The sequence below is a fragment of the Frigoribacterium sp. ME-P-080 genome (genome assembly GCF_030209595.1).
In the GTDB taxonomy this organism is placed as follows: domain Bacteria; phylum Actinomycetota; class Actinomycetes; order Actinomycetales; family Microbacteriaceae; genus Frigoribacterium.
Genome location: NZ_JARVRR010000007.1, coordinates 1 through 112631, shown reverse-complemented (window position 1 = coordinate 112631; position 112631 = coordinate 1). Strand labels below are relative to the sequence as shown.

Here is a 112631-nt window from a genome sequence, read left to right as displayed (position 1 = left end):
ACGGGCGTGTTCGTCGGACGAGGGCGACCGAAGTCGCCCGTCCGTCACGAACACGCCCGTCGGGCGGTGCGGGAGGCGCGGGTCAGGCGCCGAGCGCGGCGTCGACGATGGTCTTCGCCTCGGCCTGGACGCGGGCGAGGTGCTCGGGGCCCTCGAACGACTCGGCGTAGATCTTGTAGACGTCCTCGGTGCCGCTCGGGCGGGCCGCGAACCAGGCCTTGTCGGTGACGACCTTGACGCCGCCGACGGCCGCGTCGTTGCCCGGAGCCTTGCTGAGCTTGGCCGTGATGCGGTCGCCCGCGAGCTCGGTCGCCTCGATGGCGTCGCCGTCGAGCTTGCCCAGACGGGTCTTCTGCTCTTTCGTCGCCGCCGCGTCGACCCGCTGGTAGACCGGGTCGCCGTACTTCTCGACCAGTTCGGCGTAGAGCTGCGAGGGGGTCTTGCCGGTGACGGCGATGATCTCGCTCGCGAGCAGGGCGAGCAGGATGCCGTCCTTGTCGGTCGTCCAGACGGTGCCGTCCTTGCGCAGGAAGGACGCGCCGGCGCTCTCTTCGCCACCGAAGGCGACCGAGCCGTCCACCAGGCCGGGGACGAACCACTTGAACCCGACCGGGACCTCCCACAGGCGACGCCCGTGCGACTCGGCGACCTTGTCGATGATGCTCGACGAGACGAGGGTCTTGCCGATGGCCGCGTCGTCGCGCCACTCGGGGCGGTGCGTGTAGAGGTAGTCGATGGCGACCGCGAGGTAGTGGTTCGGGTTCATCAGGCCGCCGTCGGGCGTGACGATGCCGTGCCGGTCGGCGTCGGCGTCGTTGCCGGTCAGGACGTCGAACTCGTCCTTGCGGCGCACGACGCTGGCCATCGCCGAGGGGCTCGACGGGTCCATGCGGATCTTGCCGTCCCAGTCGAGCGTCATGAAGCGCCAGGTGGGGTCGACGCCCGGGTTCGTGACGGTGAGGTCGAGGCCGTAGACGTCGCGGATCGCGCCCCAGTACTCGACGCTCGCGCCACCGAGCGGGTCGGCACCGATCTTCACGCCGGCCTTCTTGATGGCGTCGATGTCGATGATGTTGACGAGGTCGCCCACGTAGCCGCGGAGGAAGTCGTGCCGGCCGGGCGTGCCGACGCCGCGCTTCACGTCGACGTTGCCGGCGGCGATGATCTCGTTGGCGCGGTTCGCGATCCAGTTCGTGGCGTCGCTGTCGGCCGGCCCGCCGTGGGGCGGGTTGTACTTGAAGCCGCCGTCGCGGGGCGGGTTGTGGCTGGGGGTGACGACGATGCCGTCGGCCTTGTCGGTGTTCGCGGGGTCGTTGTTGTAGACCAGGATCGCGTGGCTGAGCGCGGGCGTCGGCACGTAGCCGCCCTCGGCGTCGGCCAGCACCTTCACGTCGTTGCCGGTGAGCACCTCGACCGCGGTGCGCTCGGCGGGGCCGCTCAGGATGTGCGTGTCGCGCCCGATGAACAGCGGGCCGGTGATGCCCTGGCCCGCGCGGTACTCGACGATCGCCTGCGTGATGGCGGCGATGTGGGTCTCGTTGAAGGCAGCGTCGAGCGACGACCCGCGGTGGCCCGAGGTGCCGAAGACGACCTTCTGCTCGACCTCGCCGACGTCGGGGACGAGTTCGTAGTACGCGGACGTGACCTCTTCGGGGTCGATCAGGTCGCTGGCTTCTGCGGGGGTTCCGGCACGGTCGGTCATGGGGACATCCTGGCACCCGCCGCCGACCTTCGTCGCGGTGCCCGGGCGGCTCTCAGTAGGCTCCTCGTCATGCCGACCCGCGCCTCCTCGACGACCTACAGCTACCTCGGGCCCGCGGGCACGTTCACCGAGGCGGCGCTCAAGCAGGTGCCCGAGGCCGTCGGGGCCACCTGGAAGAGCGTCAACAACGTCGGCGAGGCCCTGGCCGACGTCGTCTCGGGCGTCAGCACGGCCGCGATGATCGCGATCGAGAACAGCGTCGAGGGCGGGGTCAGTGCGACGCAGGACGCCCTCGCCACGGTGCCGGGCCTCCGCATCGTCGGCGAGTACCTGGTGCGCGTCAACTTCGTGCTCGTCGCCCGGCCGGGCACCCGCATCGAGGAGGTGCGAGTCGTCAACGCGCACCCGGTCGCCTACGCGCAGACCCACCGATGGCTCGAACGCAACCTGCCCGGCCACGGTCACCTGCCGGCCTCGTCGAACGTGGCCGCCGCCGCCTCGCTGCTCGAGCCGGGCGGCGCCGGGGGCTCCGCGGACGCCGCGGTCGCGCCTCCCGGCATCACCGACCACCACGACCTCGAGGTGCTCGCCCGCGACATCGGCGACAACGACCAGGCCGTCACGCGCTTCGTGCTGGTCAGCCGGACGGTGCCCGTGCCGCCCGCGACCGGTGCCGACAAGACCAGCCTGATCGTCGAGCTGCCGGCCGACGGCTCGGGGGCACTGGTCGACATGCTCGAGCAGTTCGCGACCCGCGGCATCAACCTCAGCCTCATCCAGTCGCGGCCGATCGGCGACGCCCTCGGGCGCTACCGGTTCGTCATCGACCTCGAGGGGCACGTGCTCGACGAACGCGTGGCCGACGCCCTGCTCGGGCTGAAGCGCTTCAGCCCGAGCGTGATGTTCCTCGGGTCGTACCCTCGTGCCGACGGCGCCCCGGCCGAGGTCTCGCCGCGGTACGACGACGAGGCCTTCGTCGACGCCCGCGACTGGCTGCGCGGGCTGATCAGCGGCCTGCGCTGATCAGCGGCCTGCGATGACGACCGGCCTCGCTCGGCCGGCCGCCCGTGCCGATCAGGCGTCGGCCGGCACGCGGACGGTCAGGCCGCCCGGGTCGACGACCGCACGCAGGGCGACGACCTTGCCGACGGAGTCGCCGTCGATCTCGAAGTCCTGGGGGGAGTCGAGGCGGACCACGAGCTTCTTGCCCTTGTTGTAGCGCAGGGTGCGCACCTCGCGGCTGTTGGCGGCGAGGATGCGGCGGCCGACCTGGGTGCGGCGCATGACGCCGTTCTCCCACACGATCTTGACCCAGATCTGCACCCAGCCGAAGAAGCCCTCGGGGCGCAGGGCGACGATGTCGAAGATGCCGTCGTCGATCGCCGCGTCGGGCAGCAGCATGATGTTGGCGGGCAGCAGGCCGCAGTTGCCGACGATGATCGTGTGGGCGCGCATCGACTTGCGGCCCTGGTCGTCGAGCTCGTACCGGACGTCGATCTTGTTGTCGTCGCGGAGCGCGCGGGCGATGGCGTCGACGTAGGCGAGCCACCCGACGCGCTTCTTCAGCTCGTCGTTGGTGTTCGCGAGCATCTTCGCGTCGAGGCCGACGCCCGCCATGACGACGAACGCCTTGGTCTCGCGCGAGCCGTCCTCACGCTCGACGTCGACGACGCCGAGGTCGATGTCACGGTCGCGACCGCTGAACGCCGTCGCGATCGAGTCGTCGAGGTTGTCGAGCGAGAGCTCGAGGTTGCGGGCCAACAGGTTGCCCGTGCCCGAGGGCAGCAGGGCGAGGGACGCGTCGGTGCCCTGCAGGGCCTCGGCCACGGCACGCACCGTGCCGTCGCCCCCCGCGGCGATCACCATGTCGACGCCCTCGGCGAGGGCCTGCTTCGTCACCTCGCCGCCCGGGTCTTCCTTGCTGGTCTCGTAGAACTTCGTGGGGGCCCAGCCGTTCGAGAACTCGTGGCGCCCGACGGCCGTCTTGATGGCGTCGAGGTCGACCTTGATCGGGTTGTAGACGACCGCGGCGGTCTGGCGAGCCGTCTCGGGCTCGGATGCCGAGGCGTGCTCGGCGGGGGAGGGGGAGGTGGCGGTCATGGGGCGAGCGTATTGGACGCACCCCCGTCAGGTAACGGGAAGGCGAAGGCTCTGTGCAGAACGTCGGCCGCGCGGGTGCCGTTGCTTAGGATGGGCGGGTGATCGATCCCCAGTTGCTTCGTGAATCCCCCGACCTCGTCAAGCAGAGCCAGCGGGCCCGGGGCGACTCCGAGTCGCTGGTCGACGACGCGGTGGCGGCCGACCAGGCCCGCCGCGCGGCGATCGCCGCCTTCGAAGACCTGCGCGCCGAGCAGAACGCCTTCGGCAAGACCGTCGCCAAGGCGCCGAAAGACGAGAAGAAGGCCCTGGTCGCGCAGGCGCAGCAGCTCGCCGCCCGCGTGAAGGAGGCGCAGGCCGCTTCGAACGAGGCCGATGCGGTCTTCGACGCGGCCGCGCGCGGCATCGGCAACCTGATCATCGACGGCGTGCCCTCGGGCGGCGAAGAGAACTTCGTGACGCTCCGTGAGCACGGCACCCGCCCCTCCTTCGACTTCGAGGCCCTCGACCACGCCGACCTCGGCGAGAAGCTCGGCGCGATCGACATCAAGCGCGGCACCAAGGTCTCGGGCTCGCGCTTCTACTTCCTGCGCGGCATCGGTGCGCGCCTCGAGCTCGGCCTGATGAACATGGCCCTCGACCTCGCCCTGGAGAACGACTTCACGCCGCTGATCACCCCGACGCTGGTGCGACCCGAGGTCATGGCCGGCACCGGGTTCCTGGGCTCCCACGCCGACGAGGTCTACCACCTGCCCGCCGACGACCTCTACCTGACCGGCACGAGCGAGGTCGCGCTCGCCGGCTACCACTCCGACGAGATCCTCGACGTCGAGGCGGGCCCGATCCGCTACGCCGGTTGGTCGACCTGCTACCGCCGCGAGGCCGGTGCCGCCGGCAAGGACAACCGGGGCATCCTCCGCGTGCACCAGTTCAACAAGCTCGAGATGTTCAGCTACGTGCACCCCGACCAGGCAGAGGCCGAGCACGACGCCCTCGTCGGGTTCCAGGAGAGCATGCTGCAGGCCCTCGGCCTCACCTACCGCGTCATCGACGTCGCCGCCGGCGACCTCGGTTCGAGCGCCGCACGCAAGTTCGACATCGAGGCCTGGGTGCCGACGCAGGGCACCTACCGCGAGCTGAGCAGCACGTCGAACTGCACCACCTTCCAGGCACGCCGCCTCGACACCCGCTACCGCACCGAGAGCGGCAAGACGGCTCCCGTCGCGACGCTCAACGGCACCCTCGCGACCACGCGGTGGCTCGTCGCGATCCTCGAGACGCACCAGCAGGCCGACGGTTCGGTGGTCGTGCCCGAGGCGCTGCGCGGCTACCTCGGTGGCCTCGAGGTCATCGAGCCGGTCGCGTGAGCCAGGCCGCAGCCGCACCCCGGCCCGGCGACGAGCCCGTGGCCGCCGCCGACCGCTGGCTGGTCGCGCTCGACGTCGACGGCACGATCATGCCCGAGGACGGCACCATCTCCGAGGCCGTCCTCGGCGAGATCACGCGCCTCCACGACCAGGGTCACCAGGTCATGATCGCGACCGGACGCTCGGTGTCGATGACGCTGCCCGTCATGGAGCGTCTCGGTCTCGTCTCGGACTACGTCGTCTGCGCGAACGGTGCGATCACCCTGGGCCGTGACGAGTCGGCTCCGACGGGGTACCGCCGCGTGCACGTCGAGGAGTTCGACCCGACCCAGGTGCTGTCGACGATCCGCGAGGCCCTGGCCGACGCGGGGGCCGGGTACGCCGTCGAAGACCAAGAGGGGCTGCTCCGGTACTGCGGGTCGTTCCCCGCGGCGGCGGCGGCACTGAACGCCGAGAAGGTCGAGTTCGACGACCTCGTCGGCCGGCCGGCGACCCGCGTGGTCGTCGTCTCGCCCGACCACGACACCGAGGACTTCCTCACGGCCGTCGAGCGCATGGGCCTCCAGCACGTGAACTACAACGTCGGCTGGACGGCCTGGCTCGACATCGCCCCGGACGGCGTCACGAAGGCGACCGCCCTCGAGCGCGTGCGGCAGTGGCTCGACGTGCCGCGGTCGCAGGTCCTGGCCGCCGGCGACGGACGCAACGACATCGACATGCTGCGCTGGGCCGCGGCCGAGGGGCGCGGGGTCGCCATGGGCCAGGCACCCGACGACGTCGCCGCGGTGGCCAGCGAGCAGACGTCGAGCGACCTGGACGACGGGCTCGCCGAGGTGCTCGCGACGCTCTGAGTCGGTAGACTCGGCCCCGGTTGCCCGATGCGTGCATCCCGCCACGACATGAACACGACGCCACGGTTGAAAGTGGCGCAGTGATCACATCGTGGCGGCGTAGCTCGTCCGGCCACCGGGAGGGCTGTCCGAGCGGCCGATGGAGCTTGTCTTGAAAACAAGTGGGCAGAGATGTCTCGTGGGTTCGAATCCCACGCCCTCCGCACGCTAGATCCCGGAACGTCCCCGCTTTTCCGAGGGGTTGGCTCACTTATCGGCTCGGCTTGCCCACAGTTTGCCCACAACTGTGTTCGCCAGTCTCTGATCCAAACGCTCGGCTACGGCGTCAAGGTCGTCGTCGAACAGGTCCGAGTACACGTCGAGGGTCATTGAGGCAGACGCGTGCCCGAGCATCCGTTGCACGGCTTTTACGTTCGCGCCTGCGCTGACGGCGAGGCTTGCAGCAGTGTGTCGGAGCGTGTGTGGAGTGATCGGCGGTAGGCCGGCTGAAGTTACAGCAGCGGGGAACCAGCCGTGCCCGTTGTGCGACCGGCGCTCGTGAGTTCCGTGGCGGCTGCTGAAGACCAGATCGTCCTCAGTCTTACCTTCGCACTGCTGGGCAAGCGGAAGGGCCAAGAGGGCCGGGAACGGGACGCTGCGGCGTTTGTGCGTCTTGGGAGTCCCGACCTCGATGCGGTCACCGACCTCGACGGCGTTGACCGTGACATTGATTCGACGTCGGACCATGTCGAGATCCTTAACGCGCAGGCCCACGGCCTCTCCCCAGCGGAGGCCGCAGTAGGCGAGAGTGAGGACGAGTGTGCCGCGATCACCTGCAGCCATGGCAAGGGCTGACACCTGGTCGTGAGTCAGGTAGACGTGTTCCTTCTTCGTCTTGCGAGGGAGGTTGATACCTCGGGCAGGGTTGCTCAGCAGCCGGCGATCCTTCACCGCCACGTCGAGAATCGCTGCCAGGACGCCGTACACGCGAAGCACGGTCGTAGCGCCACGCTCCCGTGACAGGTCGCTGACCCACGTCTGGACATCGCTGTGGCGGATTTCGCTGACCTTGCGTGCGCCCCACCGAGGCTCGACATAGAGCCGCCACGCGATCTCAAGGGGCCGCAGTGACGATGGCTTTAGATGCGACTGGTTCGACAGCCACGGCGGGCCAAGGGTGCCGATGGTCTCACGCGCGTCGGCGGGCTGCACGAACTCTCCGCGAGCCTTGGCGACCTCCACGGACGCCAGGAAGAGGTCCGCATCGCGTTTTGTTCTGAAGCCACGCTTGTCGGTCTGTCGGTGTTCTGGGGTGCGGTAGCGGACGCGATAGCGCTTGCCGGCTGCGGTTTCATAGGGGGTGACGCTTCCCACGGCTAGTCGTCGATCTTGAAGTTCTGCAAGTCGACGCCAAGGTCACGCAGCTCTTGCCGGGTCTTACTGAGCATTTCGCGCGCTTCCTCCACGTACGGCTGGTGAGCTTCGCCGTTGTCGTACTCGTGCTCGCGGAGGCGGACTGCGGCTTCCTCCCACGTGTACCGGTCGAGGGCCTTGATGAGCGAGTTGGCGTAGCCCCGTCCTGGGCCGAGTGTCTTTTCATGCAGAGCTGAGTTCGGCTGTCCAAGGAACCAGCTCATGAGGTAGCGCGAGCGAACTGCCTCAGTGCCTGTCGGTGTCTTTGCAAGTGCCACGAATCGCTCGGGCTCCTCGAGGGGTAGCGCGAGTGCCACGGGCGGAATGTCGAGCGCCCAAGCCAAAGTCAGCATCTGATCGACAGTGACGTCAGTTTTGCGTCCGCTTTCGATGTTGGCGATGACTCCGCGCGAGATCTCGCCGTTGATTCGGTCGCTCAACTCGCGGGCACTGAAGCCGGCCATCTTCCTGTACTTGGCTAGCCGTGCCCCGAAACCGTCACTTGCTCTGATGCTCACGCTCTCTACTCTAGTGGTCACTAGGGCGCAAGAATAGTTTTGACGACACACCTTCTGTCCACTGGACACAAGTTTCGTCTGCGCGTAGTCTGTGTACAGCAGAGACAATCAGTGTCCTGCAGACGAACGGAGGCAAAGTGGCTTCTCAGCCCTCAAGCCAGACGCAGATGATCGATCGCTACCTGAGCGACGACGATGTCTGCCAGCTCATCCCTGGAATGACACCCAGCAGGCTCAAGAACTTGCGATTTCTTGGCACTGGACCCGAGTACTTGGTACCTACGCCGAAGACCATCGTGTACTCGGAGCGACGAGTCCGCGAGTGGTTGGAGTCGACAGCACGAACCGGGACGGCGGACGCTTCCTGACCTACGTGAACCTCAGTGGAGCTGACCATTCGCTCGACTACAACTCGCTGACTTACCGCGACCCAACTGGGGATGAGGCTGTTCGAAACCTCAGTCCAGGTGACGTCTCGATCACTTGGCCGGATGGGTTCACGATCTGGGTGCCCGCGCCTCAAGCACGGCTCCTCAGTCGGTTCTTGTCTGTGGCCTACTCATTCCGAATGTCTCGGAAGGCCCATATCTGGGCCACTCAGAAAAAGAACGACCCCGCCGCTCTTGCAGGAGCGAACGGGGCCAGGTCCACCACGCAACCATCACGAAGCAGGAGAACCAATGTCTAAGTCAATCATCGCACCCGCCACGGGCAAAGCGACAGCCCCCACTTCGGTGGACGCGCTCACAATCATCGACAACGCCCAGTTCGAACCAGGCACTTACCTCACCGCCTGGAAGCAGAACGGCGACGACTGGCAGCTTTCGGTCGACTACTTCGAGCATGAAGGCAGATGGGCTGTCTACGGGGTTATGGGTACCGACACCAGCCCCCTCACCGTCTCCAAAATGGCGGAGATTCTCGAGGCCCATGAAGACGCGCAGGGTGTTGCCGACCACCTGAACAACACGCACGCCTTGACGCCGGTGCTGCGGAGAAACTGTGAACGGAAAGAACAAGTTGCGGGCTTCCTCGCAGCGATGACCGTCGTGGGGGTGCAGTGAGATGGCGACCGTGACAACAGGCATGAACGGCGACCAGAAGTCCGTCGTACTCATTACGAACCACAGCCGGTACGAGATTACAGAGCATCTGACGCCCTCTGAATCAAAGAAGCTGGCGGTGCAGCTGTTGTCGGCTGCGGGGCGCGCAGAACGGTCCGCAGTGGCGTCGGAGTGGCCGTAGGTAGCCGCATGGAGAGTGACAAGGCGGGAGCCGCGCGTGAAGCGTCGGCTCCCGTTTTTACGTATCCAGACCGAATCGCCCTGAGCCGAGGGGCGGAACGCTACCTCGAGCAGTTGGGCGTGGATTTGCTGACCGGAGAGGTCGAGGCGTACCAGCTTCCACCCTCGCTTCTGCAGTTCTTCACCTTCGCCTTTGAGCAGGGCAAGGCCTCCCGCCAGAACGAGGTCGACAACCTCAACCGTGAGGCTGACCGGCTCTACGCCGAGATGTGCCGACGCATCCCACCCCCTCAGAGCGATCCGCGGAGCTTTGCCGACCTGAGCCGCATACGTGGCGACCACGAGCGAGCTGACCGACACGAACAACGCATGTCATCTATTTCCGAGTCTTTGGGTTTCTCCCGGCCCGAACCGAACACCAAGGACCACACCGCATGACCCGAAACAGCACTCAGCCGGCCAAGCCGCCGACGAGAACGCTTGCCCTGACTCCCTTATCTCTCGTGCGCCCGCAACGGCAGACATTTCTCTGGAATGGACGCATCCCGATGGGCACCGCGACGATCTTCGCCGGCAGAGGCGGCGAGGGAAAAAGCACGTTCTCACTCTGGCTAGCGAGCGCCGTCACGAGGGGGCTGCTGCAAGGAGAGTTCGAAGGCAGCCCCCAGAACGTCCTCCTAGTAGGCCACGAAGACGACCTCGGAACCGTCGTGCGCCCCCGTCTCGACGCCGCAGAGGCCGCCATGGACCGCATCAACGCCATGACCATCAAGACGCACCTCGAAGGAATGGAGCTAAGCGAAGTGCCGTCGATTGCGGACGATCTCCCTCGGATTCGTCAAGCGATCGAGGAGACAAACGCAAAACTCATCATCGTCGACCCACTGACTTCGATGATGGACGGCGCGAACCTCGACAAGACATCCGAGGTGCGGAAAGCGCTCAACCCCTTCACAACCCTTGCGGGGGAGATGAACGTCGCGATCGTCGCGCTCATGCACTTCCGCAAGGGACAGGGCGACACCCGCGACCTACTTAGCGGCAGCCACGCCTTTCGAGACACCGCCCGCAGCGTCATTCTCTTCGCTACGGATGAAGAGACCGGCGCGCGAGTCGGCACGGTGGACAAGTCGAACTACAGCGAGAGCCGGGGCGACTCGTTTGCTTTCCAGTTGGTCTCGGCTCAAGTCCCGGTAGACGACGGGACTCAGGCTCAGGTAGCTCGCGTGGACTATCTAGGCGACTCCACCATTTCGGTGTCAGACATCGTGAACAAGCCTGACGACGTGGATCTTGGCGAAGCAATTGGCGCGGTCGTGGAGTGCGTGAGCCGCCACAGCGAGGGCATCAAGCCTGCAGCCGTCGCCGACGAAACGAACCTGCCAGCCAACGCAGTCCGCACCTACCTGACGCGAGCTGCCAAGCGCGGACTCATCGACAAGGCGGGGCACGGGACGTATCTGCCGAAAGCAACAGCTCCGTCAGTGCGTACATCTGTTGCACCTGTTGCCTCTGTTGCTCTTAACCCCCTAAAAGCAACAAAAGCAACAGAAGCAACTGCGCAACAGGCTGACTCACCTGTTGCTTTGTGTCGTTCCTGCGGACTTCGCCTCAACCCGGCCGTCTCTCACCACGGCATCCATCCGATGTGCGAGGACACCACCAATCTGACTCAACACGCAGCTAGGACGGCCTGAACATGCGACCGATGCAACCGCTTAACCGCCTCGAACTCATTGCCTCGCGCAGCGCCTTGCGCCTCGTGCTGCGTCGAGACACGCAATCAAGGGAAGCAGAGATCGATAGCACCCTTGATGACCTCAACGTCGTGGAGGCACAGGAGGTACTCGACGGAATCGTCCGAACGCTTCTCATCACACTCGACGACCTCGCCATCCGAGGTGGCTTCGAGGAAGACCTGCAATCCAACGTCCGCGCTTTGCTGGCCGCGCTACCTGACATCGAATCCGAAGGAGGCAACCGTGCCTAGACGCAACCGGCTTGCGCGCCCGTACCAGCCCCGTCACTCGTACACGCGCCTCTTGGCTGATGAGCTGCACAGCTTGTGGCGAGAACGACGGGCTGCCCTGTCGAGCCAAAACAACCCATTCGTCCCGCAGCAGGAGGCGTCATGACAGCACGCCATCTCACGCAGCCAGCACTAATTCTCGAGGGCCGAGACGCCGCGATTCTCTGGCAGATAGGCCAACTCGAACCGGCGCGCGTGAAAGCTCGTGGACGCGATGAGGAGGGGTACGCCGTACTTCTCGCGGTCTACCAAGCAGCCCTTACCTGGCGCAATTCCGTCGAGGGAAAAGCTGCAAGCCAGTCGGAGGAAAGACGGGAACGTAGTAACTGGGTCACCCCGACGGATCTTGCAAAGCAGCTCGGGGTGACACCAAGGACCATCCGAAACGACATCGCTGGCGGAATACTCCCGGCGACAAAGAGAGACCGGCAATGGGTCATTGACCTGCCGGACGCCTTCACCTACATCGCCGCGCGCCGGCCCAACTGAAAGCGACACCCATGCCTTCACCGATTAGCTCCACCAGCTACCAGAACGCCAACCTCAACAGCCGCGAGTTCCAGGCTCGCATCGAACAGATCCGTGGTGACGGCATGCTGTCCGATCAGGGCAAACTCGGGGAGATCAAAGCGGAGTACGACCGAGCGCTGGCCACGAAAGCCAAGATCGACGCCGACCGGGTCAAGCAGCTCGAGGCCCGCCGCAGCAGCATTGAGCAGAACCGGTTGTGGCTGCGCCCTAGCGAGGCGGCGAACTCGTCCACGGTCATCGCGTTCCGTGACTCGCAGCAGCGCGCAGACACGCTTAAGGATGAGGCAGAGGCACTGCGCTCCCTCGAACGTTCCGAGCGGTCTGGTGACAACCTCCACGCCCGCGCCATTCTTGCTGCCGCGTTTGAGCCGGACCGCATGTGGATCAACGTCGTCGACGCCTACGTGGCCAAGCACCCCGAGACTGAGGCCGACCTGCACGAGTTGTGGGCAATGGTCAAGGAAGACGGAAGCGGGAATGGGCCGCTTGACACCGATACCTTCGCCCAGCTCCTGGCCACGCCCACAGATGTTCGGCTGCCGCGCGAGCTTGGTGGACGGTTCTAAGACATGGCAGACGGCATCGGGCTGAACAGCCCCGAGATCGAACGCATCGCAGCCGGCAGTTCGTCCGGTGCATCGGACCTCACCAGAGCGATTGCGCAACGTGTCGAGATAGCAGGACGGGCAGGGTTGCCCCCCGAAGCCGTCCGCTTCCTGACAGGAGACGATGAGGCATCTCTTGCCGAATCCGCGAGTTCACTCGCCGGATGGCTGGCGGCCTCATCTGCTGCGAAGCCGCGCATGGTCATTCGCGGGGAAGGTAACCACCCAGCTACGCACCGCAGCGGGTCCGACCTCGAGGACGGACTGCGTAAAGCGCTCAATTTGCCCTCCGCCTGGTAGCCCCTCCACCTCTTCACCGGGCGCCCGCCCACATCAGTCACACATTCATCGCTGATCTCCCGCAGCAGACCTACTGCACGGGAGATCTCTCATGGCGGCAGCCAGCAACTACCAGGCCTGGGTTGAGGTCGTCCCTCAATTCAAGGGCTTCAACAAGTCAGTCGACAAGAACGTCTCGCAGTCCCTCGGTGACGCGGGAGACGCGGGAGGCAAGGCCTTTGGCGGTCGGCTCGCCAGCGTTCTCGGAACCATTGCTAAGCCCATCGCCATCGCTGGTGGTGTCGCTTTTGCAGGCATTGGGGCTGCGGCTGGCGTCGCGCTCACGAAGGGTCTCGACCGGTCTCTGAGCATCCAGGATGCCACCGCGAAACTGACCGGCCTCGGCCACTCCGGCGATGCCGTCAAGCAGATCATGGACAACGCCCTCGCTTCGGTCAAGGGCACAGCGTTCGGCCTGGGGGATGCTGCCGGGGTTGCGGCTGGTGCTGTTGCTGCGGGCATTGAGCCTGGCGAGAAGCTGACTCGTGTACTCAGCCTGATGGCCGACTCGGCAACTATCGCAGGGACTGACCTCAGCTCAATGGGTTCGATCTTCAACAAGGTCGCCGCATCGGGCAAGTTGCAGGGCGACGTCATCGCTCAGCTTCAGGATGCGGGCGTCCCGGTCCTGCAGTTCGTGGCGAAAGAGATGGGTGTCACCGCTGAGGAGGCCGCCAACCTCGCCAGCGAAGGCAAGGTCAGCTTCGAGACCTTCGCCAACGCCATGGAAACCGGCCTAGGTGGCGCGGCGCTTTCATCGGGCAAGACTGCGCGGGGTGCTTTAGCCAACTTAGGGGCAGCCCTCGGCCGCTTTGGAGCGAAGTTCACTGAGCCGGTCGTAGCTGCTGCACCCGCCTTCTTTGGCAGCTTGACCGGTGCTATCGACAAGCTCAGCGAAAAGGCCCAACCTTTCGCGGACCAGTTCTCCACGTGGGTTGGTCCGGCAATCGAGAACGCCGGCACCGCTATCTCCGGCTTTATCAACGGGGAACCCGGAAAACTGGCCGACTTCTTCGGCGGAATCGGCAAAGCGATCGAAACGATCGGGCCGCACATCCCCGCCCTCGTCCGCGGCATTGGCGACTTCGGTGGCAAGGTCGCTGACGTCCTCGGACCGGCGATCAGCGACAACCTCCCCGGCCTCCAAGATCTCGCGGAGACGTTCCTCGATACGGCCACAGACGCACTGCCGCAGATCATCCCCGCGCTGGGCGAACTGGTGTTGGCTCTGCTGCCGATTTTGCCCGCGATCACACCGCTGATCACGCAAGCACTGCCGCCCCTGATTGACCTCTTCGGTCAGCTCGTGGATGTGGTCTACAGCGATGCGACCGGACTCGATCAGCGCGTTGCAGCCTTCAAGGGACTCGGAGACGCACTCGCGTTCCTGCTTGGCGCACTCCCCGGCCCTCTGGTACTCCTGCCTCAACTTGCGGATGCGTTCAGCAGCACGGAGGGGGCTGTCAACTTCGTGGAGCAGGCCATGTCGGGAAAGCTTGGCCCCGTCATCCAAGCCATTGGCGGGTTCATCTTCGACCTGGCCTCCACGTTCCGAAACGCACTGACCTCAATTCGGTTGACAGTCGAAACGGGGGTCGAGGCGGTCCGGTCAGCCTTCGACCGCGTGTTCAACAGCCTGCCGACACCGGTGCGGAATGCTCTTTCGACCGTTGGGTCCGTGATTTCGGGTGGGATCAGCGGTGCTGTGTCCACTATCGCGACGCTCGGCCCTCGAGCCGTCTCTGCCCTTGGGAACACCGGATCTCTCTTGGTCGGTGCAGGCCGAAACCTTGTCGACGGATTCATTGCCGGAATGGTCGGGGGCATCGGTCGGGTCGCTGCTCGCGCTGCGGAGCTTGCAAACGCTGCACGCACTGCGGCGGAACGGGCATTGGACATCAACTCCCCGTCTCGGGTCTTCCGCGACGAGATTGGCGTCATGGTCGGACGTGGCTTCGCTGATGGTCTCGACAAGTCAGGCGGCCTTGTTTCGAGCGCGATGGGACGCCTCACCGCCACTCCGCCACTTGTTGCTCCAGTAGTCGAGACCGCGCCCCTGAGCGCACGGGCACGAGTGAGCATGGCGGCTGCTCCTGCCTTTGATCAGTCCAATGCAACCGGAAACGCGTCGGGCGGCGCTTTCGTCGGCACGCTCGTGCTGGACAGTGGCGAGTTCCTAGGACGGGTCCGCGGTGAAATTCAAGCCGCCGACCAGCAGGGGCAGATGAGCAACCGCATGGGCCGTCAAGTGCGCTAGACCACCCTGCAAGTGAATTCACAGAGGCCACCCTTGGGGGTGGCCTCTGTCCAGTCCGGAATAGTCGCTACGAACTGCATTGGCTAGGAAAGGCAAGACTTCTCCCCGCGATCGCAGTCCCTGGGCAAGCACAGGCCCTCGTAACGGGGGAGGCAATCCTCGGGTGATGTCGCTATGGTCTTTGCGTGACGTCGAACGGGCCATCTGCACTCATCGTGCGGCTATGGCGCTGGGACGCAGAACGCCTCGTGAAAGACGCAGTGGCCGACTATCGCCAACGCCAAGCACAGAATCGTCCGTTGCTTTACAGCGTCTCTGTCTGGGGGATGGAGCCCGGGGAGAATGAAAAGCGAGAGAGTTTGGTTCAACGGCTGTGCGGATACGTATCAAGCAAACGCAAGGCCCCGCGGGCGGCTTTCGTGAGCCTCGCCGCCCTAACGGGGGCAGGCTTTGATGTCCAAGAGAGCACCGAACCAAAACACCACTACGACGTGGTGATCCAAGATCCCACCGACGAGCTTGAGATTGCCAGACTTGCAGCAGTATTCAGCAACACAGAAGAGAGAAGGTTCCCGGCATGTTTACCCTCGACTTCGTGAAGGTTCCGGCCAAGGTGGTCGTTGACCCGAACAGCGTGAGTTTCATGAACCCGGATTGGAGCGTCGCCCTTCTCGAGGAAGCCTCCCAAGTGCCGGTCGTTGGTGAGCGCATCGTTGCCTACCAGCCCGAAGTAGATGCTCCCGACTGGTTGGGCTATGCACGGGTTGAAGCTGTCGATCAAGTGCATGGGCTCGTTCATTTCAACGTGGATTGGGATAACTTCGCCGAAGAGTCGACACCTGTCTCGGCGGCGGCTCGACTCGTCAATGCCTCGACGGCTCTCGTCAGCGAGTTACTGTCCGGTCCTCGATTTCCTGAGTCTTTTGCGGTGTCCGGGCGACGTTTCGTTCCCTCTGGGGCGGTTGTCTAATGCGTCTCGCTGTCGCCATTTTCTGCGAGTCAATGACATTGCAAGAGGGCTCACTTAACGCGCTGCGGATGCCTGTCAATCAGATCAATCGATCATCGTTCCCGGCAAGGCTGGGAGCAAGCCTCCTTGTCGTCCCTGAGTTCGAACCCGGGGAAGAGACTGACTCCGTACCTCTAAAGATCGAAATTGTGAAGTTGGCGACATTAGAGGAGCCAGACGAGGTGCTCGCAGAGCTGCAGGGGCACATCACGACCGAGATCGAGGACGACGAGGTGTCTACCTATACGCCCGTGCCTTCACCCTTCGCCGATCTCGTGCTGCCTTCACCCGGTCTCTACGCGGCTAGAGTGAGCCTCGGCGATCTCGAGCCTGCTCTCATCAAGGTTCGGGTAAGCCTGATCGAAGGCACAGGATAGGGACGGTGCGGCACACGAAGGCTGCTATCCAAGCCACTCTTCAGTCGCCAGAGTCCATATGAATCAGAGCTTGACGAACTTCTCGACGGCTTCCGCGGAAGACTTAAGTGCAGCCCAGTCGTAAGCATTCGATTCTCGTGGACTCAGGAATTGAACACGGGTTCGGAGTGGACCTTCTGCTTCGATCAGAAGCGCATTCCCGCTAGCGGCGGTCAGCTCGCCACGCACGTCGAGGAGGGCTGCAGCGCCGGCGGGGTCGTGGGCTTTGATCTGCTTCGACGCAGCGGCCAGCGACTTGCCTATGGCTTTCCGGCTGCTTGCGTCGAGCTTGTCCGCCGCCAGCCTCGCCCCAAGGTCGTGCAGCCCCTCGAGCAACTGGGCTGCCTCCGCGTAGACGCTCTCGTCTTGCTCGGCCACACGTGTGTACCGGTTCGCTTCGATCTCCACCAGGCCGTAGCTGTGGAGCTGCGCGATCGCCTCACGGACAGGCGTGCGGGAGACTCCGAGCCATTTGACGAGCTGGTCGTCGTTCAAGCGCTCACCCGGCTCGAGCGTGCCGTCAACAATGGCGGCGAGCATCTTGTCGAACACGACATCGCGGAGGAGTCGACGAGGGCCGGTGGTTTCTTCGGTCTGAGGGATCGGCATGGGCTTGAGAATAGTCGATGGTGTGTCTGATATGTCAAGACCATTGTGGCCCCTCGCCTCGCGAACAATTCGTGGCTCAGCGCGTCGAAAGTCCCTACAGTGGCTAGGTGGAACAGCGCCCGTGGAGCAACAAGCAACTCAAGGACTTGAGCAACCACATCCGGGATGACTCTGCTCCTCATCCCGCTTTGCCTGACTACGACCAAGTCATGGTCTACTACAACGATCTAGCCGCCGAGGTGCTGGTCGCGCTGCAGACCTATGATTGGGCCGCCTTGCTCGGTCACAACGATTTTCGAATCAGTTCCCGCCCCAAGACAATCGATACTCTCCGGCAGAAGCTCCGCAGGCAGCCGAACCACACCATTGCCACCATCAACGATGTGGCGGGTGTTCGCTTCGAGGCGCGAATGACTTTGGTGCAACAAGAGATAGTTGCAAAGGCCATTGCCGATGCCTACGGCCAGAAAAACGACAGTATTTCGGATCTGCGAGAGACGCATCACAGCGGCTATCGAGCCATGCACGTCAGGTTGACGTTCCCCGGTGTGGGTCGAGTCGAGGTCCAGGTTCGGACGTACATGCAGGGCGCATGGGCTAACGCATATGAGCGAGCTGCCGATGTGTTCGGTCGAGAGACTCGCTACGGCGACATTCCGCAAGATGAGACTGTCCGAACGATCGTCGAAACCCTGCAGACGATCTCGACAAGCTTCATTCGGGATTACGAACTGATGGAGTCTGCTGTCATGAAAAGCCGTGAAGAGGTTGATCCACTTGTGGCTGCAGATCTCGTCTCGCCTTCGGAGTCAAAGCGTCAAAAAGCCCGCGACGCGCAGTCCAAGATCGATGCTTTCGACAAGCAAGTAATTGAGACCCATCAGTTCGTCGTAGATCAGCTGGCGTTCTTGGAGGGTGTCTTCACTAGAGTTCAATTGGAATGGGAGCTGAGCTAATGCCCGGATTTGTAATCGAGTACAACAGGCGGTCCGGAACGCGGCGCGTGACGAGCTACCTGGGAGTCGACGGTCACCGTGAGGCCATGCGTCAGCGTCTCCTGCTTGAAAGAGAGCGCCAAGACTTGAACATCGAGATTGTGTCGCTGATTAGCGACTCTCTAGACACCGTTCAGGAGACTCACTCGCGCTACTTCCAAGGCCGCGACGTCGCCGCGGCTAGCTAAAAGCCTCTCTTTCGACCTTGCACGAAAAGGCGAGGCTCATCTATTCGGAACTAAAAGTCCTGTCCTTCATCCGGCTCTCGATCGGATCGGCTGATGAGGTCGCGGATCTCGGGTTCATGCTGAAGCATCCAGGCGACAGCGCTGTTCAGGCTGTCGAACTCAAGCAGCCATGGTCGACGCCCTGACGCGTCCCGGCAGTACGCGTAGCAGTGGTAGCGCGGGCCATTGCCGGCCGAGCGTGCGGTGACCCAACCAAGTGGCGGGCCGGGCTTGACCTGGATAACCCAGAAGCCATGGGCACCTGGCATTGGTGTGTGCGCGTGGGGATGGCTCGGTACCGGTTTGCTCAGAGCCGTCCTTGCTGCTTCGCCACTCCCACGGACTCCCATCCTCGGAGCATTGCACCTACCTCTGACAAGAGGCTCAAGGCTCGTGCGTGGATTGCTCCTGCTCCTCGAGGGTGGCTTCATATGCCACCTGCAGGTCGGCAGCCTCCCGAGCCTGGCTTGCAGCCAGTCGTTCTTCTAACCGCTGGATGGACTCCTCATGCTCTGGTGCGAATGACTCACGTCGGAGGTAGCGAGCCATCGTGAAAACAGCATCCGCGGAGAGAGAGAGGGCGACTCTGTACGTGCTGAACCACTCGTAGCCGTATGGCGAGTGAGGGTCCAAGGTTGGCAATTCATCGATGAGTATGCCTAAGCGCTCTAGGTAATCGCGGGTTAGCTTGTCTGCGACCAGGATTCGAAGAACGTCAATGCGCAGAGACCGGTCGCCCGTCCAAATTGTCCGAAATGTGGGGACATACGAACGACCTCCCGCGATCTGCCCGGGGCTTGGCGCGGCATCCTGGAATTCGCGATGAAGCGAGACATACTCTTCAAACAGGTCGAACGCCTTGTTCCGAGACTCAAGAAATTTGGCGTCTTGCTCCTCCTGGACGCGGTCACCTCTCCGCACCTCCGCCTCGTGCTGGTGCCTCGATTCCTCTAGGCGGCTTTGATCCTTCGATGAACGTATTTGCGCAATAAGGGTAAAAGCTCCGCCGAGGATTCCACCCAGAAGTGCAGCCCCGAGCGTTCTGATCCACTCCCAGAAGTTGGGGTCCGCAAGAAAGTCGGCGTTCATAATCAGTAGTCGAGGAAAGATTCGACGAGCGGTGCGCCGTTCGAGCCGACGACCGTGCATTCGACGGTGGCACGACGTTCAGCCCCGAAAGCATTGGTGATGTCGGCACCAGCTTTGAGGAACCACTTGTCGTCGACGATCTGACTCGTGCCGTCGATCAGCCAGTCACCATTCCAGCCGTAGACGTACGTGTCCTGTCCATACTGATCGCAGGCGGTCACAGCCCAGCCGGCGTCTAGGCCACTACTAGTGGTGGTCGGTCCGGCAGGTTGCACTGGGGCCGCAGTAGGTGCTGGCGTGGAACTGGTCTCACTCGGCTCCGGAGACTCCTCGGCGTCAGGCTTGCTCACGCTCAGAACGACCGTCTCGCCCTCTTGAAGAGGAGAACCCGCCGCCGGGTCCATGCTGTCGACGTTCCAGTTCGACCGTATGAAGACGTGATCGTCACCAGCGTCGAACTCGACCTCATAATCCGCCAAGCTGTCCTCAGCGGCTGCTCCGTCCATCCCCACGACATCGGGCACCCGCGGCAGGGGGGCAGGCTCCGAACAGCCGGCAAGCACGAGCATGAGGCATGCGACGACGCTGGCGGTAGTGGTCTTCTTCACGGTTCCCCCTAAGCCGCAACAACCGTCACGAGTGTCCTGACTATAGGGATGACAGACCCTCAAGTCGAGTCCTGGCTGCTGCAGCCAACCTGACGCAATCCGTGTGTGAAAAGGCACTATGCCGCCCGAGGGCCGTGGCCTGGGGGGAGAGGGGGGGTGCGGCCCAGGTACGCGTCGTCACACTGCTCATCGGATCTGGGTAGCTAATCGTCAGTTCAGATCGTCAGCTATTCACGCCTGCTCGAGTTGCATTTCGCATGGCGTAACAGGCCGAGGCAGCGCCGTCCAGAACCCTTAGATCGTAGGTATGAGACGAGCAAAAGGAACTGGCAGCTTCTCCCGCGTACCAGCCGATGAGCGTGCCCCCCTCCGGCATTGGAAGGCGGCCCTTGACCTCCCCCGGTCCGGAGACGGCAAGCGACGGCGGCAAGTGTTCCGCTCCAAGGATCGGGCAGTCGTGCTGCGAAAGCTTGAGCTAGCCATTCATGCCAGGGATAGCGCTATACGCCGGCCCAAGGTCCCCGCCCTGTTGGTGACGCCCCCGCTCGTTCCAAGTGGCAGCACGGGTGAGTGGTTGCGCTACTGGCTAGTGGAGATCGCAGGTCGGGAGGTCAAGCCTCGGACTGCGGCGAACTATCAGAGCACGGTGCTCAACCACCTTCTGCCTCAGGTTGGGCAGGTCCCACTTGTTGAGCTGAGCGCAGCAGACGTCAGGGGCGTCACGAGCGCCGTCCTCGACAAAGGACTCTCGTCCACCACCGCGCTACACGCTTACCGTGTTCTCGCCATAGCTCTCGCCGCTGCTCATCGAGAGGGACACACGTACCGGGATGCAGCCAAGCAGGTCCGTCCTCCCCGGAAGACACGGCCTGACCTTGCGGTCCTTTCAGCAGACCATGCTCGGACCATCATCGATGCCTCTCGCAGTGACCGTCTCGGGTCGCGGTGGGCGGCAGCGCTGCTGACGGGCGCAAGGCAGGGTGAGCTTCTAGGACTCGAGCTAGACCGCGTTGGTGACTCGCTTGACCTGTCGTGGCAGTTGCAGCGACTGACCTGGACACACGGATGTGGCGGAAGGTGCGGGTGGAATCGAGGGGCCGACTGCCCTGACAAGCGCGTAGTCGCGCCTGCGGGGTTCGAGAGTCGTCACCTCACTGGGGGACTGTGGCTGACCCGTCCCAAGTCGGCAGCGGGGTGGCGGCAAGTGCCTCTCGTCGGCTCCCTCCGCATTGCTTTCGAGGCGAGGCGCGAACTTGCCATGACTGAGGCCAATCCGCACGGGCTGATGTGGACCGGATCGGTTGTGACGGGCGCGCCTATCGACCCCTCCGTGGACAATCGTGCGTGGAAAAACTTGCTCCGTGGACTGCAGGTGCCCCAGGCCCGTCTGCATGACGCCCGGCACACCGCGGTGACCCTGTTCTATGAGGCTGGTGTTCCCGAAGTCGTGACCATGGACATCGTTGGTCACTCAACTGCTGCGATGACTCGGGCTTACAGGTCGACGGGAGAGACAGGGCGGCTGGGGCAAGCCTTGCTGAGCCTGCAAAGCCTCATCGAGGGGACTCGTGACTACTAGCGCGATATCTGGCGGGCTTGCCCACGGAATGCCCACAACCGACAAGATCGAACAGGAGAGTGACAAACCGAAGTGCGTCCGGGTAACCCGTAAGTACGGGCATTTAGGTAATGATTGACGAAGCCGGACGCTGTTGGGGTGGGTTCGAATCCCACGCCCTCCGCCAGACGGGTCGCGCGTTCCGCGACTGACGCGACCCGTGCCTCCTAGGCCTTGGCGGCGGCGTAGGTCGCGAAGGCCTCGCCGATCAGGGTGCTGAGATCGCGCCAGGTGGTGTCGTCGACCGAGACGGCGGCGTCGCCGTCGACGAAGCCCGCGTGCTTGTGCAGCACGTCCGAACCGACGGCCGGCAGCACGAAGAAGTCGCGGGTCCAGTCGTCGGTGTCGGCCATCACCGGCGCGCGGTACCAGTCGAGGTAGCCGTCGAAGACGTCGTTGCGCTCGTCGCCCTTGAGCCAGGTCTCGACGGAGTCCCGCCACGCGTCTCGGTTGGTCTCGCCGTTCATGTGGTCCTCCCGGGCCTGGTGCGCGCGCGGGAGCGTCCGCGACCGCCCGTCCAGTCTCCCAGGTCGGCCGCCGCGAGGGCCGCCGTGACGACCTCCTCGGGTGCCGTGCCCGGAACCCCGCCAGAGGCCCTCTCCGACCCCCGTGGCCCCCGAAGTGGAACGCTCCGTCCCCCCGAACAGGGACTGAACGCCGAGGCACCCCCGTGTTGCACTGATCGAGCCCCCCGTTGCGGTCCCGCACCGGTCGGCACCCCGGGTGGGCCGAACACCGCCCGGGCCCCTCGACACCAGGACCCCAGCCATGACCCACATGACCCCGACGACCCGCGCCGCCGTCGTCCTCGGCGTCGCCGTCGCCCTGACGGCCGGCCTCGCGGTCGCTCCCGCGCGAGCGCACGCGGCCCCCGTCGACCCCTCGGCGACCTCGGTCACGGCCTCGCCGACCACGGCGTCGAGCCCGCCCGCACGGTCGTCCAAGTCGGCCGAGCGCGCCATCGCCGCCTTCACCTCGCGCGGCGAGCGCGGGTCGACCGGGGCGCCGGTGTCGCCCGACCCGACCTCGACGTCGGTCCCGTCGGTCCCGTCAGTCCCGTCGGTGACGACGCCCGCCGCGGTCTCGCAGACCATCCGCACCACGCCCACCACGACGCTGTTCCGGGGCGGTCTGTACGTCGACCCCGCCGGTGAGGCGGCGCGCGCGGCGACCACGCTGACGTCCGAGGGACGGACCGCCGAGGCCGCGGCGGCCCGCACGATCTCGAAGCAGCCGGTGGCGACCTGGCTCGGCAGCTGGCTGACCGACGCCCAGCTCGTGAAGAAGATCGACGGCACCGTCGCCGCCGCGGAGAAGGTCGGCGCGACCCCCCTGTTCGTCACGTACAACATCCCCAACCGCGACTGTGGCAGCCACTCGGCGGGTGGGTCGGCCGACAACGCGGCGTACCTGCGCTGGAACTCCCTCGTCGCCTCGCGGCTGGCGGGCCACCGGGTCGTCGTGGTCGTCGAGCCCGACGCCCTCACGCTCATCAGCAACTGCCCCGAGCAGACGAGCGGGCGGGAGGCCACCATCGCCTCCGCCGTCGCGACCCTGGCGGACGCGGGCGTCCCGGCCTACCTCGACGCCGGCAACTCGAACTGGGTGCCGCCGCAGACCATGGCCGCGCGCCTCAAGGCGGCCGGTGTCGACCGCGCGCGCGGCTTCGCGACCAACGTGTCGAACTACTACCCGGTCGAATCCGAGCGTGCCTACGCCGAGAAGGTGTCGCTGGCGACGGGAGGCGCACGGTACGTGATCGACACGTCGCGCAACGGTCGCGGCTGGAAGGGCACGTGGTGCAACGCGCCCGGGGCCGGCCTGGGGGTCGTGCCCTCGGTGCAGACCGGCACGACGAAGCTCGACGCCCTGCTCTGGATCAAGACGCCCGGGGCGAGCGACGGCGAGTGCAACGGGGGACCGGCCGCCGGCAAGTGGCACGCCTCGTACGCCGTCCAGCTCGTCGCGAACCGTGCGACCGGCTGAGTCCCGGCATCGGCCCAGGACCGCCTGGGTAGTATCTCCATCTGCCCGTACACCGAACGGTGCCCTTCTGCCCGCTCGATCCTCGAACGATCCCGAGGCCGCGCGAGCGAGGGTCGCCCTCGATGACCGAGAGGACACCGCGTGAGCGACCTTCGCGACCGATCCGGCCGTGGCCGACGAGCTGCCCGACCCGAGGCGACCGCCTCCGGACGCCGTTCCGCCCCCGCGACGACGGGAGTCGCCCGACACGGCCGGCTCAAGAGCGGAGGCGCGGTGCGGGCCGTCACGAAGGTGGTGGCCGCCTCGGTGGCCGTCCTGCTCGTGAGCGGAGCCTCGGTCGGCGCCATCGCGGCGTACCAGGTGCGCAGCGACCTCGGTGACGGGGTCGAGCTGCAGGCGGCCCAGGGCGAGACCACGAAGCCCGCTCCGCCGTCGATCAGCGAGTACGAAGGCGGCTTCAACATCCTCGTCGTCGGGACCGACAACGACGCCAGCCAGGACCAGGGGGCGTTCGGCGAGCGGGACGCGACCCTGAACGACGTCAACATCCTGCTCCACGTGTCGGCCGACCACACCAACGCGACCGCCGTCAGCATCCCCCGCGACATGGTCGTGCCGATCCCGTCGTGCGCGAAGGAGGACGGCTCGGGGTACTACTCGGCGATGTCGGCCCGACCCATCAACGAGGCCTACTCGTACGGCGGGCTGAGCTGCGTCGCCTCGACCGTCTCGAGCCTGACCGGTCTCGACATCCCCTTCGCGGGCATGATCTCGTTCAACGGCGTCATCGAGATGTCGAACGCCATCGGCGGCGTCCCCGTGTGTGCCGCGACGCCCATCAAGGACCGCTACACGGGTCTCGACATCCCGGCCGGCGAGACCGTGCTGTCGGGTGCCGACGCCCTGGCCTTCCTGCGCACCCGCCACGGCGTGGGCGACGGGTCCGACCTCGGCCGCATCAGCAGCCAGCAGGTCTACCTCTCGTCGCTGTTGCGGACGGTGAAGAGCGCCGACACCCTCAGCAACCCCACGAAGCTCTACTCGTTGGCCCGCGCCGCGGCGAGCAACATGACCCTGTCCGACCAGCTGACCAAGATCGACACCATGGTGCAGATCGGTCTCGCGCTCCGGGACCTGCCGCTCGACGCCGTCAACTTCGTCCAGTACCCCGGCACGACCGGAGGCTCGGGCGTCTACGAGAACAAGGTGCAGCCCGACGAGGCCGTGGCGACCCAGCTCTTCGACGCGATCGCGAACGACGTCCCGTTCTCGATCCCCGAGGGCAGCACCGGCATCGGCTCCGAGAACACCGCCACGGGTGACGGTGCGGCGGCGACACAGGCCCCGGCCGCTCCGGCCGAGACGGCTGCTCCGGCCCAGACCGCTGCTCCGGCCGACACGGCGGCACCCACCGATCCGGGCGCGGGGGCGTCGACCACGCCTCCGACGACCGAGGTCATCGAGGGGCTCACCGGCCAGACGGCGGCCGACCAGACCTGCTCGGTGGCGTTCGGCTCGAACTAGGCGCTCCGCCGAGAAGTCGCCCCGGCGAGTAACCAGCTCGCCGGGACGACCGGTGACCTCAAGCGGCGGCCCGAACCGGCACGCATGAGAACCCCGCGATGCCGGGATCAGGGGTGCGGCACCGTGGGGGGTGTGGAGGCCGGCGTCGGTGCCGGCGGCGAGCCCCTCGGGCGCAACCGTTCGGGTGCGGCGCTCGATGGTGGGGCACGTGACGCGGCGACCGTCGGGGGGCGTGTTCGGCAAGGGTGAACGGGCCCGTGCTGTCGGGCCCCGGCCCCTCGGCCGTCGTCGGCGTCAGGGGTACTCTATGTGTCGGCACAAATGCCGACAAGCCGATCACGCCCCCCAGAGCGGGTGGGGCACGGGTGGTTCTGTCCACGCCCGTCCCGGCCGGACGTCCGACCGGCGCCGGGCCCCGGTTCGGCATCTGGCCTCCGGGCCGCTATGCTTGTCCCTGCGCGTTCGCTCGCGAGCCGCATGGAGCCGTCGCATAGTTCGGCCTAGTGCACCACCCTGCTAAGGTGGAGTTCCCTTTGTGGGAACCGTGGGTTCAAATCCCACCGGCTCCGCGGAAAGCCACGTCGGTTCTCTCTCTCGCCAGAGATGTTCCGGGGTGGCTTTTCTTCTGCCCGCTCGAGGGCCCACCGACGTCGCCCGGCACGGGGCCTTCCCGCCCCGTCGCGCGTAGCGTGATCGGTGACGACGAGTCGTCTCGACTGCAGGGAGAACCACGGGTGAAACGCATCCACTACACCGACGAGTACCTGGTCACCGGCGACGCGATCGCGGCGGCCGTCGTCGAGTACGCGCGAGCGCTGGCGATGCAGAACAAGTCCGACATGGTCGACCTGCCCGGCATGGATCGTGGCGGGGTGCACCAGCGGTTCCAGGTGCTGCTCGGTCCCGCCAGCCAGATGCTGGTCTCCGAAGAGCAGACCGACGAGGCCGAGATCGACGACGACGCCCTGGTCGACGACATCGAGGGGCGCATCGGCCGCCTCCGCGGAATCGAGCCCCAGACCGCCGAAGCGGCCGAGCGCATCTCGCTCGACAGCGACGAGTTCTGAGCCTCCCGCACTGCCCGACGCCTGTCGTCCACCCCGTTGTCAACCCCCACGCTCGATCGGACGACCGACTAGCGTCGAGACCATGAGTCCCTCCGCGCCCGCGCGCTCGACCGACCCCGTCGAGCCGGTCACCCTGGGAGGCGCGGGTCCGGTCGTCGGGACGGCCACCGCTCTCGTCGTCGAGGGGCTGCGATCCCGTCCGGCGCCCTCGGTGGGCGACGCACTCGACCTCGCCGTCGAGCTCGGTCGACACGGGGCCCTGCCCGGACTCGGCTCGACGGCCGACCTCTGGCAGGCCCTGGCGACGCTCGCCGCCCACGATCTCGGTGAGGCCCGAGCGGCCGAACCGCACCTCGACGCCCTCGCCATCCTCGACCAGCACGCCGAGGTCGGCGCCGCGACCGCCACCGAGATCCTGTCCGACGAGGACGACGGCAACCGCTCCTCCGTCCCCCCGCGCGCTCGGACCGCCGACCCGTTCACCTGGGGCGTGTTCGCCGCCGAGGGGCCCGGCGTCCGTCTGACGGCGACCCGGGGCCCGGACGGGTCGGGTCCGTGGTCGCTGGCCGGCACGAAGCCCTGGTGCTCCCTGGCGGGCACCCTCGACGGCGCGCTCGTCACCGCCTGGGTCGGCGACGAGCGTCGGCTGTTCTCGGTCGACCTCCGTCAGGCGGGCGTGACCGTGACGGCGGACGCCTGGCACGCCAGGGGCCTCGTCGAGATCCCCTCCGGCCCGGTCGACTTCGACGACGTCGAGGCACGCGAGGTCGGCGCCCCCGGGTGGTACCTCGAGCGTCCCGGCTTCTCGTGGGGCGGGATCGGCGTCGCGGCGTGCTGGTACGGCGGCGCGGTCGGCGTGGCCCGCACACTGTTGGCCGCGGCGGTGACCGCCTCGTCGCGCACGCCGGAGCGCCCTGCCGACCCGCACCTCCTGCAGGCCCTCGGCCTCGTCGACACGCGACTGGCCGACGCCCGCCGGGCGCTGGTCGAGGCCGCCGACCTCGTCGACGCCGGTGAGGCGACCGGTGACGCCGGGCGGCTGCTGGCCAAGCGCGTCCGCGGGACCGTCGCCCACGCCTGCGACGACGTGCTCGCGCGGGCGTCCCGTGCCCTCGGCCCGGCCCCGCTCGCCACCGACGCGGCCCACGCCAAGCGCGTCGCCGACCTCGAGCTCTACCTCCGCCAGCACCACGGCGAACGCGACGACGCGTCGCTCGGCCAGACGGTCCTGCGTCGGGCCGTGGCCGACGGACGTCCCACGTGGTGAGCTTCGACGGTCGCGCGCCGGGGACTCCGGTGGAGACCTGGGAGGCCGACCCGCGCCTCCTCGACCTGCCGCAGCTCGATGGCGCCGTCGTGCCGACCAACGCGTCGCGCGTGGTCGTGCTGGCCGCCCACCCCGACGACGAGACCCTCGGTGCCGGCGGGCTCATCGCCCACGCGGCCGCCCGGGGCATCCCGGTCATGGTCGTCGTGGTGACCGACGGCGCGGCCTCGCACCCCGGCTCGACCTCGAGCGCCGAGGACCTCGTCGCGACGCGGGCCGAGGAGGCGCGGGTCGCGGTGGACCTGCTGGGTCACGACGTCGAGCTGGTGCACTGGAGCATCGCCGACGGGACGGTCCGCGAGGCCCGTGCCGAGATCACCGAGCGGCTGCGTCCCCTGCTGCCCGGGCCCGGTGGCCTGCTCGTCGCGCCCTGGCGCGGCGACGGGCACCGGGACCACCGCGTGCTCGGCGAGATCGCCGCCGAGCTGGCGGCCGAGGCGGACCAGGCCGGCACGACGGTGCTCGAGTACCCGATCTGGCTGTGGCACTGGGGTTCGCCCGACCACCCCGACGTGCCCTGGCCGTCGCTGCGGCTGTCGCCCCTGGACGCCGTCGCCGACGCCGCGAAGCGCTCGGCCCTCGCGGCGTACGTCTCGCAGCGCCGACCCCTCTCGACCGCGCCCGAGGACGCACCCGTGCTGCACCCGGTGTTCGAGCGGCACTTCACCCGCGGGCGCGAGGTGTTCGTCGTGGCCGGGTCGCAGGCGGACGGTCGGGACGCGGGCGGCCAGGACACGGACGGCCAGGGCGCGGGCGCCGCGGCGTCGGTCCCGGCGACCGAGGCGACGTTCGACCGGACGCACGCCCGCCGCGCCGACCCGTGGCGGGTCACGACGCGCTGGTACGAGCGCCGCAAGCGCGCCCTCACCGTGGCGTCGCTGCCGCGTGAGCGCTACGGCCGCGTGCTCGAGGTGGGCTGCTCGATCGGCGTGCTGACGGGCGACCTGGCCCCCGCGGCGGACCGCCTGCTGGCCCTCGACGTGTCGTCTGTCGCCGTGCAGGCCGCCCGCGAGCGGCTCGCGAACATGCCCCACGTCACGGTCGAGCAGGCCGACGCCGCCGCCGACTACCCGTCGGGCACCTTCGACCTCGTCGTGCTCAGCGAGGTCGGCTACTACCTGGCCCCGGAGGCGTTCGGGCGGTTGGTGGACTCGATCGTCGACGGTCTGGCCGACGACGGCGACGTCGTGGCCTGCCACTGGACCCAGCCCGAGGGGGACTTCCGGCAGCACGCGGACGACGTCCACGCCCGGCTGGGCGCCGACCCGCGCCTCCACCGGGTCTCGCACCACGTCGAGGGCGACTTCGTGCTCGACGTCTTCTCGCGCGACCCCCGGTCGGTCGCCCAGCGGACGGGCCTGCGATGAGCGACGCGCCCGCCCGATCGACCCCGGCCTCGACCCCGGCCCGCCCCGTTCGTGCCGTCGCGGTCGTCGTCCCCGCGCACGACGAGGAGGAACTCGTCTCGCGCGCCCTCGACGGCGTCGACGTCGCGCGGCGGCACACGGCCAGGACCCATCCGGAGGTGCGGGTCGTCGTCGTCCTCGTGGCCGACGCCTGCACCGACGGAACGGTGGCGGCCGCTCGTGCGCACGCCCGCGTGACCGTCGTCGAGATCGAGGCCCGCGGGGTCGGCGTCGCACGGGCCGTCGGCGTCGACGTCGCCCTGGACGAACTCGGCGCGCCCTCGGACGACCTGCCGCTCGACGCGGTGTGGCTCGCCTGCACCGACGCCGACTCGGTCGTGCCGCCGGGCTGGATCGACGACCAGCTCGACCGGGCCGCCTCGGGCACCGACGTCGTGATCGGGACCGTGCGCCCGGACTTCTCCGACCTCTCGCCGCGTCAGATCGCGGCCTGGACGGCCCGGCACACGCCCGGGCGGCCGAACGGCCACGTGCACGGCGCCAACCTCGGGGTGCGGGCGTCGTCGTACCGGTCCGTCGGCGGGTTCGCACCCGTCGACCTGCACGAGGACAACGTCCTCGTCGACCGGCTGCGCGACGCCGGCGCGACGCTCGTCGCCTCGGACGTCGGCGAGGTGCTGACCTCGGGACGGCGCGACGGACGCACGTCGGGCGGCTACGCCGGCTACCTCGCCGTGGACCTGCTGGCCTGACGAGGCCGGCACCGCGCCTCCTCGTCCCGAGCCCAGCGTGTCGCACCGCGTTTCGTGCACGGCGCCGCGTCTCTACCCGGTGCCGTGCACGAAACGCGGTGCGGTGCGGTGCGGTGCGGACCGGCTCAGGCGACGGGCCCGAAGCCCGTGCGGAAGCGCTCGAACGTCGTCGCCCAGTAGGCGCGGAGGGCGTCGACGCGTTCGTCGTCGGTGGTCGTGTCGGCCCAGGGGTCGTAGACGCCGCGCAGCACGGCGATGACGGCACCCCAGGTCGAGTGGATCAGCAAGGACGTGGTCAGGTCGTCCCGTGAGGGGCCGACGGCCAGGCCGATCACGTCGCCGACGCGTTCGGTCATGGGGACGCCGACCGCGAGCACGTAGGGCAGCAGGGGTTCGTGCGTCCGCAGCAGGTGGCGGAGGCTGATCATGTAGTCCACGAGCTGGGTGTCGACGGCCGACAGCAGCAGCAGCTCGAGCAGGTCGATGTCGGTGCCCTGGAAGGACGCCAGCATCGACAGGTCGGAGGCGTCGACCGCCGCGCCCGCCTTGTTCAGGAGCACCGAGGCCACGGCGTCCTCTTTGCACGAGTAGTGGTTCGCGAAGGTGCGCCTCGAGTAACCGGCCAGAGCGGTGACGTCCTCGACGACGAAACCGTCGAAGCCCTTCTCGGTCGCCAGTCGGAAGGCCGCGTCGGCGAGCCCACGGCTCGTCGCCCGACGCTTCTCGTCGCGCCCGCCGACCGCTTCCGTGCCGAATCGGGTGAGGTCCCCACGCGCCGGAGTCTGCTGCATCGGACCATCGTGCCGGGGCTTCCTGAGAATTTCCATGCCCAATGGGCAACGGAGCCTCCGGATCGCGTATCCTGCAAGAGTCCGATTCGGGTCGGACGGCCTCGAGAGGCACCAGGCACACAACCCCCTGTGAGATCGCGCAGGGTCGCGTCGGGTGCGACCCTCCAGCTGAACCACGGAGGGGGCCAGGTTCCCTCGAGACACACGCCTCGTGGCCCCCGTGGTCACGGGGCGTTCCCGTGTGCCCGGCGGGTGGTCCACCTCCGGCACGCTTGGGTCCGCAGGGGTGACAGGCTGAGCCCATGAAGCGAGGGCGGTTGCGGGTGGTGCTGGGGGCGGCGCCCGGCGTGGGCAAGACGTACACGATGCTCGAAGAAGGGGCACGGTTGCGATCCGAAGGGGTCGACGTCGTCGTGGCCGTCGTCGAGACGCACGGCCGGCGGGCGACCTCGGCGCTGGTCGGCGACCTCGAGGTCGTGCCCCGCCGGGCGGTCGTCCACCGCGGCGTCGCGCTGGACGAACTCGACCTGGAGGCGGTGCTCGCGCGGGCACCGCAGCTCGCGCTGGTCGACGAGCTCGCCCACACGAACGCCCCCGGCTCCACCCACGAGAAGCGGTGGCAGGACGTCGAGGCCCTGCTCGTCGCCGGCATCGACGTCGTCTCGACCGTCAACGTCCAGCACGTCGACTCGCTCACCGACGTGGTCGAGCGCATCACCGGGGCGACGCAGCGCGAGACGGTGCCCGACGCCGTGCTGCGGGCGGCCGACCAGGTGGAGCTCGTCGACCTCGCCCCTCAGGCCCTCCGGGACCGACTGGCCGAGGGCGTCGTCTACCCGGCCGACCGGGTCGACGCGGCGCTCTCGAACTTCTTCCGCCTCGGCAACCTGACGGCCCTCCGCGAGCTGGCGCTGCTCTGGCTGGCCGACGAGGTGGACAGCGCGCTGAAGGCGTACCGCGACGAGCACGGCATCGACAGCACCTGGGAGGCCCGGGAGCGCGTCGTCGTCGCCCTGACCGGCGGCCCCGAGGGCGAGACGCTGATCCGACGGGGTGCCCGCATCGCCGCCCGGTCCTCCGGAGGGGAACTCGTCGCCGTGCACGTGAGTGCGCAGGACGGCCTCCGGCAGGGAGCACCGGGTGCCCTGGCGGCCCAGCGGGCCCTGGTCGAGAAGCTCGGCGGCACGTACCACCAGGTCGTCGGCTCGGACGTTCCCCGTGCGCTCGTCGCCTTCGCCCGCGGGGTGAACGCCTCGCAACTCGTCATCGGCGTCAGCCGACGGGGGCGCCTGGCCGCGGCGTTGACCGGGCCCGGCATCGGCTCGACGGTGATCCGCGAGTCGGGACGCATCGACGTGCACATCGTCACCCACTCCTCGGCCGGACGCGACCGGGTGCTGCCGCGACTCGGCGGGGCCCTGTCGCGACGCCGCGTGATCGCCGGGTTCGTGCTCGCCCTCGTGGCCGGGCCGCTGCTCACCGGGCTGCTGGCCGGGCACCGCTCGGAGGACGGCATCGCGGGCACCGTGTTGGTCTTCCAGCTGCTGGTCGTGGTGGTCGCCGTCACGGGCGGCATCTGGCCGGCCCTGCTCGCGGCGCTGCTCTCGGGCGTGACGCTCGACCTGTTCTTCATCGCGCCGATCTACCAGCTGACCATCGCCGAGCCGCTGCACCTGGCGGCACTCGTGCTGTACGTGCTCAACGCCGCGATCGTCAGCTACGTGGTCGACCAGGCCGCACGCCGCAGCCGTGCCGCGGCCCGGGCGCTCGCCGAGACCGAGCTGCTCGCCACGGTCGCGGGGAGCGTGCTGCGCGGCCAGGACGCCCTGCAGGCCCTGATCGGCCGCACCCGCGAGGCCCTGGGCATGACCCGGGTGCGCGTCGTCCAGGGCGGGGTCGAGATCGGGGAGGCGCGGCTCGCCGACGACGGCCGTCCCGGAGCCGGGTCCCCGGCCGGGACCACCACGTCGATCGCCGCGGGCGCCGACGCGACCCTCGAGCTGACCGGACCCGAACTGCAGGCGGCCGACCGGCGCCTCCTGGACGTCGTCGCGGCGCAGGTCGAGGCGGCCCTCGAGCACTCCGAGCTGAGCCGGGCCGCAGGCCAGGTCGCCCCGCTCGCCGAGGTCGACCGCATGCGCAGCGCCCTGCTCGCCGCCGTCGGTCACGACCTGCGTCGTCCGCTGGCCGCCGCGACGGCCGCCGTCAGCGGACTGCGGCAGACCGACGTCGCCTGGAGCGACTCCGACCGGGACGAGCTGCTGTCCACCGCCCACGAGAGCCTCGACTCGCTCTCGACCCTGGTCACCGACCTGCTCGACGTCAGCCGCGTGCAGGCCGGGGCCCTCGCCGTGACGCCCGCGGACGTCGACGTCGACGAGGTCGTGCTCGGCGCCCTCGACGAGCTCGGCCTCGGGCCGGCCGACGTCGAGCTCGCGCTGCGGGCGACGGTGCCGCCCGTGCGGGCCGACGCCGTGCTGTTGCAGCGCGTGGTCGTCAACCTGCTCGACAACGCCCTGCGCCACTCGCCGCCGAACGCGAGCGTCCGCATCTCGACGAGCGCGTTCGGCGACCGGGTCGAGCTGCGGGTCGTGGACCGGGGCCCCGGGGTCCCGGTCGAACGACGGGACGAGATCCTCGTCGCGTTCCAGCGGCTGGGCGACACCGACAACGGCACGGGCCTCGGGCTCGGGCTGGCGCTCAGCAAGGGGTTCGTCGAGGCGATGGGCGGCACGCTCGCACTCGACGACACCCCCGGCGGCGGGTTGACCATGGTGGTCGGGCTGCCGGTCGTGCCCGGGGCGGGCAGGGCAGGCGAGGCCGGGCCGGGCGGGGCAGGCGAAGCCGATCGGGTACGGTCGGCCACGTGAGCGCCGTGAAGATCCTGATCGCCGACGACGACCCGCAGATCCTGCGGGCGCTCAAGGTGACCCTCGGCGCGCGCGGCTACGACGTCGTCACGGCCGCCGACGGGCGGGAGGCGCTCGACCTCGCGGCGAGCCGGCACCCCGACCTCGTCATGCTCGACCTCGGCATGCCCCACCTCGACGGGGTCGAGGTGATCACCGGCCTGCGCGGCTGGTCGACCGTGCCGATCCTCGTCGTGTCGGGCCGCACCGACGCCGCCGACAAGGTCGAGGCGTTGGACGCGGGCGCCGACGACTACGTCACGAAGCCCTTCTCGATGGACGAGCTGCTCGCCCGCATCCGGGCGCAGACCCGCCGGTTGCCGTCGGGCACCGACGACGAGCAGCCCGTGGTCACGTTCGGCGACGTGCAGGTCGACCTCGCGGCGAAGACCGTGGTCCGTCGTCCGGGCGGCAGCACGGGCGGCGGCCCAGGTGCGGGTGGTGACGCGGGTGCGGGCGGCGGCGCGGGTGCGGGCGGCGGCGCGGGCAGCGGCGGCACGGCCGTCCGGCTGACGCCGACCGAGTGGAAGATCCTCGAGCTGTTGCTGCACAGCCCCGACAAGCTGATCACGCGCGAGACCATCCTGACCGAGGTCTGGGGCCCCTTCCACGCGAAGGACACCGGCTACCTGAGGCTCTACTTCGCGCAACTCCGCAAGAAGCTCGAACCCGTGCCGGCCGCACCGCGACACCTCGTCACGGTGCTCGGCATGGGCTACCGCTTCGTGCCCGACGCCGGGGCAGAGGTCGTCGAGGAGGCGTGACCGCGGTCGCCGTCGGGATCCTCACGGTTTCCTAACGCCGGACGTCACCACCGGGAGGCGCACGAGGCCTAACGTTGCAGGGCACGTGCCCGCCTCCCGGTCGGTGCGCCCCGCACGTCCGAGAGGAACCCGTGTCCGCGCAGCCCGAGTCACCCGCCAGGGTCGCACCGCCGACCCCGCACCCGACCACGCGACGGATGCGGAGCTGGCTGCTGCACGGCCTCACCGAGACCGCGGGGACGCACCAGGGTCCGCACGCCGAGACCCCGGAGAAGACGCACTCGTGGTGGCGGGTGATGTGCCTGACCGGCGTCGACTACTTCTCGACCCTCGGGTACCAACCGGCCATCGCGGCCGTCGCGGCGGGGCTGCTCTCGCCCCTCGCGACCATCGTGCTGGTGCTGCTGACGCTGTTCGGCGCGCTCCCCGTCTACCGCCGCGTCGCCCGCGAGAGCCCGCGCGGCGAGGGCTCGATCGCGATGCTCGAGCGCCTGCTGCCCTGGTGGGGCGGCAAGCTGTTCGTCCTCGTCCTGCTCGGCTTCGCCGCCACGGACTTCATGATCACCATCACCCTGTCGGCGGCCGACGCCACGGCGCACGCCGTCGAGAACCCGTTCGCCCCGTCGTGGTTCCACGGGGCCGAGGTGCCGCTGACGCTCGTGTTGGTCGCGTTGCTCGCCGCCGTCTTCCTGCGGGGCTTCCGCGAAGCGATCGGCATCGCGGTCGTGCTCGTCGCGATCTTCCTGACGCTCAACCTCGTCGTCATCGCCGTGTCGCTCTTCCACATCGGCGAGAACCCGGTGGTCATCGGCAACTGGTGGGAAGCGCTGACCGTGCAGCACGGCAACCCGTTCGTCATGGTCGGCATCGCCCTGATCGTCTTCCCGAAGCTGGCCCTCGGCCTGTCGGGCTTCGAGACCGGGGTGGCCGTCATGCCCCAGATCACCGGCGACCCGACCGACACCCCGGCCAAGCCGGTGGGACGCATCCGTGGGGCCCGTCGCCTGCTCGCCACGGCCGCGATCATCATGAGCTCGTTCCTCATCCTGTCGAGCTTCGTCACCACGCTCTTGATCCCCCAGGCCGAGTTCCAGGCCGGCGGGTCGGCCAACGGCCGAGCCCTGGCATTCCTGGCGCACCAGTACCTCGGCGACGGCTTCGGCACGCTGTACGACGTCAGCACCATCTGCATCCTGTGGTTCGCCGGGGCGTCGGCCATGGCCGGGCTGCTCAACCTCGTGCCGCGCTACCTGCCGCGCTACGGCATGGCGCCGCAGTGGGCCCGGGCCGTCCGTCCCCTCGTGCTGGTCTTCACGGTGATCGCCTTCGTCATCACCATCGTGTTCGAGGCGGACGTCGACGCCCAGGGCGGGGCCTACGCGACGGGGGTGCTCGTGTTGATCACCAGCGCCTCCGTGGCCGTGACGCTGTCGGCACGACGCGCGCGCCAGCGGAAGCGCACGATCGGCTTCGGCGTCGTCGCCCTCGTGTTCGTCTACACGACCATCACCAACGTCGTCGAGCGTCCCGACGGCGTGCGCATCGCCGCGATCTTCATCATCGGGATCATCGCGGTGTCGCTCGTCTCGCGCGTGCAGCGGTCGTTCCAGCTGCGGGCGACCTCGGTCACCCTGGACGACACCGCGCTCGCGTACGTGCGCGAGGACGCCGACGAGTACGGCACGATCCGCGTCATCGCCCACGAGCCGGGGCGCGAGGTGGCCGAGATCTACAAGAAGAAGCTGACGGCCGAGCGGAAGTACAGCGGCATCCCGCAGCGCTCGCCGGTCATCTTCCTCGAGGTGCACAAGGGGGACTCGTCGAACTTCGAGGAGGACCTCGTCGTGACGGGGCACGCGCTGCACGGCTACCGCGTGCTGCGCACGACGAGCGGCGCGGTGCCGAACGCCGTGGCCAGCGTGCTGCTGGCGATCCGCGACGAGACCGGCGTCGTGCCCGACATCTACTTCGAGTGGACCGAGGGCAACCCGCTGTCCAACATGGGGCGGTTCTTCCTGACCGGGGTGGGCGAGGTCGCACCGGTGACCCGCGAGGTGCTGCGCCGGGCCGAGCCCTCGCGCAGCCGCCGCCCCGACGTGCACGTCAGCTAGCCGCCCCTGCCCCGACCCTCTGCACGCGCGCGAACCCCGTTTGCGAAGATGAACCCCGATTGAACGGGGTTCATCTTCGTGAACGGGGTTCATCCGGACGCCCCGACGAAGCGCCGTCGAGCGACCCGTGCAGCGTGCGTCACCCGACGTGGATCGATGAGGACGTCGGCCGCCCGGAGGAGTTCGACCAGCCTCTCCGGGAACACCAGATCGGCGTATTCGCAGTGCACCACGTGACGGATCTCGGGATGGCGCAGGAGGCGGCGGTCGCGACGTCCCCGAAGCCTGATGGCCTCCGCGGGAGTCCGTCCGGCGAGGATCTCGGGGTCGGTGAGCTTGATGTGCCCGTCGAACTCGACCGCGACGCCGAAGGTCCGGAGGAAGACGTCGCAGCGTCCGAGGAACCGGTCGCCGAGGATGAAGGTCTTCTGCAACTCGACCGACGACAAGCCCAGTTCGAACAGCACGACACGCAGGAGGGATTCGCCTCCGTTCTCGGCCCACGCGGACGAGAACTCGACGGCGCGACGGGCCATCCGTCCGCCCGGGTGTGAGGACGGGCCCAGTCGGGACATGAGTCGAGTGCGTCGGCGGAGGAACTCGGCCTCGACGGCAGCGCCCGTCCGGTGTCCGTCGGGCAGGACCAGGCGGCGCAGGACGGCGTCGACACACAGCACGGCATCGCCGAACGAGGCGCTCCGAGCCACGTCGACGGCGGTCCGCTCGAGGCTCGTGAGCCACACTCCGTGGAGTTCGTCGCGGTCGGCCGCCTGAACCGAGCCGGGGCGGCGCAGGAGGTCGGTCGAACGCCTCGTGGTCGTCCGCCGAGGATCGATGACGGTCACCACGTCCGCGTAGGCGTCGTGGACCCGCGGCAGACCCCACAGGGCCGCGGCCGAGTCGTGGGAGACCGTGCACCGTCGCTCCAGCCCTCGGGTGACCGCCCTGGTCAGGACGACGTGCCGCCCTCGCGCGTCGAGGTCGTCCCAGTCGGCGGCGGCGGCGTAGGTGCCCCGATGGACGCGGACCAGCGATTCCCGCCGCGCCTCGAGCTGCAGGCGTCGCGCCTCGCGTGTCGTGCCCCCGTGGGTCGAGGTGAAGACGAGCGGGCAGAGGTGGGGCGCGGTGCTGGTCATGGGGCGAGCGTGACGGGCGGCGCCCGACCAGCGTGATCCGCGCCTCCTCGCCTGGGGGCGGTGGGAGCTCCCTCCCGGCGTGTGGGGGAGGCGTGGTCGTCCTCGACACGAGGCCATGAACCCCGTTCACGAAGTTGAACCACGCGGAAACGGGGTTCATCTTCGTGAACGGGGTTCATGGCGGGGAGGGCCGGGCAGGCGGGGAGGAAGGAGGCGCGGGCCGGGCGGGCGGGACGGTTCGGCGGGGTACGGCGCTCAGCTTGGCCGCCGGCGGCGCTCCTCCTGTACTGCTGGGATCATGAACGACTCCCGCTCCCTGCCCTACCCCCTCGGCGTGACGCCCCTGCCCGAGGGCGGCGCCCACGTCGCGGTGTACTCCGAGACCGCCGACCACGTCTGGTTCTGCCTGTTCGACGACGAGGCCGACGGCGGCACCGAGCGCCGCTTCGAGCTGACGAACCGCACCGGCCACGTCTTCCACGCCGTGGTCGAGGAGGCGCGGGTCGGCTCGCGCTACGGCCTCCGTGTCGCAGGCCCCTGGAACCCTGCCGCCGGCCTCCGCCACAACGAGCACAAGCTGCTGCTCGACCCGTACGCGACGGCCCTCGACGGCACGTTCGACTGGGGTCAGGCCGTCTTCGGGCACGACATGGACGAGCCCGAGACGATGGACGAGTCCGACTCCGCCGCGGCCATGCCCCGCAACGTCATCGCCGATCGCGACTTCGACTGGGGTGACGACCAGCGCCCGCTCACGCCGATGGAGGACACGGTCGTCTACGAGGTGCACGTCAAGGGCTTCACGCAGACGCACCCCGACGTCCCCGAGGACATCCGGGGCACCTACGCCGGCATGGGGCACCCCGCCGCGATCAAGCACTTCACCGACCTGGGCGTGACCGCCGTCGAGCTGCTGCCGACGCACCAGTTCGTGCAGGACAGCCACCTCGAGGAGAAGGGCCTCCGCAACTACTGGGGCTACAACTCGATCGGCTTCTTCGCCCCGCACGACGAGTACGCCTCGAAGGCCGCGGGCACGGCCGGCGGCCAGGTCGCCGAGTTCAAGCAGATGGTCAAGGACCTCCACGCCGCCGGCCTCGAGGTGTGGATGGACGTCGTCTACAACCACACGGCCGAGGGCAACCACATGGGCCCGACGATCTCGTTCAAGGGCATCGACAACGCCGCCTACTACCGACTGGTCGAGGGCGACGAGGGCAACTACTTCGACACGACCGGCACCGGCAACAGCCTGAACGTCAGCCACCCGGCGGCGCTCGGCCTGATCATGGACAGCCTGCGCTACTGGGTCACCGAGATGCACGTCGACGGCTTCCGCTTCGACCTCGCCACGACGCTCACCCGTCAGGGCGGCGAGGCCAGCGAGCACAGCGCGTTCCTCACGCTGATCCACCAGGACCCGGTGCTGCAGAGCGTCAAGATGATCGCCGAGCCCTGGGACACCGCCGGCTACCAGGTCGGCGGCTTCCCGGCCGACTGGTCGGAGTGGAACGGCAAGTTCCGCGACGACGTGCGCGAGTTCTGGAACGGCGAGCCCGGCGTCCTCTCGACGTTCTCGGACCGCGTGCTCGGCAGCCCCGACGTCTACGAGGGTGACCGCCGCTCGCCGCTGTCGAGCGTCAACTTCGTCACCGCGCACGACGGCTTCACCCTCGCCGACCTGACGAGCTACGCCGAGAAGCACAACGAGGAGAACGGCGAGGACAGCCAGGACGGCGAGAGCGACAACAAGTCGTTCAACGGCGGCGCCGAGGGCCCGACCGACGACCCCGCGGTCAACGAGTACCGCGACCGCCAGCGTCGCAACTTCCTCGGCACGCTGCTTCTCAGCGCGGGCGTCCCGATGATCCTGGGCGGCGACGAGATCGCCCGCAGCCAGGGCGGCAACAACAACGCCTACTGCCAGGACAGCGAGATCTCGTGGTTCGACTGGGAGCGTGCCGACCGTGACCTGCTCGCCTTCACGACCGAGCTGATCACGCTGCGTCGCGAGAACCCGGCGCTGCGGCCCGACTGGTTCCGGTACGCCCCCGAGGTCGAGAGCGACGACCACGTGCAGGTGCGCCGTGCCGACGACCACTCGTTCTCGAGCGGTGACTGGCAGCAGGGCGAGAACAAGGCGATCACCTTCGTGCTGACCCACAAGGACGCCGACGCGTTCGCGTACCTCGTCAACGGTTCGACGGCGGTCGTCGAGTTCAACGTGCCCGACGCGCCCCACGGCGAGTGGGAGCTCGCCGCGTCGAGCGACCCCGGCCAGCAGGTCGAGGGCGCCGTCACGACGCTGCTCGTGCGCGACGCGAGCTTCACGCTGCTGCGGAGCCGCGCCTCCTAGGCGGAGGGGCGAGCGCAGGAGGCGCGGTGCCGGTCCTCGGGATCGGCACCGCGCCTCCTGCGTCCCCCGGGCATGCGAAAGACCGCCGCCCCGAGGGGACGGCGGTCGTCGTGTGGGTCGGCCGAGGCCGAGCGGGGATCAGGCGGTGGCGAGCTGCTGCGCCTCGGGGGCGAAGAAGTCGGCGTAGCTCGGTCCCGGCGTGATGTCGACGACGGTGCCGCAGACGACGGGCCCGTGGTCGACCGGCGACCGGTGGGCTCGACCGGCGGGTCGACGCTTGGGGTAGACCTCGATGCGAGCGGCGGGCACCCGCTGGTCGGCGGCGTAGTGGCCGGTCACGTCGACGGAGCGACGGACGTGCGCCACGAGCTGGTCGTGGCTGAGGCGGGCGAGGTCGGCGGCGCTCATGCCGCGGCCTCGGCCAGGAGGAGTGCGCTGATGTCGATCGGCTCGGTGGGAGCCAGGTCGTGCGCGAGGGGGTGGTGCCCGGAGGCGTGGACGATGTTCATGTGTTCAGCTCATCTCTGCGGCCCTGCGACCGCGTGCGGAACGGGGTGATGCGGGTCGCGTCGCCGTGAATCGACGCGTTCCCGACTCTCGCAGGTCACCGGGTGATCGCCACCATCGCCCGACACATCGTTCGCAAGGTGGACATCTGTTCGAACGGCGGGGGCTCAGGTGCGACGGGCCCAGAGCGCCTCGACCAGCGACGTCGTCAGCTCGTGGTCGATCGCGAACGGCCGGCCGTCGAGGTCCGACACGGGTGCGATCTGACGCCCGCTCGACAGCAGCCACAGGGCGTCCGCCTCGTGCACGCGGGTGAGCGGCAGCAGCTCGTACGCGGTCTCGTGGCCGAGGTCCGTCAGGGCCTCGAACACGGCCGCCTGGGTCGTGCCCTCGAGGATGCCCTGGTCGGTGCGCGGGGTGACGAAGCGGTCGCCGAAACGCGCGACGAGCGAGGCCGACGGCCCCTCGAGCGCGTACCCGTCGCTGCTGACGAAGAGGACGTCGTCGGCGCCCCGGCGGGCGGCCTCGCGCAGCACGCTCTTGTTCACGGCGTACGAGAGCGTCTTGGCGCCCTGCAGCAGCCACGGCGAGGTCGTCGCGACGTCGTGCCGGTAGCCGCGGTCGAGCGCCACGACGCGGATGCCGTCGCGGCGTTCGACGGCGTGGTCCTCGTAGACCTCGGTCCGGGCCCACGCGGTCGGCTCGCTGTCGGGCACGCCCTCGAGGCCGCGCGTCACGATGAGCTTGGTCAACGCGAACGGGACGGGCGCGTGGGCGGCGGCCGAGGCGAGCACCGCCTCGCGGATCAGGTCGAGGTCGAGGACGGGCAGGTCGAGCAGGGCCGCCGACCGTGCCAGGCGGGTCAGGTGCGGCTCGAGCGCCTGCACGGCTCCGTCGACGACGCCGAACGCCTCGAAGATGCCGTCGCCGCGGGTCACGCCCAGGTCGACGACGTTCACGGTCGGCTCCGCCGCGTCGGCGAGGTGCCACCCGGGACCATCGCCTCGGGCGCCGGCCCGGGCCCGGTCGATCACCACGAGCACGGGGGCAGGAGGCGCGGTGTCGGTCGTGGGGGAGGCGTCTGCGGCGAGGTCGGTCACGCCCTCGACCGTACCTCGGGCGCGGGTTTTCGCTTTGTGGACAGGCTGTGGATAATCACTCGTCGTCGAGAGGTTAGACGTCCACGGGATCTCGATCGGCCCGACGGCTGCTCGGAGGTGCGCATCGGGCACCCGCTCGCCACGGTGACTAGTGCGTCTAGCTAATTCCGGGCGCTGAACAGGCGTTTTCCTGGCAGGGTCCTCTTTGCCCGCCCAGACTGCAGCGGTACCGTGAGCGAGCCCGCCCACGGTGGGCGCGTGGTGCCCGGTGGGCCGGGAGCTTCTTCACGGGGCGGCCCGCCCGGCACCACACCACACACGTAGGACCACCCGCGCCACTGCGCGCACGTCGAAGGGCCGCACCGTCGAGACGGTGCGGCCCTTCGTGGTCGGTCCCGGAGGCGTCAGCCGCGGGGCCGGGGCGGCCCGGGCTTCGGGTGCGACGGCGCGGCGCCGTCACCCGAGGGCGCGTCGGCGGGATCGGGCTCACCGGGCTTGGGGTGACCGGGGATCGAGTCGCCCGAGAGGTTGAGGTCGTCGGGGTCGACCTCGATGTCGCCGACGTCGTCCGGCCCGCCCTCACCGGGCAGGGCCTGGACCGCGTCCAGGTCGGTGTCGGAGTCCACGGCGGGGGAGTCCTCCGTCGCCGACCGCTGCATCTCGGCGGTGGTCGCCTCGCTCCGCGGGAAGTCCGCGGTCGGGTCGTCGGCGTCGCGACGGTCCGGTGCGGTCTCGGCGGTGCCTGCGTAGCCGACGCCGTCCGTGGCCGTCGTGGCGTCGCCCGTGGTGGTGCCGGTCTTCGTGTCCTGCTCGTCTTCGTGCATGCGGGCACGGTACGCCGTGGGGGTGCGTGCCGCATGTGCGCCGGGGCAGACTGTGGCGATGACGACCCTCACCTGCCGCGCGATCGTGTTCGACATGGACGGCACGCTCGTCGACTCGACCGCCCTGGTCGAACGCATCTGGGGCGACTTCGCGGCCGAACACCAGCTCGACGTCGTCGAGTTGCTGGCGTTCGCGCACGGCCGGCAGACCCACGACACCGTCACGCGGTTCCTGCCCCGGCTGCCCGAGGGCGAGGCACGGTCCCTCACCGACGGGCTGCAGGCGGTCGAGGCCGGCACCCGGGACGGGACCGTCGAGATCCCGGGCGCCGCCGCCTTCGTGGCGAGCCTGCCGGGTGACCGGGTGGCCCTCGTGACGAGCGCGAACCACGAGCTGGCGCGGTCGAGGATGGCCGAGGCGGGCGTGCCCTGGCCGGCGGTCGTGCTGGCGTCCGAGCAGGTGGCCGTGGGCAAGCCGGCCCCGGACGGTTACCTGCTGGCTGCCGAGCTGCTCGGCGTCGACCCCGGCGAGGTCGTCGTCTTCGAGGACGCCGCGGCGGGGCTCGAGGCCGCCCGCGCCTCCGGAGCCTCGGTCGTGGTCGTGGGAGACCACGACGGGCCGGCCGCCGACGGGCTGCCGCGCGTCGCCGGGTACGAGGACGTGTCGGTGATCGTGCGGGCCGACGGGCTGCTCGAGATCACGCTGCCGTAGGGCCTGGAGCTCGCGCGGGCTGGCAGGTGGCACGGGCTCGCGGCGCGCGGCTCGCGCGGGCGCGGGCTCGGCCTCGCGGTTCGAGCTCGGGCTCGCCGCTCAGCCGTGCAGCGGGTGCGACCCCTCGTGGTTGGTCCGGTGCGCGAGGGCGTGGGCGAACTCGCGCAGGGTCTCGTCCGAGGTGTGACGGGGCGTCCAACCGAGGACGTCCCGGGCCTTCTCGGTCGACATGACCGGGATCTTGGCCGCGATGTCGAGCCAGCCCGGCTCGGTCGGCTGCAGGCGGGCCAGCCAGGTGAGCTGGACGACGGCGCGCAACAGGCGATACGGCACGGGCAGCAGGCGGGAGCCGAAGGCCCGGGCGATGCGGTCGGGGTCGACCACGGGTTCGGCGGCGAGGTTGAACGCCCCGCCGGCGCGGCGGTCGATGGCCCGCCAGAACGCGTCCGCGACGTCGCTCGCGTGCACGACCTGCGACACGAAGCGCGGAGCGAGCGGGATGAACGGGGGGCGCACGCGCTGCATCCAGCGGGTGGGCACCCAGCGTCCGGCGAAGAGCCCGACGATCTCGCTCGCCGCGGAGGCCTGGAACACGAGGCCCGGGCGCATGCGGGTCAGCGTGACCTCGGGGTGCTGCTCGACGAAGGCGTCCATGACGCGCTCGTTGATCGACTTGTGCTTCGAGTAGCTCGAGCGGCGGACGCCCTTGGTCTTGTAGGTCTCGTCGACCCGTCGACCCTTGGGGCCCCGCGAGTAGGCGCCGACCGACGACGCGACGAGCACGTGCGGCACGCCGGCCCGGGCGGCGGCGTCGAGGACGTGCGAGGTACCGAGCACGTTCGTGCGGTACATGACGGCCTTGTGGTGGCTCGGCTGCAGGGCCCAGCCGAGGTGCACGACGGCGTCGGCCCCGGCGAACGCCCGCTCGAGGGCCACGGGTGAGTCGTCGGCCCCGACGTCGATCGAGAACCAGGTCACCTCGCCGTACGGCGGCGTCGCCATGCGCGGACCCCGGCGGGCGACGCCGACGAGGGAGGTCACCTCGGGTTCGGCCTGCAGACGGGTGAGCAGGGCGGTGCCCAGGTTGCCCGTGGCTCCGACGACGACCACGCGCATGGGGGTCTCACTTTCACGACTCGACGATCGGCCAGGCGCCGACCCCGGGTGGGCGGCAGGCCTGTCCCGAGCCTACGCGCGGCCCCTGGGCGACGGTCCGGCCTCGGCGGCGATGCGGGCGACGGCCGCCTCGTCGAGCACGAAGACCTCGTCGCCGTCGCGCGGGTCGTGCGCGCGCACGACGGTCGAGCGCACCGACCCGTCGGCCGCCACCTCGACCACGGCGAAGCCCGAGCCGCGCACGGCCCGCTCCGTGCCGACGGTCGCCAGCACGTCCGTGTCGTTCGCCACCCCGGGCGCGACCACCACGGGGACGCCCGCGAGGTGGCCGACGATGTGGTGGTGGTAGTGCCCGGTGAGGACGACGCGGACGTCCGACGCCTCGAGGACCGCGGCCAGCGCCTCCGGGTCCTGCAGGGCGAGCGACTCGTGCAGGGTCGTCGGCGCCGCGATCGGCGGGTGGTGCAGCACGAGCACGGTGCCCCGCCCAGCGGGCGTCGCGAGCTCGTCGCGCAACCACGCGAGCTGCTCGGGTCGCAGCAGTCCGTAGCCGGCCCCGGGCACGGAGGTGTCGAGCCCGACCACCCGCCAGCCGTCGACGTCGCGCACGAGGTCGAGCGGCCTCGCCGGGTCGCCGCCGAGCACCTCGGCGAAGGGCTCGCGCAGGTCGTGGTTGCCCGGCACGAGCACCACCTCGGCACCGGCCGCACGCGCCCAGGCGTCGGTGCGTTCGCGGAGGTGCCGGTAGGAGGCGCGGGTCCCGTCGTCCGACAGGTCACCCGACCCCACCAGCAGGCGCACCCCCTCGACCCGCGCGGCCTCCGCCAGCACGAGGTCGAGGGCCTCGGCCGTGTCGACGACACCCTGGTGCAGGGCTCCGTCGGCGAGCAGGTGGGCGTCGCTGAGGTGGACGACGCGGAGGGTTCCGGGCGGCAGGGCGTGCATGCCGCGACGCTACCGGGTGCGGGGCGGCGCGTGCGCGTGGCCCGGGGTGCCGGGGCCGCCTCGGGCGCCTCGGGCGGCTCGGGCGGTCGGGTCGCACCACGCACGTGGCGTCGAACCACGCACGGGGGTGGTTCGACGCCGCAACCGTGGTGCGACCTCGCGTGTGGCGGGAGGGCTCAGCCGCGGAACTGGTCGGCGGGGGCGAGGCGGCCGTGCACGCGACGCCCGAGCTCGGCGAACATGTCGGTGACGGTCGCCCAGTCCTCGTGGGTCGGGGAGGTCGGTTCGACGAACAGGCCGTAGAACCGTCGCCCGCTGTTGAGCGACTCGACCAGGACGGTCTCGGAGCGGTCGAAGAACTGCGTCCCGTCGTGCTTGAGGGCGGACGCCCGGACGGGTTCGCCGGTCAGGGTGCTGAAACCGGCCGACGCCAGGGCCCGTGCGGTCCTGCGCCGGGACAGTCGGGGGAGGACGGGACCGGCTTCCGCCGCGCTCAGCACCGCGCGCACGTGCGCGAACACGAGCTCTTGCTCGTGGACGGGGTGCGAGGTGGAGGTCGGCGAGTTCGTCACGGCATCACCGTGGCAGGTCGCGGCGTGGAGCGCGACGCCCAGTGCGGGGGCGGCCCCTTGGGGTGCGACCCGGACTGGGGAGCCGACCGGGTGTACCCGGCGCCCGCCCACGGTGTAGCTCGGGCCGACTGGCAGGCGTGGTCGGTGTCGGCAAGTCCTGGCTGGTGCGGCGTCGGGTCGTGGGGGTGGGCGTGGCGCGGGTGGGTGGTGACGTGAGGCAGGAGTTCCCGACAAGGCGTGAGCGGTGTCGGCAAGTCCGGGCTGGTGCGGCGTCGGGTCGTGGGGGTGGGCGTGGCGCGGGTGGGTGGTGACGTGAGGCAGGAGTTCCCGACGGGGCCGGCAGGAGGCGCGGGGACAGGGCGAAGAGGAGGGGGGCGGGCGCGAGGCGGGTCCGGGGACGGGGTGCCGGGACGTGCCGGAGAATGGCCCGATGCTTCCTGCTGCCCCCGCCGCCGGCTCCGGCCGCGACCTCGACGACTCGGCCCGGTGCCCCTGCCTCAGCGGCGAGACCTACGGATCGTGCTGCGGGCCGCTGCACCGGGGCACGACGCCCGCCCCGACGGCGGAACGGTTGATGCGCTCGCGGTACTCGGCGTTCGTGCTCGCCCGCGCCTCCTACCTGCTCGAGACGTGGCACCCGACGACGCGGCCCGCGACGCTCGAGGTCGACCCGGGCACGCGCTGGTTCCGGCTCGACGTCGTGCGGACGCAGGCGGGCGGGCCGTTCGACGACGAGGGGACGGTCGAGTTCGAGGCGCACTTCCGCGACGACGACGGCGTGGGGTCGCAGCACGAGGTCAGCCGGTTCGCCCGGGTCGACCGGCGGTGGCTCTACGTCGACGGGATCTCGGGCTGACCAGGCCGCACTGAACGAGCTCGGCCTGGCCGGGGCAGGCAGGGCGGAGGCGAGACGTCGGCATCGGGCGTCACGAAGAGGACGGCGGGTCCGTCGGGCCCGGCATCCTCTCCGTGACGCCGCCGGGCCGCAGGGAGAGCTTCACGGGCAGGGACCCACGGTCCGGACGACACCGATGCAGGGCTCGCGCCCTCCATCTCGACGAACGCTAGGCCGCACGAGATGGTGCGGTTCAGACGTGGACGCTCCTCACAGGCAGGGCGTCGAGACGCGTGTTTCGGGGGACAGGACGCGCGCGGGTCGAATCCGTCAGGGGGCGCGACGTGCGAGGGCGACCGCCTCGAGTGCCCGGACCACCTCGCCGACGGCCCGCTGCGCCCGGACGACGCCGACCGGGCCGCCGAGCACCGACAGGGCCGGCTCGTGCACGACCCGCACCACGAGGCGTCCCCGGTCGTCCACGAACCACTGCACGCCGAGGGTCAGCAACTGCGCCCGCCCGGCGAAGGCGCGCAGCGCGAGGGTGGAGGCCAGCGTGCCCCGGACGGCCCGGGTGCTGCCGTCCGACGCGAGCGACAGGGTGAAGCCGTGATCGATCAGGGTCTGCTCGACGACGTGGCGCGACTCGTCGTGTGCGCCCTCGAGGAAGACGTCGTGCGTGCTCGCCACCGGACGGGTGCGGCGGTCAGCGCAGCGGCGCGAGCATCTCGAGCTCGCGCGCGGCGGGGTCGAGGGCGTAGGGGTTCGTGTGTCCGGTCGGTTCGTACCCGCGTCGACGGTAGAACGCGATGGCCCGCTCGTTCTGCTCGTGGACGTGCAGGCGCAGGGTGTCGCCCTCGGTCGCGGCCCACGTCTCGACGCCGTCGAGCAGCAGGTCGGTGACCCCGGCCGAGCGCCCCCGATGGCTCGGGGCGACGTACACGCCGACCAGCAGGGGCTGCCCCGCCGCCTGCAGGAAGCCGCCCATGGCGCCGACCCAGTCGCCCGTCCCGTCGTCGATCGCGACCAGCGAGGTGCCGTGCTCGGCCTCGCCCCGGGCCCCGCGCATCCGCCACTCGGCCTCGGCGTGACGACGGGCGACGGCGAGCGTCTCGCCGTAGGCGATCGGCGTGTCCGCCAGCATCGCGAGGCGCAGGTCGCGGACGCGCTGCCAGTCGTCGGCGGTCGTGCGGCGGACGGTCACGGGTCGTACGGGCATGCCGCCACCCTGCCACACGGGCGGGACGCGGCGGGTGCAGGAGGCGCGGGTCGCGTCCCGACGCCGGGTCGGGCCCCGGGGTCGTCACGTCAGGAGGCGCGGGTCGCGTCCCGACGCCGACCCGCGCCCCGGGGTCGTCACGTCAGGAGGCGCGGTGCGGCCCTCAGCCGACCCGCGCCACGGGGGCGGGGCCGAGGCGCTGCTCGGGGCGGGCCGGTGAGATCAGCGTCGCGCGCCTCCCGCGGTCGTCCGGCTCGGTGTCGACGCCGAGCACCTGCAGGCGCTCGGGCGTCCGCGCGCGGAGCGCCGCCGTCCAGGCGCAGACCAGTGCGTCGAGCAGGTCCTCGCGGTGTTTGTAGGCCCGGTCGACCAGCGGCGAGGGCTCCTCGAGCAGCGCCGCCGACACCGGGTGCGAGTCGAGGCGCAACGGCACCTCGGCCCGGGCGAGCCCGCCCAGCCGACGCAGCAGCTCGTCGCAGGCCGCCGCGCGGGCCTCGCGCCGCGCCTCCTTCGGCAGGGTGAGGTCGGGTCGCTTGTAGCGGGGACGCTTGTCGTCGTAGGCGAGCTCGGTCATGCCGACGAGCGTCGTGTACGGGTAGCACTCGAAGTGCCCCACCGCGTCGGCCGCCACCGGCACGACGCCGTCGTCGTAGACGCCGCCGGCACGCTCGAGGCGCTCGCCGAGGGTGCGCCCGCCGAGCCAGGGCAGGGAGGCGCTGCTCGCGTTGGCCGACACGTGCCAGCGACCGTAGGCACGCGCCACGAGGCGTTCGCTCGCCCGCATGCCCGTGGCGTTCGGCACGAGCACGGGGGCGTCGACCGCGACGACCGAGCCGGGCGTCGACCAGCGTCGGACCCAGGCCTCGACCTCGTCGACGCCGCGCGCCCAGCCGGCGTCGAGCACCGTGCCGTCGGCGTCGATCACGGCCAGGCCGGTCTCGTTCGCGGGGCGCTCGGGCGTCGAGTCGCGCCAGGCGAGGTCGACGCCGAGGTAGCGGGGCCGGGGTGTGGTCACCGCTCGACCGTACTCGCGGCCGATACTGTCCCCATGCCCACGAGCAGCACCCGCACCAGCGGCGGCACGAGCACCCGCACCCCCGCCGACCTGCGTCGCTGGCGGCGTTACCTCGCCGACGAGCGCGCCGAGGAGTCGACCTACCGCGACCTGGCCCGCCGCCGGGACGGCGAGGAGCGCGCGATCCTGGTCGCCCTGGCCGACGCCGAAGGCCGCCACGCGCAGCACTGGGTGGATCTGCTCGGCGCCGACGTCGGGCGTCCGGCCCGCACCGACCTGCGCACCCGCGTGCTCGGGGTGCTCGCCCGGCGCTTCGGCTCGATCTTCGTGCTGGCCCTCGTGCAGAGCGCGGAGGCGCGGTCGCCGTACGCGACCGACGCGGACGCCACCGACGCGATGGCCGCCGACGAGCGCATCCACGGCGAGGTCGTGCGCGGCCTGGCCGAGCGTGGACGCAACCGCCTGTCGGGGTCGTTCCGGGCGGCCGTGTTCGGGGCGAACGACGGTCTGGTCAGCAACCTGGCGCTCGTGCTCGGCATCAGCGCCTCGGGTGTCGGGAACCACGTGGTGCTGCTGACCGGGCTGTCGGGCCTGCTCGCCGGGGCGTTGTCGATGGGTGCGGGCGAGTACGTCTCGGTGCGGTCGCAGCGCGAGCTGCTCGACGCCTCCACCCCCGACCCGACGGCGCGACACGTGCTGCCCGACCTCGACGTCGACGCGAACGAGCTGGCGCTGGTCTACCGGGCACGGGGCATGTCGCCCGACGAGGCCGAGGCCCACGCGCGGGAGGTGCTCGCGGGCGCGGGGCGAGTGGCCTCGTCGCCGAGCGCGCCTCCTGCGGGGGCCGCGCCGGGCGCCGCCACGGCCGGCTGGGCGGACGCCCCGGACCAGGAGGCGCGCTCGGCCGACGAGCCCGCCACCCACGAGACCCTCGGCACGGCCTTCGGCGCTGCCGCCTCGAGCTTCTGCTTCTTCGCGTCCGGGGCCGTGATCGCCGTGCTGCCCTACCTGTTCGGGCTGTCCGGGCTCGTGGCGGTCGTCGTGGCGTCGGCGTTGGTCGGCGTCGCGCTGCTCGGCACGGGCGCCGTCGTCGGGTTGCTGTCGGGGGCGAGCCCGGTCAGGCGGGCGCTGCGCCAGCTCGGCATCGGGTTCGGGGCGGCCGCCGTGACCTACCTGCTGGGGCTGTTGTTCGGGACCGGCGCCGCGGGCTGAGCTCGCCGCGGGCCGTGTTCGCCGCGGGCTGAGCGGATCGGGCCACGTGCGCGTCAGGCCTTGCGGTCGAGCTTCCAGGCGATCCAGCACGTGACGAGGACGACGCCGGCCGCGGCGAGGCGCGCGCCCATCAGCACCCCTTGGCCGGTCGAGGTCGTGAGGCTCATGTCGGAGCCGATGCCGATGCTCCAGATCGCGCCCGACAGGGTGAGGCAGACGACCAAGGCGAGGCCGAGCACCACCGAGGTGGCCCCGTGCGACCGGGGGCCCACGTCGTCGCGGCCGCGAGGGTCACGTGAGAGGCGGGCGGCGGCGATGCGGACGAGGCCGAGCCAGAGCAGGGCCACGGCGCAGGCGCCGACGACGTCGCTGCAGCGGTGCCAGCCGAAGGCGACGGTCTGCTCGGCGACGACGGCCGCGAACGCCGCACCGACCATGTAGAACAGGGGCCGGGCGTGCCGGCCGAAGGTGGTCATGATCGCCAGGACGGCGGCGACGGCGACCGTGACGTGCCCGCTGGGGAAGCTGTTGCCGTAGAGCTCGCCCGTCAGCTCGGGGCGGGGCGCGAGCTGCTTGAGCACCTGGGTGGTGACCGTCGCGCCGATGATCAGCACGCCCGCCTGGACGGCCGACCCGGGCCGGCGGCGGAGGAACGCCACCACCATCGTGAGGGCGACGACCAGCAGCACGGCCGGGGGAGAGATGGCGTCGAGCGCGACCCCGGACTGCAACAACGTGGTGCCGTCGACCGAGCGGAGGATGCTGTCCTCGATGGACTGGCCGGTCTCGGTGAGGACCGCGATCGTGTAGACGCCCGCCAGCACGACGAGCGAGGCCGACGACGCGACCACCCAACGACCCGTGACCCGTCGACGGACGGCAGGCGCCGTCGAAAGGGTCGGGTGAGCAGTCACCGGACGAGCTAACTACACGTCGCCTGGAAACAGGCTCGGTCCGACCTGCCGATGCGCCGGGGTCGCCCCGACTCACAGCGAGGGTGCAGGTGGCCGGCCGCCGGTCGGGCCCCGACGCTCCATCAGTCGCCAGCGACCGCCGGTGAGCGGGGCGAGCGTGACGGTCGTGTAGACCACGGCGACGATGCCGAACGCGACCGTCAGCCCGATCGTGTCGGCCGCGACCCCGCCGAGCAGGGCGCCGGCCGGGATGCCGGCCCAGGCTCCCGCGGTGACCAGTCCGAAGACCCGCCCGCGGAGGTGCTCGGGGGTGCGCTCGAGCTGCACCGTGCCGAGGATCGGGTTGAGGGCGCCGGCGGCGAGACCCGAGAGCGCGGTCGCGGCGACCAGCAGCGGCAGCGGGGCGCCGAGGGCGAACGCCAGGCTCGACGGCCCGCCGGCGAGGGTGAAGCAGGCGACGAAGGTGAGGCGGCGCGGCACCCGGTGGGCGACGAAACCGAAGGCGACGTTGCCGGCGAGGGCGCACCCGCCCATGGTGGCGACGAGTAGTCCCAGGGCGGCCGCGCCTCCGAGTCGGTCGTTCGCGTAGAGGGGCAGCAGGGTCGACCCGCGTGCGGCGTCGAGCAGGTTCGTGACCAGCACGAGCGCGACGATCAGCCGCATCAGCGGGTCGCGGACGACGAAGCGGGCGCCCTCGACGAGGTCGGACCGGTAGGAGGCGCGGGTCGGCTCGGTCGCGTCGGTGGCGTCGGTCGGGTGGTCGTCTCTCGGATTCGGTGATCCGGTCCGTGCCGGACCGGACGCCGGGACGAGTGCCCCGGTCAGGGCCGCCGAGACGGCGAAGGTGGCGGCGTTGACGAACAGGGACACGACCGGTCCGACGGCGGCGACGAGGAGCCCGGCGATCGACGCCCCGATCAGCTTGGCGAAGCGCTCGGACCCGTCGAGGAGCCCCACGCTGCGTTCGATGCGGACTCCGGCCCGCTCGGTCAGCGCGGGCAGCATCACCCGGCGCGCCGTCTGTCCGGGGCTGTCGAGCAGGCCGCCGACGAAGACGAGCGCGAGCAGGGCCCAGAACGGCAGCCCGACGGTGAGCGCGAGCACGGGCATCGCGAGGACGGAGGCGCCACTCACGAGGTCGGCGACGATCGCGGCCCGCCGGTGCCCGACCCGGTCGACGACGACGCCCCCGAGCGGGCCGCCGATGATCACCGGGGCCGTCGCGAACGCCGCCGCGAGCCCGACCTCGGCCCCCGACCCGCCGAGACCCAGGACGTAGAAGGGCACGGCGAAGGCCGTGACGACGTTGCCGGTCTGCGAGATCGCGTGGGCCGCGACGAGGGACGACAGGGCTACCCGGTCGGTGCGCCCGGTGCGGACGGTGTGACCCGTGCGCCCGCCGCGGGGCCGGGCCGGACGACCGCCGCGAGTGGCGCTGTCGGTGCCCCGCGCCTCCTCGGCCGGCGTGCTCTCGCTCACGACGCGCCTCAGGGGCGGCGGTAGGCCTGGTAGACGAGCACGACCGGCGCGGCGCCGTCGTCGGCCGCCGGGTCGTGGGCGGCGCTGACGTCGAGCCAGCGGTCGACGACGCCCTCGAGGTCGCGGCGCAGGGCGGCGAGCTCGGTCGTGGTGAGGCGCAGGCTGCGGTCGCCGCTCGCCCCGGCCGCGATCCACTCGCGAGGCAGGGTGGGCATCGCGTCGACGTACTCGCCGAAGCGGGCGGCGTAGGCCTGGCCGATCGACTTCTGCAGCGCGGACGAGGCGACGAGGCGGTCGGGGTCGTCGAGCAACTCGGCGGGCTCCCAACTGGTGAGCTGCGCGGTGGCCTGCCACCAGCGCTCGCGCCGGTCGGTGGTCTGCGGCTCGGCCGCCTCGATCAGGTCGATCGAGGCGAGTTTCGAGAGGTGGTAGCTGATCGTCCCCGGGGCCTCGTCGACGGCGTCGCCGAGCTGGGCGGCCGTCTGCGCGCCGCGTTCGCGCAGCAGACCGAGGAGGCGCAACCGGGTCGGATGGGCGAGCACGCGCATCGAGGCGGCGTCGGTGAGGGTGCTGCGGGAGGTCTCTCGGGGGGACATGGAGTCGACGATAGGTGCACAAGATCCGTTGCGCAAGAGTCGTTGTGCTTATCGACGAGGGCGTGGGCGGGCCGACCAACCGTTCGAGCCGTGAGTGTGGTGGGTGTCGCGGGCGGAGGTCGGACCCGCGGCGCATGCTCGGAGCACGACCGCCGGACAGTCCGGTGCGCAGGAGGAACCCGATGACGAAGACCCCGGACGACCCGCACGGCACCGACGAGACCGACCTCGAGCGTCGTGGCAACAGCAGTGGCGAGGGTCACGGCGACCACACCGTCGGAGAGCGGGACGACCGCCCCGTCGAGATCACCAGCGAGAACCACCCCGACGGCGGCACCGGCTCCCGTTCGCTCGACGACGGACCGGCCGACGACGCCGTCCCCACCCGCCAGCCCGGCCAGGCCGAGGCCGGCCAGGTCGACGAGCTGATCGGCGACTACAAGGGCGACGGCGAAGGCAAACACACCTACTGACACGACCCGAGGAGGCGCGGGTCGGCCTCGATTCGCGCCCCGCGCCTCCCTCGTGTAGTGTTTCCTCTGGCCAATCGGCCAGCGAAACGCGCCTGTAGCTCAACGGATAGAGCATCTGACTACGGATCAGAAGGTTGGGGGTTCGAGTCCCTCCAGGCGCACAGACTCGAAAGCCCCAGCCCAACATGGCAGGGGCTTTCCTCGTCTTCGGTGCTTGTCTTGCCGCCTCCGGCGGCGTGCGCCTTCGGTGCGGACCCGAAGAGCCCTGCCCTACGCGGCAGGGCTTTTCTCGTCCTCGGTGCTCGTCTTCTGAGATCAGCGGCGGGTCGCGCCGATGGCCCAGACCCGTGGCGGCTGGACGTCGTTGACGGCGTGGTCGCCGACGATGCGTGCTTTGAACACCCAAGGGTTGTGGCTGCCGGCGGTCCGGGCGTTTCGCCAGTGCCGGTCCAGGTTCTTCGTGGTGCTCACGCCGGATGCCGCCAGCGCGTCGAACAGGTGCGAGGTCGCCTGGGTCGCGAGCGATGTCAGGGCGACCTGGGCCTGCGCGGTGGCGAGTTCGGCGCGGTCGTTCCGCTGTTCGTCCTCGGTCTCGTCCAGGAAGGCACCCTCGTAGGCGCCCTGGAGGGCCTGGGCGGCGCGGTCGACGACCGCCCGTGCGGCGAAGCCGGCGGCTGAGACCTCGCCGACGACCTGCAGGATCTGCGGGTCGGCGGCGAACGTGTCGGCGTTGCCGTGGGAGAACACCCGGGTGCGGTTCCTGACCTCGAACGCGATGTCCCGCTCGGCTGCCACGACGGAGCCGGCGAGGACGCTCAGCAGCACGGCCTGGTAGAAGGCCGTCTGGTACCTGAATCGCTCGTCGAAGAGCACGACGTCGTCGGCACCGACACGAGCATCTCGGAAGGTGCTCGTGCCCGACCCCGTCGTCCGCTGCCCGAACCCGTCCCAGTCGTCGGTGTGGGTGACGCCTTCCTGGCGGGCGTCGACGATCGCGATGACCCGGTCGCCGGTGTCCGTGCGTTCGGCGTACGTGTCGATCCAGTCGGCGAAGATGCTGCCGGTGGAGTAGTACTTCTGCCCGGTGATGCGGAATCCGCCGTCCGGGTCCGGGCTGACCTTCGTCGCGACGTCGCCGACCTGCACCGTGCCCACTTCGGTCCAGGAGTTCCCGGCGATCTCGCCGCGGCCGAACCGTTCGAGCCAGACGTCGCGCGGTCCGGACCGGGCGACGAGGCGGTCCTCGACGAGAGCGAAGTGGCCGCGCAGGGCCTGGGGGATGTTGCTGTCCGCCGCCGCGAGCTCGGTGAGCAACTCGAACAGCTGCGGGAGGGTGGCGCCGGAGCCCCCGAACTCGACGGGGACACGGAGGGCTCCGAAGCCCGCGTCGGCGAGCTCGCGGATCTCGGCCACGGGGAGGCGGTGCTCACGGTCGCGTTCCGCGGCACCGGCGGCGATGCGGTCGAAGAGCGGGCGGAAACGCGCGGACAGGGCGTCGTCGGTGGGTGACGCCGTGGTGACGGACGTGGTGGAGGTGGTGGTCGTCGTGGTCATGGGTCTCGGTTCCGTTCTGGTGGGTCAGGCAGCGGCAGGGGCAGGCGTGTGTTCCGGCTGGGGACGTGTGGCGGCTCGGCGGGTGAGAAGGACGGCGCCGCCGAACACCCCGACGAGCGCCAGGAGTGCAGCCGTCGTGGCGACCGAGCCGGTCGGCCAGTGCCCGGTGAGGCCGAGGAGCGCGGGGACCGTGGTGGTCACCTGGCTCGCGAGGACGAGGGCCCACCCGGTGTAGGTGCTGATGGCCGATCGGCCGAGGGCGAGCAGGACGAAGAACAGCGCCCAGAGCGCCGCCCATCCCGTCCAGAGCACGGCGAGGAAAGGGTCGTCCGCGACGTGGACGATCGCGAAGGCGACGGCGAGAGCGGCGACCAGGCCGCAGAACCAGCCCAGGCCCACGGCGCCGAGGCCGAGGAGGGAGTCCACGCCGACGTAGAGGTACGTGATGCCGAACAAGAAGGTGCCCGAGATCCCGAAGAGGATGGGCAGGGAACCGTCGGCTGACACGGCCACGGCCACGCAGAGGACGAGCTGCAGACCGCCGACCAGGACGTTGAACACGCCGCTGTCCCGGCCGGGCACGCGCCCGAGCAGGGTGAGGCCGTTGACCAGGAGGGCGGCCCCGGAGAGGACCAAGCAGATGAGCGCCATGCGGAGACCTTGACACCGTTCACCCCTCGGTCGGTGTCTCGTGTCCCATCATGTCCGTCCGCTACGCCCCGTGACGGCGGTACCCGTCGTGTTCGTCACGGAAGCCGACCGCCACGTGAGCAAGGCCCCCGTACAATGAGCCAGCGCCATGGAGCCACGTCCACGCCGGCGCAGATGACGCCAAGCTGCGTTGCGGAGCGTGCAGGATGGAGCCCGGGTGAGCGTCAGAGGCGGCGGTGAACGTCTCGGTCTTCGCGAGGTTGCCGAGCGTGCTGGTGTGTCGCACATGACCGTGTCACGCGTGCTCAATGGTCACCCGCAGGTCAAGGAGTCCACGCGCCAACGCGTGCTCGAGGTCGTCGCCGAGCTCGACTTCCGGCCCAACAGTGCTGCGCGCGAGCTCGTCACCCAGCGGGCCCTCCGGATCGGCGTGCTGATCGAGAGCGCCGTCGAGTTCGGTCCGTCGAGCATCTTGCGGGCCATCGAGCGATCGGCGCGCGACGGCGGGTACTCCGTGGCGTCGTTCGCGCTCCGCGACGACTCGGCGACTCCCGAGGAGGCCGTGCGCCACCTCACAGGCCAGGGCATCGACGCACTCTGCGTGGTCGCTCCGCGCTCGTCGTCCGTGGCCGTGCTCCGGACCATCACGACGGGGCTGCCGACCCTGGTCGTCAAGGCCGAGAAGGACCCGGCCTTCCTCACGGTCTCCGTCGACCAGGCTGCCGGCACGAAGCTGGCCGTGGATCACCTCGCGTCGCTGGGTCACCGCGACGTCCTCCATCTCTCAGGGCCCCTCGACTGGTTCGACGCCCGCGCTCGCGAGCGTGCCTTCCATGCGCGCACCCGGGCATGGGGCATGCACGAGCGGCCCATCGTCATCGGTGACTGGTCGAGCGACTTCGGCTACGACTACGCACGCGGACTGACCGGAGTTCCGGAATACACCGCCGTGTTCGTCGCCAATGACGAGATGGCGCTCGGGGTGATCCACGGCCTCCACGACCGCGGCATCCGCGTGCCGGAGGACCTGAGCGTCGTCGGCTTCGACGACTTGCCCGTCTCGCGCCACTTCCTCCCGCCGCTCACGACCGTGCGGCAGGACTTCCCGGCGCTCGGGTCGCTCGTGGTGGACGTCCTGATCGCCGCGATCGAGGGCCGCGAGATCCCGCAGAACAGCCGGATTCCCGCCGAGCTCGTGGTGCGTGACTCCAGCGCGGCTGCGCGCCCTCTCGACCGAGATGGCCATCTGAGGTAATCCAGCTCGTCGTCGTTCGCCCGCGTGCATCACGACAGCTACAGTCGTGCACGTCGGGCACCGCCCGGCGCGAGGCCGTCAAGGCCTCCGACCCGAGGAGCACCACGTGCGTCACGTACGGGCATCGACGACGATGCACCCGATCGGCCCTCAGGCCGCTGGCCCGACCTGGTCCGGTCACGACGAGCGGCGGGACGGACCTGCCCACCCCACGGTGCAGATGCGGGGGATCACCGTCGCGTTCTCGAACGGCGTCGCGCTCGACAGGGTCGACCTCGACCTCCACTCGGGCGAGGTGCACGCTCTCCTCGGCGAGAACGGAGCGGGGAAGTCCACGCTCATCAAGGCGCTGCTCGGCGTGTACCCGATCGAAGCAGGGGAGGTCCTCGTGGACGGCGAGCCCGTGCGTCTCGGCGGTCCGGCTGACGCGCGGGCCCTCGGCATCCAGGCCGCGTTCCAGGAATCGCACCTGGTCGAGAACCTGAGCGTCGGTGAGAACGTGATGCTGGGCCACGAGGTGCACGGTCGCGTCGGCATCTCCTGGCGTGCGACGCATGAACGCGCCGCCACGATGCTGGCCGAGCTCGGACTGGCCGAGCTGGACCCGCGAGCCCTGCTGGCGGACCTCACTCCCGCCAGCCGCCAGCTCGTCTCCATCGCCCGCGCCATGGTCGACCGACCACGGGTGCTCGTGCTGGACGAGCCCACGTCGAGCCTCGATGCCGTCGACGTCGCGCAGCTCTTCGAGGTGATCCGCCGCCTCCGCGACCAGGGTGTGGCCATCCTCTTCGTCTCGCACTTCCTCGAGCAGGTGCTGGCGCTCAGCGACCGGATGACGATCCTTCGAGGCGGTGTGAAGAAGGGCGACTACCTGCCGCACGAGATCGGCCGCGCCGAACTGGTCGCGCGGATGATCGGCAAGGACATCGCCCACCTGCAACGCATCGGGTCAGAGCGCCGCGCCCATCGTGTGGATCCGGTCGGCCCGCCGCTGTACCGCGCCACCGGTGTAGGACGCCGCGGGATGTTGCGGCCGGTCGACTTCGAGCTGCACGCGGGCGAGGTGGTCGGCATCGCGGGGCTTCGCGGCTCCGGGCGAACCGAGCTCGCGCGCCTGCTGGCCGGCGCCGACCGAGCTGACGGCGGCGTGGTCACGCTCGGTGGTCGGACCGTCGTGATCGACCGCCCTGCGGACGCACTGCGGAACCGGGTGGCGTTGTCTGCCGAGGATCGAGGGGCGGAGGGCCTCATCAACGACCTCAGCGTGCGGGAGAACATCGTCCTCGCGTTGCAGGCTCTGCGTGGGTGGGCGCACCCGCTCTCCAAGGCCGAGCGCGAGGACCTCGTCGAGCGGCACATCGAGCACTTCGACATCACGCCGGTCGATCCGGCGACACCCGCCGGCGAGCTCTCGGGCGGCAACCAGCAGAAGGTGCTCCTCGCTCGCTGGCTGGCGATCCGGCCCCGCGTGCTGATCCTCGACGAGCCGACGCGCGGCGTCGACATCGGCGCCAAGGTCGACATCCAGGCGCACGTCGCGCAGCTCGCGCTCGAGGGTGTCGCCGTCGTGTTCATCTCGAGCGCGTTCGACGAGCTCGTGCGGGTGAGCGACCGGATCGTCGTCCTCAAGGACCGGGAGAAGATCGGCGAGCTCAGCAACGGGCCGGGCGTCACGGTCGACACCCTCGTCGAGCTCATCGCCGCACCGGACGACGAGAGCGACGAGGGCGACGACTTCCCGCCGGTGTGGCAGGGCGGGCCCCTCCTGCCGCCTGCAGCGCCGTCACGCCGCTGAGGCTCGCAGTCGATCCCTTCCCGACGGGCGGATGTTCTCGATCACTCTTGCACTCGCGAAACTGTTACCGGTAACATTCCCGGCACGCGGAAGCACCCGAGCCCACGCAGCACGACCGGCCCCATGGCCACGACCGGACGAAGACGTCCGGTCATCTCAAGGAGGAGATCCATGTCCACGAAGAGGCGCATCGCCACCATCGCCGCCGCAGGGGCCATTGCCCTCGGTCTCGCGGCCTGCAGTTCCGGCACCGGTTCGACGGACGGCGGTGACGACCTGGCAACGGTCGGCTTCGTCGCGGTCGGCCCCGAGGGCGCCTGGCGTCAGGCCAACGAGACGAACATCCAGGACACCTTCACGAAAGACGCCGGGTTCGATCTGAAGTACGCCCCGGCGACCAACAACGACCAGAAGTCGCAGATCGACGCGTTCACGTCGTTCGTGGACGAGGGTGTCGACGTGATCCTTCTCTCGGCCACCGAGGGCTCCGGCTGGGAGGACTCGCTCGAGCGGGCGAAGGAAGCCGAGATCCCCGTCGTCCTCATCGACCGTGGCATCGAGCCGGACGACACCTCGCTCTACGCGACCCGGATCGCGCCCGACAACATCGCCGTCAGCGAGTCCGTCGCCGAGTGGGCCAAGGGCGCGCTTCCCGAGGGTGGCAAGTACTTCACCCTCGAGGGCCCGGCGGGCGTCTCGGTCGTGAACGAACGCAACGAAGGTTGGGACGAGGTGATCGGCGCAGACAGCGCATTCACGAAGATCGGCGCGCAGACGGCCAACTGGTCGACCGAAGAGGCCAAGAGCGTCTTCGAGACGGTGCTGAAGTCGAACGGCAACGACGTCCAGATGGTCTTCGCCCAGAACGACGAGATGGGACTCGGCGCCGTGCAGGCGGTCGAGGAGGCGGGCCTCACGCCCGGCAAGGACGTGAAGATCGCCACCATCGACGGCACGAAGAGCGCCCTCGAGGCGTTGTCCGAGTCCAAGCTCAGCTTCGTCGCCGAGTACAACCCGCTGTTCGGCGACACGGCCCTCGAGGCAGTGCAGAAGCTGCTCGACGGCGACACCGTCGAGTCGTCGATCGTCGTCGAGTCGGCCACGTTCGACTCGCCCGAGGCAGCCGCCACAGCACTGCCCGACCGGAAGTTCTGACCAGCCCGCACGGCCACACCCGGCGGCGAGGCGGACGAGTCCGCCTCGCCGCCCCCGCCACCCACCCGCTGCCACGGCAGCGGGCGGGTGGGCATCGGCAGACAAGGAGTTACACGCATGCAGGCACCCGGCCCCATCGTCGAGATGCAAGCCATCACCATCGCTTTTCCCGGGGTCAAAGCCCTCGACGGGGTCGACCTCCGTCTCTACCCCGGCGAGGTCCACACGCTCATGGGCGAGAACGGCGCCGGTAAGTCGACGCTCATCAAGGCGCTCACGGGCGTCTACGCCATCGACTCCGGACGTGTCGTCGTCGACGGCGTCGAACGTCGCCTCTCGGGCACCGCGGACGCGCAGGCTGCGGGGATCTCGACGGTCTACCAAGAGGTCAACCTGTGCAGCAACCTCACCATCGGTGAGAACGTCATGCTCGGCCACGAGAAGCGCGGCCGGTTCGGCATCGACTGGAAGGGGACGCACGCCGCCGCCGCCGAGGTCCTGGCGCGGGTGGGACTCGGTCACCTGGACGCGCGCACCCCCCTCTCATCGCTCAGCCTCGCCCTCCAGCAGCTCGTCGCGATCAGCCGCGCCACGGTCGTCGAGGCGAAGGTGCTGATCCTCGACGAGCCGACCTCGAGCCTCGACGCGGACGAGGTCGAGGGTCTCTTCCGGGTCATGCGACGCCTTCGTGACGAAGGCGTCGCCATCCTCTTCGTCTCTCACTTCCTCGACCAGGTCTTCGCGATCAGCGACCGACTGACCGTGCTGCGCAACGGCAAGTTCGTGGCTGAGCACCTCACACGAGACATCGATCGTGCCGGCCTCATCTCGGAGATGATCGGCAAGGACCTCCAGAGCCTCCGCTCCCTCGACCGGGACCGGGCGAGCCGCCAGGTGGCCGAGGGCGAGCCCGTCTACCGGGCCACCGGGATCGGCCGCAAGGGCTCGCTCGACGCGACGGACGTCGACCTGCGTCGCGGCGAGGTCGTGGGCCTCGCCGGCCTCCTCGGCTCCGGCCGCACGGAACTCGCCCGTCTCCTCTACGGAGTCGATCGCCCCGACTCGGGATCCGTGACCATGGACGGCGTCCCCGTGGCGATCTCGTCCCCTGCGAAGGCCCTGAAGCACCGCATCGCCTTCTCGAGCGAGAACCGTCGCGACGAGGGGATCATCCGCGACCTGAGCGTGCGCGAGAACCTCGTGCTCGCCGTGCAGGCGAAACGGGGCTGGGCCCGCCCGCTCTCGGCCAAGGAGAAGGACCGCATGGTGACGAAATACCTCACCGAGCTCAACGTGCGACCCGCAGATCCCGATCGACCCATCAGCAACCTCTCCGGCGGCAACCAGCAGAAGGTCCTGCTCGGCCGGTGGCTGGCGACCGAGCCGGAGCTGCTGATCCTCGACGAGCCCACACGCGGCATCGACGTCGGTGCCAAGGCCGAGATCCAGGAACAGGTCGCCGCCCTCGCCGACACGGGAGTCGCCGTGGTGTTCATCTCCTCGGAGCTCGAGGAGGTCGTCCGGCTCAGCGATCGGATCGTCGTCCTGAAGGACCACCGCAAGATCGCCGAGCTCGCGGCGGGTCCGGACGTCACCGCCGAGTCCATCGTCGCCGCCATCGCCGAGGAGGGCGTCTCCGAGATCCCCCTCGAGACCATCCCCCGCACCACGCCCGAGGAGGCAACCCGATGAGTGACTCGACGACCACCGTGACCAGACGCCTGGGCGCCCACGGGCTCGGTGACCTGTTGCACCGTCCCTGGGTCTGGGGCACGGTCGCGATCGTGCTGCTGCTGGCGATCAACGTCGCGAAGGACCCCGGTTACCTCGCACTGTCCGTCAACCCGGACACGGGCAACCTCGTGGGCAACCTCGTCGACATCCTCCGGGCCGCTGCCCCCGTGCTCATGATCGCGGTGGGCATGTGCCTCGTGGTCGCCACCGGTGGCATCGACCTGAGCGTCGGCTCGATCATGGTCGTCGCCGGTGCCGTCTCGATGGAGTTCCTGAAGGCGGCCGGCTCCGACTCCCTCGGCGTCGCGCTCACCGCGATGGGCCTGGCGCTCCTCATCGCCGGGGTCCTCGGCGCGGTCAACGGCATGCTCGTCTCGGTCGTGGGGCTGCAGCCGTTCATCAGCACGCTCGTGATCATGCTCGCCGGCCGTGGCCTGGCCAAGGTCATCACGGGAGGCCAGAACACGGCCGCGGCCAACGAGCCCTTCCGCTGGGTCGCCAACGGCTACCTCGTCGGACTACCCGTCGTGTTCCTGCTGGCCGTGCTGATCACGCTCGGCGTCGCCGCCCTCGTGCGGCGCAGCGCCCTGGGACTCATGATCGAAGCGATCGGAATGGACCCGAAGGCCGCGCGCCTCGCGGGGCTGGACCGCCGAGCCCTCCTGTTCACCGCCTACATCGGGAGCGGCCTGCTCGCCGGCGTGGCCGGGATCTTCGCCACGTCCAGCGTCATGACGGTCGACGTCTCGCGCACCGGTTACCAACTCGAGCTCGACGCCATCCTCGCGGTCGTCATCGGCGGGACGTCGCTGGCCGGCGGCAAGTTCCACCTGCTCGGAGCCGCGGTCGGGGCGCTCCTCATCGCGACGCTCGACAAGACCGTCGTGTTCCTCGGCGTCTCCTCCTCGGCGACGCCCGCCTTCAAGGCGATCGTGATCGTGGCGATCGTGCTGCTGCAGTCCCGGCGCGTCCGCGCCCTGTTCACGAGGCGCCGCCGCCCGGCGCCGACCTCCGTGCCGACCGAGAAGGAGGCCGTGTCCGCATGAGCGCCACGACGATCCGCCCGCCCCTCACCCCCACGCCGACCCCCGGTCCGGGCCCCGGCAACGGTCCCCTCGAACCGCGTCGCCGCATGCGGCTCCGACTCGATTCCCTGCCGACGGTCGCCGCCCTGGTGATCCTGATCGCCATGCTTGCCTACGGAGAGATCGCCTACGGCCGCATCGTGCAGGCCGCGACCCTGTCGAACCTGCTCATCAACAACGCCCATGTGATCGTCCTGGCCGTGGGGCTCACGTTCGTGATCCTCACGGGGGGCATCGACCTCTCCGTCGGTGCGATCGTCGCGGTCAGCAGCGTCGCGGGCGTGCTGCTCGCGAACGCCGGCTGGAACCCCTGGGTCGTGATGGTGCTGATGATCCTCATCGGCACGGCATCCGGCGTCGTCTCGGGCGTGCTGATCCAGTTCTTCGACGTGCAGCCGTTCATCGCGACGCTCGCGATGATGTTCCTCGGACGGGGCCTCGCCTCCATCCTCAGCACGGTGCCCGAACGACTCGCCGACGAGTCGCCCATCCGCTCGCTCGCGACGAACATGAAGGTCGTGGACGGTCCCAAGGTGAACGACGTCGTGACGACTCCGGGCGTGCTCATGGCGCTCGTGGTGGTCGCCATCGCGTTCTTCGTGCTGCACCGCACGCGTCTGGGGCGCACCGTGTACGCGATCGGCGGGTCGGAGCAGTCGGCCGCCCTCATGGGCCTCCCGGTTCGCCGCACGAAGCTCGCCGTCTACGTGATCAGCGGATCGCTGGCAGGGCTCGCCTCGGTCATCTACACGGCCCGGCTCGGGAGTGCCCAGAACATCACCGGCATCGGGTGGGAGCTGGATTCGATCGCCGCCACGGTGATCGGTGGCACCCTCCTCACCGGCGGCGTCGGCTTCGTGCTCGGGTCCGTCGTGGGCGCGCTCGTGCTCGGCCTCATGAACGTGCTCATCACGCGAGACGGAGGCATCCCGCCCGAGGCCACCACCATCATCACCGGCGGCATCCTCCTGGTCTTCGTGCTCCTGCAGCGCGCCGTGATGGCGAGGCGGCGGACCTAGCGGCGACGTGACGCGTGCCACGGCCAGAGCCACAGTAACCGCACGATCGCTGGCGAGAGGTGATCCTCTGACGCCACCAGCCGCGTCGCGCGCCACGGGCACCACGGGGGTCGGCTCCGCACCCCGGGCGCCGAGTGGGCAGAAGATGTCCTTCCCGTCGAGATGAAGGACGTTTTCTGCCCACTCGATCGGCGCAGGGGGCGAGAGGGCAGAGTGCGGCCTCCGGGTCAGGGGGACGAGGCGAGGGCGGCGAGCTCGGTGCGGCTGCGGGCCCCGAGCTTGCGCAACAGGTTCGACACGTGGAACTTCACCGTGTTGTCGCTGATGCCGAGCACCGCCGCGATGTCGCGGTTCCGGTCGCCGGCCGCGACCCGGTGCAGCACCTCGCGTTCCCGCTCGCTCAGGGCCGCGACCAGCTCCCGCGGCTCGTTCGACGGCGGCGGGTCGAGCGGCAGGCGCACCGTCAACTCCGAGCCCCACCCCACGGTCGACGCCACCGTCAGCTCGCCCCCGACCCCGGAGACCTGCTCGGTGATCGGCCGCAGGGCGTCGTCGTGCGCCGTCAGCTCACCCGCGCCGTCGTCCCGGATCGCGATCAGCAGGTTCAGGCCGTCGCAGTCCCACTGGATGCGCACCCGACGTGCGTCACCCGCGTCGACGAAGGTGAGCACGGCGTTCCGGACGACGGCCCGGGCCACGTGCGCGACGTCGCCCGGCAGGGCCCGACCCGTCGCCGGAGGCTCGACGAACTGGACGTCCAGGTCGCCGAAGCGCACGAGCGGCCGCAGGTCGGACCGGAGGCGCGCGAAGGCCCCGACGACCGGTTCGAGGGTGGTCCCGCGGTCACGGTCGGACCCCGTCCGGAGGGCGACCAGGGCCCCCGCCGCGACGTCGATGGCCTCAGCCCGGGCCGCCCGGTCGTCGAGGCGTCGTGAGCGCAGGGCGGCCAGCACGGACTCGAGCGTCATCGCATGCCGGTCGACCAGGTCGGCGGTCGCCCGCGCGTGCTCTGACGCCAGGGTGCGGGCCAGGGTGTCGGAACCGGCCCGACCGGGGACGTCGTGCACGGTGTGGCTCATGCGCCCACCCTAGGCGTCCGCCTACCCGACGCCACCCTCCCTACCCGAACGGGTGGGTGGGACGCCCCCGTCGAGGGGCTGCTCTCACAGCATCGTCGGACCAGGATCGAAGGCAACGGGATCGACGACGTACCAGAGGCCCGATCGGGCCCCGTCGCCCCCACGAGGAGCACCACATGAAGCTGCAGTTCGCCATGGACACCCTGACCACCGACGCCGCCCTCGAGCTGGCCGCCGCCGCCGCGCCGAGCGTCGACATCATCGAGCTCGGCACTCCGCTGATCAAGGCCGAGGGCTTCCGCGCCATCACCGCGATCAAGGAGGCGCACCCCGACAAGATCGTCTTCGCCGACCTCAAGACGATGGACGCGGGCGAGCTCGAGGCGGGCGAGGCGTTCAAGGCCGGCGCCGACCTGGTGACCGTGCTCGGCGTCGCCGGTGACAGCACCATCGCCGGTGCCGTCAAGGCTGCCAAGGCCCACGGCAAGGGCATCGTCGTCGACCTCATCGGCGTCGGCGACAAGGCCGCCCGTGCCAAGGAGGTCGTCGCACTCGGCGCCGAGTTCGTCGAGATGCACGCCGGGCTCGACGAGCAGGCCGAAGAAGGCTTCACGTTCGAGAAGCTGCTCGAGGCCGGCAAGGCCTCGGGCGTGCCGTTCTCGGTCGCCGGTGGCGTCAAGGCCGCCACGGTCGGCTCTGTCCAGGACGCCGGAGCCGACGTCGCCGTCGCCGGTGCCGCGATCTACTCGGCCGACGACGTCGCCGGTGCCGCCGCCGAGATCCGCGCCGCCATCAAGTAGCAGCACCAGCACCACCCGCAGCGGCTCACGAGAGAGCGCTGACGCGCAGGAGGCGCGGTGTCGGTCGGACCGGCACCGCGCCTCCTCGTCGTCCCGCGGTCAGCGGGATGCGTCGACCAGACGGGCCGAGACCGTCACCACGACGTCGTCGCCCGTCACGCCGGAGGCGGCCAGGCGTCCCCGCAGCGCGTCGGCCGCCCGGGCCAGCGTCTCGGGCGTCGGGACGTCGAGTCCGGTCGCCACGTGGGCGGTGACGGACACCGAACCGGCCGTCCGCGAGATCTCGACGAGGCCGGTCGAGCCCGCGAGGTCGAGGCCGGCCGCGACGGCCCGCACCGCCCCCTCGACGACGGGGTGCGCGTCGAACACGTCGACCACGCCCTCGACGCCGCGCAGCACCTCGGTCAGGTCACGGGAGAGCAGGTCGTCGCTCATCGGTCGTCCTCTCTCGCCACGAAGACGTCGTCGACGAGCACGTCGACCCGGACGACGGTCAGCCCGGTGTGCCGCGTCAGCGTCTCGGTGATGCGGGTGCGCAGCTCGTCCGCGACGGCGCCGAGGTCGAGTCCGTACCGGGCCGCGGCGGTCACCCGCACGACCACGTCGGCCCCCGCCGTCGTCAGGTCGCCGTCGAAGGTTGTCGACCCGAGCACGACGCCGGACTGCTCGTCGCCCGCCCGTCGCACCAGCCCGCGCGCCGCGGCCTCGGTGACGCTCAACCGGACCGCGGGATCGGGGTGGCCGATCGGGATCACCCGGCCGCCGACGACCTCTCGACGGATCGAGTCGAGGAGGCCGTCGATCCAGGCGCCGTCCCGGTCGGGCTCGCGGCGGGCCTCGTGCTCGAGGGAGGCGCGGGACAGGTCGTGCACCCGGGCCAACGACTGCAGGTACAGGCGGCAGGCCGCCGAGCCCTCGATGGCCGGGTCGCGGGGCGTGCGTCCGGCGTCGAGGTAGTCCGCGAGGCGGTCGGCGGGGATGCCGTCCACCGTGTCGTCGTCCTCGGGCACGTCGAGGGGGGAGCGGTCGTCGGTCGTCATCGCCACGCCTCCATCTCGGTCATGAGGAACACCCGGGCCCGCGCGATCTTGCCCCGGACCGTCGAGACGGGCAGGTCGAGGGCCTCGGCGATGTCCGCGTACGAGTAGTCGGCGGTCTCACGCAACAGCCAACACCGTCGCTGGTCGAGGGGGAGCTTGTCGAGGGCCGACCACATGGCGTCGAGCTGCAACCGGGCCTCGACCACGCGTTCGGGCGTCTCGTGGCGCGGGGCCGACACCTCGAGCCGGTCGACGTCGTCGTGGTCGCGTCGCACGCGCAGACGGTCGACCGCCTTGTTGCTGACGATGCGCATCAGCCAGTTGCGCACCCGCGACGGGTCGTCGAGGTCGGCCAGGCGTCGCCAGGCCGTCATGAAGGCGTCCTGCACGACGTCGTCCGACTCGAGGTCGGAGCCCAGGAGGCGCGCGGCGTACACGCGCATCAGCGGTCCGTGTCGGCGCGCGATGACCTCGTAGGCGTGGACGTCGCCGTCGCGGGCCCGTACGGCCAGCGTCGCGTCCGCAGCGTCGAGGAGGGGGTCGTCGGTGGTGATGACGACCTCCTGCGATCGGACGGGGCGGGACGGGACGCGGGGGGACCCCGGGACGAGGACCGGATGGCCCGCGTCATGCCTCTTGACTACCACCCCGTGCCCGGATCGGGGGACGTGATGGCCGAAATGTGAGTGGTGGTGAATCGTTCCCTGAGAGCTGGCTGACCCACCATGACACCTGCCGTGCCCCATGCGTCTGAATGATGTGACCCGCTTCACGGGCACCCCGACACCGACCGGTCCCACCGGTCCAGAGCAAGGAGCAACCATGAGCAACGTGACCCCCTCCACCAGCACCGCCGCTGCCAAGACCACGCAGTCCCACGCCGCCGGCAAGAACACCATCGCCGAGGGCGTCGTCTCGAAGGTCGCCGGCATCGCGGCCCGCGAGGTGCGCGGCGTCCACGACCTGGGCAACGGTGCCGCCCGTGCCATCGGCGCGATCCGCAACGTGATCAACCAGCAGGACCGCGGCCAGGGCGTCTCGGTCGAGGTCGGCGAGAAGCAGGTCGCCGCCGACATCGTCATCGTCGCCGAGTACCCCGTCGAACTGCAGAAGGTCGCCGACGACGTGCGCAAGTCCGTCACCGACGCCATCTCGCAGGTCGTCGGCATGGAGGTCACCGAGGTGAACGTCACCATCTCCGACGTGTACATCCCCTCCGAGGACAACGACGACGACGCCGACGACAGCCGCGTCAAGTGACCGCCACGACCACCGGCATGCTGGTCGGCGCCGTCCTGGCGCTGACCGCCCTGGCCTTCGGCTTCTGGGCCTTCGTGTTCGTCGCGATCGCCATGGCGATCGGGTTCGGCGTCGGCCGTGTCGTCGAGGGCAAGCTCGACGTCCGCGGCCTCGCCGACGCACTCCGCGGGCGGCGGTCGTCGTGACCGCGGCGGTGACGGCCGACCGGGCCCTCCACGGCCGGAACAAGATCACGTCACGTGCCGTGCGTCGGGTCGTCTCGGCCGTCACCGCGGAGGCCCTCGAGGTCTCCGCGTCGAAGGTGTCGGTCGAGCTGGCCGACCACGACGGCGCTCTCAGCGTGATCGCCAAGACCCCCATCCGGGTCTCGCCCCTGGGCGTCTCCGAGCGTCGTACGGGCACCCTGCTGGACCGCCTCACGGCGGCCCAGTCCACCATCCGTGACCGCGTGCTGCAGCTGACCGGGTCGAGCATCGACAAGGTCGACCTGCAGATCACCGGTGCCGACATCCGAGAGAGGAAGCGCGTCGCATGAGCACCGCATCGCTCTACAAGCGCATCGTGCGCCGTGAGACGCACTCGTCGCGGGCCGGCATCGCCATCACCCTCGCCGTCCTGCTGATCGTCGCCCTGGCGTGGATCGGCACCGAGGCGGTCCTCGCCGCCGTCGGGACGGCTCCGCTGCTCCTGGCTCCGACCGACCTCGTCGGTTCGACCCTGGACGCCGCGAGTGCTCCGGTCGGCGTGCTGACCGCCGTCGCGGTCGTCGTCGCGCTGATCGGGCTCGTCCTGATCGTCGTGTCGCTCGCGCCGGGCCGTCGTGGCCGTCGTGGCGCGAAGGCCGAGCGCACCGTGGCCGTGGTCGACGACCGGGTCATCGCCCGCTCGCTGGCCCGCACCGCGAGCTACGCCGGCGACGTCGACCCCTCGCAGGTCAGCGTCAGCGTGGGCAAGCGCAGCGCCCTGATCGAGGTCACCCGCACCTCCGGCCGTCAGACCGACGTCCGCAGCATCGACGAGGCCGTCCGCGACGAACTGGGCGCCTACGACTTCAGCCCGGCACTGCGTCACAAGGTCAAGCTGTCCGAGAAAGGAACGGTCGGGTCATGAACAGCACCAATCGCGCTCTGAACCGCATCGTCGTCTTCGTCATCGGCCTCGTGCTCCTGCTCGCCGGCGGAGCCGTCGCCGTCGGGGCCCTCGTGCCCGACGTCCAGGAGACCGTCTCGCAGGGTGCCTCCGATGCGAGGGGCCCCGCGACCGACGCACTCGGCGACCAGCCGTGGATCCTCTGGGTCGTCGCGGCGGCCAGCCTCGTGCTGATCGTCCTGCTCGCCTGGTTCGCCCTGCGACAGGGACACGGCCAGACCGGCACGCTGCTCACCGTCGACGAGGGGTCGCGTCGCGACCAGACCACCGGCGGTCGCCTGGTCGTCGACGCGAAGGTCGCCGAACAGGTCCTCGAGGAGGCGCTGGCCGACACCCCGGGCATCGTCTCGGTGGACGTGACCGCCTTCCGCGTCAAGCGCGAGTCGGTCCTGCGCGTCACCGCCAACGCGCGTCGCGGCGTCTCGCCGACCGACATCCGCCGGAGCATCGACCAGGCCGTCGCCCACTGGGACGGCGTCCTCGGGACCGAGACGCCCGTCGTGATCCAGATCAACGGCGGTCTGCGCAGCCAGATGTCGTCCGCGACGCGGCTCGACTGACCTCCCTCGCCCCACCGCACGGACGGCCCTCGCCCTCGACCCGAGGACGGGGGCCGTCCGTCGCCCCACCCACGTTCCCCGATGAAAGGCCGGTCTCATGAGCGAGTCCACCCACCACGTCACCCCCATCGACATCGACGCCGCGGCGTCCACCCGGGCCACCTCGCCCGAAGAGGTCCTCGAGCACACGATCGGCGTCACCGTCCTCGGCGTCTCGGGCGTCCACGCCCTCGGCACCGCGTCCCAGCGGCTCGCCGGCGCCTTGCGCACGGCGATCGGCACGGGCTCCGTCCCCGGCGTCCGCGCCGGCACCACCGACGAGGGACTCGTGGTCGACATCGCCGTCGTCGCCGAGTACCCGACGAACGTCACCACGCTCGCCGACACCGTCCGGACGCAGGTCAAGCATGCCGTCGGGCAGCTCGACGGCGAGGAGGTCACGGTCAACGTCACCGTCACGGACGTGCACGGCCCGTTCGACTCGGACGAGGACGCCGCCGACAAGGTGAACGCCGCCGCGGACAAGGCGAAGCAGACCGTGTCCGACGCCGGCGACCGGGCGAAGGAGGCCGGCGAGAAGACCAAGGCCGCCGCCGGCGAGGCACGCGACCGCGCCGCGACCGCCGCGGGCGACCTGTCCGACAAGGCTCGGACGGCCGCGGGCGACCTGTCCGACAAGGCCCGCGAGCTGGGCGACAAGGCCGGCGAGGTCGCCGAGCAGGCGAAGGCCACCGCGGGCGAGGTCGGCGAGAAGGCGGCCGCCAAGGCGGACGACGTCGCCGACGATGCCCGCGACGTGGCCGACCAGGCGCGGGACGCTGCTGCCGACGCCCTCGACTCCGCGGCGGACCGTGGCGACGACGCCCGCTCGACGACCGCCGACGCCACCGACGCCGCACTGGACACGACGTCCGAGGTCGTCGCCGACGCCCGCGCGAAGGCCGCCGACGCCGTGGACGGCGTGGCCGACGCGGTGGACGAGAACCGGGCCTCGGACGGCGACGCCACCCGCGCCTCCTCGGGCGACGCCCACGACGCCGACGGTGCCGACGTCACCGTGACGGTCGACGGCGGAAGGGTCACGGTCGAGGTCGACTCCGACAGCGACGCGCAGGTCGTCGTCGACGGCGACGACGTCGCCACGACGGAGAAGTGATGTTCGGGCGGCGCGCCACGATGACGACCCGACGCCCCCGGCCGCGGGCCGTCTGGGCGGCCCTGGTGACCTCGGCGGTGCTCTGCGTGCTGATCGTCGTCGGCGTGCTGCTGCCCGTGCTCACCCTGATCGGTGCGGCGGACGGCGGCACGGCCGGCGCCCTCGACGTGCCCGTCGGCTCGATCGTCGCGGCGATCGCCATCGGTTACGTCCTGGCCCTGGTCGTGCTGCTGCTCATCGTGAAGGTGCGCAACGGTCCCCTGGCCTGGGTGCTCGGGGTGGCGGCCGTGATCTCGACGCTCGTGGTGTCGCTGTGGCCCCTCGTGGCCGTCGCGATCGCCGGCGTCGACCAGGTGCAGGACCTGATCCCGTTCATCCAGGACCTGATCACCCGCTTCTGGCCCGGCAGCTGACCCACCCCGAGGTGGACCGACCCGTCTAGGCTGAGGCGGTCGTCGGAAGGGGTCCGGCGCACCACCGGGGGACCACCATGCGCACCACCACCACGCCCGCACTCTCCACCGTCGTCGGAGCCGTCGCCGTGACCCTCCTGCTCGCGGGCTGCACCGGAGGCGGCGCCGACTCCGGTGACGCCGGTCGGTCGTCGTCCCCGGGGCAGGCGACCGCCACGGCGGACGCCGCCGACCAGCCGACCGGCGAGTTCACCCTGCCCGCCGACTGCGAGGCGGCGGGGGCCGTCCTCGGCGATCTCGTCACGGGGCGGACCCTCGTGGCGGAGACCTCGACCATCGGGTCCGACGAGGCGAACTGCACGTGGACCAGCGAGGCCGACGGGTCCCGGGTCGGCTTCATCGCCACGGTCCAGGAACTCGACCAGGCGGGCATGGACGCGGAGGTCCCCGCAGGGGGCGGCGTCGACGGGCTGTCCCTCGAGCAGGTCGAGGACGAACGGGCCGACGCCTTCGACGGGCGCGCCTTCGTCGCGACGGCCCAGGACGGGTCACCGGTCGTCGGGGGCGGGTCGATCCTGCTGACGCCCCACGGGCTCCTGAGCGTCATCGTCGCGGCTCCGGCCGGGTCGACCGCTCCGATCGATCCCGCCCGATCGCTCGATCTCGTCTTCGACTTCCTCGACTGACGCGAGGCCCCGAGGAGGCGCGGTGCCGGTCGACCGGCACCGCGCCTCCTCGGTCGTCAGGCTCCGGAGAACTCGACCGGGAGGTCTCGGCTGGTGTGCAGCACCCGGTGGACCCGCACGGCGTCCGTGTCGTCGGTGTAGAGCACCACGAACGGGAAGCGGCGGAGCGCCAGGCTCCGCAGGCCGTCGATCCCGGTCTCGACGGCGAACCGGGCCGACCCCAGGGTGGGATGCGTTGAGATGAGCGACCGCGCGTCGTCGATGGCGTCGACGAAGTCGAGCGCGGCTGCGTGCGCCCCCTCGTCGAGGTAGTGGTCGACGGCCGACTCGATGTCGTGGTCGGCGCGTCGCGAGGTCACGACGCGGCGGCTCACGCGCGGTCGGCCCCGGCGCGGTGCACGCGGTCACGGAGGCGGTCGAGGTACTGCTCGTCGAGGTCCGAGCCCGCCCCGGACGCCATGCCGTCCACCACGAGTTCGCGGAGGCGGGCGCGCGCCTGCTCACGACGGATCAGCTCGCGGATGAACTCGCTGCTCGTCCCGTAACCGCGCTCGTCGACCTGGGCCTCGACGAAGTGCTTCAGACCGTCGGGCAGCGAGACGTTCATGGTGGCCATGGACCGATCCTAGGCGCGATGGCAAGGTTTGTCATGCGTCGACCGGCACCGCGCCTCCTCGGTGTCCCCCTAATGGTGGGCATGACGTGGCGAGGGCTCTGTGGCATCGTTGCAGGGTTCGGAGACGGCACGCTCCCACCAGGCGCGCCCAGCGAGAGGGAGCCGTGTGATCAGGGACGAAGTCCGCGAAGAACGTCGGCAGCGAGCGGTCGAGACGCTCGGCATCGTCGAGTCGGGCCACGAGGCCCGCCTCGACCGCGTGACCCGCGTCGCCCGGGCCGTGTTCGGGGTGCCGCTGTCGTCGGTCACCGTCATGGACCACGAGCGCGCGCTCTTCGTCGGCCGGGCGGGCTTCGACGACCCCGAGTCCGGGCGCTCCGACACCCCGTGCAGCCTCGTGACCGACACGGGCGAGATCGTCACCACCGACGACGCCCGCCTCGACCCGCGGTTCGCCCACCTGGGCGCCTTCAACGACAACGGGCTGCGGTTCTACGTCGGTCACCCGCTGCGCGACGGATCGGGCAACGTCGTGGGCTCGTTCTGCCTGATGGACGCCGAGCCCCGGCAGCTCTCGGCAGACGAGATGGCCGAGTTCCGCGACCTGGCCGCCTGGGCCCAGGTCGAGCTCCTCGCCGACGCCGACGCCTCGGCCGCCCGGTCCACGCAGCAGGCGCTGTTGCCGGCCCAGCCCCTCGAGGTCGAGGGCGTCCGGGTCGAGGGCATCTGCCTGCCCTCGCTGAGCGTCGGGGGCGACTACTACGACTACGGACTCATCGGCCGGTTCGTGCACGTGGCCGTCGGCGACGTGATGGGCAAGGGCGTCGGGGCGGCCATCATCGGGTCCTCCGTCCGGGCGGCCTGTCGTGCGGCCTCACCGCAGGTCGCCGCCGGACGCGAACTCGGCCTCGCGGTCGACCGCATCGAACGAGCCGTGCGGACCGACCTGCAGCGCACCGGGACGTTCGTCACGTACTTCCACGCCGTCCTCGACCTCGACACGGACGAACTCTCGTTCGTCGACGCCGGGGCGGGGCTGTCGATCATCGTCCGGGCCGACGGCAGCGTGCAGCACCTCGCGGGCACGGGGCTGCCGCTCGGGCTCGACGAGCAGCAACAGCACGTCACCGAGACGACCCGCCTCGGCGTCGGCGACCAGCTGATCGTCATGAGCGACGGCGTCCTCGACGTCCTCGACGACGAGTTCGACTGGGCCCTCGAGGTCGGGCGGCTCGCGACGCGGCCCGCCACCGGCGGTGCCGACGGGGCCGGCGGTGCCGACGGCCTCGGCCTGCTCGGGTCGATGGCGGCCCTGACCGAGCGACGCCTCTCGCGCGACGACGTCACCGTCGTCGTCATGGACCGTCGCGCGTGACCGACACCCTGAGTCGCCGCGACCAGCGGCTGCTCGACCAGACCACCCCGGGTCGCCGCATCGTCGCGATCCGGGTGGCGGTCCTGCTGGCGTCGCTCGCCGGCCTGAACTACATCGTCTGGCGCTGGGCCGCCTCGGTGAACTGGTCGTCGTGGTGGATCGCGGTGCCGCTGATCCTCGCCGAGACGTACAGCGTGATCGACTCGCTGCTGTTCGGCCTCGGGGCCTGGCGGCTGCGTGAGCGTGGCGAGCCGCCGACCGCGCCCGACCCCGACGGCCTCGAGACGCGGGTCACGGTCGACGTCTTCGTCACCACGTACAACGAGGAGGTCGAGCTCGTCATGCGCACCGCCCTCGCGGCGCAGCGCATCGACTACCCGCACACGACGTGGATCCTCGACGACGGGGGTCGCCCCGAGATCCGTGCCGCCGCCGAGGCCGCGGGCATCGGCGTCATCACCCGGTCGGACGACTGGGCCGACCGGCCGCGCCACGCGAAGGCCGGCAACCTCAACAACGCCCTCCTGTCGACCGAGGGCGAGTTCCTGCTGATCCTCGACGCCGACCAGGTGCCGAAGCCCGAGATCCTCGACCGCACCCTCGGCTACTTCAAGGACGAGCGGATCGCTCTCGTGCAGACGCCGCAGTGGTTCGAGAACGTGCCGGACTCCGACCCCCTGGGCAGTCAGGCACCGCTGTTCTACGGCCCCATCCAGCAGTCGAAGGACGGCTGGAACAGCGCCTTCTTCTGCGGGTCGAACGCGGTCCTCCGTCGGGAGGCGCTGATGCAGCTGGGCGTCGCGCGGTACGTCACCGAGGTCGAGGCGGCCGTGCGTCGAGCCGTCCGCACCTCGCGCAAGCTGCTGGTGCGGGCACGCGAGGAGGCCGTCGGCCAGCCCCGCGTGCTCGAGGCGTTGGACGACGCCGAGACCGTGGTCGAGCGGGCCCGGGCCGAGTTCGCCGCGGGGGAGTCCATCGGCGACGTCACCTACCGGTTCCAGCGCAGCATCGACACGATCGCCTTCCGTTTCGCCGACGCCGACCTCGCGGCCATGAAGGGCGACCTCGCCGAGCTCGCCGCCATGTCGCTCGGCCCCGACACGTTCGATGCCCTCGACGAGGCGGCCCTCGACCTGCTCGCGCAGCGGTCGTCCTCTCCGCTCGCCGCCATCGAGTCGATCTCGCTGCTCGTCGGGGCGCTCGACGTCGACCGCGGCTCCGAGGCGCAGGCGATCATGCCCCTGGCCACGATCTCGGTCACCGAGGACATGGCCACGGCGATGCGCCTCCACGGGCTGGGCTGGAGGTCGGTCTACCACGACGAGACCCTCGCGATCGGGCTCGCGCCCGAGGACCTCGCGACCATGATGACGCAGCGACTGCGCTGGGCCCAGGGCACCATGCAGGTCTTCTTCCGCGAGAACCCGCTCGTGCAGAGGGGCCTGTCGTGGGGTCAGCGCCTCATGTACTTCTCCACCATGTGGAGCTACCTCTCGGGCTTCGCCGCCGTGGTCTACATCGCGGCGCCCGTGCTCTGCCTGTCGTTCGGCGTCGTGCCGGTGCAGGCCTACAGCGTCGACTTCTTCGCCCGCCTGATCCCCTTCCTGGTGTTCAACCAGCTGCTCTTCTGGGTGGTCGCGGCGGGCAGGCCGACCTGGCGGGGGCAGCAGTACTCGCTGGCGCTCTTCCCGGTCTGGATCGCCTCGGTCACCACGGCGTTCCAGAACGTCTACCGCGGCCGCGCGCTCGGCTTCTCGGTGACGCCCAAGACGAAGCAGGCGGCCACCGGCCCCCGGTGGGACCTCGTCCGACCGCAGATCTGGGCCGTCGCCTGCCTCGTCGCCGCACTCGTCCTGGTCGGCGTCCGCTACGCCACCGGGCAGGCCGAGGGCCTCGCGCCGCTCGTCAACATCGCCTGGGTGCTCTTCGACCTGGTGATCTTCAGCATCATCGTCCGGGCCGTTCTCTACCCGGGGCCCTCGGCACCCCACGACAAGGAACAATCATGATGACCGTCACCGTCGAGGCCGTCGAAGGCGGCTGCGTGCTCTCCCCACAGGGGCGCCTCACCGTGGTCTCGACACCACAACTCCGCGACGAGGTGGCCGCACGTCTCGCGGCCGGCGACCGCCTCATCATCGTCGACCTCTCGGGCACGACCTTCGTGGACTCGTCGGGCCTCGGGGCCCTCGTGTCGTGCCTCAAGTCGGCTCGCCAGGCCGGGGGAGACCTGCGGCTGGTGGCCCCCACCGAGCAGGTCTCGATGGTGCTGCGCCTCACGAACCTCGACCGCATCCTCAAGCCCCGCGCCTCGGTCTCGGCCGCCCTCGATGACTGAGCGTCCCGGCCCCGTCGTCATCGACGTGGCCGTCGAACCCGAGAGCATCGACCTGGTGCAGAACGCCTTCGAGGCGTGGTGGACCTCGCTCGGCGACGACTCGCTCGAGACGCGCTTCTCGTTCGAGACCGCGATCGTCGAGATCGCGGCGAACGTCGTCGAGCACTCGCGCCGGTCCGAGGCCGACCGTGGTCGCCGCTTCACCCTCGAGCTCTCCGCCACCGACGACCGGCTGACGGCCGTCTTCCACGACAACGGCATGCCCAGCGAGATCGACCTCAGCGCCGTCTCGATGGCCGACCTCGAGGACGAGGACGGTCGCGGCCTGGCCCTGGCACTCCTCAGCCTCGAGAGCCTCGACTACCGCCACGAGGACGGCCGCAACGTGTGGACGCTCGTGTGCCGACGCTGAGGCACCCGTCGGCGACGGTGCCACGTCGGCGGGCGGCCCGCCGGATCGGCGCGGCCCTGCTCGCCGTCGCGGCATTGGTGCCGCTGGTGCTGGGGCCGGCGGTGCTCGGGGACGCGACGTCCGCGTCGGCCGCCGCCGCGCCTCCTGAACCCTCGGACACGTGGTTCGGCCCGGACCTCGACTGGGGCTCGGACGGACCCGACGGCTACGCCGGCCGACTCGGCGCGACGCCGTCGCTGTACGGCGTCAACATCGACTACCCGCTCGACCAGGGCGCGGTCGAGGAGTGGCGCCGGTCGGCCCGTGCCGCGGCCGCCCAGGGCGCCGTGCTCGTGGTCAGCCTGGAGCCCACCGGGCGGCTCGCCGACCTGGACGGCGCGGACGCGCGCCGGGCCGACGACCTGCTGACCGAGATCGACCGGCAGTACGGCACGCTCCAGCTGGTGCGCTTCGCGCCCGAGATGAACGGCAACTGGCAGCGCTGGGGGCAGCAGCCCACGGCGTTCGTCGGGGCGTTCCGGGCCCTCGCCGACGTCGTGCACGCCGGGGACTCGCAGGCCCGCATGGTGTGGGCTCCGTCCTACGGTGCGGGCTATCCGTTCTCGGACGCCGTCGGCCGCCTCACCGAGACCCCCTCGGGCGACGTCGACCTGCTCGACACGAACGACGACGGGCGGGTCACCGAGGCCGACGACCCCTACGGGCCGTACTACCCCGGCGACGACGCGGTCGACTGGGTCGGCCAGTCGATGTTCTTCTTCGCCAAGGGCAGCGCCTCGACGGCCGCCGGCACGTCGGTGCCGTTGGTCGAGAACCAGGCCCCGGCGGCGGGCGAGGTCGAGGCACGCTTCGACGAGACCTGGGGCTACACCGAGGCCCAGCCGTCGACGTTCTACGAGCGCTTCGCCGAGGGGCGCGACCGACCCATGCTGCTCGACACGGGCGCCCTCTACGCCGACGAGTTCGACGGTGCCCCCGAGCTCGACGTCAAGCAGGGCTGGTGGCGTCAGGTGCTGGACGCCCTGCCGACCCACGAGCGGATCTCCGGCGTCACCTGGCTCGAGGTCGAGCGGGACGAGGCCGAGGCGGGCGACCGACCCGTCGACTGGCGGGCCACGGCCGAGTCGGGCATCGCCGGCGCGCTGCGCACCGACCTCGAGGCGTCCGACCGGATCGACCTCGGGCCGGTCACCGACCGCGTGACCTCGACCGACGGCGACGCCGCGACCGTGCAGGTCCGCGACGGCGGCGGCGACGAGATGGGCTGGATCGTGGCCTGTGCCGTGGTGCTCGCCCTGGTCTTCCTGGTGAGCGGCGTCGTCGGGCGCCTGCTGCCCCGCTGGCGCTACCCCGACGACGGATCGCCCGGTCGCGACCTGCGCATCGACCTCTTCCGCGGGTTCATCATCCTGGCCGTCGTCATCACGCACATCGAGGTCGCGGGGCCGTTCTCGTTCGTCACGCTGAAGGCCGTCGGGGCGATCACGGGTGCCGAGATGTTCGTGTTCCTCAGCGGCATCGTGCTCGGCATGGTCTACCCGCTCGGCATCAAGAAGTACGGCGAGAAGGCCGCCGCGATCGGCGCCTTCGTGCGGGCGCGCAAGCAGTACGTCGTGACCCTCGCGGTCATCCTGGTCGTCTTCGCGCTGAGCTTCGTGCCGCTGCTGAACACGGACGCGGTCACGACCTTCACCGACCGCGGCACGGGCATGACCGGCACCTCGGCGGAGGGGCGGGTCTACGACCTGTACCCGAACGTCGACCGCCTGCTCGACTACCCGCCGCCGTGGTACGCCGTGCGTCAGCTGTTGCTGCTCGAGATGGGGCCGTGGCCGTTCAACATCATGGGCCTGTTCGTCGTGCTGAGCCTGACGATCCCCGCCTTGATGTGGGCGATCAAGCGGCGTGCCTGGTGGGCCGTGTTGCTGGTCAGCTGGGCGGTCTACGCCGTCGGCGTGGTCTTCCCCGACGTCCACCTCCTGCCGTCGCAGTTCGAGCCGGTGTTCCCGCTCTTCGCCTGGCAGGTGCTCTTCACCCACGGTCTCGTCATCGGCTGGTACCGGCGTCGGATCGTGACGGCGCTGACCACCCGCCTCGGCAAGGTGCTGGTCGGCGTGGGGGTCGTCGGCTACGCCGGGTTCCTCGCGCTGATCTGGGCCGGGCACGCCTACGGGTTCGCCCCGGGGCCGATCCCGACGGGCCTCTACGACACGCTGTACGCGACCGGCTACCAGCGGGTCGACATGCAGTGGGGCCGGCTGGTCGACGTGGCCCTCGTGGTCGTCTGCGTCTACGCGATCCTCACGGTGTTCTGGAAACCGATCTCGGCGGCCCTCGGCTGGTTCTACGTCCCCCTCGGACAGGCCAGCCTCTACGTGTTCATCTGGCAGGTCTTCTTCGTGCTCGCCGTCGCGTCGATCCCCGGGTTGGACCGCTCGGACGTGGTCGTCGGCACGATCGTCCACGTGGTCTCGGTGCTGCTGCTCTGGGTGATGGTGAAGAAGAAGTTCCTGTTCTCGGTCATCCCCCGCTGAGCGGCGGGCCGCCGGGGACGCAGGAGGCGCGGGTCGCGTGACCCGCGCCTCCTGCGTCCCTGGGAACTCGCGTCAGGCGGGCTCGCCCGGGGCGGCGACCACGAGGTCCAGACCGGCGTCGACCAGGGCCGCCGTCGCCTCGTCACCCAGGCGGTCGTCGGTCACGATCGTGTCGAGTTCGGCGAGGCGGAGGGCCCGGTACTTGCCGAAGCGCCCGTACTTCGAGCTGTCCGCGACGAGCACCGAGCGTTCGGCCACCTCGAGCGCGGCCCGCTTGACCTCGACCTTGGCCTCGACCGGCGTGGTGACGCCGTGCGTGAGGTCCCACGAACTCGACGAGATGAAGGCGAGGTCGAGCGACAGCTCGGTGAGCGTCAACCGGGTCAGCCGCCCCAGCGTCGACTGGTTCGCACTGTCGACCCGGCCCCCGACGACGATGAGGTCGACGTCGGGGTGGTCGAAGAAGGACCGGACGGTCGCGAGGTCGTTGGTGACGACCGTCAGGCCGGTGAGGTCGTCGAGGTGCTCGCGCATGGCCTGCACGGTCGTGCCGGCGTCGAGGTAGACGGTCATGTGGTCGCGCACGAGCGCCGCGGCCTCGCGGGCGATGGACCGTTTCTGGGCGACGTCGACGTCCTGCTTGACGTCCCGGCTCGCCTCGACCAGCAGTCGCGGGGTGAGCTTGGCCCCGCCGGGCGTGGCCGTGACGCGCCCCTCGTCCTCGAGGGTCGCGACGTCGCGTCGGACCGTCATCTGGCTGACGCCGAGGAGGTCGGTCAGCTGCCGGTAGCTCAGGACGCGCTCGCGCTGCAGGTGCTCGACGATGCTCTCGCGCCGCTGCTCGGGGATGAGGGGGGCTGTGGGGGACACGTCGGCCTTTCTCGCGTCGGTCAGCCTAGTGCGGTGGGACCCGTCCACGGCATGCCCGACGCCGCGGTGATGGCGGCCACCTGGTCGGCAGGGATGAGGCGGCGGTCGGCGCCCTGGGTCAGCAGGGCGATCCGGCAGGCCTCCTCGACCTCGACGGCACCGAGGACGGCCCGGTCGACGTCCTCGCCGCTCACGACGCTGCCGTGGTTCGACAGCAGTGCGGCGCGGAACGGCAGCGGACTGTCGGTGACCAACGACCCCATGGCCGGGTCGCCGGGGGCGACGAAGGGCAGCAGCGGGACCTGGCCGACCCGCATGAGCGAGTACGGCGTCAGCGGGGGCACGGCGCAGTGCTCGGACCAGGGCTCGAGGCAGGACAGGGCGACCGCGGACGGGGAATGGACGTGCACGACGGCCCGGTGCCCGGGGTTCTTGAGGTAGAGCGCCAGGTGCAGGGCGACCTCCTTCGACGGCTTGGGGCCGGCGAGCACCGTGCCGTCGAGGGCGAGCACCGAGAGGTCGTCGACCGTGAGCGACCCGAGCATGGTGCCCGTGCCGGTCATCAGCAGCTGCTCACCGTCGCGGACGCTGACGTTGCCCGAGCTGCCGGGGCTCAGACCGGCGGCGACGAGGGCGCGGCCGGCGTCGACGAGTCGTTCGGCCGCGGTCTTCGCGGACTTCGTGGTCGTGGCGGTCACGAGAGGGCCTCCCAGGCGGTCGAGAACAGGTCGGCGGCACCGAAGTTGCCGCTCTTCAGGACGAGGGCGACCGGTCGGCCGCCGCTCGTCGTCGCGGCGCTCCAGCAGACGCCGGGGCCGAGCGGTGGTCCGATGACCAGGGCGGGTGCCCCGAGCGCCGTGACGACGGCGCCGCTGGTCTCGCCGCCGGCGACGACGACCCGCCCCACGGTGCCGTCGGCGACGAGGTCGTGCACCAGGGTCGACAGGACCGCCTCGACCAGGGCCGCCGCGTCGGGGGTGGCGTCGGACGTGGCGCGGTCGGTGGCCGCCACGACGTCGGACGGGTCGCCGACCGAGTAGACGACGGGGACCGCGTCGGCGTCGAGGCCGCGCACCCACGCGGTCAACTCGGCGATCTCGACCGCGGGGTCGGTCGTGGCGGCCTCGAGGTCGACCTTGCGCGTGGGGTGCGTGGCCGCCGCGTGGGCGATCTGGCCACGGGTGGCGGCGGACGCCGAACCGCAGACCACGAGGCGGCGCCCCGTCACGTGCGAGAACTCGGCGGGCAGGACGGGGGCGGGGGCGTCGTCGGCACCGACGCCGAGGGCGAGGCCCGCGCCGCCGCTGAGGAGGCGGTGGTGTGCCGTCGCGCGGCCGATGGTCACGAGGTCGTCGTCGTCAACCGCGTCGACGACGAGATAGCCGGCCGGCGCGTCGTCGACCGTCGAACGGAGGGCGTCGGCCCCGGCGCGGACGTCCTGTAGGGGGACCTCGGTGACGGTGGCCCGGGTCTGCGGCGCGAGCAGGTCGCGCAGCCTCGAGCGCGTCATGGGCGTCAACGGGTGGTGACGCATCGGCGAGTCCTCGAGCAGGTCGTCGCCGACGAACAGGCGACCCTCTCGGACGGTCCGGCCGTTGGCTGGGAACGCGGGGACGACGATCACGCGCTCGACCCCGAGCCGGTCGCGGAAGGCGTCGAGGACGGGCCCGATGTTGCCCTCGTCGGTCGAGTCGAAGGTCGAGCAGTACTTGAGGGCGAACCGCTCGGCACCCGCCTCGACCAGCCAGGACAGGGCGGCGGTGGACCGCGCGACGGCCTCGTCGACCGGGGCCGTGCGGGTCTTCAGGGCCACCACGACCGCGTCGACGCCGGCGTACGTCGCCGGCTCGACGGCGGCGGGGTCGACGACGACGACCGTCTCGAGGCCGCGGCGGCGGAAGCCCGAGGCGAGATCGGTGGCTCCGGTGAAGTCGTCGGCGACGGCACCTATCAACATGCGGGACCTCTCGGTGGCGGGCGGGCTCACGACGCCTCGGTCTGGGCGGGTGGGCGAGGACAGTCTATGTGACTATTTGGTGTGATGTTTGACAATTTGATAAGTCTCGCTACAGTTGCCATGCTCGCCCGGGCCGCTCCTGGCCTCTTGAACGAACGGGAACAACGGTGATCCTCCACTCGACGACGTCTCGCGCGACTCCGGTCCGCGTCCTCCTCACCGGCGCGAACGGTGGCTACGGCCGCACGCTGCTCGACCAGCTGCGCCGCCTGCCCGACCTGACGGCCACGCAGCTCGTCGACCCCGACGTCGACGGGGTGACGGCCATGCTCCACGAGCTCGGGGTGCCCGCCTCGTCCGTCGCGACGCCGTCGACGGCGGTGGCGACCACCGAGGCGGTCTCGGCCGGCTCGATCGCCGTGATCGCCGACGCCTCGGCCGTCGACTGGGACGGTGTCGACGTCCTCGTCGAGGCCACCGGTCGCATCGAGGCCGGGCACGGCTACGCGGACACCGCGCTCGACCGCGGGGTGCACGTCGTCATGGTCAGCAAGGAGGTCGAGTCGGTCGCCGGCGTGGCGCTGAGCGCCAAGGCCCGTGCGGCCGGTCTGCGGTACCTGCCCGGCGACGGCGACCAGCCCGCGAACCTGTTGCGTCTCGTGGCGTGGGTGCTCGAGTGCGGCTTCGACGTCGTGGCCCTCGGCAAGTCGGGCGAGTACGACCTCGCGTTCGACCCGGCCACGGGCGTCGTCGACCAGGCCGGCACGACCGTGCACGCCCCCTCCCTGACATCGCTGCTCGACCTGGGCGACGACCCCCTGGCGACGGTCGAGGCGCGTGCCGCGGCGGTCGCCGGCCTCAAGCGGGCGGCGGCCGCCGACTCCTGCGAGATGAACGTCGTCTCGCTCTACACCGGCGCCCGCGCCGACGTGGAGGCCCTGCACTACCCCGTCGCCCGCCCGGACGAGCTCGCCGACCTCTACACGGCACGCGAGGACGGCGGTCTGCTCGGCCGCACCGGCGTCGTCGACGTCTTCTCGATGCTCCGCCTGCCGGGTGAGGCCAGCTTCGCCGGCGGCGTGTTCGTGATCGTGCGCACCGGCGACCCCGTCACCTGGGAGACGCTGCGCGGCAAGGGGCACGTCGTCAGCCGCGACGGCCGTCACGCCTGCATCTACTGGCCGTACCACTTCATGGGCGTCGAGACCCCGCTGAGCATCGTCGCCGCCGTCGACGGGACGTCACGCCTGCCCGAGCCCCGTCAGCACACGGTCCTCGCGGCCCGTGCCGGCGAGGCCCTGTCGGCCGGCACCGCCTTCCGCGTCGAGGGCCACCACCACGAGATCGCCGGTGTCGCCCCCGTCATCGTCGACCCCGACGACGACGGCATCGCGCCCTACTACCTGCTCGGCGGCGCGCGGCTCGTGGCCGACGTGGCCCCCGGCGACCTGGTGCGACTGGACGACCTCGCCGACGTGCCCGAGGCGGCGCTGGCGGCCTACCGGGCCGGGCTCGCGCTGGGCCGCTGACCCGCGCCTCCTCGACCTTTCCCCTTCCCCCTCCCGACCCGCGACACCCCGAACCAGGAGATCGACGACGATGCCCTACACCCCCGACCCGACCGAACCCACCCCGGCGGCGACCTCGTGAGCGTCGAGCTCGTCGCGCTGATCGTCCTCGTGGCCGTCTTCGCCCTCTCGGCGATCCGCAACGTGCACATGGGAGCCCTGGCGCTCGTCGCGGCCCTCCTCGTCGGCGTGCTCGTCGTGGGCGAGAGCCTGGACGACGTCCTCGGCGGATTCCCGGTCGACGCCCTGTTGATCCTGCTCGGCATCACCTACCTGTTCGGCATCGCCCGCGAGACCGGGGTGGTCGACTGGCTGGTCGACCGCTCGGTCGGGCTGATCGGCGACCGCGTGGCGCTGATCCCGTGGGCGATGTTCGTCATCGGCACGCTGGTCGCCTGCCTCGGCACGTCGCACGCGGCGTTCACGATCGTGCCGATCGCGATGAGCCTGGCGCACAAGCACAAGATCCACTCGACGATGATGGGCATCGTCATGAGCTCGGCCATCGTCGGCGGCGCCCTCGCCCCGACCAGCATCAACGGCATCACGGTCATGACGGTGGCGCGGGCCTCGGGCATCCCCTACAACCCGGGTCTCATGTTCGGCCTCTCGGTGGGCGTCAACACGCTCGTCGTGCTGGTCGCGTTCTTCCTGTTCGGCGGTCGCGAGCTGATCGCCCGGACCCGGGCGGCGGGCGCGGCCCGGGCCACGACGGCAGGCGGCGGGACCGGCGGCACGCGCGGTGCCGGGCGCGGTGCAGGTGCAGGTGCAGGTACGGGGCGCAGTGCGGGCGGCACGGCCGTGCTGACGGAGCCGGCCACGGCCACCCGGCTGGGCGCCTACCAGGTCGTCGTGCTCGTGAGCATCCCCGTGCTGATCGTCGGCTTCTTCACGATCACGCTGCTCGACGTCGACCTGAACCTCGGTGCCGTGGCGCTTACGCTCGCCGTCTTCCTCGCCTTCGTGAAGCCAGACGTGGGCCGGGCGTCGCTGGCGCGCGTCGACTGGAACACCATCCTACTGCTCGGCGGGATCATCACCTACGTCGGCGTGCTGACGCGGCTCGGTGCCATCGACCAGCTCGGCGAGGTCGCCCGGTCGGTCTCGTCGCCGCTGCTCGCCGCGTTCGTCATCTGCGTGATCGCCGGACTCGTGTCGGCCTTCGCGTCGACCATCGGCATCCTGGGTGCGCTCATCCCGCTCGCCGTCCCCCTGCTCGTGCCGGGCGGCGGACTCGAGATGACCGGCTTCATCTACGCCCTGGCGATCTCCGCGTCGCTCGTCGACTGCGCCCCGTTCGGCACGACCGGCGCGACCATCGTCGCCTCGGGCGTGGAAGAGGACCGTCCGCGCCTCTACCGCCACCTGACCCGATGGGGCCTCTCGATGGTGGTCATCGGACCGGTCGTCACGTTGCTGGTGTTCGTGGTGCCGTTCCTCTGGGCCTGAGCGGTCGGGCCTGGTCGGCCGGGCCTGACGGCCCCGAGGACGCAGGAGGCGCGGGTCGCGTGACCCGCGCCTCCTGCGTTCCCGTCTTTCTCTCGACGTCGCCCAAACGGGGGAGGCGTGCCGCTCCGAAGACTTGCCCGGGTGCCTCCTGGGGTGCCCCGTGTCCGACCGACCCTGTCGCGGCACGCCGTCGGCGGCCCGAACCGTCGGCACGGTCGGGAGCCCGAACTCTCGGCACGGACTCTGGTGTCAAGGGCGACACCGGGGTCTGCGGGGGCGTCAGGCGAAGGCCAGGCGCAGCCGGTCCACGACGATCGGGTCGACGTCCGCGACCCGGCAGATGAGCGGATCGCGCTCGATGAGGCTGAGGGCGGCACGGATGCGGCGACGCTCGGTCTCGGTGACGTCCGTCGCCACTCGATCCCGGCGGGAGACGAGCGACCCGAGGGTGGCGATGTCGACGAGGTGTCGCGTGTGGTCGTCTCCCGGGATCTCGACGGCCGCGGCCTTGGCGAGGAGCGCGCCCTGCAGGGTCGGCCGCAGGACGGCACCGTCGCGGCCGTTCACCCGGACCTTTACGACGCGCGCTCGGTCGACGGCGCCCTGGGCACCGGGTGCGGCCAGGGTCGTCCCGCCGGTGATCCCGCGACGGGACGACGCGCGCTCGCCGAGGAAGCGGGGGATGAGGACGTCGATCTGGGCCTCGCCCCGGACCCAGCGGTGCTGATGGCCCTCGAAGCTCTGGCCGTCCGCGACGAATCCGCAGTCGCGCAGGACCGTCGTGAAGCGCAGCAGCATCGTCGGATGTGCCCTCACGTCGAGCACGGTGTCGGCGTCGTTCGTGGGGCGGGCCGACGTCGACCCGCGCTCCCAGCAATGGGACTGGACCATCTGGCCGCCGACGACGGCCCAGCCGGCCGGCAGGCGCTCGTGCACCTCGAAGAGGGCGTGCCAGGCGTCGGCCTGGGCGGCTCGGAGCGTGGGCGCGACGATCATCGCGAGCCCTCGCGGATCAACCTGTCGGCGGCGGCCCGTTCTCGTGGTCCGGCACTCGTCGCCAGGTCCGCGATGAGGGTTCCGAGTGGCAGCGGGCGCGGTGCGGCGCCGTCGTGGACCCTCAGGGCGGCGTTCGGTCGGCGGGACGGGACGAGCAGGTACTCGTGGACCACGGCGTCGAGATCGGCGGCGGACACGTGTGCCTCGAGCCTGCCGCCGTCGCTCATGCCCGAGCGTTCGTCGCTGCTGCCCCCGGGGGTGAGCCGGGTGTCCAGTCGGAGATCGGGGAGGTCGGCCGCGGGTGCCTCGAACCCCCGGGCCGTGGGGTGGGCGGTCCGTAGCCAGAGGGCGAGGCGGTCGGACGGCGTCGTGCCCTGCCGGAGTTCGTCGATCCGGGCGAGCGTCCGGCCCCGCTCGCTGGGCGACAATCCGACGGCCCAGTCGGGGTCACCGGTCAGCCGAGCCACCAGGGCGTCGGCCGACCGGTGCGAGAGCGGTCGGCCGGGCTGCCGTCGATGCGGAACGGCGTCGTCGATCAGCCATCGTCCGCCGACCCACCGGGCGTCGAGCAGTCCGGCCGCTGCGGCCGCCTGGGCACGACGGGTCGAGATGTCGTGACGTCTCGCGTATTCGGACGCGCTCAGTTCGGCCATGGTGTGCACAACCGTACGCGAACGCGAATGATTGTGGAAGAGCAGGAGCAGGTCGCGCTCACCCGCGCGGCGGCCCCGTCGTCCCGCGCACCACGAGCCGCGTCGGCAGCTGCACCTCGGGCGCGGCCGGTTCGCCGCCCTCGAGCATCGTGAAGAGCATGCCCGCCGCCGCGCTGCCGAGCCGCTGCATCGGCTGCTGCACGGTGGTCAGCGGAGGCGACTCGCGGGAGGCCTCGGGGATGTCGTCGAACCCGACGATGCTGAGGTCGTCGGGCACCCGCAGGCCGAGGTCGAGCGCGGTGCGCAGCAGGGCGATGGCCGAGAGGTCGTTGGCGGCGAAGACGGCCGTCGGCCGGTCGGGGCTCGTCAGCAGCGAGCGGGCCGCCTGGCGCGAGGCCGTCAACTCGAAGTCGCCGTTGCGCGTCAGCGCCGGGTCGCGGGTGATGCCGGCCGCCCGGAGCGCCTGCACGTAGCCCGCCTCGCGCAACGACGCCGAGCGCAGGTCGGGACGCCCGGCCAGGAAGCCGATGCGCCGATGTCCCAGGCCGAGCAGGTGCTCGACGGCGAGCAGCGCCCCGCCCCGGCTGTCGCCCTCGACCGACGGCAGGTCGGTGCGCCCGGTGTGCGGGTCGACGGCCACCACGGGGATGCTCGCGGCGGTGGTCAGCACCGAGGGCGTGACGAGGATCGCGCCGTCGATCAGCGTGCCGCTCAACCGGCTGAGCGAGCGACGCTCCCACCCGGTGTTCTCGCCGCGGTGCGCCCCGCTGTAGGCCAGCAGGTCGTACTCGGCGCCCCGCGACCGGACGGCCGCCCCGACCCCCTTGAGCACCTCCGAGCTGAACGGCTCGAAGTCGGCCACGAGCACGCCGATCACCCCGGTGCGGCGGGCCCGCATGCTGCTGGCCACCAGGCTCGACTCGTAGCCGAGCTCGTCGACCGCCGCCATCACGCGCTCGATCGCCTGGGCCGAGACGCCGTAGCGGCCGTTGACCGCCTTGGACACCGTCGCGACCGACACCCCGGCAGCTCGTGCCACGTCGTGGATCGTCACCCGTGCCGTCATCACGTCGGCAGCCTAGCCCGACGGAAATGGTTTTCGAAAACGTTTGACACCGTCCCCGACGTTTTCGACACTGAGGCCATGCCGCGCATCGGAGCACGGCACGCTCGGCCGACCACGGCCGCTCAACGAAGAGGAAAAGGTGGAACCATGACCACATCTCGACGGCTCCTGGCCGGGTCTGCGGCCCTGCTGATCGGAGCGGGACTGCTGACCGGCTGCAGCACCGGGGGCGGAAGCGGGTCCGACGACGGCACGCTCACCCTGTGGCAGAACTCGACGACCGGCCCCGGCCAGGACTTCTGGACGGCCACCGCGGCCGACTTCGAGAAGGCCAACCCGGACGTGAAGATCGACGTCCAGACCGTGCAGAACGAGGACTTCGACAGCAAGCTGCAGACCGCCCTCAACTCGGGCGACGCCCCGGACGTGTTCCTGCAGCGCGGCGGCGGCAAGCTCCAGGCCATGGTCTCGGCCGGACAGGTCAAGGACCTCACCGACGTCATCTCGGACGACGCGAAGCAGGACATCAGCGAGGGGACCTTCGGGTCGGGCTCGGTCGACGGCAAGGTGTACTCGATGCCCGTCGCCGTGCTCCCCGGGGGCTTCTGGTACAGCCAGGACCTCTTCGACGCCGCCGGCATCACCGAGGCCCCGACGACGATGGACGAGCTCGACCAGGCCGTCACCGCCCTGAAGGGCTCGGGCGTCTCGCCCGTCGCCCTCGGTGGCAAGGACGCCTGGCCCGCCGCCCACTGGTACTTCTTCTTCGCGCTGCGCTCGTGCAGCTCGGACGTCCTCGAGAAGGCCGCGACCGACCGTGACTTCAGCGACGACTGCTGGGTCGAGGCGGCCGAGGACCTCGCCGACTTCCGCGACACCGAGCCGTTCAACGACGGGTTCCTCACCACGGCGGCCCAGCAGGGCGCCGGCAGCTCGGCCGGCCTGATCGCCAACCACCAGGCGGGCATGGAGCTCATGGGTGCCTGGAACCCCGGCGTCATCGCCTCGCTCACGCCCGACCAGCAGCCGCTGTCCGACCTGGGCTGGTTCCCCTTCCCCGCCGTCGACGGCGGCGACGGCGAGACCGGCGCCATCATGGGCGGGGTCGACGGGTACTCGTGCTCGGCCGGTGCGCCCGACTCGTGCGTCGACTTCCTGAACTACCTGGCGACCCCCGACGTGCAGACGGCCTACTACAAGGCCTTCAACGCGCCTCCCGTCAACACGGTCGCCCAGGAGGCCGTCACCGAGCCCTACCTGCAGGACGTGCTCAGCGCCTACAACGACGCCCCCTTCGTCTCGCAGTGGCTCGACACCGTCTACGGCCTGAACGTCGGCAACGCGATGAACGTCGCCGTGGTCGACCTGCTCTCGGGTGACGGCACGCCGCAGCAGTTCGTCGACGCCGTCGACGCCGCCGCCAAGAAGGCGTAGAGGTCGGATCGTGAGTCTCCGCGAACCCTCCGTGCGGCCCGCCGCACCCTCGCGGCCTCACGCCACCGCCGGGGGCGAGGCACTCGCCTCGCCCCCGGCGGCCTCCCGGGCCGTGTCCCGGAAGGGGCGTGGCGCCCGCGGCCTCGAGATCGCCCTGCTGGTCGGTCCCGCCCTCGTCGTGTTCCTGGCGTTCGTGGTCTTCCCGATCGTGATGGCCGCCTACTACGGCTTCTTCAGCTGGTCGGGCTTCGGTCCGCCGACCGACTTCGTCGGGTTCCGCAACTACGTCACGATCTTCCAGGACCCGACCTTCCTCGACGCGTTGCGGCACAACGCCACGATCGTCGTGCTCTCGCTCGTGCTGCAGGGCCCGGTGGCCATCGGGCTCGCGCTGTTGCTCAACCGTAAGCTGCGCGGTCAGTCGCTCATCCGCGTGCTGATCTTCGTGCCCTACGTCATCAGCGAGGTCGTCGTCGGCACGGGCTGGAGCCTCATGCTCCAGGGCAGCGGCGCCGTCAACGACCTGCTCACCAAGGTCGGCCTCGGCTCGTTCGCGACCGACTGGCTCGCCGACCCGAGCATCGCGATCTGGACCCTGCTCGTCATCATCACCTGGAAGTACGTCGGCTTCGCCGTCATCCTCTTCCTGGCCGGGCTGCAGGGCGTGCCCGAGGAGCTCAGCGAGGCCGCGGCGATCGACGGCGCGAGCTGGTGGCAGATCCAGCGCCGCATCACGCTGCCGCTGCTCGGACCGACGCTGCGCATCTGGGCGTTCCTGTCGATCATCGGCTCGCTGCAGCTGTTCGACCTCGTCTACATCATCTGGGGTCAGTACATCGCGGCCACCGCCGGCACGTCGACCATGGCGACCTACATGGTGGCCAACGGCCGCACCTCGGGCAGTTACGGCTACGGCAACGCCGTCGCGGTCGTGCTGTTCCTCATCTCGCTCGTCGTCGCCCTCGTCTACCAGCGCTTCGTGCTGCGACGCGACACGGCCGGGGCCGTCACGACCTCCGCCACCACCGCAGGAGAAGAACGATGACCGCCAGCACCCTGCCCGCCCGCCCCCGCGGCGGCACCCCCGCGCCCGCGGCGCCCCGGCCGTCGACCCGCAGGAGGCGCGGCATCGCCGACCCCGGCCGCGGCGTCGCGTACGTGGTCGCGGTGGTCGTCATCGTGGCGATGCTCGCGCCCGTCGCGTTCATCGTGATCGGCGGGTTCCGCACCAACGCGCAGATCACGACGGACCCGTCCGGGTTCCCGAGCCCGTGGCAGGTCGGCAACTACCTCGACGTCCTGACCGGCGGCACGTTCTGGCGACAGGTCGGCAACTCGCTGATCTCGGCCGGGGCGACCACGATCGGCACGGTGGCGCTCGGCCTGGCCGCCAGCTACGTCCTGGCGCGGTACCGGTTCGCCGGTCGCGGGGTGCTCTACGCGCTCTTCGCGGCGGGCCTGATGTTCCCGATGACCGTCGCGATCACGCCGCTGTACCTCGTGATCCGCGACCTGGGCCTGACGAACTCGCTGGCCGGCGTCATCCTGCCGCAGATCGCCTTCGCCCTGCCGACGACGATCATCATCCTCGTGCCGTTCCTCCGCGCGATCCCCGACGAGATCGAGGAGGCCGCGTTCATCGACGGCTGCAGCCGCCTCGGCTTCTTCTTCCGGATGGTCGTCCGGCTGTCGCTGCCCGGCGTGATCACGGTGGGCATCCTCGCCTTCATCGGCGCCTGGAACTCGTACCTGCTGCCGCTGTTCATCCTCAACGACCCGTCGACGTTCACCCTGCCGCTCGGCGTGCAGGCGTTCTCGTCGCAGTACTCGGTCGACACGGCACGGGTGCTCGCCTTCACGGCGCTCTCGATGCTGCCCGCGTTGATCTTCTTCAGCCTCTTCGAACGCCGCATCGTCGGCGGGCTCACCGGGGCGGTCAAGGGATGACCGCCACCGACACCGTCACAGACCAGGAGGCGCGAGCCGACATGACCGACACCGCTCACCGACCGCAGGCCCTCACGGTCGGCGAACCCCGCGCCTCCGACCGGGTGGCGTCGCTGCTGGCCGAGATGACCCTCGACGAGAAGCTCGCCCAGCTGGTCGGTTGGTGGGTCGACCAGGGGGCCGAGAACGTCGCCCCGATGCAGGGCGAGATGGCGACGTCGGGCGACTACGTCGAGGCGACCCGACACGGGCTCGGGCACCTGACGCGGGTCTACGGGACGCGGCCGGTGGACCCCGTCGAGCGCGCCTCCTGGTTGTGGCGCGAACAGCGCCGCCTGCGGGACGAGACCCGACTGGGCATCCCCGCGCTGGTGCACGAGGAGTGCCTGACCGGCCTCGCCGCCTGGCAGGCCGCGACGTTCCCGACGCCGCTCGCCTGGGGCGCGTCGTTCGACCCCGAGCTGGTCGAGGAGATGGCCCGGCTGATCGGCGGGTCCATGCGCGACCTCGGCGTGCACCAGGGTCTCGCGCCGGTACTCGACGTCATCCGTGACACCCGCTGGGGTCGGGTCGACGAGTGCATCGCCGAGGACCCCTACGTCGTCGGCACGATCGGCACCGCCTACGTGAAGGGGCTGCAGGCGGCCGGCGTGCACGCGACGCTCAAGCACTTCGTCGGCTACTCGACCTCGGCGGCGGGGCGCAACCACGCACCGGCGCAGGTCGGACCGCGGTTCGTCGAGGACGTGCTGTTGCCGCCCTTCGAGATGGCCGTGCTCGACGGCGGGGTGCGGTCGGTGATGAACTCGTACGCAGAGATCGACGGGGTGCCGGTCGCCGGGACGCCGTCGTACCTGACCGAGGTGCTGCGCCGCAGGTGGGGGTTCGACGGCGTGGTCGTGTCGGACTACTTCTCGGTGGCGTTCCTGCAGGTGATGCACGCCGTCGCGGCCGACCGGGGCGAGGCCGCCGCGCTGGCCCTCGAGGCCGGCATCGACGTCGAGTTGCCCACCGGTGACGCCTACCTCGCGCCCCTCGCCGAGCGGGTGCGCGCCGGAGACGTGGACGAGGCGCTGGTCGACCGGGCGGTGATCCGCGTGCTCGCCGAGAAGGAGGAGCTCGGGCTGCTCGACGAGACGTTCGAGACGCCGCCGCCGACCGCGATCGACCTCGACTCGGCCGAGCACCGGGCCGTCGCGCGGCGACTGGCCGACGAGTCGGTCGTCGTGCTGACGAACGACGGCGTGCTCCCGCTCGTGCGGGGCGCGGCGGGGGCCACCGGTGGCGCCGTCGTCGCGGGGACCGGACCAGCGTCGGTCGCGGTGGTCGGCCCGAACGGCGACAGCGCCGAGGCCCTGATGGGCTGCTACTCGTTCGTCAACCACGTGCTGGCGCACCACCCCGGCGTGCCGCTCGGCATCGACCTGCCGACCGTCGCCGCCTCCTTGCGCATCGAGCTGCCCTCCGCCGACGTGATCGTCGAGGCCGGCTGCGACGTCGAGGGCGACGACCGGTCACGCATCGACGCGGCGGTCGAGGCCGCCCGGGGCGCTGCGGTCGCGGTCGTCGTGGTCGGCGACCGGGCCGGCCTGTTCGGCCGGGGCACCGTCGGCGAGGGGAACGACGTCGAGAGCCTCGAGCTGCCCGGGGTGCAGCGCGAGCTCGTCGAGGCCGTCGTCGCCACCGGTACGCCGACCGTCATGGTCGTGCTCTCGGGCCGGCCGTACGCCATCGGGTGGGCGGTGTCGGGTGCGGGGGCGCCCGCCGCCGTCGTCCAGGCGTTCTTCCCGGGGGAGGAGGGCGGGGCCGCCGTCGCCGGCGTCCTGACCGGCAGCGTCGAGCCGTCCGGGCACCTACCCGTGTCGCTGCCACGGTCGGCCGGCGCGCAGCCGTTCTCGTACCTGCACCCGGTGCTCGGCGGGCCGTCCGAGGTGACGAGCGCCGACAGCACGCCGGTGTTGCCGTTCGGCCACGGGCTGTCGTACACCTCGTGGCGACGCTCCGACCTGGTCGTCGACTCGGCCGAGGTGCCGGCGGGTGGCTCGTTCGTCGCCTCGGTGACGGTCGCCAACACGGGCGACCGCCCCGGCACCGACCTCGTGCAGCTCTACGCGCACGACGTCGTCGGCTCGGTCACCCGGCCCGTCGCGCAGCTGCTCGGCTACGCGCGCGTCGCGCTCGGACCCGGTGAGGAGGCGCGGGTCGTATTCCGCGTCCCCACCACCCGTCTGGCGCTGACCGACCGGCAGCACCGACGGGTCGTCGAGCCCGGGGACGTCGAGCTGTGGGTCGGCGGCTCGTGCGCCGAGCGGGAGGCCGAGGCGATGGTGCGGCTGACGGGCGACGTGTACCCCGTGACGATCGCCGACGAGCGGATCGTGGGCGTCGAGATCGGGACGCGCGCCGGGCGCTGACCCGCGCCTCCTCGGGTCGCGGGCCCGCGCCTCCTGCGCCCCGAACCCCGTTCACGAAGATGAACCCCGATTTCTCGTGGTTCGTCTTCGTGAACGGGGTTCGTCGCGTCGCGGGGCGGCGGGAGGCGCGGCGCGGGACGGCAGGAGGCGCGGCGCGGCCACCACGGTCAGGGCGCAGTAAGGCGACATGTGTAGCCTTACGGCGAGTCGCGCACGGTCGCGCGACCACTGGCCCGGCGCCGTGTCGGGCCTCACCGAACGAGAGAACCGGAGCCCGTCCCATGGAGCGTTTCACCGACAAGGTCGTCCTCATCACCGGTGGAGGGTCGGGCCTCGGCCGGGCCACCGCCGTCCGCGTCGCGAGCGAGGGCGCGAAGCTCGCCCTCGTCGACGTCTCGGAGAAGGGCCTCGCCGACTCGCAGGCCGCCGTGCTCGAGGCCGTCCCCGCGGCCGAGGTGCTGACCGTCGTCGCCGACGTGTCGAGCGAGGACGACGTCGCGCGCTACGTGTCGGCGACGGTCGAGCGCTTCGGGCGCATCGACGCGTTCTTCAACAACGCCGGCATCGAGGGCAAGCAGAACCTCACGGAGCGGTTCGGCGCCGACGAGTTCGACAAGGTCGTCTCGATCAACCTGCGCGGGGTGTTCCTCGGTCTCGAGAAGGTGCTCGGCGTCATGCGGTCGCAGGGCGACGGCGGTGCCGTGGTCAACACCGCGAGCGTCGGCGGCATCCGCGGCGTCGGCAACCAGTCGGGCTATGCCGCGGCCAAGCACGGCGTCGTCGGCCTGACCCGCAACTCGGCCGTCGAGTACGGCGAGTTCGGCATCCGCGTCAACGCGATCGCCCCCGGCGCCATCTGGACGCCCATGGTCGAGGCCTCGATGCGTCAGATCGACGCCGAGAACCCCGAGAAGGCCGCCGAGCAGTTCATCCAGATCAACCCGACCAAGCGCTACGGCAAGGCCGACGAGATCGCCTCGGTCGTCGCCTTCCTGCTGTCGGACGACGCCACCTACGTCAACGCGGCCGTCGTGCCCATCGACGGCGGGCAGTCCGCGAAGTACTGAGGCACGCGCGGGGGCGTCGTGAGTCGCCGGCCCGCACCTCCGCCGGTCGCCGACCCGCGCCTCCTGCCGCCTCGCACCCGGTTCCGAACCATGCCCCCCGTTGCTTCTGGGTGCATCGTTCGGAACCGGGTTCTTCGTCGCGCTGCAGGCCGGGGCGGCACCAGGCTGGCAGGGAGGCCACAGGGCCGGCGCGGAGGGCCAGAGCAGGAGGCGCGCCGCGCGTCAGCCGGTCGACTCGCGTTCGTGCACGCGCACGGCTCCGTAGGTCACGCCCGCCGAGGTCGAGCCCCCGATCGCGTCGACCAGGTGTTGGGCGGCCGCCCGGCCGAGCTGTTCGAGGTTCATGTCCACGCTGGTCAGCGTCGGGCGTGACTCGCGGACGAGGACGTCCCAGTTGTCGAAGCCGATGACGGCGACGTCGTCCGGCACCGACCGGCCCTCGTCGCGCAGCGCGTCGAGCACGCCGCGGGCGATGTGGTCGCTGCCCGCGACGATCGCGTCGACGGTCTCGTCGCCCCGGACGAGGAGGCGCGCGCAGTCCCGCCCCCAGGCCTCGCCCCACTGCCCGTACAACGAGGCACCGCCGACGAGCTCGAGCCCGGCGGCCTGCGTGGCGGCCAGCACCCCCGCCGCCCGGTCGCGTGAGGCGGCGTACGACGACTCGCCGTTCACGAGCGCGATGCGCCGCCGACCCTTGGCGATGAGGTGCTCGGCGGCGAGACGGCCGGCCTGCACGTTGTCGGGGGTGAAGGACGCGTCGGTCGGGTCGGTCGACGGCGCGTAGACGTAGACCACCGGCACGTCGGCGAGGACGGGAGCCGGGGGGCGGGGGTTGGTGGTGCGGCCCACGATCAGGAGCCCGTCGACGCGTCGGGTGAGCAGGTTCTGCAGGTGCAACTGCTCGCGCAGGGCGTCGTCGCGGGCGTCGGCCAGCAGCACCGAGAGCGACCCCGAGCCGAAGGCGTCCTCGGCGCCGAGCAGCACGGGCAGGACGAAACGGTTGTCGAGGTCGCTCGTGACCATGCCGATCGTGCCGGTGCGCTGGGAGTTGAGGGCCTGGGCGAAGAAGTTCGGGGTGAACGACAGGGCGGCGGCGGCCTCTCGCACCTTGACGCGCGTGCTCTCGCGCACCTGGGCCCGCCCGTTGAGGGCCTTCGACGCGGTCGCCACCGAGACGCCGGCGGCCCGGGCCACATCCGCGAGCGTGACGGGCGCCCCCGTCCCTCGACCACCGCTGCTCGTACCCATGTAGCGAAAATAGTTCACGAACGTGTTGACAAGCAACTGTGCCAAATGTAGCTTTCAACCCGAAACCGGTTTCGGTTACAACTTCTCGACGACGAGACGGTCGCGCACCGGCATCCCCCTGCACCGCGCGGCGCTCTCCGAACGAGGAACCCGCAGCATTCAGAGAGGAATTCCTGTGATCTCGTTCATCCGCAGCAAGAAGACGGCCGTCGCCGTCGTGGGTCTGGCCGCCGTGTCGCTCGCCCTGACCGGGTGTGCCGGTGGCTCGTCGGGCGGCAGCAGCTCGGCCGCGTCGGGGACGTACACCTTCTGGGACCCGTACCCGCAGTTCGACGACTCGTCCGACTGGGCGAAGCTGGTGCAGGCCTGTGGCACCGAGGCCGGCGTCACCGTCGAACGCACCGGCTACGACACCTCCGACCTGACGAGCAAGGCCCTCCTCGCCGGCCAGCAGGGCAACTCGCCCGACCTGCTGCTCGTCGACAACCCCGTCGTCTCGACGCTGGCCGAGGCGGGCCTGCTGACCGACACCGACGAGACCGGTGCCGACACCTCGGACATCGAGCAGAACATCCTCGCGGCCGGACAGATCGACGGTGCGACGTACGGGGTGCCCATCGGCGCCAACACCCTGGCGCTGTACTACAACAAGACCGTCCTGGACGCGGCGGGCGTCGACCCCGCGTCGATCACCGACTGGGACACCCTGACCTCGGCCCTCGAGAAGGTCTCGGCCTCCGGCGGGAAGGGCATCACCTTCTCGGCCATCGGCACCGAAGAAGGAAGCTTCCAGTTCTTGCCCTGGTACTGGGGGTCCGGTGCCGAGCTGACCGACCTCTCGTCCGACGACGCCGTGTCGGCGCTCGACCTCTGGACCGGGTGGGTCGAGGACGGCTACGCCCCGAACTCGGTCATCGGCAACACGCAGACCACGAGCTGGCAGGAGTTCCTCACGGGGGAGTACGCCTTCGGCGAGAACGGCACCTGGCAACTGGCCGGCGTCAAGGACTCGGGCATCGACTACGGCATCATCTCGATCCCCGCGAAGGACGGAGGCGCGGCACCGGCCCCCACGGGCGGTGAGTTCCTGACGGTCCCCGTCCAGAGCGACGACGCCCGGTACGACGTCAGCGAGAAGATCCGGGCGTGCCTGACGAGCACCGACAACCTCGTGGCCACCGACACGACCCTGTCGTACGTCGCGCCGACGAAGGACGCGCAGGAGCAGCAGGTGCAGGCCGACCCCGACCTCGAACCGTGGGTCACCGCCGTCGGCGATGCCAAGGGGCGCACGAGCGACGACCTCGGCACCGAGTACCCGAAGATCTCGGAGCAGCTCTGGAAGGCCGTCCAGAACAGCCTCAGCGGGTCGTCGTCGGCCCAGGACGCCCTCGACGAGGCCCAGCAGGCCGCCGAGTCGGCCACGAAGTGACCGCCCGGGACGAGCGACCATGAGCACCGACATCCTCGAACGTCGTGAGGCCGTGCCCGACGGACGGTCGGGCGGGACGCACGTCCCGCCCGCCGGCCCCGGCCGCCCGAGGCGTCGCCGTCGCCCCGACGCGGGCCAGCTGACCGCCTGGGCCTTCATCGCCCCGGTCGTCCTCTACCTCGCGGTCTTCTACGCCTACCCGTTGATCCGCAACGTCGACCTGTCGGTCCGCGACTACACCGTGCGGTCGTTCATCGACGGCACGGCACCGTTCATCGGGTTCGAGAACTTCACCGACGTCTTCGCCAGCCCGACGTTCGGCCCGGCCCTCGTCAACACGCTGCTGTTCACGGGCGTCTCGATCGCGTTCCAGTTCTCGATCGGCATGGCACTCGCGGTCTTCTTCTTCCAGAAGTTCCCGCTGTCGTCGACGTTGCGCGCGTTGTTCCTCGTGCCGTGGCTGCTGCCGCTGATCGTCAGCGCGTCGACCTGGTCCTGGATGCTCAACAGCGAGAGCGGCGTCGTCAACTCGGTCATCGAGACCTTCGGCGGCAGCCAGGTCAACTGGCTCACCTCTCCGCAGTGGGCGTTGACGAGCGTGATCGTCGCCAACATCTGGATCGGCATCCCGTTCAACCTGGTCATCCTCTACAGCGGCCTGCAGAACATCTCGGGTGACCTCTACGAAGCGGCGGCGCTCGACGGCGCGAACGCCTGGCAGAAGTTCTGGCGCATCACGTTCCCGCTGCTGCGCCCGGTGTCGGCCATCACCATCCTGCTCGGCCTCGTCTACACGCTGAAGGTCTTCGACATCATCTGGATCATGACCCGGGGCGGCCCGGGCGACGCCTCGACCACCTTCGCCATCTGGTCGTACCAGTTGGGCTTCGGCTCGACCCTCCCGACCTTCGGCCCCGCGGCCGCCGTCGGCAACCTGCTGATCGTGATGGCCCTGATCTGCGGATTCGTCTACCTGCGCGTGCAGAGGAAGCAGAGTCGGTCATGAGCGTCATCACCCGGACCCCCGCCCCGCGATCGGACGTGCGCCGCGCCTCCTCGCGGCGGGCCGGCCGGCGCAGCCTGGCCACGACCGTCCTCGGCGTCGTCTTCACGGCGATCATGTTGTTCCCCATCTACTGGATGATCAACGTCTCGCTGACGCCGACGGCGCAGATGCGGCAGAGCCCGCCGTCGTGGTTCCCGACGAATCCGACGCTCGACGGCTACGCGGCCGTCGTGTCGGAGCAACTGCCCTACCTCGGCACGAGCCTGCTGGTCGGGCTCGGCACCGTCGTCGTGACGGTCGCCCTGTCGGCACCGGCCGCGTACTCGCTCGCCAAGCTGCGGCCCAAGGGGGGAGGCGCGCTCAGCTTCGTCCTGCTGGTCGCGCAGATGATCCCCCAGGTCATCATGGCGATGGGCTTCTACGCGATCTACCTCAACCTCGGCATCCTCAACGAGTGGTGGGGTCTCGTGATCGCCGACTCGACGCTCGCGGTGCCGTTCGGCGTGCTGATCTTCACCGCGTTCATGAGCGGCATCCCCGACGAGTTGCTGAGCGCCGCGAAGCTCGACGGGGCCGGCTCGTGGCGGACCTTCGTCTCGGTGGTGCTTCCGGTCAGCCGCAACTCGGCCGTCACCGTCGGGCTGTTCGCGTTCTTGTGGGCCTGGTCGGACTTCGTCTTCTCGTCGACGCTCAACAGCGGCGGCTCGGCCCAGACCATCACCCTCGGCATCTACCGCTACATCGGCAACAACAACCAGGAGTGGAACTCGATCATGGCGACCGCCGTGGTCGCGTCGATCCCCGCCACCGTCCTGCTCGTCGTCGCGCAGCGGTACGTCGCCGCCGGCGTCACCGCCGGTGCCGTCAAGGACTGAGTCGGCCTCCCCGTGCCGACAGCGCCTGGCCGACAGGACCGAACCGACATGACCACCACACATCCCGCGAGGAGCACGCCCGTGACCACCATCCACACCTCGACCGCACCGTTCTCGGGCCCGGTCCGGCCCGGCCGGTCGACCCTGACCCCGCTCGACTCGTCCGAGATCCGCCTGACCGGCGGGTACTGGGCCGAGAAGCAACGCCTGAACGCCGACGTCGTGCTGCGCCACTGCGAGGACTGGATGGAGCGCATCGGCTGGACGGGCAACTTCGACCGGGCCGCGTCCCATCAGGTCGGCTGGGTGCACGCCGGCATCGAGTTCGTCGACAGCGAGGTCTACAAGCTGCTCGAGGGCATGGCGTGGGAGCTCGGCCGATCGCACGACGCCGACCTCTCGTCGCGCTACGACCAGCTGGTGTACCGGGTCGCCTCGGCGCAGGACGACGACGGCTACCTGCACACCAGCTTCGGTCGTCCCTGGCAGCCCGCCCGCTACTCGAACCTCGAATGGGGCCATGAGCTCTACAGCTTCGGCCACCTCGTCCAGGCGGCCGTCGCGGCCGAGAGGACCGGCATCGAGAGCGCCCTGGTCGACGTCGCCCGCCGCCTGGCCGACCACCTCTGGGTCGAGTTCGGGCCCGACGGGCGGGTGGCGGTCTGCGGGCACCCCGAGATCGAGGTCGCGCTCGTCGAGTTCGGCCGCGCCCTCGACGAGCCCCGCTACGTCGAGCTCGCGCGCCTCTTCGTCGAGCGCCGCGGCCACGGCCTGCTGGCGCCGATCGAGTACGGCCAGGAGTACTTCCAGGACGACGTGCCGGTGCGGGAGGCCGAGGTGCTGCGCGGGCACGCGGTGCGGGCGTTGTACCTGGCGGCCGGGGCCCTCGACGTGGCCGTCGAGACCGGCGACGACGAACTCGCCGACGCCGTCCGGCGGCAGTGGGAGGCGACCGTCGCGCGCCGCACGTACGTCACCGGCGGGATGGGCTCGCACCACCAGGACGAGGCGTACGGTGCCGACTTCGAGCTTCCGCCGGATCGCGCCTACTCGGAGACCTGCGCCGGCATCGCCTCGAACATGCTGTCGTGGCGCCTGCTGCTGCAGGACGGCGACCCGCGCTACGCGGACCTGATCGAACGCACGCTGTTCAACAACGTGATGGCCTCGCCCCGCGAGGACGGGCGTGCCTTCTTCTACACGAACACGTTGCACCAGCGCACCGACGGCGTCGCCCCCGACGAGGACGAGCTGAACGCCCGCGCCCTGTCGAGCCTCCGGGCGCCCTGGTTCGAGGTCTCGTGCTGCCCGACGAACGTCGCCCGCACGCTCGCGAGCGTCGAGTCGACCTTCGCGACCAAGACGCCGGCCGGGCTGCAGGTGCACCAGTACGGCGAGTTCGACGTCGACACCACCCTTTCCGACGGCACGCCGATCGCCCTGTCGGTGCGCAGCGGCTACCCCTACGACGGCGCGGTCCGCATCACCTGGCGCGACGACACGCGACGCGAGGTCGACCTCGACCTGCGCATTCCCTCGTGGGCGGGCTCGGCACGCATCGAGGCGCCCGGCCAGGCACCGTCCGTGCGGGACGGACGCTCGACGACCGTCCGGGGCCGGTTCGCGGCGGGCGACGTCGTCACGGTCGACCTGCCGATGCAGGCCCGGTGGAGCCTGCCCGACCCCCGGATCGACGCGGTGCGCGGCCAGGTCGCCGTTCAGCGCGGCCCGCTCGTGCTGGCGCTCGAGTCGACCGACCTGCCCGACGGCGACGTCAACGACGTGGTCGTGGACACCTCGGTCGAACCGGTGACCACCGAGCGGGGTGCCACGGTCGAGGTGTCACGTCTGGCCGCGGCCACCGCCGACTGGCCGTACGGCGAGCCCGGCGACGCGATCGGCCCGCTCGGCGCGGTCGCCCTCGTGCCCTACGCCACCTGGGCGAACCGCGGGCCGTCGACCATGAGGGTCTGGCTGCCCGTCGCCCGGGTCGAGGGCTGATCCGGTTCCGTCGAGCTCGACTCGATCACGGTGACTCCGCGGTAGCCGCCGGTAGGCCGCCGGGCTCCTGAGAAGGCCCGGCCGCCCGACAGCTCTTCCTGTCGGGCCGGGCGGTGCGTCACGGTCCCGTGCCGTGACGCACCGCCCCTCTGTGGTCGCGACCCGCGCCTCCTGCCGTTCCGGCCCCCGGGGCCGCGGACTCGGCGCCGCGCTCGTCAGCGCAGGACGACGATCATCCGCTTCGAGACGCTGGCGGACACGTTGCCCGACCCGGCGTACGACGCGGACAGGACGTACGTGCCCCCGCGGGTGAAGGTCCCGACCGGCACGGTGACGCGTCCTGCTCCGTCGGCCGAGACGGTGGCGGTGCCGACGGTCCTGCCGCCCGAGGTCACGGTCACGGTGCCGGTGGGGCGGGGGACGCCGGGGGCCGACACCGTGACCGTGACCGTCGCCGCCTTGTTCTTGGTGATCCCCGTCGTCCCGCGGGTCAACGCGCTGGACGAGGAGGCCTTGTCGACGGTCACGCCGACGACCGCCGAGTCCGAGCCGGACTGCGTCGTCGTGGCAGGGACGAAGGAGGCGCGCAGCTGGTGGGTGCCCGCCGCGGTCGTCCCCGGCAGGGTCACCGTGGCGCGCCCGTCGGACCCGACCTTCGTGCTGCCGACGACGGCCGTGCCGTCCCGGAGCGTCACCGTCCCGCTCGGGGCCGAGCCGTCCGACGCGACGACCTGGGTGGTCGTCGTGATCGGGGTGCTCGAGCCGTGGGTCTGGCGAGTGCGGTCGACGCTCAGGCGACTGGTCGTCGTCGCGGGTGCGGTCGCGGGCGCCGGGGCCGACAGGGTCGGGGCCGGAGCGGAGGCGGGCACCTTGGCGGACCCCCCGGCGAGGCTCACGTCCAGGACCGCTCCGCCCGACGGGGTCATGGAGCGGACCGACACCGTGAACCCGCCGTTCGCGCTGGTGAACGACTCGCCCGCGTCGAGGTGCGTGTCGCGACGGCTGGGGTCGCGCCCGGCGTCGAGGCCGACCGCGAGGGCGACGGTCGACACCGTGCTGCCCGCGAGGGTGAGGGGTCGGAGCACCCGGACGCTGCCGGTCGTCTTGTCGCTGGTGAGCGCGCAGCGCGTGAAACCCGATCCGATGAGGGCGCAGGACGGAGAACGTCCGCCGAACTCCGGGCTGGTGGCGTCCGTCCCGGTCGCGGTGCGGTACTCGACGTAGTAGTCCTGACCGCTGACCGGGTCGACCACCTTGAGGGCGCGACCCTTCGCGGCACCGTCGAGCGAGGCGACGATGACCTGGCGGGTCGTGCCCGCCCCGCTGAGCGTGGTGACGTCGGTCAGGTAACCGGCACGGACCCGCTGGACGGACGACAGGTGGGGGCGGGACGACGAGACCGAGTAGCCCATGATGTCGAGGAAGTCCCCGTACTCCAGCACGGGGCAGGTGGCGGGGGAGTCGGACGACGTGGCGTACCGGTAGTCGCTCGCGGCCCCGTCGAACGACGTCGTGCTGCGGCACATGCCGGCACCGGCGTGGCCGAAGCCGAGGTTGTGGCCGAACTCGTGCAGCAGCACGGGGACGCCCAGCGTGCTGCCCGCTCCGTACGAGCTGAAGACCTCGCCGCCGTCGCCGCCGACCGTACCGAACGCGGTCGCCGTCGTCCCGCAGGTCTCGCGGCTCAGGACGATCAGGTGCTCGTTCGTGCCGGCCCACGCGTACCGGGCGAACCGTCCGCCGAAGGCCGAGGTGTGGACCGTGTTGAGCACCGTGGCCGGGACGCACGACGCCTGGTCGAGCGACCGGGTCTCGATGCCGGCGAGCGTCACGTTCACGGTGTGGCCCGACTCCGCCCACCAGTAGTCGTGCAGCTGCGTCACGGCGGCGCGGATCGAGGCGTCGTCGGGAGGCGTGGGGGAGTCGTCCGAGGTCGCGGCCGTCGCCGCCGCGACGCTGACGTACACCGGGTGGTCCGTCACCCCGGTCGTCGGCGACACGTCGTCGTCGGTCTGGGCCCTCAGCAGGGGCGCCGCGGGCACCGTCATCATGTCGCCGGACAGGTCGGCCGAGACGCCCGACGTGGCCGTCGAGGCGGCGGCCGTCGTGGTGGGGGCGGTGGCGACCGGGGCGGGCGACGGGGTCGCGGCCTGGGCGGGGGCGGTCACCAGGACGGTGAACACCAGGGCCGCGGCGGCGGCGGTCGCCGCGAGGCGGCGGGTCGGGAACGAGGGCATCGCGGACTCCAGGGATCTCGGAGGCGCGGACCGTCACCGAGGGACGTACGGCTCCGTCGGACGTCGGGGAACGACGGAGGTCCTGCCGCCTCGGCGGACGTCGGGGAACGCCGAGGCAGCAGGGCTCGCCGGCGGACGTCGGGGAACGCCGGAGAGGTGACGGCAACGCGCCGTCGGTGGGGGTTCATACCCACGAATGGAACTCAACCACCCTCGCCCGGTCGCCCGAACCCCCCGAACGAGTGCGCGGGGACCCCCAGAACAGGACCGTTCGGGATCTCGGCGGCCGCGCCTCCTGCCTGGACGTCAGCCCTGACGGGCCGCCGGTGGGGGTATATCGTCCGGGTATCGTTCGACCCCGTTCCACCCTCGAGAAGGAGAACACCATGAGCAGCACGTCAGCACCCGGCACCTTCGGCTTCGGCACCGGCCTCGACGGCATGTGGCAGGCCATGGAGCAGCTCCGCTCGACCTTCGACCGCCGCGAGGGCACCCGTGCCCCGCGGGGCGAGGTGCGGGCCGCGATCCTCGCGCTGCTGGCCGAACGCCCCATGCACGGCTACCAGATCATCCGCGAGATCGACGAGCGCAGCGGCGGCGACTGGAAGCCCAGCGCCGGGTCCGTGTACCCGACCCTGCAGTTGCTCTCCGACGAGGGGCTCGTCGCCGCGGAGGAGACCGACGGCCGCAAGGTCTACTCGCTCACCGAGGCCGGTCGCGCCGCCGCCGGGGTCGACCCGTCGGCTCCGTGGGAGCCCGAGCGCTCCGCCACCGGCGACCGGTTCCGCGCCCTGCCCAAGGCCGGCGTCGAGCTGGCCCGCGCCACGGCGCAGGTCGGCCGGACGGGCTCGCCCGAGCAGGTCGACGAGGCGGTGGCGGTGCTCGACGAGGCCCGTCGTCGCATCTACTCGATCCTCGCCCGAGACTGACGAGGGTGGCGTCGACCGACCCCTCCGCGTCCAGTCCTCCGGTGCGTGACCGAGCCGGTCGCGCGCGCTACCGTCGCATCCTGCGGTTCGCGTCGCGGCACCTCGCCGTCACCTGGTGGTTCGAACTCGTCCTGCCCCGCTTCGGCCTACGGCGGCTCGCGGAGCGCACGCGTGCCCGGCGCATGCGGCGCTTCGCCCGGGGCTTCCACGCTCTGGCCCTCGACCTCGGCGGCCTGATGATCAAGGTCGGCCAGTACCTGTCGTCCCGCCTCGACGTGCTGCCGCCCGAGATCACCAAAGAGCTCGAGGGGCTGCAGGACGAGGTCACGCCCGTGCCCTTCTCGGGCATCCGCGCCCTGGCCGAGGCCGAGCTGGGCCGACCCCTCGGGCAGGTCTTCGCCACCGTCGCCGAGTCGCCCATCGCCGCCGCCTCGCTCGGCCAGGCGCACCGGGCGACGCTCGGGCCCGTCGACGCGGCCGACACGGGCCTCACGGACGTCGTGCTCAAGGTGCAGCGGCCCGGCATCGACGCCGTGGTCGACGTCGACCTCGCCGCACTCCGCCGCGTCGGCGGCTGGCTCAGCCACGTCCGGCTGGTGTCGGACCGGGTCGACGCCCCCGCCCTCGTCGAGGAGTTCGCGCGCACCAGCCTCGAAGAGATCGACTACCTCAACGAGGCCGCCAACTCGGCCCGCTTCGCCGCCGACTTCGCCGACGACGAGCGGGTGAGCGTGCCCGACGTCGTGTGGGAGCGCACCACGCGTCGCGTCCTCGTGCTGGACGACGTCTCGGCCATCAAGATCACCGACGTCGACGCGCTGGCCGCCGCCGGCATCGACCCCGCCGAGGTCGCCCCCGTCTTCGCCGCGGTGATGTTCGACCAGCTCTTCACCCACGGGTTCTTCCACGCCGACCCGCATCCCGGCAACATCTTCGTCACGCCCGTGCCCGACGCGGTCGACGGGCAGCGACCGTGGAAGCTCACCTTTATCGACTTCGGCATGATGGGCGAGGTGCCGACGGGCACCCGGACGGGCTTGCGCAAGCTGCTGATCGCGGCGGCCTCGCGTGACGGTTCGGGCATGGTGAACGCCATGCGCGACCTCGGCGTCCTGTTGCCGAGCGCCGACACGCTCGGGCTCGAGCGGGCCGTGACCGCCACCTTCGCCCGGTTCGGCGGCATGGGGTTCGCCGAACTCCGGCAGGTCGACCCGCGGGAGTACCGCGAGTTCGCCGGGCAGTTCGGCGACCTCATCCGGTCGCTGCCGTTCCAGCTGCCCGAGGACTTCCTGCTCGTGCTGCGGGCGATGACGCTGACCTCGGGGGTCGCCAGCGCGCTCGACCCGGCGTTCAACCTGTGGGACTCGGTCGAGCCCTACGCGGCCCAGCTGATCCGCGACGAACGCGGCAACGCGGTGCAGGACGTCACGCGCCGCACCCTCGACGCCGCCACGGTGGCCGTGCGTCTGCCCGGCCGACTCGACCACCTCGTCACGCGCCTCGAGGACGGCACGCTCGAGGTGGGCAGCCCGCGGATCGAGCGCCAATTGACCCGCATCGAGCGGACCGCCCGGCGGGTGGTCTCGGCCGTGCTCTTCGCCGCCCTGCTGATCGCGGGGGCCGTCCTGCGAAGCGGGGACGACGTGGTCGGCACGGTGCTCATGGCCACCTCGGCGGTGCCCCTGCTGCACGCGCTGCTGGCCGGCCGCGGACGCTGACCTCCGGCCGGTGCGCCCCGGCGGGGTACAGGGGGTTCCCCCTGACTGGGGACACGACGCCCCTTACCGAGTCGACGATCCCTCGGTACCGTCGCCCCATCGGCACCGTGCCGAGACGTCACAGCCCCCTCCCGACAGGCACCACGGGGGCCTCGGCGCCCCCCACCCGAAGGACTCCCCGACATGTCCCGATCGCTCCGCCGCGCCCGCTGGACCCGCCGTGCCCGCTGGGCCGCCGTGCCCGTCGCCGTCATCGCCTCCGGCGCCATCATCTCGACGGCGTCGTACTCGGCCTTCTCGGCCACCACCTCGAACCCGACGAGCAACTGGTCGACCGGCACCGTGCAGCTCACGGACGACGATTCCGACGTCGCCCTGTTCTCGGCCTCGGGCCTGATGCCCGGTGACACCGGCACGAGGTGCATCACGGTCACCTCGACGGGCAGCCTGCCCTCGTCGGTCCGGCTCTACGGCACCGCGGCGACCACGACCAACTCGCTCTCGTCCTTCCTCGACCTGACGATCCAACAGGGGTCGGGCGCGTCCAGCGCCTCGTGTGACGGCTTCACCCCGGCGAGCCAGGGTGCGCAGGTCTTCTCGGGCACCCTCGCCGACTTCGCGAGCCAGCGGACCGGCTACGCGACCGGCGCCCCGACCTGGTCACCGGACGGGACGGCCGCCGAGTCGCACTCGTTCAAGTTCACGTACGCGCTCAGCCAGTCGACGCCGAACACCGGTCAGGACTCGCGCGCGGCGATCGCCTTCACCTGGGAGGCCCAGACCCGCTGACGCGGGAGACGACGCCCGAGCCGGAACACGCCGACATGACGACCCTCGCGGCCCCCGCCGCCACCACCTCGCAGGTCCGCTCCGACCTGTCGTTCTGGGGTGCGCTGTGCCTGGCGACGATCGCGCGGGTCGTCCTGACGACGGCCGTGTGCCTCCTGCTCTGGGCGGCCGTCCCGGCCCTCTGGGGCTGGACGCCCACGACCGTGGTCACGGGGTCGATGTCGCCCGCGATCGCCGCCGGGGACGTGGTCGTGGCGATGCCCGTCGACACCGCCGACCTCGACGCGGGGCAGGTGCTGCTCGTCGACGATCCGGACCGGGCCGGAGAGCTGCGGCTGCACCGTCTGGTCGACACGACCGACGACGGGTCGTTGCGACTCAAGGGCGACGCGAACGCCGAGGTCGACTCGAGCCCCGTCGCCGCCGAGGCCGTGCACGGCGTCGGGGTCCTGCTCGTGCCGTCCATCGGGTCGCCGATGCTCTGGCACGGCGGCGACCGCGTCGTGGGCGTGCTCGTCGTGTCCCTCGTCGTGCTGCTCCTGCTCGCGGCGATGCGGCTCGAGCCGACCAGCGAGGACGTCGTCGACCCCCTCGCCCCGTCCCGTCACCGTGCGCCCACGCAGCCGTCGGGGCGGTCGCGCGCGGCCCGGGTCTCGGGCGTCGCCCTCACCGTGGTGGCCGGGGTGGCCGTGCTGTTCCTCGTCGTCGGCTCGAGCCACGCGGCGTTCTCGGCCACGACCTCGACCTCGAGCGTGCTCGCCACCTCGCGGTTCGCCTGCCTCGACCGCCCGGTCGCGGCGCAGGCGCGATTCGCCTACCAGTTCAACGACGGGGTCGGCACGACCGCGCGCGACAGCAGCGGCAACGGACGACCGGGCACCCTCACCCCCGGGGCCACGATCACGGGCGGCACGTGCGCCCCCGGTGACGGCCCGTTCCTGAGGCTCGACGGCGTGGACGGTCAGGTCACGACGGGGCTGAACATCGACGGCCCCCAGGTCTTCACCGTCGAGACCTGGTTCCGCACGACCACGACGACGGGCGGCAAGCTGATCGGCTTCGGGAACAGCCAGGCGGGCGCGTCGGGACAGTACGACCGTCACCTCTACCTGACCGACCGGGGCACGCTGATCTTCGGCGTCTACAGCGGCGGGTACTTCACCCTGCAGAGCCCGTCGACGTACACCGACGGTGCGTGGCACCTCGCGACGGCGACCCTGGACTCCTCGGGCATGACGCTCTACGTGGACGGCGCGCCGGTCGGGTCGTCGTCCCAGGCGGCGGCCGAGAACGCCCGAGGCTACTGGCGCATCGGCTACGACGCGGTGAACGCGCCCTGGCCCTCACCGCCGACCAGCAAGCACTTCCGGGGCGACCTCGACGACACGACGGTCCTCGACGTCGCCTCGACGGCGGCCGAGGTGAGCGCGAGGTACGCGGCCGGCCGGTGAGCCGCGCCCGGTGACCGTCGACCGGCGTCCCGTGACCCGGGCCCAGGGCCTCGGTCAGGAGGCGCGCGTCGGTCGAGCGAGGTGCCGCCATTGGACCCGTCGGTCAGGAGCGGGCGAGGCGGCGGCGTCGGATGGCGGTGACGGTGACGAGGGCGGCACCGAGGAGCAGGACCAGGCCGGCGCCGATCACCGGCAGCGTGGTGTCCGCACCCGTGTAGGCGAGGTCGCCGCGGGGGCCGGTGCCGTTCCGGTCGGAGACGGGGACGGCCGGGGTCGACGGCGTGGTCGTCCCGGGAGGCGTGGTCGCGCCGGGGGGAGTCACGGTGCCGGGAGGGGTGCCGCCGTCGCCCGGGGGCGGCGTGACGACGTCGGCCGGGGTGACCGTGACCGTGTAGTCCGCGGTGTCGGGCGGCGTCGTGCCGTTGTCGGCCGTGATGGTGACGGTGGTGTCGCCGGGGGTGGTCGGGGTGCCCGAGATCTCGCCGGTGGTGCCGTTCAGCGTGAGGCCGGCCGGCAGGGTGCCGGTGGTGACGGTGAAGGTCGGGGCCGGGGCACCGGTCGCCGTGACGGTGAACGAGTACGGGGTGCCCTCGGTCGCGGCCGTCGGACTGCCCGACGTGATGGTCGGTGCGACGGTCTCGGACGGCGTGCCGACCGTGGGGCAGGCCGCGGGCACGGTGAGGGTGTTGGTGTCGAGCGTCACGGCGCCGGTGCGGGCGAGGAGCCGTCCGACGACGGTCGCACCCGTGGTCGCGGTGATGGACTCCTGCGCGAGGATGGTCCCGCGGAAGTCCGCGTCGGCGAGGAGGGTGGCCGAGCTGCCGACCTGCCAGAAGACGTTGCACGCGCTGGCGCCCTGGGAGAAGGTCATGGTCGTGTTCGCGCCGATGGTCAGGGTGCTGGCGGCCTGGATGACCCAGACCGACCGATCGGAGCCGGCGAACGCGAGGCTGCCGTTCTCGGTGAGCTGCACCGCGTCCCCCGAGTAGACGCCGGGCGACAGCGACCGACCGGCCAGGTCGACGACGTTGCTCTCCTGCGGGGTGAGGGCCGCGGCCACGTCGTAGGCCGAGGTGAGGTCCTGCTGCGCGAGCCGCGCGGGTTCGTCGGCCACGTGCTGCACGCCCCCGACGATCACGCCGGGGCCACCGGCGTCGAACCCGGTGACCGAGGAACCGGGGCTGAGGCCGACGTCGCCGTTCACCACGCTGAGGCCGGTGTTGGTGACCGTCGAGGCGGCGAGCACGGCGTAGCTGCGGGCCGACCCGAGGTCGACGGGGCCGTCGATGACGCTCGCGGCGCTCGCGGGGAGGGCCGAGGCCATCGTGAGGGCGGCGGCGACGCCGAGGACGAGCCCCGAGCGGGCGAGGAGGGAAGGGGACGTCGAACGGGGCATGGCGCCACCTGACTGGGAAGAGGAGGCACCTGGACACACGTGATCGGTTCGTGCGGGCGTTCCCCGTTACCTGAGGTATACGCGGGTCTCCCTGAGAACTCAATCCTTGACGCGTCATCCGGCGACGCGACCGACGCAGCGGCACCCGTGTACCCCGGACTGGGCGTCGACTCGTGCGCCGTGCGGTCCGTAACGTCGATGCGTGATCCACGAGACCCACCCCGAGTCGTCGGACGCCCCGACGGCCACGACGACCACCCCCGCCACCCCGTTCGGAGCCCCGTCCGCCGCCGTCGAGCGACGCATCGCCATCGTCGAGGCGGCCATGCGCGTCTTCACCGAGCACGCCTTCCACGAGGCGTCGTTCGAGTTGGTCGCCCGAGCCGCCGATCTGCCCGTCAAGACCGTGAGCGACGAGTTCACCCACTGGAACGGCCTGGTCCTGGCGACCGTCGACCTCTGGGTCGGCCGCCGCACCCGGCCGCTGCTCCCCCTCGCCCGGACGCACGGCACGATCGCCCTGCTGCGCGCGATCGTCGCCGCGAACGCCGCCGAACCCGCGTTGATGCGCCTGCTGAGTGCCACCGTCAACGTCGCGGCGACCCCCGGCCACGCGCTGGCGCCGCTGTTGCACGACCAGTGGCAGCAGTTCTACCGGTTGATCCACAGCTCGCTCGCGCAGGACGTCGAGCTCGGGCGCGAACCCGACACGATGCAGCCGGCCAGGGGTGCCGAGCAGTTGATCGCCCTGTACGAGGGACTGCAGCTGCAGTCCATGGTCCGACGTGACATGGACGTCGTGGAGTCGTTCGACCGGGCGATCACGCGCCTGCGCGCCGGGTGGGGCTCCGTCTACGTGCCGCCCTCCTGGGACCTCGAGCTGGTCTGAGCCGTCCCTCGCCGACGGGTCGTCGAGGCGATCGGGGTACATCTGAGACAGGCTCATGGACAATCCGGCGTCGTCGGCGTAGAAAAGACGGCACATCGCGTCTCACCAGCGTGATGAGGGGCACGACCCCGACGCCGGGACCCACCACCCCGGTGAGATGCGACCGAAGAAGGTACGCCGTGGATCAGACGGCCGAGACGACGACGAGGCGACCCGCCCCGCTCCGTCTCGTGCGCCTCCTCGGCTTCTCGGGTCTCGCCGCGATCGGCATGGTCGGTCTCGGACTCGCCTTCTCGTCCCCGTCGGCCTCGGCCGACGAGGCCCCGTCGTCCCTCCTCGGCGGCGTCACCTCGGCCGTCGGCCAGGTCGCCGGATCGCTCGACGCCCCCGTGGCCGCCGTCGGTCAGACCGCAGGAGGCGCGGTGTCACAGGTCACGGGCGTCGCCGTCCAGGCCACGGCCGTCGCACCCCCGGTGCAGCAGGTCGTGCAGGCCGCCGCCCCCGTGGTGCCCCAGGTCGTGCAGCAGGTCGCAGCCGCCGCACCGGTCTCGTCGGTCGTCGCGCCCGTCGCGCAGACCGTGGACCAGGTCGTCGCGTCCGTCCCCGTGGTGCCTGCCGTCACCGGCCCGGCGCCCGTCTCGACCGTGACCGATCCGCTGACCGGCGTCGTCGACGAGGGTCTGACCGCCGTCGGCGACTCGGCTGCGGCCCCCGCCGCCCCCGTGCTCCCGCCGGTCGTGCCCGGGGGCGTCACGCCCCGACCGGGCGTCACGGTCCCCGCGGGCGACGTGCCCGCCGGGGCGGACGCGGACGTCGACGGAGCCGACGGCCTCGGAGTCGTCGCCGCCGACGAGCTCGCCGTCGCCGTGGTGGCCGACGCGTCCGACGTGTCCGGCACGACCGCATCGATCGACGCGGTCGGCATCCTGCGGGCGCAGATCGCCTCGGGTCCGTCCTCGTCCGCCGACACGACCAGCGCACCCCTGGCGCCCACCCCCGGCCCCGCACCGCTTCCTGCCGGGGACGACCACGGCACGCCCGCCCTGCCCTCGGGCACCGGCGGAAGCGCGAACGGTCAGGCCTCGGGCGGCGGAGCGGCCGGCGGTGCCGTCGCGCTCGACGCGACCCGCGCCTCCCTGCTTCCCGGACTCGCCGTCTCGGCGGGGTCCGCGGACGGCGACGACGACCTCCCGTCGACGCCTGCGTACGACACCGACTCTTCCCCCGACTGAGGCCGGTCGCGTCGCCCCTGCAGCCTCCCGGCTGCCGGCGACATCAGCGACCCCGCCGCGACCCCGCGGCACCACACACCTCATCTCTTGGAGAAGACCATGAACACGTACGTCTCGAGAGGGCTCATGGGAGCGCTCTTCATCGGGGGCATCTGGGCCCTCGGAACCACCGCCGCGAACGCGGCGACCACCACCGGTGACGACGGGCTGCTCTCGGGCACCCAGGTCGGCGCCGTCGTCGAGGCTCCGGTCTCGGCCCTCGGCAACGCGGTCAGCGTCCTCGGCGACTCGAGCAGCACCGCGCCGGCCCCTGCGGCGCCTGCCGCCCCGGCTGCGGCACCCGCCGCTCCGGCCGCCGCCCCCGCCGCTCCGGCCGCCGCACCCGCCGCGCCCGCCGCGCCCGTCACGACGACGAGCGGCGACTCGGGCGTGCTCTCGGGCAGCCAGGGCATCGTCTCGATCGACGTGCCGGTCAGCGTCGGTGGCAACGCGGTCTCGGTGCTGGGCGACTCGGCCGGCACGGCCGCTCCCGCCCAGGCCGCGGCCCCCGCGGCACCGGCACCGGCAGCACCTGCCGCCACGTCGGGCGACGACGCGATCGGCTCGGGCACCCAGGCCCTCGTCGACGTGACCCTGCCGGTCACGGTCGGTGGCAACGCGATCTCGGTGCTGGGCGACTCGTCGAGCACCGGCACCACGACCGGCACCCCCGCAGGAGGCGCGACCGGCGCCGGCCCCACCGGCTCGGCCACCGGCAGCACCAGTGGTGACGACGGCATCCTCGGGGGCACGCAGGTCGTGCCGTCGGTGGGGTTGCCCGTGACCGTGGGCGGCAACGCCGTCTCGGTGGTCGGCGACAGCAGCAGCACCGGCTCGACCACGGCTCCGGCCGCGAGTTCCGGCACCGGCACCACCGGCACGAGTCCGGCCACGGGTGGCGCCGCCACCAGCGGTGACGACTCCGTCGCCGGGGGCACGCAGGTGATCCCGACGGTGACCACCCCGGTCACGGTCGGTGGCAACGCGATCTCGGTGATCGGCGACAGCAGCAGCACCGGCACCGGCACCACGACGGGCACCGGCACCACCGGCACCGGTACGGGCACCACCGGTGGCACCACAAGCGGCGACGACGGAATCCTCGGGGGCACGCAGGTCGTGCCGTCCGTGGGGCTGCCCGTGACCGTGGGCGGCAACGCCGTCTCGGTGGTCGGCGACAGCAGCAGCAC

The 112631-nt window shown here is 70.8% G+C and carries 107 protein-coding genes and 3 tRNA genes; 71 read left to right on the top strand and 39 right to left on the bottom strand.

Annotated features, from left to right (window positions below):
- Positions 1-82 precede the first annotated feature (82 nt).
- Positions 83-1702 carry a phosphoglucomutase (alpha-D-glucose-1,6-bisphosphate-dependent) gene (gene pgm / locus QRN23_RS12520; protein WP_159825872.1) on the bottom strand — a complete coding sequence of 540 codons (1620 nt, stop codon included), beginning with the start codon at positions 1700-1702 and terminating at the stop codon, positions 83-85.
- Between the two features lie 69 nt (positions 1703-1771).
- On the opposite strand from pgm, the gene pheA reads away from it, so the two are divergent.
- Positions 1772-2725, top strand: coding sequence for a prephenate dehydratase (gene pheA, locus QRN23_RS12515; RefSeq protein WP_123571956.1), 954 nt, complete (start codon positions 1772-1774; stop codon positions 2723-2725).
- 51 nt (positions 2726-2776) lie between these two features.
- Here the strand turns inward: pheA and QRN23_RS12510 are convergent, their stop codons facing one another.
- Positions 2777-3802 carry a diacylglycerol/lipid kinase family protein gene (locus tag QRN23_RS12510; RefSeq protein WP_056227383.1) on the bottom strand — a complete coding sequence of 342 codons (1026 nt, stop codon included), beginning with the start codon at positions 3800-3802 and terminating at the stop codon, positions 2777-2779.
- A gap of 98 nt (positions 3803-3900) precedes the next feature.
- On the opposite strand from QRN23_RS12510, the gene serS reads away from it, so the two are divergent.
- The 3 genes from serS (at position 3901) to QRN23_RS12495 (ending at position 6220) form a co-directional block, all read left to right on the top strand.
- Complete coding sequence (gene serS, locus QRN23_RS12505) at positions 3901-5166, top strand: serine--tRNA ligase (protein WP_123571955.1); 1266 nt, start codon at positions 3901-3903, stop codon at positions 5164-5166.
- Positions 5163-6017: an HAD family hydrolase gene (locus QRN23_RS12500; RefSeq protein WP_236556913.1), complete on the top strand. Its 855-nt coding sequence runs from the start codon at positions 5163-5165 to the stop codon at positions 6015-6017. Before serS ends, QRN23_RS12500 begins: the two co-directional genes overlap by 4 nt.
- Positions 6018-6135: 118 nt before the next feature.
- A tRNA-Ser gene (locus QRN23_RS12495) sits at positions 6136-6220 on the top strand.
- Positions 6221-6263: 43 nt separating this feature from the next.
- On the opposite strand, the gene QRN23_RS12490 is transcribed toward QRN23_RS12495, so the two are convergent.
- Together QRN23_RS12490 and QRN23_RS12485 are read right to left on the bottom strand one after the other, a co-directional pair.
- The gene (locus tag QRN23_RS12490; protein WP_285063698.1) at positions 6264-7370 is read right to left on the bottom strand and encodes a tyrosine-type recombinase/integrase; all 1107 of its coding nucleotides are present in this window, start codon (positions 7368-7370) and stop codon (positions 6264-6266) included.
- 2 nt (positions 7371-7372) lie between these two features.
- The gene (locus tag QRN23_RS12485) at positions 7373-7927 is read right to left on the bottom strand and encodes a helix-turn-helix domain-containing protein (protein WP_285063697.1); all 555 of its coding nucleotides are present in this window, start codon (positions 7925-7927) and stop codon (positions 7373-7375) included.
- Positions 7928-8607: 680 nt separating this feature from the next.
- Here QRN23_RS12485 and QRN23_RS12480 point away from each other — a divergent pair.
- From QRN23_RS12480 to QRN23_RS12430, 11 genes are all read left to right on the top strand, one after another.
- Complete coding sequence (locus QRN23_RS12480; RefSeq protein ID WP_285063696.1) at positions 8608-8991, top strand: hypothetical protein; 384 nt, start codon at positions 8608-8610, stop codon at positions 8989-8991.
- 189 nt (positions 8992-9180) lie between these two features.
- Positions 9181-9609, top strand: coding sequence for a hypothetical protein (locus QRN23_RS12475; RefSeq protein ID WP_285063695.1), 429 nt, complete (start codon positions 9181-9183; stop codon positions 9607-9609).
- Entirely contained in the window at positions 9606-10868 is a 1263-nt protein-coding gene (locus QRN23_RS12470; RefSeq protein ID WP_285063694.1) for an AAA family ATPase, read from the top strand. Before QRN23_RS12475 ends, QRN23_RS12470 begins: the two co-directional genes overlap by 4 nt.
- Before the next feature lie 11 nt (positions 10869-10879).
- Positions 10880-11161 carry a hypothetical protein gene (locus tag QRN23_RS12465; protein ID WP_285063693.1) on the top strand — a complete coding sequence of 94 codons (282 nt, stop codon included), beginning with the start codon at positions 10880-10882 and terminating at the stop codon, positions 11159-11161.
- 141 nt (positions 11162-11302) lie between these two features.
- A complete protein-coding gene (locus tag QRN23_RS12460; protein WP_285063692.1) occupies positions 11303-11689 on the top strand; it encodes a helix-turn-helix domain-containing protein in 387 nt (128 codons plus the stop codon).
- Between the two features lie 11 nt (positions 11690-11700).
- Positions 11701-12297: a hypothetical protein gene (locus tag QRN23_RS12455; protein WP_285063691.1), complete on the top strand. Its 597-nt coding sequence runs from the start codon at positions 11701-11703 to the stop codon at positions 12295-12297.
- Positions 12298-12300: 3 nt separating this feature from the next.
- Positions 12301-12636 carry a hypothetical protein gene (locus tag QRN23_RS12450; RefSeq protein ID WP_285063690.1) on the top strand — a complete coding sequence of 112 codons (336 nt, stop codon included), beginning with the start codon at positions 12301-12303 and terminating at the stop codon, positions 12634-12636.
- Positions 12637-12727: 91 nt separating this feature from the next.
- Positions 12728-14932 (top strand): tape measure protein, encoded by a 2205-nt coding sequence (locus QRN23_RS12445; protein ID WP_285063689.1) that lies wholly within the window; start codon positions 12728-12730, stop codon positions 14930-14932.
- Positions 14933-15117: 185 nt separating this feature from the next.
- Positions 15118-15531, top strand: a complete 414-nt coding sequence (locus QRN23_RS12440) for a hypothetical protein (protein ID WP_285063688.1) — start codon at positions 15118-15120, stop codon at positions 15529-15531.
- Positions 15510-15902 carry a hypothetical protein gene (locus QRN23_RS12435; protein ID WP_285063687.1) on the top strand — a complete coding sequence of 131 codons (393 nt, stop codon included), beginning with the start codon at positions 15510-15512 and terminating at the stop codon, positions 15900-15902. Before QRN23_RS12440 ends, QRN23_RS12435 begins: the two co-directional genes overlap by 22 nt.
- Positions 15902-16318, top strand: a complete 417-nt coding sequence (locus tag QRN23_RS12430) for a DUF6941 family protein (protein ID WP_502874817.1) — start codon at positions 15902-15904, stop codon at positions 16316-16318. Before QRN23_RS12435 ends, QRN23_RS12430 begins: the two co-directional genes overlap by 1 nt.
- 63 nt (positions 16319-16381) lie before the next feature.
- Here the strand turns inward: QRN23_RS12430 and QRN23_RS12425 are convergent, their stop codons facing one another.
- The gene (locus QRN23_RS12425) at positions 16382-16966 is read right to left on the bottom strand and encodes a GntR family transcriptional regulator (protein ID WP_285063685.1); all 585 of its coding nucleotides are present in this window, start codon (positions 16964-16966) and stop codon (positions 16382-16384) included.
- A 107-nt stretch (positions 16967-17073) separates the two neighbouring features.
- Between QRN23_RS12425 and QRN23_RS12420 the strand changes: the two genes are divergently transcribed.
- On the top strand, positions 17074-17922 hold the full coding sequence (locus QRN23_RS12420; protein ID WP_285063684.1) for a RelA/SpoT domain-containing protein: 849 nt from the start codon (positions 17074-17076) through the stop codon (positions 17920-17922).
- Positions 17923-18572: 650 nt separating this feature from the next.
- Here QRN23_RS12420 and QRN23_RS12415 read toward each other — a convergent pair.
- A complete protein-coding gene (locus QRN23_RS12415; protein WP_285063683.1) occupies positions 18573-19277 on the bottom strand; it encodes a hypothetical protein in 705 nt (234 codons plus the stop codon).
- Between the two features lie 2 nt (positions 19278-19279).
- On the bottom strand, positions 19280-19885 hold the full coding sequence (locus QRN23_RS12410) for a YPYG domain-containing protein (RefSeq protein WP_285063682.1): 606 nt from the start codon (positions 19883-19885) through the stop codon (positions 19280-19282).
- A 307-nt stretch (positions 19886-20192) separates the two neighbouring features.
- Here QRN23_RS12410 and QRN23_RS15480 point away from each other — a divergent pair, with 307 nt between their 5' ends.
- Complete coding sequence (locus QRN23_RS15480) at positions 20193-21464, top strand: tyrosine-type recombinase/integrase (RefSeq protein WP_350224704.1); 1272 nt, start codon at positions 20193-20195, stop codon at positions 21462-21464.
- A gap of 206 nt (positions 21465-21670) precedes the next feature.
- Here the strand turns inward: QRN23_RS15480 and QRN23_RS12405 are convergent, their stop codons facing one another.
- Entirely contained in the window at positions 21671-21970 is a 300-nt protein-coding gene (locus QRN23_RS12405; RefSeq protein ID WP_056047292.1) for a hypothetical protein, read from the bottom strand.
- A gap of 301 nt (positions 21971-22271) precedes the next feature.
- On the opposite strand from QRN23_RS12405, the gene QRN23_RS12400 reads away from it, so the two are divergent.
- The 7 genes from QRN23_RS12400 to QRN23_RS12370 all read left to right on the top strand — a co-directional run bounded on the left by QRN23_RS12400 (position 22272) and on the right by QRN23_RS12370 (position 29526).
- A complete protein-coding gene (locus QRN23_RS12400) occupies positions 22272-23489 on the top strand; it encodes a glycoside hydrolase family 6 protein (protein ID WP_285063681.1) in 1218 nt (405 codons plus the stop codon).
- A gap of 141 nt (positions 23490-23630) precedes the next feature.
- The gene (locus QRN23_RS12395) at positions 23631-25013 is read left to right on the top strand and encodes an LCP family protein (RefSeq protein WP_285063680.1); all 1383 of its coding nucleotides are present in this window, start codon (positions 23631-23633) and stop codon (positions 25011-25013) included.
- 479 nt (positions 25014-25492) lie between these two features.
- Positions 25493-25582: transfer RNA gene (locus tag QRN23_RS12390), tRNA-Ser, on the top strand.
- A 165-nt stretch (positions 25583-25747) separates the two neighbouring features.
- Positions 25748-26080 (top strand): hypothetical protein, encoded by a 333-nt coding sequence (locus tag QRN23_RS12385; RefSeq protein WP_285063679.1) that lies wholly within the window; start codon positions 25748-25750, stop codon positions 26078-26080.
- Between the two features lie 82 nt (positions 26081-26162).
- Positions 26163-27347 (top strand): acyl-CoA dehydrogenase family protein, encoded by a 1185-nt coding sequence (locus QRN23_RS12380; RefSeq protein WP_285063678.1) that lies wholly within the window; start codon positions 26163-26165, stop codon positions 27345-27347.
- Between the two features lie 29 nt (positions 27348-27376).
- On the top strand, positions 27377-28774 hold the full coding sequence (locus QRN23_RS12375; RefSeq protein WP_285063677.1) for a PIG-L family deacetylase: 1398 nt from the start codon (positions 27377-27379) through the stop codon (positions 28772-28774).
- The gene (locus tag QRN23_RS12370; protein ID WP_285063676.1) at positions 28771-29526 is read left to right on the top strand and encodes a glycosyltransferase; all 756 of its coding nucleotides are present in this window, start codon (positions 28771-28773) and stop codon (positions 29524-29526) included. Before QRN23_RS12375 ends, QRN23_RS12370 begins: the two co-directional genes overlap by 4 nt.
- Positions 29527-29651: 125 nt before the next feature.
- On the opposite strand, the gene QRN23_RS12365 is transcribed toward QRN23_RS12370, so the two are convergent.
- Positions 29652-30317: a TetR family transcriptional regulator gene (locus QRN23_RS12365; RefSeq protein ID WP_159825087.1), complete on the bottom strand. Its 666-nt coding sequence runs from the start codon at positions 30315-30317 to the stop codon at positions 29652-29654.
- A gap of 302 nt (positions 30318-30619) precedes the next feature.
- On the opposite strand from QRN23_RS12365, the gene QRN23_RS12360 reads away from it, so the two are divergent.
- From QRN23_RS12360 to QRN23_RS12350, 3 genes are all read left to right on the top strand, one after another.
- A complete protein-coding gene (locus QRN23_RS12360; protein ID WP_277959376.1) occupies positions 30620-33187 on the top strand; it encodes an ATP-binding protein in 2568 nt (855 codons plus the stop codon).
- Positions 33188-33192: 5 nt separating this feature from the next.
- Complete coding sequence (locus QRN23_RS12355; protein ID WP_285063756.1) at positions 33193-33990, top strand: response regulator; 798 nt, start codon at positions 33193-33195, stop codon at positions 33988-33990.
- 197 nt (positions 33991-34187) lie between these two features.
- On the top strand, positions 34188-36101 hold the full coding sequence (locus QRN23_RS12350; RefSeq protein ID WP_123571946.1) for an APC family permease: 1914 nt from the start codon (positions 34188-34190) through the stop codon (positions 36099-36101).
- Between the two features lie 89 nt (positions 36102-36190).
- Here QRN23_RS12350 and QRN23_RS12345 read toward each other — a convergent pair whose 3' ends face one another.
- Positions 36191-37237 carry a hypothetical protein gene (locus tag QRN23_RS12345; RefSeq protein WP_285063675.1) on the bottom strand — a complete coding sequence of 349 codons (1047 nt, stop codon included), beginning with the start codon at positions 37235-37237 and terminating at the stop codon, positions 36191-36193.
- A gap of 298 nt (positions 37238-37535) precedes the next feature.
- Here QRN23_RS12345 and glgX point away from each other — a divergent pair, with 298 nt between their 5' ends.
- Positions 37536-39593 (top strand): glycogen debranching protein GlgX, encoded by a 2058-nt coding sequence (gene glgX / locus QRN23_RS12340; protein ID WP_159825093.1) that lies wholly within the window; start codon positions 37536-37538, stop codon positions 39591-39593.
- A gap of 138 nt (positions 39594-39731) precedes the next feature.
- On the opposite strand, the gene QRN23_RS12335 is transcribed toward glgX, so the two are convergent.
- The 3 genes from QRN23_RS12335 to QRN23_RS12325 all read right to left on the bottom strand — a co-directional run bounded on the left by QRN23_RS12335 (position 39732) and on the right by QRN23_RS12325 (position 42024).
- Positions 39732-40001 (bottom strand): hypothetical protein, encoded by a 270-nt coding sequence (locus QRN23_RS12335; RefSeq protein WP_123571943.1) that lies wholly within the window; start codon positions 39999-40001, stop codon positions 39732-39734.
- 266 nt (positions 40002-40267) lie between these two features.
- On the bottom strand, positions 40268-41200 hold the full coding sequence (locus QRN23_RS12330; RefSeq protein ID WP_236556831.1) for an aminodeoxychorismate lyase: 933 nt from the start codon (positions 41198-41200) through the stop codon (positions 40268-40270).
- Between the two features lie 404 nt (positions 41201-41604).
- Positions 41605-42024, bottom strand: a complete 420-nt coding sequence (locus tag QRN23_RS12325) for a hypothetical protein (RefSeq protein WP_285063674.1) — start codon at positions 42022-42024, stop codon at positions 41605-41607.
- Positions 42025-42082: 58 nt separating this feature from the next.
- On the opposite strand from QRN23_RS12325, the gene QRN23_RS12320 reads away from it, so the two are divergent.
- The gene (locus QRN23_RS12320; protein WP_285063673.1) at positions 42083-42736 is read left to right on the top strand and encodes an HAD-IA family hydrolase; all 654 of its coding nucleotides are present in this window, start codon (positions 42083-42085) and stop codon (positions 42734-42736) included.
- A gap of 99 nt (positions 42737-42835) precedes the next feature.
- On the opposite strand, the gene QRN23_RS12315 is transcribed toward QRN23_RS12320, so the two are convergent.
- From QRN23_RS12315 to QRN23_RS12305, 3 genes are all read right to left on the bottom strand, one after another.
- A complete protein-coding gene (locus QRN23_RS12315) occupies positions 42836-43852 on the bottom strand; it encodes an NAD-dependent epimerase/dehydratase family protein (RefSeq protein WP_159825097.1) in 1017 nt (338 codons plus the stop codon).
- Between the two features lie 72 nt (positions 43853-43924).
- Positions 43925-44797 carry a metallophosphoesterase family protein gene (locus QRN23_RS12310; RefSeq protein ID WP_285063672.1) on the bottom strand — a complete coding sequence of 291 codons (873 nt, stop codon included), beginning with the start codon at positions 44795-44797 and terminating at the stop codon, positions 43925-43927.
- A gap of 176 nt (positions 44798-44973) precedes the next feature.
- Entirely contained in the window at positions 44974-45369 is a 396-nt protein-coding gene (locus tag QRN23_RS12305; RefSeq protein ID WP_123571938.1) for a hypothetical protein, read from the bottom strand.
- A gap of 430 nt (positions 45370-45799) precedes the next feature.
- Between QRN23_RS12305 and QRN23_RS12300 the strand changes: the two genes are divergently transcribed.
- A complete protein-coding gene (locus QRN23_RS12300; protein ID WP_285063671.1) occupies positions 45800-46225 on the top strand; it encodes a YchJ family protein in 426 nt (141 codons plus the stop codon).
- A 309-nt stretch (positions 46226-46534) separates the two neighbouring features.
- Here the strand turns inward: QRN23_RS12300 and QRN23_RS12295 are convergent, their stop codons facing one another.
- The 3 genes from QRN23_RS12295 to QRN23_RS12285 all read right to left on the bottom strand — a co-directional run bounded on the left by QRN23_RS12295 (position 46535) and on the right by QRN23_RS12285 (position 48438).
- Positions 46535-46894, bottom strand: coding sequence for a hypothetical protein (locus QRN23_RS12295; RefSeq protein WP_285063670.1), 360 nt, complete (start codon positions 46892-46894; stop codon positions 46535-46537).
- A 16-nt stretch (positions 46895-46910) separates the two neighbouring features.
- Positions 46911-47423: a GNAT family N-acetyltransferase gene (locus QRN23_RS12290; RefSeq protein ID WP_285063669.1), complete on the bottom strand. Its 513-nt coding sequence runs from the start codon at positions 47421-47423 to the stop codon at positions 46911-46913.
- A gap of 163 nt (positions 47424-47586) precedes the next feature.
- Positions 47587-48438 (bottom strand): DUF429 domain-containing protein, encoded by an 852-nt coding sequence (locus QRN23_RS12285; RefSeq protein WP_056047240.1) that lies wholly within the window; start codon positions 48436-48438, stop codon positions 47587-47589.
- A gap of 33 nt (positions 48439-48471) precedes the next feature.
- On the opposite strand from QRN23_RS12285, the gene QRN23_RS12280 reads away from it, so the two are divergent.
- Complete coding sequence (locus QRN23_RS12280; protein WP_159825107.1) at positions 48472-49650, top strand: VIT1/CCC1 transporter family protein; 1179 nt, start codon at positions 48472-48474, stop codon at positions 49648-49650.
- Positions 49651-49703: 53 nt separating this feature from the next.
- Here the strand turns inward: QRN23_RS12280 and QRN23_RS12275 are convergent, their stop codons facing one another.
- The 3 genes from QRN23_RS12275 to QRN23_RS12265 all read right to left on the bottom strand — a co-directional run bounded on the left by QRN23_RS12275 (position 49704) and on the right by QRN23_RS12265 (position 52639).
- Positions 49704-50501 carry a phosphatase PAP2 family protein gene (locus QRN23_RS12275; protein ID WP_056047232.1) on the bottom strand — a complete coding sequence of 266 codons (798 nt, stop codon included), beginning with the start codon at positions 50499-50501 and terminating at the stop codon, positions 49704-49706.
- A gap of 135 nt (positions 50502-50636) precedes the next feature.
- Positions 50637-52043: an MFS transporter gene (locus tag QRN23_RS12270; RefSeq protein WP_285063668.1), complete on the bottom strand. Its 1407-nt coding sequence runs from the start codon at positions 52041-52043 to the stop codon at positions 50637-50639.
- 8 nt (positions 52044-52051) lie between these two features.
- Positions 52052-52639 (bottom strand): helix-turn-helix domain-containing protein, encoded by a 588-nt coding sequence (locus QRN23_RS12265; RefSeq protein WP_056047229.1) that lies wholly within the window; start codon positions 52637-52639, stop codon positions 52052-52054.
- A 182-nt stretch (positions 52640-52821) separates the two neighbouring features.
- On the opposite strand from QRN23_RS12265, the gene QRN23_RS12260 reads away from it, so the two are divergent.
- Complete coding sequence (locus QRN23_RS12260) at positions 52822-53112, top strand: hypothetical protein (RefSeq protein WP_056047225.1); 291 nt, start codon at positions 52822-52824, stop codon at positions 53110-53112.
- A gap of 88 nt (positions 53113-53200) precedes the next feature.
- Positions 53201-53273 (top strand) — tRNA-Arg (locus QRN23_RS12255).
- A 154-nt stretch (positions 53274-53427) separates the two neighbouring features.
- Here QRN23_RS12255 and QRN23_RS12250 read toward each other — a convergent pair.
- Together QRN23_RS12250 and QRN23_RS12245 are read right to left on the bottom strand one after the other, a co-directional pair.
- A complete protein-coding gene (locus QRN23_RS12250; protein ID WP_285063667.1) occupies positions 53428-54666 on the bottom strand; it encodes an acyl-CoA dehydrogenase family protein in 1239 nt (412 codons plus the stop codon).
- Between the two features lie 24 nt (positions 54667-54690).
- A complete protein-coding gene (locus QRN23_RS12245) occupies positions 54691-55317 on the bottom strand; it encodes an AmiS/UreI family transporter (protein WP_159825113.1) in 627 nt (208 codons plus the stop codon).
- A 199-nt stretch (positions 55318-55516) separates the two neighbouring features.
- Between QRN23_RS12245 and QRN23_RS12240 the strand changes: the two genes are divergently transcribed.
- From QRN23_RS12240 to QRN23_RS12215, 6 genes are all read left to right on the top strand, one after another.
- Positions 55517-56572 (top strand): LacI family DNA-binding transcriptional regulator, encoded by a 1056-nt coding sequence (locus QRN23_RS12240; protein WP_307785022.1) that lies wholly within the window; start codon positions 55517-55519, stop codon positions 56570-56572.
- A 220-nt stretch (positions 56573-56792) separates the two neighbouring features.
- A complete protein-coding gene (locus QRN23_RS12235) occupies positions 56793-58367 on the top strand; it encodes a sugar ABC transporter ATP-binding protein (RefSeq protein WP_233568537.1) in 1575 nt (524 codons plus the stop codon).
- A 171-nt stretch (positions 58368-58538) separates the two neighbouring features.
- Positions 58539-59522: an ABC transporter substrate-binding protein gene (locus tag QRN23_RS12230; protein ID WP_267658906.1), complete on the top strand. Its 984-nt coding sequence runs from the start codon at positions 58539-58541 to the stop codon at positions 59520-59522.
- Positions 59523-59639: 117 nt separating this feature from the next.
- Positions 59640-61214, top strand: a complete 1575-nt coding sequence (locus QRN23_RS12225) for a sugar ABC transporter ATP-binding protein (RefSeq protein ID WP_285063666.1) — start codon at positions 59640-59642, stop codon at positions 61212-61214.
- The gene (locus QRN23_RS12220; protein WP_285063665.1) at positions 61211-62302 is read left to right on the top strand and encodes an ABC transporter permease; all 1092 of its coding nucleotides are present in this window, start codon (positions 61211-61213) and stop codon (positions 62300-62302) included. The genes QRN23_RS12225 and QRN23_RS12220 overlap by 4 nt, the downstream gene beginning before the upstream one ends.
- Positions 62299-63360 carry an ABC transporter permease gene (locus QRN23_RS12215; RefSeq protein ID WP_285063664.1) on the top strand — a complete coding sequence of 354 codons (1062 nt, stop codon included), beginning with the start codon at positions 62299-62301 and terminating at the stop codon, positions 63358-63360. The genes QRN23_RS12220 and QRN23_RS12215 overlap by 4 nt, the downstream gene beginning before the upstream one ends.
- Before the next feature lie 227 nt (positions 63361-63587).
- Here the strand turns inward: QRN23_RS12215 and QRN23_RS12210 are convergent, their stop codons facing one another.
- Positions 63588-64439, bottom strand: coding sequence for a helix-turn-helix transcriptional regulator (locus QRN23_RS12210; protein WP_233568536.1), 852 nt, complete (start codon positions 64437-64439; stop codon positions 63588-63590).
- A gap of 176 nt (positions 64440-64615) precedes the next feature.
- Between QRN23_RS12210 and hxlA the strand changes: the two genes are divergently transcribed.
- A complete protein-coding gene (hxlA, locus tag QRN23_RS12205; RefSeq protein ID WP_043597635.1) occupies positions 64616-65239 on the top strand; it encodes a 3-hexulose-6-phosphate synthase in 624 nt (207 codons plus the stop codon).
- Between the two features lie 99 nt (positions 65240-65338).
- On the opposite strand, the gene QRN23_RS12200 is transcribed toward hxlA, so the two are convergent.
- From QRN23_RS12200 to QRN23_RS12190, 3 genes are read right to left on the bottom strand one after another with little or no spacing between them, the layout of a single operon-like run.
- A complete protein-coding gene (locus QRN23_RS12200) occupies positions 65339-65674 on the bottom strand; it encodes a hypothetical protein (protein WP_285063663.1) in 336 nt (111 codons plus the stop codon).
- Entirely contained in the window at positions 65671-66279 is a 609-nt protein-coding gene (locus QRN23_RS12195; RefSeq protein WP_159825708.1) for an Asp23/Gls24 family envelope stress response protein, read from the bottom strand. The genes QRN23_RS12200 and QRN23_RS12195 overlap by 4 nt, the downstream gene beginning before the upstream one ends.
- Positions 66276-66926 (bottom strand): RNA polymerase sigma factor, encoded by a 651-nt coding sequence (locus QRN23_RS12190; RefSeq protein ID WP_350224703.1) that lies wholly within the window; start codon positions 66924-66926, stop codon positions 66276-66278. Before QRN23_RS12190 ends, QRN23_RS12195 begins: the two co-directional genes overlap by 4 nt.
- Positions 66927-67101: 175 nt before the next feature.
- On the opposite strand from QRN23_RS12190, the gene QRN23_RS12185 reads away from it, so the two are divergent.
- The 8 genes from QRN23_RS12185 (at position 67102) to QRN23_RS12150 (ending at position 71503) form a co-directional block, all read left to right on the top strand.
- Positions 67102-67539, top strand: a complete 438-nt coding sequence (locus QRN23_RS12185; protein ID WP_277959062.1) for an Asp23/Gls24 family envelope stress response protein — start codon at positions 67102-67104, stop codon at positions 67537-67539.
- Positions 67536-67724 (top strand): DUF2273 domain-containing protein, encoded by a 189-nt coding sequence (locus tag QRN23_RS12180; RefSeq protein ID WP_043597628.1) that lies wholly within the window; start codon positions 67536-67538, stop codon positions 67722-67724. Before QRN23_RS12185 ends, QRN23_RS12180 begins: the two co-directional genes overlap by 4 nt.
- Positions 67721-68074 carry a hypothetical protein gene (locus tag QRN23_RS12175; RefSeq protein ID WP_285063662.1) on the top strand — a complete coding sequence of 118 codons (354 nt, stop codon included), beginning with the start codon at positions 67721-67723 and terminating at the stop codon, positions 68072-68074. The genes QRN23_RS12180 and QRN23_RS12175 overlap by 4 nt, the downstream gene beginning before the upstream one ends.
- The gene (locus tag QRN23_RS12170; protein WP_056047190.1) at positions 68071-68649 is read left to right on the top strand and encodes an Asp23/Gls24 family envelope stress response protein; all 579 of its coding nucleotides are present in this window, start codon (positions 68071-68073) and stop codon (positions 68647-68649) included. The genes QRN23_RS12175 and QRN23_RS12170 overlap by 4 nt, the downstream gene beginning before the upstream one ends.
- Positions 68646-69248, top strand: a complete 603-nt coding sequence (locus tag QRN23_RS12165; protein ID WP_123571923.1) for an Asp23/Gls24 family envelope stress response protein — start codon at positions 68646-68648, stop codon at positions 69246-69248. Before QRN23_RS12170 ends, QRN23_RS12165 begins: the two co-directional genes overlap by 4 nt.
- 97 nt (positions 69249-69345) lie before the next feature.
- Entirely contained in the window at positions 69346-70404 is a 1059-nt protein-coding gene (locus tag QRN23_RS12160; RefSeq protein WP_285063661.1) for an Asp23/Gls24 family envelope stress response protein, read from the top strand.
- Between the two features lie 20 nt (positions 70405-70424).
- Positions 70425-70817 carry a hypothetical protein gene (locus QRN23_RS12155; protein ID WP_285063660.1) on the top strand — a complete coding sequence of 131 codons (393 nt, stop codon included), beginning with the start codon at positions 70425-70427 and terminating at the stop codon, positions 70815-70817.
- 77 nt (positions 70818-70894) lie between these two features.
- Positions 70895-71503: a hypothetical protein gene (locus QRN23_RS12150; RefSeq protein ID WP_277959059.1), complete on the top strand. Its 609-nt coding sequence runs from the start codon at positions 70895-70897 to the stop codon at positions 71501-71503.
- Positions 71504-71559: 56 nt separating this feature from the next.
- On the opposite strand, the gene QRN23_RS12145 is transcribed toward QRN23_RS12150, so the two are convergent.
- Both QRN23_RS12145 and QRN23_RS12140 read right to left on the bottom strand, forming a co-directional pair.
- A complete protein-coding gene (locus tag QRN23_RS12145) occupies positions 71560-71862 on the bottom strand; it encodes a type II toxin-antitoxin system RelE/ParE family toxin (RefSeq protein ID WP_285063659.1) in 303 nt (100 codons plus the stop codon).
- Positions 71863-71873: 11 nt separating this feature from the next.
- Complete coding sequence (locus QRN23_RS12140) at positions 71874-72119, bottom strand: ribbon-helix-helix domain-containing protein (protein ID WP_056047170.1); 246 nt, start codon at positions 72117-72119, stop codon at positions 71874-71876.
- Positions 72120-72285: 166 nt separating this feature from the next.
- Here QRN23_RS12140 and QRN23_RS12135 point away from each other — a divergent pair, with 166 nt between their 5' ends.
- Genes QRN23_RS12135 through opgC form a run of 5 tightly spaced genes read left to right on the top strand, consistent with a single transcriptional unit; the run spans position 72286 to position 78778 of the window.
- The gene (locus QRN23_RS12135; protein WP_285063658.1) at positions 72286-73494 is read left to right on the top strand and encodes a GAF domain-containing SpoIIE family protein phosphatase; all 1209 of its coding nucleotides are present in this window, start codon (positions 72286-72288) and stop codon (positions 73492-73494) included.
- A 59-nt stretch (positions 73495-73553) separates the two neighbouring features.
- A complete protein-coding gene (locus tag QRN23_RS12130; RefSeq protein WP_285063755.1) occupies positions 73554-75503 on the top strand; it encodes a glycosyltransferase in 1950 nt (649 codons plus the stop codon).
- Positions 75500-75832, top strand: coding sequence for an STAS domain-containing protein (locus QRN23_RS12125; protein WP_056047165.1), 333 nt, complete (start codon positions 75500-75502; stop codon positions 75830-75832). The genes QRN23_RS12130 and QRN23_RS12125 overlap by 4 nt, the downstream gene beginning before the upstream one ends.
- The gene (locus QRN23_RS12120) at positions 75825-76244 is read left to right on the top strand and encodes an ATP-binding protein (RefSeq protein ID WP_082460371.1); all 420 of its coding nucleotides are present in this window, start codon (positions 75825-75827) and stop codon (positions 76242-76244) included. The genes QRN23_RS12125 and QRN23_RS12120 overlap by 8 nt, the downstream gene beginning before the upstream one ends.
- The gene (gene opgC / locus QRN23_RS12115) at positions 76232-78778 is read left to right on the top strand and encodes an OpgC domain-containing protein (RefSeq protein ID WP_285063657.1); all 2547 of its coding nucleotides are present in this window, start codon (positions 76232-76234) and stop codon (positions 78776-78778) included. The genes QRN23_RS12120 and opgC overlap by 13 nt, the downstream gene beginning before the upstream one ends.
- Positions 78779-78850: 72 nt before the next feature.
- On the opposite strand, the gene QRN23_RS12110 is transcribed toward opgC, so the two are convergent.
- The 3 genes from QRN23_RS12110 to otnK are packed head-to-tail and all read right to left on the bottom strand — an operon-like array spanning position 78851 to position 81605.
- Entirely contained in the window at positions 78851-79648 is a 798-nt protein-coding gene (locus QRN23_RS12110; protein WP_056047159.1) for a DeoR/GlpR family DNA-binding transcription regulator, read from the bottom strand.
- A 20-nt stretch (positions 79649-79668) separates the two neighbouring features.
- Positions 79669-80346: a class II aldolase/adducin family protein gene (locus tag QRN23_RS12105; RefSeq protein ID WP_056047156.1), complete on the bottom strand. Its 678-nt coding sequence runs from the start codon at positions 80344-80346 to the stop codon at positions 79669-79671.
- Positions 80343-81605, bottom strand: coding sequence for a 3-oxo-tetronate kinase (gene otnK / locus QRN23_RS12100; protein WP_285063656.1), 1263 nt, complete (start codon positions 81603-81605; stop codon positions 80343-80345). Before otnK ends, QRN23_RS12105 begins: the two co-directional genes overlap by 4 nt.
- A 167-nt stretch (positions 81606-81772) precedes the next feature.
- Between otnK and QRN23_RS12095 the strand changes: the two genes are divergently transcribed.
- Both QRN23_RS12095 and QRN23_RS12090 read left to right on the top strand, forming a co-directional pair.
- Positions 81773-83134: a homoserine dehydrogenase gene (locus QRN23_RS12095; protein ID WP_285063655.1), complete on the top strand. Its 1362-nt coding sequence runs from the start codon at positions 81773-81775 to the stop codon at positions 83132-83134.
- 117 nt (positions 83135-83251) lie between these two features.
- Positions 83252-84622, top strand: a complete 1371-nt coding sequence (locus QRN23_RS12090) for an SLC13 family permease (RefSeq protein WP_200412467.1) — start codon at positions 83252-83254, stop codon at positions 84620-84622.
- A 279-nt stretch (positions 84623-84901) separates the two neighbouring features.
- Here the strand turns inward: QRN23_RS12090 and QRN23_RS12085 are convergent, their stop codons facing one another.
- Genes QRN23_RS12085 through QRN23_RS12075 form a run of 3 tightly spaced genes read right to left on the bottom strand, consistent with a single transcriptional unit; the run spans position 84902 to position 87337 of the window.
- Positions 84902-85618: a hypothetical protein gene (locus tag QRN23_RS12085; protein ID WP_267658897.1), complete on the bottom strand. Its 717-nt coding sequence runs from the start codon at positions 85616-85618 to the stop codon at positions 84902-84904.
- A complete protein-coding gene (locus QRN23_RS12080) occupies positions 85615-86271 on the bottom strand; it encodes a PWWP domain-containing protein (RefSeq protein ID WP_277959856.1) in 657 nt (218 codons plus the stop codon). Before QRN23_RS12080 ends, QRN23_RS12085 begins: the two co-directional genes overlap by 4 nt.
- 58 nt (positions 86272-86329) lie before the next feature.
- On the bottom strand, positions 86330-87337 hold the full coding sequence (locus QRN23_RS12075; protein WP_123571912.1) for a LacI family DNA-binding transcriptional regulator: 1008 nt from the start codon (positions 87335-87337) through the stop codon (positions 86330-86332).
- 147 nt (positions 87338-87484) lie between these two features.
- Here QRN23_RS12075 and QRN23_RS12070 point away from each other — a divergent pair, with 147 nt between their 5' ends.
- The 5 genes from QRN23_RS12070 to QRN23_RS12050 all read left to right on the top strand — a co-directional run bounded on the left by QRN23_RS12070 (position 87485) and on the right by QRN23_RS12050 (position 94199).
- Positions 87485-88771 (top strand): ABC transporter substrate-binding protein, encoded by a 1287-nt coding sequence (locus tag QRN23_RS12070; protein WP_285063654.1) that lies wholly within the window; start codon positions 87485-87487, stop codon positions 88769-88771.
- 10 nt (positions 88772-88781) lie between these two features.
- Positions 88782-89816, top strand: coding sequence for a carbohydrate ABC transporter permease (locus tag QRN23_RS12065; protein ID WP_056047131.1), 1035 nt, complete (start codon positions 88782-88784; stop codon positions 89814-89816).
- The gene (locus QRN23_RS12060; RefSeq protein WP_056047129.1) at positions 89813-90718 is read left to right on the top strand and encodes a carbohydrate ABC transporter permease; all 906 of its coding nucleotides are present in this window, start codon (positions 89813-89815) and stop codon (positions 90716-90718) included. Before QRN23_RS12065 ends, QRN23_RS12060 begins: the two co-directional genes overlap by 4 nt.
- A 41-nt stretch (positions 90719-90759) precedes the next feature.
- Positions 90760-93132, top strand: coding sequence for a beta-xylosidase/alpha-l-arabinosidase (locus QRN23_RS12055; protein WP_285063653.1), 2373 nt, complete (start codon positions 90760-90762; stop codon positions 93130-93132).
- Positions 93133-93413: 281 nt separating this feature from the next.
- Positions 93414-94199, top strand: a complete 786-nt coding sequence (locus QRN23_RS12050; protein WP_285063652.1) for an SDR family oxidoreductase — start codon at positions 93414-93416, stop codon at positions 94197-94199.
- A gap of 222 nt (positions 94200-94421) precedes the next feature.
- Here the strand turns inward: QRN23_RS12050 and QRN23_RS12045 are convergent, their stop codons facing one another.
- Positions 94422-95447 (bottom strand): LacI family DNA-binding transcriptional regulator, encoded by a 1026-nt coding sequence (locus QRN23_RS12045; RefSeq protein ID WP_285063651.1) that lies wholly within the window; start codon positions 95445-95447, stop codon positions 94422-94424.
- 175 nt (positions 95448-95622) lie between these two features.
- On the opposite strand from QRN23_RS12045, the gene QRN23_RS12040 reads away from it, so the two are divergent.
- From QRN23_RS12040 to QRN23_RS12025, 4 genes are read left to right on the top strand one after another with little or no spacing between them, the layout of a single operon-like run.
- Positions 95623-96879, top strand: coding sequence for a sugar ABC transporter substrate-binding protein (locus tag QRN23_RS12040; RefSeq protein ID WP_235452694.1), 1257 nt, complete (start codon positions 95623-95625; stop codon positions 96877-96879).
- 19 nt (positions 96880-96898) lie between these two features.
- Positions 96899-97885, top strand: a complete 987-nt coding sequence (locus tag QRN23_RS12035; protein WP_277959849.1) for a carbohydrate ABC transporter permease — start codon at positions 96899-96901, stop codon at positions 97883-97885.
- Positions 97882-98760 carry a carbohydrate ABC transporter permease gene (locus tag QRN23_RS12030; protein WP_082452497.1) on the top strand — a complete coding sequence of 293 codons (879 nt, stop codon included), beginning with the start codon at positions 97882-97884 and terminating at the stop codon, positions 98758-98760. Before QRN23_RS12035 ends, QRN23_RS12030 begins: the two co-directional genes overlap by 4 nt.
- A gap of 48 nt (positions 98761-98808) precedes the next feature.
- On the top strand, positions 98809-100761 hold the full coding sequence (locus tag QRN23_RS12025; protein ID WP_502874816.1) for a glycoside hydrolase family 127 protein: 1953 nt from the start codon (positions 98809-98811) through the stop codon (positions 100759-100761).
- 215 nt (positions 100762-100976) lie between these two features.
- Here the strand turns inward: QRN23_RS12025 and QRN23_RS12020 are convergent, their stop codons facing one another.
- On the bottom strand, positions 100977-102998 hold the full coding sequence (locus tag QRN23_RS12020; RefSeq protein WP_285063649.1) for an Ig-like domain repeat protein: 2022 nt from the start codon (positions 102996-102998) through the stop codon (positions 100977-100979).
- A gap of 386 nt (positions 102999-103384) precedes the next feature.
- On the opposite strand from QRN23_RS12020, the gene QRN23_RS12015 reads away from it, so the two are divergent.
- The 4 genes from QRN23_RS12015 (at position 103385) to QRN23_RS12000 (ending at position 107885) form a co-directional block, all read left to right on the top strand.
- A complete protein-coding gene (locus QRN23_RS12015; RefSeq protein ID WP_056047119.1) occupies positions 103385-103927 on the top strand; it encodes a PadR family transcriptional regulator in 543 nt (180 codons plus the stop codon).
- A gap of 41 nt (positions 103928-103968) precedes the next feature.
- The gene (locus QRN23_RS12010; RefSeq protein WP_233568534.1) at positions 103969-105645 is read left to right on the top strand and encodes an ABC1 kinase family protein; all 1677 of its coding nucleotides are present in this window, start codon (positions 103969-103971) and stop codon (positions 105643-105645) included.
- Positions 105646-105828: 183 nt separating this feature from the next.
- Positions 105829-106434, top strand: a complete 606-nt coding sequence (locus QRN23_RS12005; RefSeq protein WP_200412458.1) for a hypothetical protein — start codon at positions 105829-105831, stop codon at positions 106432-106434.
- 35 nt (positions 106435-106469) lie between these two features.
- Positions 106470-107885: a LamG-like jellyroll fold domain-containing protein gene (locus tag QRN23_RS12000; RefSeq protein WP_285063648.1), complete on the top strand. Its 1416-nt coding sequence runs from the start codon at positions 106470-106472 to the stop codon at positions 107883-107885.
- Positions 107886-107988: 103 nt separating this feature from the next.
- On the opposite strand, the gene QRN23_RS11995 is transcribed toward QRN23_RS12000, so the two are convergent.
- A complete protein-coding gene (locus QRN23_RS11995) occupies positions 107989-109281 on the bottom strand; it encodes an ice-binding family protein (protein ID WP_285063647.1) in 1293 nt (430 codons plus the stop codon).
- Positions 109282-109483: 202 nt separating this feature from the next.
- Between QRN23_RS11995 and QRN23_RS11990 the strand changes: the two genes are divergently transcribed.
- From QRN23_RS11990 to QRN23_RS11980, 3 genes are all read left to right on the top strand, one after another.
- Positions 109484-110170, top strand: coding sequence for a TetR/AcrR family transcriptional regulator (locus QRN23_RS11990; protein WP_192124240.1), 687 nt, complete (start codon positions 109484-109486; stop codon positions 110168-110170).
- A 179-nt stretch (positions 110171-110349) separates the two neighbouring features.
- The gene (locus QRN23_RS11985) at positions 110350-111402 is read left to right on the top strand and encodes a hypothetical protein (protein ID WP_192124242.1); all 1053 of its coding nucleotides are present in this window, start codon (positions 110350-110352) and stop codon (positions 111400-111402) included.
- A 99-nt stretch (positions 111403-111501) separates the two neighbouring features.
- Positions 111502-112631 (top strand): chaplin family protein (locus QRN23_RS11980; protein WP_285063646.1); only part of this gene is annotated, 1130 nt, incomplete at its 3' end.

What these genes read in the sequence shown, in the direction of transcription:
- glgX (WP_159825093.1), top strand. Translation starts at nt 37,536, where the DNA reads ATGAACGACTCCCGCTCCCTGCCCTACCCCCTCGGCGTGACGCCCCTG.
- QRN23_RS12150 (WP_277959059.1), top strand. Translation starts at nt 70,895, where the DNA reads ATGCGCACCACCACCACGCCCGCACTCTCCACCGTCGTCGGAGCCGTC.
- QRN23_RS12325 (WP_285063674.1), bottom strand. Translation starts at nt 42,024, where the DNA reads ATGCACGAAGACGAGCAGGACACGAAGACCGGCACCACCACGGGCGAC.
- QRN23_RS12020 (WP_285063649.1), bottom strand. Translation starts at nt 102,998, where the DNA reads ATGCCCTCGTTCCCGACCCGCCGCCTCGCGGCGACCGCCGCCGCCGCG.
- QRN23_RS12320 (WP_285063673.1), top strand. Translation starts at nt 42,083, where the DNA reads ATGACGACCCTCACCTGCCGCGCGATCGTGTTCGACATGGACGGCACG.
- QRN23_RS12170 (WP_056047190.1), top strand. Translation starts at nt 68,071, where the DNA reads ATGAGCACCGCATCGCTCTACAAGCGCATCGTGCGCCGTGAGACGCAC.
- QRN23_RS15480 (WP_350224704.1), top strand. Translation starts at nt 20,193, where the DNA reads ATGAGACGAGCAAAAGGAACTGGCAGCTTCTCCCGCGTACCAGCCGAT.
- QRN23_RS12225 (WP_285063666.1), top strand. Translation starts at nt 59,640, where the DNA reads ATGCAGGCACCCGGCCCCATCGTCGAGATGCAAGCCATCACCATCGCT.
- QRN23_RS12300 (WP_285063671.1), top strand. Translation starts at nt 45,800, where the DNA reads ATGCTTCCTGCTGCCCCCGCCGCCGGCTCCGGCCGCGACCTCGACGAC.
- QRN23_RS12290 (WP_285063669.1), bottom strand. Translation starts at nt 47,423, where the DNA reads ATGCCCGTACGACCCGTGACCGTCCGCCGCACGACCGCCGACGACTGG.
- QRN23_RS12035 (WP_277959849.1), top strand. Translation starts at nt 96,899, where the DNA reads ATGAGCACCGACATCCTCGAACGTCGTGAGGCCGTGCCCGACGGACGG.
- QRN23_RS12000 (WP_285063648.1), top strand. Translation starts at nt 106,470, where the DNA reads ATGACGACCCTCGCGGCCCCCGCCGCCACCACCTCGCAGGTCCGCTCC.
- QRN23_RS12460 (WP_285063692.1), top strand. Translation starts at nt 11,303, where the DNA reads ATGACAGCACGCCATCTCACGCAGCCAGCACTAATTCTCGAGGGCCGA.
- QRN23_RS12215 (WP_285063664.1), top strand. Translation starts at nt 62,299, where the DNA reads ATGAGCGCCACGACGATCCGCCCGCCCCTCACCCCCACGCCGACCCCC.
- pheA (WP_123571956.1), top strand. Translation starts at nt 1,772, where the DNA reads ATGCCGACCCGCGCCTCCTCGACGACCTACAGCTACCTCGGGCCCGCG.
- QRN23_RS12450 (WP_285063690.1), top strand. Translation starts at nt 12,301, where the DNA reads ATGGCAGACGGCATCGGGCTGAACAGCCCCGAGATCGAACGCATCGCA.
- QRN23_RS12120 (WP_082460371.1), top strand. Translation starts at nt 75,825, where the DNA reads ATGACTGAGCGTCCCGGCCCCGTCGTCATCGACGTGGCCGTCGAACCC.
- QRN23_RS12005 (WP_200412458.1), top strand. Translation starts at nt 105,829, where the DNA reads ATGTCCCGATCGCTCCGCCGCGCCCGCTGGACCCGCCGTGCCCGCTGG.
- QRN23_RS12365 (WP_159825087.1), bottom strand. Translation starts at nt 30,317, where the DNA reads ATGCAGCAGACTCCGGCGCGTGGGGACCTCACCCGATTCGGCACGGAA.
- QRN23_RS12360 (WP_277959376.1), top strand. Translation starts at nt 30,620, where the DNA reads ATGAAGCGAGGGCGGTTGCGGGTGGTGCTGGGGGCGGCGCCCGGCGTG.
- QRN23_RS12425 (WP_285063685.1), bottom strand. Translation starts at nt 16,966, where the DNA reads ATGCCGATCCCTCAGACCGAAGAAACCACCGGCCCTCGTCGACTCCTC.
- QRN23_RS12250 (WP_285063667.1), bottom strand. Translation starts at nt 54,666, where the DNA reads ATGACCACGACGACCACCACCTCCACCACGTCCGTCACCACGGCGTCA.
- QRN23_RS12400 (WP_285063681.1), top strand. Translation starts at nt 22,272, where the DNA reads ATGACCCACATGACCCCGACGACCCGCGCCGCCGTCGTCCTCGGCGTC.
- QRN23_RS12220 (WP_285063665.1), top strand. Translation starts at nt 61,211, where the DNA reads ATGAGTGACTCGACGACCACCGTGACCAGACGCCTGGGCGCCCACGGG.
- QRN23_RS12155 (WP_285063660.1), top strand. Translation starts at nt 70,425, where the DNA reads ATGACGACCCGACGCCCCCGGCCGCGGGCCGTCTGGGCGGCCCTGGTG.
- pgm (WP_159825872.1), bottom strand. Translation starts at nt 1,702, where the DNA reads ATGACCGACCGTGCCGGAACCCCCGCAGAAGCCAGCGACCTGATCGAC.
- QRN23_RS12245 (WP_159825113.1), bottom strand. Translation starts at nt 55,317, where the DNA reads ATGGCGCTCATCTGCTTGGTCCTCTCCGGGGCCGCCCTCCTGGTCAAC.
- QRN23_RS12445 (WP_285063689.1), top strand. Translation starts at nt 12,728, where the DNA reads ATGGCGGCAGCCAGCAACTACCAGGCCTGGGTTGAGGTCGTCCCTCAA.
- QRN23_RS12455 (WP_285063691.1), top strand. Translation starts at nt 11,701, where the DNA reads ATGCCTTCACCGATTAGCTCCACCAGCTACCAGAACGCCAACCTCAAC.
- QRN23_RS12315 (WP_159825097.1), bottom strand. Translation starts at nt 43,852, where the DNA reads ATGCGCGTGGTCGTCGTCGGAGCCACGGGCAACCTGGGCACCGCCCTG.
- QRN23_RS11995 (WP_285063647.1), bottom strand. Translation starts at nt 109,281, where the DNA reads ATGCCCCGTTCGACGTCCCCTTCCCTCCTCGCCCGCTCGGGGCTCGTC.
- QRN23_RS12230 (WP_267658906.1), top strand. Translation starts at nt 58,539, where the DNA reads ATGTCCACGAAGAGGCGCATCGCCACCATCGCCGCCGCAGGGGCCATT.
- otnK (WP_285063656.1), bottom strand. Translation starts at nt 81,605, where the DNA reads ATGTTGATAGGTGCCGTCGCCGACGACTTCACCGGAGCCACCGATCTC.
- QRN23_RS12430 (WP_502874817.1), top strand. Translation starts at nt 15,902, where the DNA reads ATGCGTCTCGCTGTCGCCATTTTCTGCGAGTCAATGACATTGCAAGAG.
- QRN23_RS12510 (WP_056227383.1), bottom strand. Translation starts at nt 3,802, where the DNA reads ATGACCGCCACCTCCCCCTCCCCCGCCGAGCACGCCTCGGCATCCGAG.
- QRN23_RS12030 (WP_082452497.1), top strand. Translation starts at nt 97,882, where the DNA reads ATGAGCGTCATCACCCGGACCCCCGCCCCGCGATCGGACGTGCGCCGC.
- QRN23_RS12350 (WP_123571946.1), top strand. Translation starts at nt 34,188, where the DNA reads ATGCGGAGCTGGCTGCTGCACGGCCTCACCGAGACCGCGGGGACGCAC.
- QRN23_RS12060 (WP_056047129.1), top strand. Translation starts at nt 89,813, where the DNA reads ATGACCGCCAGCACCCTGCCCGCCCGCCCCCGCGGCGGCACCCCCGCG.
- QRN23_RS12310 (WP_285063672.1), bottom strand. Translation starts at nt 44,797, where the DNA reads ATGCACGCCCTGCCGCCCGGAACCCTCCGCGTCGTCCACCTCAGCGAC.
- QRN23_RS12160 (WP_285063661.1), top strand. Translation starts at nt 69,346, where the DNA reads ATGAGCGAGTCCACCCACCACGTCACCCCCATCGACATCGACGCCGCG.
- QRN23_RS12470 (WP_285063694.1), top strand. Translation starts at nt 9,606, where the DNA reads ATGACCCGAAACAGCACTCAGCCGGCCAAGCCGCCGACGAGAACGCTT.
- hxlA (WP_043597635.1), top strand. Translation starts at nt 64,616, where the DNA reads ATGAAGCTGCAGTTCGCCATGGACACCCTGACCACCGACGCCGCCCTC.
- QRN23_RS12260 (WP_056047225.1), top strand. Translation starts at nt 52,822, where the DNA reads ATGACGAAGACCCCGGACGACCCGCACGGCACCGACGAGACCGACCTC.
- QRN23_RS12435 (WP_285063687.1), top strand. Translation starts at nt 15,510, where the DNA reads ATGTTTACCCTCGACTTCGTGAAGGTTCCGGCCAAGGTGGTCGTTGAC.
- QRN23_RS12165 (WP_123571923.1), top strand. Translation starts at nt 68,646, where the DNA reads ATGAACAGCACCAATCGCGCTCTGAACCGCATCGTCGTCTTCGTCATC.
- QRN23_RS12025 (WP_502874816.1), top strand. Translation starts at nt 98,809, where the DNA reads ATGACCACCACACATCCCGCGAGGAGCACGCCCGTGACCACCATCCAC.
- QRN23_RS12370 (WP_285063676.1), top strand. Translation starts at nt 28,771, where the DNA reads ATGAGCGACGCGCCCGCCCGATCGACCCCGGCCTCGACCCCGGCCCGC.
- QRN23_RS12280 (WP_159825107.1), top strand. Translation starts at nt 48,472, where the DNA reads ATGCCCACGAGCAGCACCCGCACCAGCGGCGGCACGAGCACCCGCACC.
- QRN23_RS12200 (WP_285063663.1), bottom strand. Translation starts at nt 65,674, where the DNA reads ATGAGCGACGACCTGCTCTCCCGTGACCTGACCGAGGTGCTGCGCGGC.
- QRN23_RS12185 (WP_277959062.1), top strand. Translation starts at nt 67,102, where the DNA reads ATGAGCAACGTGACCCCCTCCACCAGCACCGCCGCTGCCAAGACCACG.
- QRN23_RS12045 (WP_285063651.1), bottom strand. Translation starts at nt 95,447, where the DNA reads ATGGGTACGAGCAGCGGTGGTCGAGGGACGGGGGCGCCCGTCACGCTC.
- QRN23_RS12075 (WP_123571912.1), bottom strand. Translation starts at nt 87,337, where the DNA reads ATGACGGCACGGGTGACGATCCACGACGTGGCACGAGCTGCCGGGGTG.
- QRN23_RS12380 (WP_285063678.1), top strand. Translation starts at nt 26,163, where the DNA reads ATGAGTCCCTCCGCGCCCGCGCGCTCGACCGACCCCGTCGAGCCGGTC.
- QRN23_RS12345 (WP_285063675.1), bottom strand. Translation starts at nt 37,237, where the DNA reads ATGACCAGCACCGCGCCCCACCTCTGCCCGCTCGTCTTCACCTCGACC.
- QRN23_RS12055 (WP_285063653.1), top strand. Translation starts at nt 90,760, where the DNA reads ATGACCGACACCGCTCACCGACCGCAGGCCCTCACGGTCGGCGAACCC.
- QRN23_RS12235 (WP_233568537.1), top strand. Translation starts at nt 56,793, where the DNA reads ATGCGGGGGATCACCGTCGCGTTCTCGAACGGCGTCGCGCTCGACAGG.
- QRN23_RS12465 (WP_285063693.1), top strand. Translation starts at nt 10,880, where the DNA reads ATGCAACCGCTTAACCGCCTCGAACTCATTGCCTCGCGCAGCGCCTTG.
- QRN23_RS12335 (WP_123571943.1), bottom strand. Translation starts at nt 40,001, where the DNA reads ATGAGCGCCGCCGACCTCGCCCGCCTCAGCCACGACCAGCTCGTGGCG.
- QRN23_RS12140 (WP_056047170.1), bottom strand. Translation starts at nt 72,119, where the DNA reads ATGGCCACCATGAACGTCTCGCTGCCCGACGGTCTGAAGCACTTCGTC.
- QRN23_RS12480 (WP_285063696.1), top strand. Translation starts at nt 8,608, where the DNA reads ATGTCTAAGTCAATCATCGCACCCGCCACGGGCAAAGCGACAGCCCCC.
- QRN23_RS12015 (WP_056047119.1), top strand. Translation starts at nt 103,385, where the DNA reads ATGAGCAGCACGTCAGCACCCGGCACCTTCGGCTTCGGCACCGGCCTC.
- QRN23_RS12475 (WP_285063695.1), top strand. Translation starts at nt 9,181, where the DNA reads ATGGAGAGTGACAAGGCGGGAGCCGCGCGTGAAGCGTCGGCTCCCGTT.
- QRN23_RS12080 (WP_277959856.1), bottom strand. Translation starts at nt 86,271, where the DNA reads ATGGCCGAACTGAGCGCGTCCGAATACGCGAGACGTCACGACATCTCG.
- QRN23_RS12070 (WP_285063654.1), top strand. Translation starts at nt 87,485, where the DNA reads ATGACCACATCTCGACGGCTCCTGGCCGGGTCTGCGGCCCTGCTGATC.
- QRN23_RS12050 (WP_285063652.1), top strand. Translation starts at nt 93,414, where the DNA reads ATGGAGCGTTTCACCGACAAGGTCGTCCTCATCACCGGTGGAGGGTCG.
- QRN23_RS12405 (WP_056047292.1), bottom strand. Translation starts at nt 21,970, where the DNA reads ATGAACGGCGAGACCAACCGAGACGCGTGGCGGGACTCCGTCGAGACC.
- QRN23_RS12195 (WP_159825708.1), bottom strand. Translation starts at nt 66,279, where the DNA reads ATGACGACCGACGACCGCTCCCCCCTCGACGTGCCCGAGGACGACGAC.
- QRN23_RS12085 (WP_267658897.1), bottom strand. Translation starts at nt 85,618, where the DNA reads ATGATCGTCGCGCCCACGCTCCGAGCCGCCCAGGCCGACGCCTGGCAC.
- QRN23_RS12125 (WP_056047165.1), top strand. Translation starts at nt 75,500, where the DNA reads ATGATGACCGTCACCGTCGAGGCCGTCGAAGGCGGCTGCGTGCTCTCC.
- QRN23_RS12265 (WP_056047229.1), bottom strand. Translation starts at nt 52,639, where the DNA reads ATGTCCCCCCGAGAGACCTCCCGCAGCACCCTCACCGACGCCGCCTCG.
- QRN23_RS12415 (WP_285063683.1), bottom strand. Translation starts at nt 19,277, where the DNA reads ATGAACGCCGACTTTCTTGCGGACCCCAACTTCTGGGAGTGGATCAGA.
- QRN23_RS12210 (WP_233568536.1), bottom strand. Translation starts at nt 64,439, where the DNA reads ATGAGCCACACCGTGCACGACGTCCCCGGTCGGGCCGGTTCCGACACC.